This is a genomic window from Stutzerimonas stutzeri SDM-LAC, assembly GCF_000235745.1.
Taxonomy (GTDB): Bacteria; Pseudomonadota; Gammaproteobacteria; order Pseudomonadales; family Pseudomonadaceae; genus Stutzerimonas; species Stutzerimonas stutzeri_H.
The window spans coordinates 1-89,064 of the sequence record NZ_AGSX01000046.1 but is presented as its reverse complement, the minus strand read 5'-3'; the positions used below and the strand labels follow the sequence as shown (position 1 = coordinate 89,064).

Annotated in this window: 81 protein-coding genes and 2 pseudogenes; 29 read left to right on the top strand and 54 right to left on the bottom strand. The window is 57.9% G+C overall.

Annotation, left to right across the window (positions count from 1 at the left end):
• Both PSTU_RS21535 and PSTU_RS0105585 read right to left on the bottom strand, forming a co-directional pair.
• Positions 1–174 (bottom strand): annotated as a pseudogene (locus tag PSTU_RS21535) (DNA alkylation response protein); the annotation flags it as partial.
• A gap of 258 nt (positions 175–432) precedes the next feature.
• Positions 433–2,355 (bottom strand): annotated as a pseudogene (locus PSTU_RS0105585) (sensor histidine kinase); the annotation flags it as partial.
• A 266-nt stretch (positions 2,356–2,621) separates the two neighbouring features.
• On the opposite strand from PSTU_RS0105585, the gene PSTU_RS0105580 reads away from it, so the two are divergent.
• The 10 genes from PSTU_RS0105580 to lnt all read left to right on the top strand — a co-directional run bounded on the left by PSTU_RS0105580 (position 2,622) and on the right by lnt (position 12,367).
• Positions 2,622–3,416, top strand: coding sequence for a bifunctional hydroxymethylpyrimidine kinase/phosphomethylpyrimidine kinase (locus tag PSTU_RS0105580; RefSeq protein WP_019340057.1), 795 nt, complete (start codon positions 2,622–2,624; stop codon positions 3,414–3,416).
• 12 nt (positions 3,417–3,428) lie between these two features.
• Positions 3,429–4,070 carry a thiamine phosphate synthase gene (gene thiE / locus PSTU_RS0105575; RefSeq protein ID WP_019340056.1) on the top strand — a complete coding sequence of 214 codons (642 nt, stop codon included), beginning with the start codon at positions 3,429–3,431 and terminating at the stop codon, positions 4,068–4,070.
• A 57-nt stretch (positions 4,071–4,127) separates the two neighbouring features.
• The gene (gene hemL / locus PSTU_RS0105570; protein WP_019340055.1) at positions 4,128–5,411 is read left to right on the top strand and encodes a glutamate-1-semialdehyde 2,1-aminomutase; all 1,284 of its coding nucleotides are present in this window, start codon (positions 4,128–4,130) and stop codon (positions 5,409–5,411) included.
• Positions 5,408–6,046, top strand: coding sequence for a hypothetical protein (locus PSTU_RS0105565; RefSeq protein WP_019340054.1), 639 nt, complete (start codon positions 5,408–5,410; stop codon positions 6,044–6,046). Before hemL ends, PSTU_RS0105565 begins: the two co-directional genes overlap by 4 nt.
• Before the next feature lie 122 nt (positions 6,047–6,168).
• Positions 6,169–6,693, top strand: a complete 525-nt coding sequence (locus PSTU_RS0105560) for a tetratricopeptide repeat protein (protein WP_019340053.1) — start codon at positions 6,169–6,171, stop codon at positions 6,691–6,693.
• A gap of 158 nt (positions 6,694–6,851) precedes the next feature.
• Positions 6,852–8,180: a tRNA (N6-isopentenyl adenosine(37)-C2)-methylthiotransferase MiaB gene (gene miaB / locus PSTU_RS0105555; RefSeq protein ID WP_019340052.1), complete on the top strand. Its 1,329-nt coding sequence runs from the start codon at positions 6,852–6,854 to the stop codon at positions 8,178–8,180.
• A gap of 201 nt (positions 8,181–8,381) precedes the next feature.
• A complete protein-coding gene (locus PSTU_RS0105550; RefSeq protein ID WP_019340051.1) occupies positions 8,382–9,389 on the top strand; it encodes a PhoH family protein in 1,008 nt (335 codons plus the stop codon).
• On the top strand, positions 9,382–9,834 hold the full coding sequence (gene ybeY, locus PSTU_RS0105545) for an rRNA maturation RNase YbeY (RefSeq protein ID WP_029404627.1): 453 nt from the start codon (positions 9,382–9,384) through the stop codon (positions 9,832–9,834). The genes PSTU_RS0105550 and ybeY overlap by 8 nt, the downstream gene beginning before the upstream one ends.
• Before the next feature lie 39 nt (positions 9,835–9,873).
• Positions 9,874–10,719 carry an HlyC/CorC family transporter gene (locus tag PSTU_RS0105540; protein WP_019340050.1) on the top strand — a complete coding sequence of 282 codons (846 nt, stop codon included), beginning with the start codon at positions 9,874–9,876 and terminating at the stop codon, positions 10,717–10,719.
• Positions 10,720–10,855: 136 nt separating this feature from the next.
• On the top strand, positions 10,856–12,367 hold the full coding sequence (gene lnt, locus PSTU_RS0105535) for an apolipoprotein N-acyltransferase (protein WP_019340049.1): 1,512 nt from the start codon (positions 10,856–10,858) through the stop codon (positions 12,365–12,367).
• Positions 12,368–12,403: 36 nt separating this feature from the next.
• On the opposite strand, the gene PSTU_RS0105530 is transcribed toward lnt, so the two are convergent.
• Positions 12,404–13,174 (bottom strand): YdcF family protein, encoded by a 771-nt coding sequence (locus PSTU_RS0105530; protein ID WP_019340048.1) that lies wholly within the window; start codon positions 13,172–13,174, stop codon positions 12,404–12,406.
• Between the two features lie 69 nt (positions 13,175–13,243).
• Complete coding sequence (locus PSTU_RS0105525) at positions 13,244–13,696, bottom strand: hypothetical protein (protein ID WP_019340047.1); 453 nt, start codon at positions 13,694–13,696, stop codon at positions 13,244–13,246.
• A 257-nt stretch (positions 13,697–13,953) separates the two neighbouring features.
• On the opposite strand from PSTU_RS0105525, the gene leuS reads away from it, so the two are divergent.
• The 6 genes from leuS (at position 13,954) to lipA (ending at position 21,337) form a co-directional block, all read left to right on the top strand.
• The gene (gene leuS, locus PSTU_RS0105520) at positions 13,954–16,560 is read left to right on the top strand and encodes a leucine--tRNA ligase (protein ID WP_019340046.1); all 2,607 of its coding nucleotides are present in this window, start codon (positions 13,954–13,956) and stop codon (positions 16,558–16,560) included.
• Positions 16,561–16,604: 44 nt separating this feature from the next.
• Positions 16,605–17,207: an LPS assembly lipoprotein LptE gene (gene lptE / locus PSTU_RS0105515; RefSeq protein WP_019340045.1), complete on the top strand. Its 603-nt coding sequence runs from the start codon at positions 16,605–16,607 to the stop codon at positions 17,205–17,207.
• Positions 17,208–17,247: 40 nt separating this feature from the next.
• Complete coding sequence (gene holA / locus PSTU_RS0105510) at positions 17,248–18,276, top strand: DNA polymerase III subunit delta (protein WP_019340044.1); 1,029 nt, start codon at positions 17,248–17,250, stop codon at positions 18,274–18,276.
• Between the two features lie 149 nt (positions 18,277–18,425).
• Positions 18,426–18,584, top strand: coding sequence for an alternative ribosome rescue factor ArfA (arfA, locus tag PSTU_RS20480; protein ID WP_019340043.1), 159 nt, complete (start codon positions 18,426–18,428; stop codon positions 18,582–18,584).
• A gap of 60 nt (positions 18,585–18,644) precedes the next feature.
• Positions 18,645–19,943, top strand: a complete 1,299-nt coding sequence (locus PSTU_RS0105500) for a lytic murein transglycosylase (RefSeq protein WP_019340042.1) — start codon at positions 18,645–18,647, stop codon at positions 19,941–19,943.
• 341 nt (positions 19,944–20,284) lie between these two features.
• Complete coding sequence (gene lipA, locus PSTU_RS0105495) at positions 20,285–21,337, top strand: lipoyl synthase (RefSeq protein ID WP_019340041.1); 1,053 nt, start codon at positions 20,285–20,287, stop codon at positions 21,335–21,337.
• Positions 21,338–21,423: 86 nt separating this feature from the next.
• Here the strand turns inward: lipA and lipB are convergent, their stop codons facing one another.
• From lipB to PSTU_RS0105440, 11 genes are all read right to left on the bottom strand, one after another.
• Complete coding sequence (gene lipB / locus PSTU_RS0105490) at positions 21,424–22,059, bottom strand: lipoyl(octanoyl) transferase LipB (protein WP_019340040.1); 636 nt, start codon at positions 22,057–22,059, stop codon at positions 21,424–21,426.
• 83 nt (positions 22,060–22,142) lie between these two features.
• The gene (locus tag PSTU_RS0105485) at positions 22,143–22,427 is read right to left on the bottom strand and encodes a DUF493 domain-containing protein (RefSeq protein WP_019340039.1); all 285 of its coding nucleotides are present in this window, start codon (positions 22,425–22,427) and stop codon (positions 22,143–22,145) included.
• Between the two features lie 62 nt (positions 22,428–22,489).
• Complete coding sequence (locus PSTU_RS0105480; protein WP_019340038.1) at positions 22,490–23,647, bottom strand: D-alanyl-D-alanine carboxypeptidase family protein; 1,158 nt, start codon at positions 23,645–23,647, stop codon at positions 22,490–22,492.
• Between the two features lie 74 nt (positions 23,648–23,721).
• Positions 23,722–24,705, bottom strand: a complete 984-nt coding sequence (locus PSTU_RS0105475; RefSeq protein WP_019340037.1) for a septal ring lytic transglycosylase RlpA family protein — start codon at positions 24,703–24,705, stop codon at positions 23,722–23,724.
• On the bottom strand, positions 24,702–25,586 hold the full coding sequence (gene mltB, locus PSTU_RS0105470) for a lytic murein transglycosylase B (protein ID WP_237709833.1): 885 nt from the start codon (positions 25,584–25,586) through the stop codon (positions 24,702–24,704). Before mltB ends, PSTU_RS0105475 begins: the two co-directional genes overlap by 4 nt.
• A gap of 146 nt (positions 25,587–25,732) precedes the next feature.
• Positions 25,733–26,878: a rod shape-determining protein RodA gene (gene rodA, locus PSTU_RS0105465; RefSeq protein WP_019340035.1), complete on the bottom strand. Its 1,146-nt coding sequence runs from the start codon at positions 26,876–26,878 to the stop codon at positions 25,733–25,735.
• Positions 26,875–28,764: a penicillin-binding protein 2 gene (gene mrdA / locus PSTU_RS0105460; protein WP_019340034.1), complete on the bottom strand. Its 1,890-nt coding sequence runs from the start codon at positions 28,762–28,764 to the stop codon at positions 26,875–26,877. The genes rodA and mrdA overlap by 4 nt, the downstream gene beginning before the upstream one ends.
• 16 nt (positions 28,765–28,780) lie before the next feature.
• Positions 28,781–29,248: a 23S rRNA (pseudouridine(1915)-N(3))-methyltransferase RlmH gene (gene rlmH, locus PSTU_RS0105455; protein WP_019340033.1), complete on the bottom strand. Its 468-nt coding sequence runs from the start codon at positions 29,246–29,248 to the stop codon at positions 28,781–28,783.
• Positions 29,249–29,255: 7 nt separating this feature from the next.
• A complete protein-coding gene (gene rsfS / locus PSTU_RS0105450; RefSeq protein WP_019340032.1) occupies positions 29,256–29,615 on the bottom strand; it encodes a ribosome silencing factor in 360 nt (119 codons plus the stop codon).
• A gap of 14 nt (positions 29,616–29,629) precedes the next feature.
• Positions 29,630–30,289 (bottom strand): nicotinate-nucleotide adenylyltransferase, encoded by a 660-nt coding sequence (nadD, locus tag PSTU_RS0105445; RefSeq protein ID WP_019340031.1) that lies wholly within the window; start codon positions 30,287–30,289, stop codon positions 29,630–29,632.
• Positions 30,289–31,554: a glutamate-5-semialdehyde dehydrogenase gene (locus tag PSTU_RS0105440; RefSeq protein WP_029404625.1), complete on the bottom strand. Its 1,266-nt coding sequence runs from the start codon at positions 31,552–31,554 to the stop codon at positions 30,289–30,291. The genes nadD and PSTU_RS0105440 overlap by 1 nt, the downstream gene beginning before the upstream one ends.
• A gap of 245 nt (positions 31,555–31,799) precedes the next feature.
• Between PSTU_RS0105440 and PSTU_RS0105435 the strand changes: the two genes are divergently transcribed.
• Positions 31,800–33,119 (top strand): bifunctional DedA family/phosphatase PAP2 family protein, encoded by a 1,320-nt coding sequence (locus tag PSTU_RS0105435; RefSeq protein ID WP_019340029.1) that lies wholly within the window; start codon positions 31,800–31,802, stop codon positions 33,117–33,119.
• A gap of 22 nt (positions 33,120–33,141) precedes the next feature.
• Here PSTU_RS0105435 and PSTU_RS0105430 read toward each other — a convergent pair whose 3' ends face one another.
• From PSTU_RS0105430 to PSTU_RS0105420, 3 genes are read right to left on the bottom strand one after another with little or no spacing between them, the layout of a single operon-like run.
• Positions 33,142–33,732 (bottom strand): LON peptidase substrate-binding domain-containing protein, encoded by a 591-nt coding sequence (locus tag PSTU_RS0105430; protein ID WP_019340028.1) that lies wholly within the window; start codon positions 33,730–33,732, stop codon positions 33,142–33,144.
• A 9-nt stretch (positions 33,733–33,741) separates the two neighbouring features.
• Positions 33,742–34,452, bottom strand: coding sequence for an LrgB family protein (locus PSTU_RS0105425; protein ID WP_029404624.1), 711 nt, complete (start codon positions 34,450–34,452; stop codon positions 33,742–33,744).
• A gap of 5 nt (positions 34,453–34,457) precedes the next feature.
• Positions 34,458–34,820 (bottom strand): CidA/LrgA family protein, encoded by a 363-nt coding sequence (locus PSTU_RS0105420; protein ID WP_019340026.1) that lies wholly within the window; start codon positions 34,818–34,820, stop codon positions 34,458–34,460.
• A gap of 182 nt (positions 34,821–35,002) precedes the next feature.
• On the opposite strand from PSTU_RS0105420, the gene PSTU_RS0105415 reads away from it, so the two are divergent.
• The 3 genes from PSTU_RS0105415 (at position 35,003) to PSTU_RS0105405 (ending at position 37,871) form a co-directional block, all read left to right on the top strand.
• Positions 35,003–35,458 carry a MaoC family dehydratase gene (locus PSTU_RS0105415; RefSeq protein WP_019340025.1) on the top strand — a complete coding sequence of 152 codons (456 nt, stop codon included), beginning with the start codon at positions 35,003–35,005 and terminating at the stop codon, positions 35,456–35,458.
• Positions 35,459–35,529: 71 nt separating this feature from the next.
• A complete protein-coding gene (locus PSTU_RS0105410; RefSeq protein WP_019340024.1) occupies positions 35,530–37,209 on the top strand; it encodes a C13 family peptidase in 1,680 nt (559 codons plus the stop codon).
• 20 nt (positions 37,210–37,229) lie between these two features.
• Positions 37,230–37,871 (top strand): oxidoreductase, encoded by a 642-nt coding sequence (locus tag PSTU_RS0105405; RefSeq protein ID WP_019340023.1) that lies wholly within the window; start codon positions 37,230–37,232, stop codon positions 37,869–37,871.
• A 59-nt stretch (positions 37,872–37,930) separates the two neighbouring features.
• Here the strand turns inward: PSTU_RS0105405 and orn are convergent, their stop codons facing one another.
• Together orn and PSTU_RS0105395 are read right to left on the bottom strand one after the other, a co-directional pair.
• Positions 37,931–38,473 carry an oligoribonuclease gene (orn, locus tag PSTU_RS0105400; RefSeq protein WP_019340022.1) on the bottom strand — a complete coding sequence of 181 codons (543 nt, stop codon included), beginning with the start codon at positions 38,471–38,473 and terminating at the stop codon, positions 37,931–37,933.
• Positions 38,474–38,501: 28 nt separating this feature from the next.
• The gene (locus PSTU_RS0105395; protein WP_019340021.1) at positions 38,502–39,311 is read right to left on the bottom strand and encodes a class I SAM-dependent methyltransferase; all 810 of its coding nucleotides are present in this window, start codon (positions 39,309–39,311) and stop codon (positions 38,502–38,504) included.
• A 127-nt stretch (positions 39,312–39,438) separates the two neighbouring features.
• Here PSTU_RS0105395 and rsgA point away from each other — a divergent pair, with 127 nt between their 5' ends.
• The gene (gene rsgA, locus PSTU_RS0105390; protein WP_019340020.1) at positions 39,439–40,470 is read left to right on the top strand and encodes a small ribosomal subunit biogenesis GTPase RsgA; all 1,032 of its coding nucleotides are present in this window, start codon (positions 39,439–39,441) and stop codon (positions 40,468–40,470) included.
• Positions 40,471–40,498: 28 nt separating this feature from the next.
• Here rsgA and motB read toward each other — a convergent pair whose 3' ends face one another.
• Together motB and motA are read right to left on the bottom strand one after the other, a co-directional pair.
• Positions 40,499–41,509: a flagellar motor protein MotB gene (gene motB / locus PSTU_RS0105385; protein ID WP_019340019.1), complete on the bottom strand. Its 1,011-nt coding sequence runs from the start codon at positions 41,507–41,509 to the stop codon at positions 40,499–40,501.
• Between the two features lie 8 nt (positions 41,510–41,517).
• Positions 41,518–42,369 (bottom strand): flagellar motor stator protein MotA, encoded by an 852-nt coding sequence (gene motA / locus PSTU_RS0105380; RefSeq protein ID WP_019340018.1) that lies wholly within the window; start codon positions 42,367–42,369, stop codon positions 41,518–41,520.
• Positions 42,370–42,539: 170 nt separating this feature from the next.
• Here motA and PSTU_RS0105375 point away from each other — a divergent pair, with 170 nt between their 5' ends.
• The 6 genes from PSTU_RS0105375 (at position 42,540) to PSTU_RS0105350 (ending at position 51,144) form a co-directional block, all read left to right on the top strand.
• A complete protein-coding gene (locus tag PSTU_RS0105375) occupies positions 42,540–44,054 on the top strand; it encodes an HDOD domain-containing protein (protein ID WP_019340017.1) in 1,515 nt (504 codons plus the stop codon).
• Between the two features lie 43 nt (positions 44,055–44,097).
• A complete protein-coding gene (locus tag PSTU_RS0105370) occupies positions 44,098–44,913 on the top strand; it encodes a rhodanese-like domain-containing protein (protein WP_019340016.1) in 816 nt (271 codons plus the stop codon).
• Between the two features lie 11 nt (positions 44,914–44,924).
• Positions 44,925–45,827 carry an archaetidylserine decarboxylase gene (gene asd / locus PSTU_RS0105365; protein ID WP_019340015.1) on the top strand — a complete coding sequence of 301 codons (903 nt, stop codon included), beginning with the start codon at positions 44,925–44,927 and terminating at the stop codon, positions 45,825–45,827.
• 151 nt (positions 45,828–45,978) lie between these two features.
• A complete protein-coding gene (locus PSTU_RS0105360; RefSeq protein ID WP_019340014.1) occupies positions 45,979–47,805 on the top strand; it encodes a hypothetical protein in 1,827 nt (608 codons plus the stop codon).
• 61 nt (positions 47,806–47,866) lie between these two features.
• Complete coding sequence (locus PSTU_RS0105355; protein ID WP_029404623.1) at positions 47,867–49,933, top strand: EAL domain-containing protein; 2,067 nt, start codon at positions 47,867–47,869, stop codon at positions 49,931–49,933.
• Positions 49,934–50,067: 134 nt separating this feature from the next.
• The gene (locus tag PSTU_RS0105350; RefSeq protein ID WP_192827011.1) at positions 50,068–51,144 is read left to right on the top strand and encodes an NAD(P)-dependent alcohol dehydrogenase; all 1,077 of its coding nucleotides are present in this window, start codon (positions 50,068–50,070) and stop codon (positions 51,142–51,144) included.
• 51 nt (positions 51,145–51,195) lie between these two features.
• Here the strand turns inward: PSTU_RS0105350 and serB are convergent, their stop codons facing one another.
• The gene (serB, locus tag PSTU_RS0105345; RefSeq protein WP_019340011.1) at positions 51,196–52,410 is read right to left on the bottom strand and encodes a phosphoserine phosphatase SerB; all 1,215 of its coding nucleotides are present in this window, start codon (positions 52,408–52,410) and stop codon (positions 51,196–51,198) included.
• Positions 52,411–52,607: 197 nt separating this feature from the next.
• Here serB and PSTU_RS0105340 point away from each other — a divergent pair, with 197 nt between their 5' ends.
• The gene (locus tag PSTU_RS0105340; protein ID WP_019340010.1) at positions 52,608–54,158 is read left to right on the top strand and encodes an AhpA/YtjB family protein; all 1,551 of its coding nucleotides are present in this window, start codon (positions 52,608–52,610) and stop codon (positions 54,156–54,158) included.
• Between the two features lie 224 nt (positions 54,159–54,382).
• On the opposite strand, the gene PSTU_RS0105330 is transcribed toward PSTU_RS0105340, so the two are convergent.
• The 9 genes from PSTU_RS0105330 to PSTU_RS0105290 all read right to left on the bottom strand — a co-directional run bounded on the left by PSTU_RS0105330 (position 54,383) and on the right by PSTU_RS0105290 (position 63,785).
• Complete coding sequence (locus PSTU_RS0105330) at positions 54,383–55,078, bottom strand: membrane integrity-associated transporter subunit PqiC (RefSeq protein ID WP_019340008.1); 696 nt, start codon at positions 55,076–55,078, stop codon at positions 54,383–54,385.
• Positions 55,079–55,296: 218 nt separating this feature from the next.
• Positions 55,297–57,546, bottom strand: a complete 2,250-nt coding sequence (parC, locus tag PSTU_RS0105325; RefSeq protein WP_019340007.1) for a DNA topoisomerase IV subunit A — start codon at positions 57,544–57,546, stop codon at positions 55,297–55,299.
• The gene (locus PSTU_RS0105320; RefSeq protein WP_019340006.1) at positions 57,543–58,070 is read right to left on the bottom strand and encodes a TIGR02281 family clan AA aspartic protease; all 528 of its coding nucleotides are present in this window, start codon (positions 58,068–58,070) and stop codon (positions 57,543–57,545) included. The genes parC and PSTU_RS0105320 overlap by 4 nt, the downstream gene beginning before the upstream one ends.
• Positions 58,067–59,050, bottom strand: coding sequence for an esterase-like activity of phytase family protein (locus PSTU_RS0105315; protein WP_019340005.1), 984 nt, complete (start codon positions 59,048–59,050; stop codon positions 58,067–58,069). Before PSTU_RS0105315 ends, PSTU_RS0105320 begins: the two co-directional genes overlap by 4 nt.
• Positions 59,047–60,933: a DNA topoisomerase IV subunit B gene (gene parE, locus PSTU_RS0105310; RefSeq protein WP_019340004.1), complete on the bottom strand. Its 1,887-nt coding sequence runs from the start codon at positions 60,931–60,933 to the stop codon at positions 59,047–59,049. Before parE ends, PSTU_RS0105315 begins: the two co-directional genes overlap by 4 nt.
• 18 nt (positions 60,934–60,951) lie before the next feature.
• Entirely contained in the window at positions 60,952–61,569 is a 618-nt protein-coding gene (locus tag PSTU_RS0105305) for a YqiA/YcfP family alpha/beta fold hydrolase (protein WP_019340003.1), read from the bottom strand.
• Between the two features lie 186 nt (positions 61,570–61,755).
• Entirely contained in the window at positions 61,756–62,571 is an 816-nt protein-coding gene (gene cpdA, locus PSTU_RS0105300) for a 3',5'-cyclic-AMP phosphodiesterase (RefSeq protein WP_019340002.1), read from the bottom strand.
• A gap of 153 nt (positions 62,572–62,724) precedes the next feature.
• Positions 62,725–63,171: a DUF1249 domain-containing protein gene (locus tag PSTU_RS0105295; RefSeq protein WP_019340001.1), complete on the bottom strand. Its 447-nt coding sequence runs from the start codon at positions 63,169–63,171 to the stop codon at positions 62,725–62,727.
• Complete coding sequence (locus tag PSTU_RS0105290; RefSeq protein WP_019340000.1) at positions 63,168–63,785, bottom strand: NUDIX domain-containing protein; 618 nt, start codon at positions 63,783–63,785, stop codon at positions 63,168–63,170. Before PSTU_RS0105290 ends, PSTU_RS0105295 begins: the two co-directional genes overlap by 4 nt.
• A gap of 231 nt (positions 63,786–64,016) precedes the next feature.
• Here PSTU_RS0105290 and PSTU_RS0105285 point away from each other — a divergent pair, with 231 nt between their 5' ends.
• Positions 64,017–64,742, top strand: coding sequence for an RsiV family protein (locus tag PSTU_RS0105285; protein WP_019339999.1), 726 nt, complete (start codon positions 64,017–64,019; stop codon positions 64,740–64,742).
• A gap of 136 nt (positions 64,743–64,878) precedes the next feature.
• On the opposite strand, the gene PSTU_RS0105280 is transcribed toward PSTU_RS0105285, so the two are convergent.
• The 22 genes from PSTU_RS0105280 to PSTU_RS20470 form a co-directional block, all read right to left on the bottom strand.
• On the bottom strand, positions 64,879–66,882 hold the full coding sequence (locus PSTU_RS0105280) for a polysaccharide biosynthesis protein (RefSeq protein ID WP_085990176.1): 2,004 nt from the start codon (positions 66,880–66,882) through the stop codon (positions 64,879–64,881).
• A gap of 202 nt (positions 66,883–67,084) precedes the next feature.
• The gene (locus tag PSTU_RS0105275; RefSeq protein WP_019339997.1) at positions 67,085–67,633 is read right to left on the bottom strand and encodes a sugar transferase; all 549 of its coding nucleotides are present in this window, start codon (positions 67,631–67,633) and stop codon (positions 67,085–67,087) included.
• A gap of 18 nt (positions 67,634–67,651) precedes the next feature.
• Positions 67,652–68,590 carry a UDP-glucose 4-epimerase family protein gene (locus tag PSTU_RS20475; protein WP_036992691.1) on the bottom strand — a complete coding sequence of 313 codons (939 nt, stop codon included), beginning with the start codon at positions 68,588–68,590 and terminating at the stop codon, positions 67,652–67,654.
• Positions 68,591–68,592: 2 nt separating this feature from the next.
• Positions 68,593–69,762 (bottom strand): hypothetical protein, encoded by a 1,170-nt coding sequence (locus PSTU_RS0105265; protein ID WP_019339995.1) that lies wholly within the window; start codon positions 69,760–69,762, stop codon positions 68,593–68,595.
• The gene (gene wecB / locus PSTU_RS0105260; RefSeq protein WP_029404622.1) at positions 69,762–70,892 is read right to left on the bottom strand and encodes a non-hydrolyzing UDP-N-acetylglucosamine 2-epimerase; all 1,131 of its coding nucleotides are present in this window, start codon (positions 70,890–70,892) and stop codon (positions 69,762–69,764) included. The genes PSTU_RS0105265 and wecB overlap by 1 nt, the downstream gene beginning before the upstream one ends.
• A 19-nt stretch (positions 70,893–70,911) precedes the next feature.
• The gene (wbjC, locus tag PSTU_RS0105255; RefSeq protein WP_019339993.1) at positions 70,912–72,030 is read right to left on the bottom strand and encodes a UDP-2-acetamido-2,6-beta-L-arabino-hexul-4-ose reductase; all 1,119 of its coding nucleotides are present in this window, start codon (positions 72,028–72,030) and stop codon (positions 70,912–70,914) included.
• Positions 72,031–72,033: 3 nt separating this feature from the next.
• Complete coding sequence (locus PSTU_RS0105250) at positions 72,034–73,068, bottom strand: polysaccharide biosynthesis protein (RefSeq protein WP_019339992.1); 1,035 nt, start codon at positions 73,066–73,068, stop codon at positions 72,034–72,036.
• 43 nt (positions 73,069–73,111) lie between these two features.
• Positions 73,112–74,656 carry a hypothetical protein gene (locus PSTU_RS21655; protein ID WP_141566881.1) on the bottom strand — a complete coding sequence of 515 codons (1,545 nt, stop codon included), beginning with the start codon at positions 74,654–74,656 and terminating at the stop codon, positions 73,112–73,114.
• Between the two features lie 10 nt (positions 74,657–74,666).
• A complete protein-coding gene (locus PSTU_RS0105240) occupies positions 74,667–75,845 on the bottom strand; it encodes an O-antigen polymerase (RefSeq protein WP_141566880.1) in 1,179 nt (392 codons plus the stop codon).
• A gap of 194 nt (positions 75,846–76,039) precedes the next feature.
• The gene (locus PSTU_RS0105235; RefSeq protein WP_029404621.1) at positions 76,040–76,810 is read right to left on the bottom strand and encodes an oxidoreductase; all 771 of its coding nucleotides are present in this window, start codon (positions 76,808–76,810) and stop codon (positions 76,040–76,042) included.
• Positions 76,807–77,508 (bottom strand): cytidylyltransferase domain-containing protein, encoded by a 702-nt coding sequence (locus PSTU_RS0105230; protein WP_029404620.1) that lies wholly within the window; start codon positions 77,506–77,508, stop codon positions 76,807–76,809. Before PSTU_RS0105230 ends, PSTU_RS0105235 begins: the two co-directional genes overlap by 4 nt.
• Positions 77,505–78,488: a Gfo/Idh/MocA family protein gene (locus tag PSTU_RS21210; RefSeq protein ID WP_080571175.1), complete on the bottom strand. Its 984-nt coding sequence runs from the start codon at positions 78,486–78,488 to the stop codon at positions 77,505–77,507. The genes PSTU_RS0105230 and PSTU_RS21210 overlap by 4 nt, the downstream gene beginning before the upstream one ends.
• The gene (locus tag PSTU_RS0105225; RefSeq protein WP_019339988.1) at positions 78,481–79,557 is read right to left on the bottom strand and encodes a nucleotidyltransferase family protein; all 1,077 of its coding nucleotides are present in this window, start codon (positions 79,555–79,557) and stop codon (positions 78,481–78,483) included. The genes PSTU_RS21210 and PSTU_RS0105225 overlap by 8 nt, the downstream gene beginning before the upstream one ends.
• A gap of 6 nt (positions 79,558–79,563) precedes the next feature.
• Positions 79,564–80,676, bottom strand: coding sequence for an N-acetyl sugar amidotransferase (locus tag PSTU_RS0105220; protein WP_029404619.1), 1,113 nt, complete (start codon positions 80,674–80,676; stop codon positions 79,564–79,566).
• Positions 80,677–80,689: 13 nt separating this feature from the next.
• Entirely contained in the window at positions 80,690–81,841 is a 1,152-nt protein-coding gene (gene neuC, locus PSTU_RS0105215) for a UDP-N-acetylglucosamine 2-epimerase (protein ID WP_019339986.1), read from the bottom strand.
• Positions 81,838–82,833 (bottom strand): N-acetylneuraminate synthase, encoded by a 996-nt coding sequence (gene neuB / locus PSTU_RS0105210; RefSeq protein WP_019339985.1) that lies wholly within the window; start codon positions 82,831–82,833, stop codon positions 81,838–81,840. Before neuB ends, neuC begins: the two co-directional genes overlap by 4 nt.
• A 24-nt stretch (positions 82,834–82,857) precedes the next feature.
• Positions 82,858–83,280, bottom strand: a complete 423-nt coding sequence (locus tag PSTU_RS21205; protein WP_019339984.1) for a MaoC family dehydratase — start codon at positions 83,278–83,280, stop codon at positions 82,858–82,860.
• Complete coding sequence (locus PSTU_RS21200) at positions 83,280–83,966, bottom strand: acetyltransferase (protein WP_080571174.1); 687 nt, start codon at positions 83,964–83,966, stop codon at positions 83,280–83,282. Before PSTU_RS21200 ends, PSTU_RS21205 begins: the two co-directional genes overlap by 1 nt.
• Before the next feature lie 141 nt (positions 83,967–84,107).
• Positions 84,108–85,253, bottom strand: coding sequence for a LegC family aminotransferase (locus tag PSTU_RS0105205; protein WP_019339983.1), 1,146 nt, complete (start codon positions 85,251–85,253; stop codon positions 84,108–84,110).
• Between the two features lie 8 nt (positions 85,254–85,261).
• Positions 85,262–86,458, bottom strand: a complete 1,197-nt coding sequence (locus PSTU_RS0105200) for a UDP-N-acetylglucosamine 4,6-dehydratase (protein WP_019339982.1) — start codon at positions 86,456–86,458, stop codon at positions 85,262–85,264.
• Entirely contained in the window at positions 86,455–87,708 is a 1,254-nt protein-coding gene (locus PSTU_RS0105195; RefSeq protein ID WP_019339981.1) for a hypothetical protein, read from the bottom strand. Before PSTU_RS0105195 ends, PSTU_RS0105200 begins: the two co-directional genes overlap by 4 nt.
• A 163-nt stretch (positions 87,709–87,871) precedes the next feature.
• A partial coding sequence (locus PSTU_RS20470) for an MBL fold metallo-hydrolase (RefSeq protein WP_019339980.1) occupies positions 87,872–89,064 on the bottom strand: 1,193 nt, incomplete at its 5' end.

Below are 89,064 nucleotides of genomic sequence, written 5' to 3'. Positions count from 1 at the left end.
CAGCGGGCCGCCGGCCAGTGCGCCATAGGCATCCAGACGCGACTCGGCCCAGCCGCCCTTGTAACGTCGCACCCAGTCCTGCAGTGGCAGGTCGAGGCGGTACAGGTTGGCACCGTCCAGCGGCGGGACCTGGTTCAACACCTCGTGGGTTTCGGCGTATTGCTGCAGGCTCATATCGGGTCTCCTCGGCAGATGCGGCAAGGGGCCCGACGGCATATCGGAGTTAGCGCTACTTACCGCTGTCATGCGGATAAATCACCGGGCCGATGCGGACATCGTCTGGCGATCCCCGCCAAAGCAGTGAAGCACGCAGCTGGGCAGCGCTAAAGTGAGGTTTCGGCCAAAATCGGCGCGTTGCGGCCACCAGCGTTGGCCGAAAGCTTGCGCGTGAACGCCTGGCTTTGCGCTTTCAACTCAGCTCAGTTCTACAGGCAGAAGCACCTGAAAACGACTGCCGCGACCCGGCTCGGATTGGCAGGAGACCGTTCCGCCCTGCAATTCGACCAGCTGTTTGCACAGCGACAGACCGATTCCCAGCCCACCGTACGGGCGGGTCAGGCTGCCATCGAGCTGGTGGAAATATTGAAACAACGAGCCATCAACAGGCGCGTCGAAGCCGACGCCCGTATCGATCACCGCCACATCGAGCAGGTAACCGCGCTCGGCCTCGCAGCCGCGCACTGCAAGCGTGACGCCCCCGCGCAAGGTGAACTTGATGGCGTTGTCGAGCAGGTAACCCAGGCTCTGTTTCAGCTTGCCGGCGTCGCCAACCAGTATTTCCGGCAGTAGGCCATCGAACTTGAGATCAAAGCTCAAGCCGCGCATTGCGGCACGCGCTCCGTACTCGGCGTAAAGCTCATCAGCCACCATCCGCACGCTGAACGGCTCGTTGCGCACGCGCAGCTTGCCCGCCTGCAGTTCGGTCAAGGCGAGGATGTCGTTAACCAGTTGCATCATGTCCCGCGCCGATCCGGTTGCGATGCGCTGGTAGTGCTCCAATTCGCCGCTCAGTTCGAGCGTGCGCATCAGCTCAAGGCAGCCGAGCACGCCGTGCATGGGGGTACGCAGCTCGTGAGTGACATTGGCGAGGAACTGATCCTTGAGGCGGTTGCTCTCGGCCAGTTCGCGGTTCATGGCTTCGAGTTTGCGCCCGGTCTCCTCCAGCACCTGAGCCCGCTCTTCCTTCATCGTGTTGATCCGGTCGGCGAGCGCGAGCGACAACAGCGCCACCTCGAGCGCCGAACCGATCTGGCCGGCGTACATGGTAATGAACATGTGCGGCAGGTAACCCAGCACCATCAGCGTGTTGATCTGCCCGCCTATAAGGAAGGCCGACCAGGCAATCAGGAAATAGCGCGCGACCCGCATCCCTCGACGCCAGGCCACGATAGCGGCGACGAAAATCACCAGAATGAACCAGAGCGCGAGGAAGGTCGCCATCCGCAGCGCCAACGCGTAGCTGGAGGTCAGCGATACAACCATCGTCAACGCCCCCAACGCCATCAGCAACATCAAGGTGCGGTCGATCCATGGGCTGTGCTCAGCGGTATGCAAAAAGCTGCGCGCAAACTGGCAGCCAAACAGCCCAGCTGCGCCAATCAGGAATGGCGTCGAGGCATTGGCCCACCACGGCCAGTTCGGCCAGAGGTACTGCACGCCCAGGCCATTGACCGAAACCTGATACAGGCCGAACGAGGCAATGTAGAGGATGTAATAGAGGTAGCTGCGATCACGCACGCTGAGGTAGATGAAGAGGTTGTAGAACAGCATCACCAGCAGCACGCCGTAGATGATGGCGAGCACATAGATGTGCCCGGATTGTTCTTCCAGATAAGCCACCGGCGCCCAAAGGGTCAGCGGGACCTGAATCGAGCCCTGGCTTTCCAGGCGCAGGTAGATACGCTGTGGCCGGTTGGGCGGCAGCTGCAGTTCGAACAGATGGTTGCGCTGCCTGATCTGACGCTCATGGAAAGGCAGTGCGTCGCCGCTCTGCTGGGCAAGGCGATAGCCACCGCGGCCATCTGGCAGATAAAGATCGAGATGATCGAGCGGCGGATAGGCCAGCTCCAGCCACCAGCGGCGGTGCACGATCGGCGGCTCGGCACGGTAGTTCAGGTCGATACGCAACCAGAACGCCGAGCGTGAATAACCGGCGTTGAGGACATCCTCACGGCTCTCGACAAAGCGACCCGCCGCATCGAGCGCAACCACCTCTTCAATGGTGGCGTCGCGGCTCGGGTCTTCCAGTACTGCCATGCGCTGGCCCAGTGCAAGGCGCTGGGTATTGCTGTCGAACTCGACGGCACTCGCCATCGCTGGCAGCAGGGCGAGCAGGAAAAAGAGAATAGGGTTCATGAAAAGACAGTCCATCGAGCTGCACCAGAGGAACCCACGTTCCCCCTGAATGCATACAGCCGAAGCCAAGTGCTGGCACTTTAACATGCTTACGGCGCCATAGAATCGACGCCATTCAGGTCATCGGACAGACGTACCAGGCGACAGCGACCCGCCGTGCCGGCGCGAGCTGCCCGGCAGTATTGGTGATAAGCTCGCACGCCATGAAATCCGGCTGCGCCTAGCCCCGGCCGAATCCACCACACCATGACTCGGGGAACCCATCGATGTCCGGCCATTGCTCCCGCCCTGTCGTTCTTTGCCTTTCCGGCCACGACCCAAGCGGCGGCGCTGGGCTACAGGCTGACATCGAAGCGCTGCTCGCCCAAGGCTGTCACGCCGCGCCAGCGGTTACCGCACTCACCGTTCAGGACACCGTCAACGTTACCGACTTCCGCGTGCTCGACCGGGAATGGGTGCTGGCACAGGCCCACGCCGTCATAGCCGATCTGCCGGTCGCCGCCGTCAAGCTGGGCATGCTCGGCTCGGTGGAGATGGTCGAGACGGTACTGCAAATCATGCAGGAGCTGCCGGGCGTTCTGCTGGTCTGCGACCCGGTGCTGCGCGCCGGTGGCGGCGGCGCGCTGGGCAAGGACGAAGTCGGCTACGCGATGCGCGAACGGCTGTTCCCGGTGGCCACCATCGCCACACCGAACCTGCCCGAAGCCCGCATTCTTGCCGACCTCCCGGATGGGAGTGCCGACGAATGTGCGGAGAAGTTGTTGCCCTTCATCCGTCACCTGCTGATCACCGGTGGCCATGGCGATGAGACCGAAGTTCACAACCGGCTCTATTGCCGTGACGGCAGCCGCTACGATTTCAGCTGCCAGCGCTTGCCGGGCAGCTACCACGGCTCTGGCTGCACCTTGGCCAGTGCCTTATCCGGACGACTGGCCCTCGGCGAAGACCTGGCCAGCGCGGTGAAGTCCGCGCTCGATTACACCTGGCGCACCTTGCGAGACGCCGAGGCGCCAGGTCGAGGTCAATACATTCCCCGTCGTCTACCGCTGGACCTGGCCTGAGGAGGCCATCCGATGAAGGACACCACCAAGCTGCGCGGCCTGTATGCCATCACCGACAGCAAGCTTCTCGGCGAGGGGCGCCTGCTGCCCTACGCCGAAGCGGCTGTAAAAGGCGGCGCTCGCCTGCTGCAGTACCGCGACAAATCCAGTGACGAGGCGCGCCGCCTGCGCGAAGCCGAAGCGCTACGAGAAATCTGCGGTCGCCACGGAGCCCAGCTGATCATCAATGATGACGCCGAGCTTGCTGCGCGCCTGGGCGTAGGCCTGCACCTCGGTCAGGAAGACGGCTCGCTCTCGGTGGCCCGCGCCCTGCTCGGACGCAAAGCCATCATTGGTGCAACCTGTCATGCGTGTCTGGATCTGGCTGAACAGGCGATTCGTGAGGGCGCCAGCTACATCGCGTTTGGCCGCTTCTTCGACTCCAACACCAAGCCGGGCGCCCCATCGGCAACACCTGATCTCCTGAAAGAGGCACGGCAACGGTGCAGCGTGCCGATCACCGCGATCGGCGGCGTGACGCTGGACAACGCGTCGGGCCTGATCGCCCAAGGTGCCAGCCTGATCGCTGTGGTCCATGCCCTGTTCGCCGCCGACTCCGCGAGCGAGGTCGAACGCCGCGCGCAGGCCTTCAGCCAACTCTTCGCCATTGATTGAACACGGCGCGGCTCATTCGCCGTGCCCCGCACATTTTTCCAGTATCGAGAGGCCTTTATGTCCCGTTCCGAAACCCTCTTTGCCAGTGCCCAGAACCGAATTCCAGGCGGCGTGAACTCGCCGGTACGCGCCTTCCGCAGCGTTGGCGGCACACCGCTGTTCTTCAAGCATGCCGAAGGCGCCTACGTAACCGATGAAGACGACAAGCGCTACGTCGATTACGTCGGTTCCTGGGGCCCGATGATCCTGGGGCACGGTCATCCCGACGTGCTCGACGCGGTCCGCAATCAGCTGCAACACGGCCTGTCCTACGGCGCGCCGACAGCGATGGAAACCGAAATGGCCGAGCTGGTCTGCAGCCTGGTTCCGTCTATGGAAATGATGCGCATGGTCAGCTCGGGCACAGAGGCGACCATGAGCGCGATCCGCCTGGCTCGTGGCTACACCGGACGCGACAGCATCATCAAATTCGAAGGCTGCTACCACGGCCATTCCGACAGCCTGCTGGTCAAGGCCGGTTCGGGCGCGCTGACCCAGGGCGTGCCCAGCTCTGCGGGCGTACCGGCCGCATTCGCCAAGCACACGCTGACGCTGCCCTTCAACGACCTGGCCGCTGTCGAGAAAATGCTCGCCGAAGTCGGCAACGAGGTCGCCTGCATCATCGTCGAGCCGGTTGCCGGCAATATGAACTGCGTACCCCCGGCGCCGGGTTATCTGCAAGGCTTGCGCGAGCAATGCGACAAGCACGGCGTAGTGCTGATCTTCGACGAAGTGATGACCGGCTTCCGCGTCGCGCTCGGCGGCGCCCAGGCCCACTACGGCGTCACCCCGGACCTGACCACCTTCGGCAAGATCATCGGCGGCGGCATGCCGGTCGGCTGCTTTGGCGGCAAGCGCGCCATCATGGAACGTATCGCGCCGCTGGGCCCGGTGTATCAGGCCGGCACCCTGTCAGGTAATCCGCTGGCGATGGCGGCCGGCCTGACCACGCTGAAGCTGATCAACCGCCCTGGCTTCCACGATGAACTCACCGCCTACACCACCCGCATGCTGGAAGGCTTGAAAGCGCGCGCGGCCGCAGCCGGCATTCCCTTCGTCACTACTCAGGTCGGCGGCATGTTCGGTCTGTATTTCAGCGAAGCGGACAATATCGTCACCTTCGATGACGTGATGGCCAGCGACGCCGAGCGCTTCAAACGCTTCTTCCATCTGATGCTCGATGGCGGCGTGTATCTGGCGCCCAGCGCGTTCGAGGCCGGCTTCACCTCCATCGCTCATGGCGACAACGAGTTGCAGATCACCTTCGATGCGGCCGAGCGGGCCTTCGCCCAGCTGAAATGAACCTGATCCCTGACCTGCTACAAGCCGTGCTCTTGATGCTGACCGGGTTGGCGAGCGCCATCTGGATCGGCAGCGCCCGACGCGGCTACGGTGAGCCGGATCAACCGGCCCTGTTCTCGGCGCTGCTTGCTTTCAGCCTGGCAGCCGGGACCGGTGCATGCGCGGCAGCACGCCTGGCGCTGGGTGCCGATACGCTCGGGGCAGAACGCTGGCTGCTGCAGGCAACCTTGCTGCTCGGCTTGCCGCTCGTCGGCGTGGTCGCGCTCACGCTATCGCGCAGATGGATCTGGAGTCGCCCCACCTGGGGCCGGGTGGTGATCGGATTGTGCGCGTTTTTTGAACTGGCCAGGCAGTTGGGTTGGAGCACGCCATACGCACTTTCGCTGGGGCTGCTGAGTGCTCTGTTGGTCGCCTATGCAGGCTTGCTGCAGTGGCCAGCTCGCCTGCAGGTCGCGGCAGGACTGGCTGGCGGCGTTTTGCTCATGGCGCTGCTGCCCTGGAGCAGATTGCTGATCAATTCCAATCCGCTGCAGAGCTACCAGCAGCTATGGTTAGCGCTGGCTATTCCGATCATCGCCTGGCTATTGCTTCATCTACCCGGCAATTTGCGCGAAGAAAGCCCCACACCCACGTAAAAAGCCGGAGGCTCGCCGTTAAAGCCTTTGTAAGCAGGGCACCGCTTATCCATAATGTGACAGTCGGCTCGTTTCACGCCGATTTCTCAGTCACCGCCCTGATCTTCGAGGCGCCTTGATTCATGACTTGCACCGGCCGCAGCCTAACGCTTGGCTGCCTGCTGCTACTCACACCCCTGCTGGGCATGGCGGGCGGCAACTCGCTGCTGATCCCGGCCACTTCCCGTTGCGCGCTGAACACCGTCCCGGAAGCGATGAACGAAGCGCTGCGCGCCTGCGAGCACGCTGCTAACGAAGGTGATCTTCAAGCGGCCTATGAGCTCGGCGACCATTACTACAACGGTCGGCGCGCGCCACGTGATCTGGCCAAGGCGCTTCACTGGTTCGAGCAGGCATCACTGAAAGGTCACGCGCTGGCCCAGCATCGACTCGGCGTGATGTTCTTTCGCGGTGAAGGGGTGCCGGCCAACAACGTCCAGGCCTACGTGGTGTTGAAGATGTCGGCGGTCAATGGCGAAGAAGAAGCGCTGGACACGGCTGATCGCGTTTCGGCGCAGATGGGTCGCGAAGAGCACGAAATCGCGACTCAGGTCCTCGGACAGATATTTCGCGACTATCTGATGGAGTTGCAGACCGCAGGCGAGTAGCCCGGATGAGCAATCCCAGCGCGGCAACTACCGCCTCACACCATAGAGTTTTTCCGCTTTCGCTTGAGCTTGTGGCCTACCGCAGTGCTTCCGCTTTTATCGCTCACGCCCTCGCCGTATAATCGCCGGTCATTTTTTGCACAACGCCGGCCCGAGACATGACCCGCAAGCTCTATATCGAAACCCACGGTTGCCAGATGAACGAGTACGACAGCTCGCGCATGGTCGACCTGCTGGGTGAGCAGCAGCCCTTGGAGATCACCGTGAACCCGGCGGAAGCCGACGTGATCCTGCTCAATACCTGCTCGATTCGCGAAAAAGCGCAGGAAAAGGTGTTCTCCCAACTGGGGCGCTGGCGGGAGCTCAAGCTTGATAACCCGCGGCTGGTGATTGGCGTCGGTGGCTGCGTCGCCAGCCAGGAAGGCGCGGCGATCCGTGACCGTGCGCCCTATGTGGACGTGGTGTTTGGCCCACAGACGCTGCACCGACTGCCGGAAATGATCGATGCGGCACGCACGACGAAAACACCTCAGGTAGATATTTCGTTCCCGGAAATCGAAAAATTCGACCGCCTGCCCGAGCCGCGCGTCGACGGGCCGACTGCTTTCGTTTCGGTCATGGAAGGTTGCAGCAAGTACTGCACGTTCTGTGTCGTTCCGTATACCCGCGGCGAGGAAGTCAGCCGGCCGTTCGACGATGTGCTCGCTGAGGTGATCCATCTGGCTGAAAACGGCGTCCGGGAAGTCACGTTGCTTGGGCAAAACGTCAACGGTTACCGCGGCGCCACCCATGACGGCCGCACCGCCGATCTGGCCGAACTGATTCGCGTGGTCGCGGCAGTCGATGGCATCGACCGCATCCGCTACACCACCAGTCATCCGCTGGAGTTCTCCGATGCGCTGATCCAGGCGCACGCCGAAGTACCAGAACTGGTGAAGTACCTGCACCTTCCGGTTCAATCGGGTTCGGATCGCGTGCTGGCAGGAATGAAGCGCAACCACACCGCGCTCGAATACAAGTCGCGGATCCGCAAGCTCAAGGCCGCCGTGCCGGACATTCTGATCAGCTCCGACTTCATCGTCGGCTTCCCGGGCGAAACCGAGAAGGACTTCGAGCAGACCATGAAGCTGATCGAGGACGTAGGCTTCGACTTCTCCTACTCCTTCGTCTACAGCTCGCGTCCCGGCACGCCGGCGGCAGATCTGGTCGACGAAACCCCGGAAGAGGTGAAGAAACAACGCCTGGCGATCCTGCAACAGCGGATCAACCAGCAAGGCTTCGAGAACAGCCGACGGATGGCGGGCACGCAGCAACGCATTCTCGTCACCGACTACTCTAAGAAAGATCCAGGGATGCTACAGGGCCGTACTGAGCACAACCGGATCGTCAATTTCCGTTGCGACAATCCTCGGCTGATCGGCCAGTTTGTCGACGTGTTCATTGATGATGCGCTACCGCACTCGTTGCGTGGCACGCTAGTAGGCTGACGCGACGGCTGACGGCCGGACAGCTTCCGGGCGTCACCATCGAGCTATTTGATTCAGATGCAGTTTGCCGGTGCAAGCTGCTTTGCCGCCAGACCTCCAGCGCTTCGTTCGGCTTTTGGCGGCTCCTTCCACCGCTGCTTTTTTCCTCGGGCAGCGCTATTCTCAGCGAATCTTTTTGCAAAGCAGGTCACTTAAAAGCCCTTGAACGCCCCCATAGAACCTCATCGTTTCACCCTCGAACCCTTTGAAGCCAACCGCTTCGCCAATCTCTGCGGCCAGTTCGACGAGCATCTGCGCCTCATCGAGCAACGCCTCGATCTGGAAATCCGCAACCGCGGCAATCAGTTCGAGTTGATCGGTCCAGCCGATGTAGCCCAGGCGGCAGAGCACCTCCTGCGGCGCCTGTACCGCGAGACCAAGAGCATTGAACTCTCGCCGGACACGGTTCATCTGTTCCTGCAGGAGTCGGCAATGGAGGAGCTGAACAACTCGTCCACAACGCCGAACATTTCCCTGCGCACCCGCAAAGGCAATATCCGCCCGCGCGGCGTCAATCAGCAGCTCTACGTAAAATCGATCCTCGACAACGACATCAACTTCGGCATCGGCCCAGCCGGTACAGGCAAGACCTACCTGGCAGTCGCCTGCGCAGTCGATGCACTGGAGCGCGAGCAGATTCGTCGCATCCTGCTGGTACGCCCGGCAGTCGAAGCGGGCGAAAAGCTTGGCTTCCTCCCCGGCGACCTGGCGCAGAAGATCGACCCCTATCTACGCCCGCTCTATGACGCACTTTACGAAATGCTCGGCTTCGAGCAGGTCGCACGGCTGATCGAGAAACAGGTTATTGAAATCGCACCGCTGGCCTACATGCGCGGACGCACACTGAACAACAGCTTCATCATCCTCGACGAGAGCCAGAACACCACGCTCGAGCAGATGAAGATGTTCCTGACCCGGATCGGTTTCGGCTCGACCGCCGTGATCACCGGCGACATCACGCAGGTCGACCTGCCTCGCGGCACCAAGAGTGGCCTGGCCCACGTGATTGAGGTGCTGAAGGACGTCAACGGCATCAGTTTCACGCATTTCAAACCCAAGGACGTGGTGCGCCACCCCCTGGTGCAGCGTATCGTCGAGGCGTACGAGGCCTTCGAGGGCAATCACGCCCAAGCGGTCAGCCGCGCAGTGCAGGACAACCGAGGTGATTGAACTTGACCTGCAAGTGGCCGCCAGCGGCACCATTCCCGACGAAGCCGACCTGCGCCGCTGGTGCGAGCTGGCGCTACGGCAACGCAAGGGCGACTCCGAGCTGACCATCCGCTTGGTTGAGGAAGACGAAGGGCGCGAACTCAATCGCACCTGGCGGCAGAAGGACTACCCGACCAACGTGTTGTCCTTCCCGGCGGACGTACCCGATGAGCTGCTGGACATTCCGCTGCTGGGCGATCTGGTGATCTGCGTACCGGTGGTCGAGCGCGAGGCAGCTGAACAAGGCAAAGCTTTGCAGGCGCACTGGGCACACCTGGTGATGCACGGCTGCCTGCATCTGCTCGGGTACGATCACATCGACGATGAAGAGGCCGAAGAAATGGAAAGCCTCGAGCGTCAATTGCTGGCCGAACTGGGTCACCCCGACCCCTACGCCGACGAATAGCCCGCTACGGGCAACTGCAAGGACCATTGAGTCAAAGACATGAGCGAAGACCGATCGAGCAACGGGCAGAAGTCCTGGTTTGGAAAAATCAGCCAGGCTTTTGCCCATGAGCCGAAAAATCGTGAGGAGCTGCTGGAAGTATTGCGCGGCGCCCACCAGAACAAACTGCTCGACAATGAAGCTCTGGCTATTGTCGAGGGCGCTATCCAGGTCGCTGACCTACAGGTGCGTGACATCATGGTGCCGCGCTCGCAGGTGATGAGCATCAGGGCCGACCAGTCGCCGAAGGAGTTTCTCCCAGCGATCATTTCCGCCGCGCACTCGCGCTATCCGGTCGTCGGCGACAGCCTTGACGAAGTCATCGGCGTGTTGCTGGCCAAAGACCTGCTACCGCTGATTCTCCAGGGCGATCAGCAAAGTTTCGATATCAAGGACCTGCTGCGCCCCGCCACTTTCGTGCCCGAATCCAAACGTCTGAATGTGCTGCTGCGCGAGTTCCGCGCCAACCACAGTCACATGGCGATCGTTATCGACGAATACGGCGGTGTCGCTGGCCTCGTGACCATCGAAGACGTGCTCGAACAGATCGTCGGCGACATCGAGGACGAACATGACATCGAGGAAGACAGCTACATCCGGCCACTGCCCAGCGGAGACTTTCTGGTCAAGGCGCTTACACCGATCGACAGCTTCAACGAATTCTTCCAGAGCGAGTTTCCCGATGAGGAATTCGACACCGTCGCCGGCCTGGTGATGAGCACTTTCGGTCACTTGCCCAAGCGTAACGAGGTGACGGAGATAGATGGATTCCGCTTCCGCGTACTGAATGCCGACAGCCGCCGCGTGCACATGCTGCGACTGACCCGTACCGAAGGGGCAAGCTGACCGGGGCCGGAGGCTGAGGCATGAAAGGGTTCAGCCACCAACGGACCTGAGCATTGGCTTCATCCGCAGCGCTGCAAGCCGCATTCTCGTCCAGCCTCTAGCGCCTTTATCGTCTTTTGAGCTTCTAAGGATTCCGATGCATTGGATCACCCGCCCCGGCTGGCTCGGCAACCTGCTGGCACTCGCCGCGGGCGCCCTGACAACGCTGTCGCTGTCCCCGTTCGATATCTGGCCGCTGGCCCTGGTGTCGATGGGTGTCGTTTACCTGGGGCTGCGCGAGCTGACGCCGAGACAGGCGGCTGGTCGCGGCTGGTGCTACGGCTTCGGCCTGTTCGCCTCGGGCGTCAGCTGGGTTTACGTCAGCATTCACGACTTTGGCTCGGCACCGCCAGTTCTGGCCGGCGCATTGACCCTGGGTTTCGTGGCTGGATTGGCGCTGTTTTTCATGCTGCTGGGCTGGGTCTGGGCTCGCTGGCTGCGTCAAACGGCAGCCCCGCTGCTCAACACGCTGCTGTTCGCCGCACTTTGGCTCGCTCTGGACGCGCTGCGCGGCTGGGTACTGACGGGGTTCCCCTGGCTTTACGCCGGCTACAGCCAACTGGAAGGGCCGCTGGCCGGGCTCGCTCCGCTCGGCGGCATCTGGCTGCTGACCTTTGCGCTTGCATTGACCGCAACACTGCTAGTCGAGCTGCCCCAGCTTTTGCGCCAGAAAGTGTCGCTGGCCGGCGCATTGATTCTGCTGATCGCCTTATGGGGCGGCGCACTGGGCCTTGGCAAGCACGCCTGGACCACCGCGAAAGACCAGCCGATCACGGTTGCTGCGATGCAGGGAAACGTTGCCCAAAGCATCAAGTGGGACCCGAAAAAGCTGGAAATGCAGCTCCTGCGCTACCGCGACATGACTTTCCGCAGCCAACCTGCTGACCTCATCGTCTGGCCCGAGACGGCAGTGCCGATTCTCAAGGAGCACGCCGAAGGCTACCTGACGATGATGAGCCGCTTCGCCCAGGACCGGCAGTCAGCCCTGATCACCGGCGTTCCGATACGCCAGCCCAACGCCGAGGGCGAGCTGCGTTACTACAACGGGCTGACCACGGCGGGCGACGCACAGGGCACTTATCTGAAGCAGAAACTGGTGCCGTTCGGTGAATACGTGCCGCTGCAAGACGTCTTGCGTGGCCTCATCGCCTTTTTCGATCTCCCCATGTCTGATTTCGCCCGCGGTACGCCGGAGCAGCAACTGCTGCAGGCGAAGGGCTTTCAGATCGCCCCTTTCATTTGCTATGAAGTCGTCTATCCGGAGTTTGCCGCCGGCCTCGCCGCGAAGAGCGACATTCTCCTCACCGTCAGCAACGACGCCTGGTTCGGCCATTCGATCGGCCCGCTGCAGCATCTGCAGATGGCACAGATGCGAGCATTGGAGGCCGGCCGCTGGATGATTCGCGCCACCAACAACGGCGTCACGGTGCTGATCGACCCGCACGGCCGCATCGTCGAGCAGATTCCGGCGTTCCAGGAAGGCGTGCTGTACGGCGAAGTCACGCCCATGCAGGGGTTGACGCCCTATCTGCAATGGCGCTCCTGGCCATTGACCGTCGTCTGTGTGCTGTTGCTCGGCTGGGGGCTGGTGCGCCGTCGGCGTGACTGATGCTTATCGCGCCCGCCGACGACCACCCCATCCCTGTTAAGACTCTCCGCCATAAAGCAGCGGGTAGAGCAGCATCCCAACCGCTTCGTTGAGCAACATGCCGTTCTGCCAGATGGCCTTGGCCTCGGGTAGCCAACCGCCGAAGGGACGTCCGTTGGGAACGCCGACGAAGCCGACCGGAGCGGCGATCACCTCCAGCCCCACCTCTTCGAAACACCAGCGTGACCGTGGCATATGCGAGGCGGATGTCACCAGCACGACACGCTGGACACCCTCGGCTTTAAGCATTTCCGCGCTGTAGCGCGCATTCTCCCAGGTGGTCCGGCTGCGTTCTTCGAGCCATCGGGTCTGCGTGTCGAAATCAAGCTCCAGCGTTTCGGCAGCCAGCTGCGCTTCGCTCGGCGGCTCGCCATAGTGCAGCCCACCACTCGCCAAGATCGGCAAACCCGACGCCTTCGCCAGTCGCGAGGCGTAACGCAGCCGCTCGAGAGCAATGTGGCTGGGCTGATCTGAACCCCAGGCGGGATCAGCCTGCTCCCGACCCGCACCCAGCACGACAATCGCCTGGGCACGATCTTCAAGGCTGCTCCACTGCGAACGCGCCAGCGCCCTTTCACTTTCGAGCGCTCTTGCTGCCCACTCTACGGTCACTGGCAGGCTCATCAGCCACAACCCGCCGAACCCCAGCATGAAACAGAGCGCGGCCAGCCGTGGCGAGCGACGCCGCAGCCACCAGGCAACGAGCAATAGCAACAACAGTCCACCGGGTGGCAGGAGCAGTTGCTTGAAGAAATAGCGTATGGGCATGTGCGGCTCCGGTCATTCAACCGCTGCCACTTTACCTGCCGAGCCCGCTTATCGGCGACACGGGCGCCGTCAGTGCTTTGGGTAGGTATGCAACCGTTGCCGGGCACGTAGCAGCTGCGAGCCACACGCCGAGCACGCGACTGCGCCGGCGCCGTCTGGCCAATGCACGCTGGTGCCACAGAGCGCGCAGACCATCGATTGCTGCAGCGCAGGCGAGCTCTGCTTGCAGCGTTTGCCGGAATGATGCCGCAGCACGCTGCGCAACGCGGGTCGCGCCGCCTGGCGATCCAGCTGCGCCTGCTCTTCAGCAGCCGCGTGCCAACCGGACAGCCATTGCGAATCCTGCTGCAGGTAGGCGCGGATCAGGTCGAACTCGGCAGGCGTCAAACCGCCGACCTCCAGTTCAGCCGTAGCGCCAGTATCATCACCCGTTCTTCGCTCGGCTTCTTCCAGAGCCAGTGTCAGCCGCTGCAGCACACGTCCATACAGGTTGCCCTCATCCGTCTGACGCTCTCTACCCATGATTCACCTCGCGTTCGTCCCGCCCCCTGAACAAGCGTAGTTCAGACTCGAACATCCACGTCGCGCGCGACAAACGGAGCCAAGTCACCGCAGGCAAATCGGGTTTCCCTCGGCTGCGAAGGGTCATGTATGCTACGGCGCTTCCATGCGTTCGCATCCAACCCGTTGCGCCGCCGTTTGTGTCAGGCCTAGCGCCGTCGATACGGCAGCCCGAGCCGCCATGCGAACAGCCAGCCCCCTCTCCAACGCCAGTAGCCATGCACGAACAGTATCAGCCCCGCGAAATCGAAGCCGCCGCGCAGTCCCACTGGGACGCGCAGAAATCCTTTGAAGTAAGCGAACAGCCAGGCAAGGACACCTTCTATTGCCTGTCGATGTTCCCCTACCCCAGCGGCAAGCTGCACATGGGCCACGTGCGCAATTACACCATCGGTGACGTGATCGCCCGTTATCAGCGCATGCAGGGCAAGAATGTTCTGCAGCCCATGGGCTGGGACGCGTTCGGCATGCCGGCGGAAAACGCCGCAATGAAGAACCAGGTCGCGCCGGCCAAGTGGACCTACGAGAACATCGACTACATGCGCAGCCAGCTGAAAAGCCTGGGTCTGGCAGTCGACTGGACGCGTGAAGTCACCACCTGCAAGCCAGACTATTACCGTTGGGAACAGTGGCTGTTCACCCGCCTGTACGAAAAGGGCGTGATCTACCGCAAGAACGGCACCGTCAACTGGGACCCGGTCGACCAGACCGTGCTGGCCAACGAGCAGGTCATCGATGGCCGTGGTTGGCGCTCCGGCGCGCTGATCGAAAAGCGCGAAATCCCGATGTACTACTTCAAGATCACCGCGTACGCGGATGAGCTGCTGGAGAGCCTGGACGAGCTGGATGGCTGGCCGGAACAGGTCAAGACCATGCAGCGCAACTGGATCGGCAAGTCGCGCGGCATGGAAATCAGCTTCCCCTACGACGTCGCCAGCATCGGCAGCGAAGGCGTGATGAAGGTTTTCACCACCCGCCCCGACACGCTCATGGGCGCTACTTATGTCGCCGTAGCCGCTGAACATCCTCTGGCCACCCTGGCGGCCCAGAACGATCCCGAACTGCAGGCCTTCATCGACGAATGCAAGCGTGGCGGCGTGGCCGAAGCCGACATCGCCACCCAGGAAAAGAAAGGCCTGGCTACCGCGCTGAAGGTACAGCACCCGCTCACTGGCGAGCTACTGCCGGTATGGGTCGCCAACTACGTGCTGATGAATTATGGCGAAGGCGCCGTGATGGCCGTGCCGGCTCATGACGAACGCGACTTTGCCTTTGCCACCAAGTACGGCCTACCGATCAAACCGGTGGTGCGCACCAGTGCCGGTGAAGACACGCCCGCACCCTGGAATGACGCCTACGGCGAACACGGCGAGCTGATCAACTCCGGTGAGTTCGACGGCCTGGATTTCGACGGCGCCTTCGATGCCATGGAAGTCGCCCTGCAGCGCAAAGGCCTTGGCCAGGCGCGCACCCAGTTCCGCCTGCGTGACTGGGGCATCAGCCGCCAGCGTTACTGGGGTTGCCCGATCCCGATCATTCACTGCGATGCCTGTGGCGACGTGCCGGTGCCGGAAGATCAGTTGCCGGTGGTTCTGCCAGAAGACGTCGTTCCGGATGGCGCCGGCTCGCCGCTGGCGCGTATGCCGGAATTCTACGATTGCAGCTGCCCGAAGTGCGGTGCCGCAGCCAAGCGCGAAACCGACACCATGGACACCTTTGTCGAGTCATCCTGGTATTTCGCTCGCTATGCCTCGCCGCACTACGACCAGGGCATGGTCGATCCAGCCGCGGCCAACCACTGGCTGCCGGTTGATCAATACATTGGCGGCATCGAACACGCGATTCTGCACCTGCTGTATGCGCGGTTTTTCCACAAGCTGATGCGCGACGAAGGCCTGGTCAGCTCCAACGAACCGTTCAAGAACCTGCTGACTCAGGGCATGGTCATCGCGGAGACCTACTACCGCACGCTGGAAAATGGCGGCAAGGACTGGTTCAACCCGGCCGACGTCATCGTCGAGCGCGATGCCAAAGCCAAGGTGATTGGTGCCAAGCTCGCCAGCGACGGCCTGCCGGTAGAGATCGGCGGCACCGAGAAGATGTCCAAATCCAAGAACAACGGCGTCGACCCGCAAGCCATGATCGACAGCTATGGCGCCGACACCTGCCGCCTGTTCATGATGTTCGCCTCGCCACCCGACATGAGCTGCGAGTGGTCCGACTCCGGCATCGAAGGCGCCAATCGCTTCCTGCGCCGTGTCTGGCGCCTGGCGCACGCTCATGTCAGCGCTGGCAACGTCGCTCAGCTGGACATTGCCAGCTTGAGCGATGAGCACAAAGCCGTACGCCGCGCCATTCATCTCGCCATCAAGCAGGCCAGCCAGGACGTCGGTCAGAACCACAAGTTCAACACCGCCATTGCCCAGGTGATGACGCTGATGAACGTGCTGGAAAAAGCCGCCACCGCAACCGAGCAGGACCGCGCGCTGCTGCAGGAAGGCCTGGAAACCGTCGCCCTGCTGCTGGCGCCGATCACACCGCACATCTGCCATGAGCTTTGGCAGCAGCTGGGCCACAGCAGCTCGATCATCGATGCGCAGTGGCCGACGGTTGACGAAGCTGCTCTGGTTCAGGACAGCCTGACACTGGTTGTACAGGTCAACGGCAAGCTACGCGGACAAATCGAAGTGCCAGCGAGCGCCACCCGTGAAGAGGTCGAAGCCACCGCTCGCGCCAACGAAAACGTGGTGCGCTTTACCGAAGGCCTGACGATCCGCAAGGTTATCGTGGTACCGGGCAAGCTGGTCAATATCGTCGCTAACTGATTCGCCTTGGCGCAGTGCGCCAAGGCTGGCAAGGGGATAACAAGATGATCAAACGCAATCTGGTGGTAGGCCTGACCCTGCTGTTGAGCGCCTGTGGCTTTCAGCTTCGCGGAACAGGCGATACCAGCTTCGCGCTCGAGGAAATCAACCTGCAAGCCCGCAACAGCTACGGCGAAACCGTGCAACAGCTCGAAGAACTGCTCAAGGACAGCGGCGTCAGGGTTTATCCCGGCGCTCGCTACACCCTTGATCTGGTCCGCGAGCAATCCAGCCAGCGCACCGCCAGCTACACGACCGCTGCACGCACTGCCGAATATGAACTGACCCAGATCCTCGACTACGCGATCCGTGGGCCACAGGACACAGTACTGCTGGAAGACCAGGTCGAAGTATCCAAGGTGTATGTCCATGACAGCAGCAATCTGATCAGTTCGGATCAGGAAGCCAGCCAGCTGCGCCGGGAAATGCGCCGCGAACTTCTGCAGCAACTGAGCATGCGCCTACGCAACATCACACCGGCACAGCTCAACCAGCTGCAGCAGACAGCAGAAGCGAAGAAGCGCGCCGAAGCCGAAGCGATCGAGGCACAGATGCGCGAGCAGTCTGCGCAACCGCTGCAATCGCCCATCGAACTGCCTCTGCAATGAAGACCGGGGAGCCTGCTGAGGCGGGCTCCCGATCCGTCCGATGAAGCTACCTCCCGCCCAGCTTGCCAAGCACCTGCAAGGCCCGTTAGCACCGATCTACGTGGTCAGTGGCGACGAGCACCTGCTCTGCCAGGAAGCCAGCGATGCCATCCGTGCGACTTGCCGTCAGCAGGACTTCAGCGAACGCCAGGTACTCAACGTCGAAACCGGTTTCGATTGGGGCCAGCTCATCGAGGCCGGGGCCAGCCTCTCCCTGTTCGCTGAAAAGCGCCTGCTGGAGCTGCGTATCCCCACTGGCAAGCCCGGCGACAAGGGTGCCGTCGCGCTGATCGACTACCTCGCACGCCCTGCGGAAGACACGGTTCTGCTGATCAGCCTGCCCAAGCTCGACGGCAATACGCAAAAGACCAAATGGGCCAAGGCGCTAATCGACGGCAAACAGGTGCAGTTCCTGCAAATCTGGCCGGTGGATGCGCAGCAGCTGCCGCAGTGGATTCGCCAGCGCCTGGCACAAGCCGGCCTTGCCGCAGACCAGGCAGCGGTAGAACTCATCGCGGCGCGCGTCGAGGGCAACCTGTTGGCCGCCGCGCAGGAAATCGAAAAGCTAAAACTGCTTGCCGAAGGGGGCCAGGTAACCACCGAAACCGTGCAGGCTGCCGTCGCCGACAGCGCCCGCTATGATGTCTTCGGGCTGATCGATGCCGCGCTGCTGGGGCAGCCGGAGCACATCCTGCAAATGCTCACCGGTTTGCGCGGCGAAGGGGTCGAAGCGCCGGTGATCCTCTGGGCCGTCGCGCGTGAAGTGCGCCAGTTGGCCAACATCGCCCAGCAGTACAGTCAGGGCGTACCACTTGACCGCGCGTTCAGCCAGGCCCGCCCGCCGGTATGGGACAAGCGCAAGCCATTGGTCAGCAAAGCCCTTCAGCGCCACGATGCAGCGGGCTGGCAGCGGCTCCTGATGAATGCACAAAGCATTGATGAACAGATCAAAGGCCAGGCTGAAGGCGACCCCTGGCTCGCATTGACTGACTTGTGCCTTCAGCTGTGCGGGCGACAGCTCAGGTTGTAGCGCAAGCGAAAGCGGTGCAGGTATCAGTCATCAGATTCTCGCGAGTTGCGCTAGCACCTGACGCTTGCCAGCTCCGGCAGGCCCTGGACATTTTTTGTACAGCCCCTATGATGCCCTCGTCTGATCAGAAGCAAGCAAGAGGGTACGTGATGAACAAACAACGAAAGCGGCCGAATAAGGCCAAAAGCCTGGTGGCGCAACCTCTGTTCCGCAGCCGCCAGGAACAGCCGAAAAAAGGCAAAGGCAGCTACCGCCGCGAAGCCTCCCAGTCCACCAACTGGGAGGCTTCGGTCCTTCTGGCGGCTTGAAAAGCCAAGCCGTTCAAAGCGTGATAATGTCACGTGCCGATGATCTGCCGAGAGTGGTGCATGCTTTACACCTTCGTTCCTGTCCTGTTGCTGCGTACCCTGATCGCCGGATCAGCGTTGAGCATCATGGTCGCCTGCGCTGCCGAACCGGTCGCACAGAGCGCGCCGGCCGTTACTGGCCAGCCAATGAGCAGCGCCGAATCCCAAGGCTTGCCATCCGAAGCTGAGCATCCACAACTGAGCTTCGCAGAATGGCGTGACTCCTTTCGCAGCGAAGCCCTTCAAGCCGGGATCTCGGCGCAGGTGTTTGATCGCGCCTTTGCAGGCGTCACGCCTGATCCGAGCATCATCATCGCTGATCGCAGCCAGCCCGAGTTCACTCGTCCGGTCTGGCAATATCTGGACGGCGCGTTATCGAAGCAGCGGGTCGAGCGCGGCCAGCGCCTGCTGAAGCAACATCAAGCGACGCTGGACGCCATTGAAGCGCGCTATGGCGTAGACCGAAATACGCTGGTGGCCATCTGGGGCCTCGAAAGCAGCTATGGGCAAATCATGGGCGACAAGGGCGTCATCCGCTCGCTCGCCACATTGGCACATGAGGGGAGACGCCCAAGCTTTGCGAAAAGCCAGTTGCTGGCTGCACTGGAAATCCTCCAGCATGGCGATGTCGGCGCCGATCAGCTGCGTGGCTCCTGGGCCGGCGCCATGGGACAGACCCAGTTCATCCCGACCACCTACAATACACATGCGGTGGATTTCGATGGCGATGGCAGCCGGAATATCTGGAGCAGCCCCGCCGACGCGCTGGCATCGGCCGCGCACTACCTGCAGGCATCCGGCTGGAAAGCCGGGCAGCCATGGGGCTTCGAGGTAAAGCTGCCTGAGGGCTTCGACTATTCACAGGCAGACAACGCCATCCGCAAGCCACTGGCCGTCTGGCGCCAGCTTGGGCTGAGCGGGCTGCCGGCCGACACCGGCATGGAGGCAACCACTGCAACGCTGCTACTTCCCGCAGGCTATCGCGGACCCGCGTTCCTGCTGCTGGATAATTTCCGAGCGATCTTGCGTTATAACAATTCATCGTCCTATGCACTGGCGATCGGCCTGCTGTCCGAGCGCTTCGACGGTGCCGGCCAGGTTCGTGCCAGCTGGCCAAAAGGCGAGCAGCCACTGAGTCGCTCCGAACGACTGGAACTGCAGGAGCGCCTGGCGAACCATGGTTTTGACCCAGGCACTCCAGACGGCATCATCGGTGCAAATACTCGCAGTGCGATCCGCGGTTTCCAGCAACAGCAGGGCTGGCCCGCCGATGGCCATCCAACGCAGGAATTGCTGGGACGCTTGCGCGCAGAACCCTAGCGAGCATGGCCGAATTTTCGGCCATCACCTCCCCCGCGCCACCCTCCCGCTCCCGTACGCACGTCACACTGCGACCGCTGCTCCGCATCTGCGGTACCGTTCTGCAGATCAGCGATCTGCCGCGCCGGCCGTTGAACAGAGGTTGGTGCGGCGCACCGTTAGGCCCACCTTATCGCTAGACAGCCGGGCACACCCCAAGATGTGAATCGACCCGCTCCCTAGCAGCCTCGGCACATCCAACGTCTCGCTAGACGCGACTGAACGGTCAGTGCCTGTGATAAACTGCGCGGCGGCCACAAGCCGCCTCGTCCACGGAGCCTCTAGCGGAGCCCAGAAAGCCGATGTCCGACACCTCCCAGCCCAAAGCCGTTGCCAGCGGCGAAAAATTCCGCACCGATCAGGGCATCACCGCGATCAAGGACGGGCAGAAGCGCCGCGCCTCTAGCGAACCCCAGGTGCTCGAACCCAAGCCCAAGTGGCTGCGGGTCAAGGCGCCCAGCGGCAGCCGCTTCGAAGCAGTCAAGCGCAACGTCGGCGAACACCGTCTGAGCACCGTATGCGAGGAATCCCACTGCCCGAACATGGGCGAATGCTGGTCCAACGGTACTGCCACCATCATGCTGATGGGCTCGGTGTGCACCCGCGCGTGCCGCTTCTGCGCGGTGGATACCGGCAATCCCAACGGCTGGCTGGATCAGGAGGAGCCACAGAACACCGCCAAGTCGGTAGAGCTGATGGCGCTGCGCTATATCGTGCTGACCTCGGTGGACCGCGACGACTTGGACGACGGCGGTGCCGCGCACTATGCCGCTTGTGTACGTGCCATTAAGAAACGCACCCCGCAGGTGGTAGTGGAGGCACTTACGCCGGACTTCGACGGCGACCTGCAAGCCATCGAACGCGTAGCGGACTCCGGCCTGGAAGTCTTCGCGCAGAACGTCGAGACGGTCAAGCGCCTGACCCACGAAGTGCGCGACCCCCGCGCCGGCTATGAGAAGACCCTGCGCGTGCTGGAGCACGCCAAGCGTCATCGTCCGGAAATGCTGACCAAGACCAGTCTGATGCTGGGCCTGGGCGAAAGCGACGAGGAAGTGCTGGAGACCATGGATGACCTTCGCGCCATCGGTGTAGACATCCTCACCCTCGGCCAGTACCTGCAGCCAACCCGCAACCATCTGCCGGTCAAGCGCTGGGTCAGCCCGGAAGAATTCAACCGCCTCCGCGATATCGGCCTCGAAAAAGGCTTCATGGAAGTCGCCGCCGGGCCACTGGTGCGCTCCAGCTACCGAGCCGACCGGGTATTCGAGAAGAACAACCTGGGCTTGGCTGCTCCTGTACCGGTGCCTGGCCAGCCGTTCGACAGCAGCCTGATACCGACCCTCAATCTGAACTGATCGCGCCGAAGACCGCCTGCCTTTTTCTCGCCGGGCAGGCGTTTGTAATCCGCCATACACCCTCACATTGGTTAAGCAGGCACGGCTCAGCTGAGCATTCCCACGCCTGTCAGGGCCTGCTGCGCGTAGCCAAGGTGTTTGACCAACTGTTCGCGCAGGCGGGCACTCACATCGGCAAAGGCAATCGGCTCAGCGACCACATCGGCCAACTGGGTCATACTCATACCCGCATAGCCGCATGGATTGATCCGGCCGAAGGGCTCCAGATCCATGTCCACATTCAGCGCCAGACCGTGGAATGAGCGACCGTTACGGATGCGCAGGCCCAGAGAGGCGATCTTCGCACCCTCGACGTACACGCCGGGCGCATCGGGCTTCGCCAACGCCTGCACGCCGTAGCTGGCAAGCAGGTCGATCAGGCTGGATTCGATCCGGCTGACCAAATCCCGCACGCCGATACCCAAACGCCTGACGTCCAGCATCAGGTAACACACCAGTTGCCCCGGGCCATGATAGGTCACCTGCCCGCCCCGATCGGCCTGAACCACGGGAATGTCGCCTGGCAACAGCAGGTGTTCTGGCTTGCCGGCCTGCCCCTGGGTAAACACCCGCGGATGCTGCAGCAGCCAAATCTCGTCTACGGTGTCAGCCACCCGTTCGTTGGTGAAACGCTGCATGGCTTGCCAGGCGATCGAATACTCCACCAGCCCGAGCTCGCGCACCGCCAGCAGCGGGCCACTCCTCGCCGGAGAATCCGCCTCAGCGGGGCTGGGCACCAGGCACGGACCCGCAGGTTGCTCATTCATCACAAGACCATGTGCACGCGCCCGGTAGCGCGTAGATCGACGTGGATCGCCTGCAGCTGATCGACACTGGTAGCGGTGATCAATACCTGCACGGACAGGAAACGCCCATTGCGGCTGTCTCGACTCACCAGGGTGGTTTCATCGAAGTCCGGAGCATGCCGCCGGATCACCTCCACCACCGTGTCGCTGAAGCCCTCGCCCGCATCGCCGATGACCTTGATCGGGTAACGTTCGCAGGGAAATTCAATTTTGGGGGGCTGTGTTTCGCTTTTGGTGTCAGTCATGGCAGCGGACTCATGATCCGAGAGTGCGCGCCCGACCGGTAGCCAGGGCGCACTTCCGCGGTTCAGTTGAAGAGATTGAAGAAGAACAGCTGAATGCTATCCCACAGACGGCTGAACAGCCCACCTTCTTCCACGGCCTGCAGGGCAATCAGATCGGTGCTCTGCAACACCTGACCATCGAGGTTGACCTCAACTTTACCGATCACGTCACCCTGCTGGATGGGCGCCGTGAGTTCGGGGTTAAACGTCAGGCCGGCCTGCAGCTTGTCCATCTGCCCACGCGGCAGGGTCATGGTCAGGTCGCGTGCGAGCCCGGCACTCACCTGGTCCTGCTGGCCCTTCCAGACACGGGACGTCGCCAGCTCGACACCTTTCTGATAGAAGGTCCGGGTCTCGAAGAAGCGGAAGCCATAGGTCAGCAATTTCTGCGTCTCGGCGGCGCGCGCCTGCTCGCTGTTGGTGCCAAAAACGGCGCTGATCAGACGCATGTCATCACGAACAGCGGAAGCCACCAGGCAGTAGCCGGCCTCTTCGGTGTGACCGGTCTTCAGGCCGTCGACGGTCTTGTCGCGCCATAGCAGAAGGTTGCGGTTGGGCTGCTTGATGTTGTTCCAGAAGAACTCCTTCTGCGCATAGATGCCGTAGTGTGCAGGGTCCTCATGAATGATCGCGCGCGCCAGCTTGGCCATGTCCGCGGCGGAAGAATAGTGATCCGGATGCGGCAGGCCCGTGGCATTCATGAAGTGCGTATTGGTCATGCCCAATCGCTGCGCTGTGCTGTTCATGAGGTCGGCGAACGCCTCTTCGCTGCCGGCAATATGCTCAGCCATGGCAACGCTGGCGTCGTTGCCGGACTGGATGATGATGCCGTGCAGCAGATCGTCCACCGAAACCTGCGTGTTGACCTGGATGAACATCCGCGAGCCACCGGTGCGCCAGGCTTTTTCGCTGACGGTCACCATGTCGCTTTCGGAGATCTGGCCCTTCTTGATTTCCAGTGTGGCGATGTAAGCGGTCATCAACTTGGTCAGGCTGGCAGGCGGCAGGCGTTCATCACCGGCATTCTCGACCAGGATCTTGCCGCTGGCCGCGTCCATGAGGACGTAGGACTTGGCCGCCAACTGTGGCGGTGATGGAATGATCGGCTCGGCCCAGGCGGTGGGCGCTACGGCCAGCACAGTGAGAAGGAACAGCCGGTGCACGAAGGTGGTGATAGTCATTGCGCTCTCAGAAAGGTGGTGTGGCAAAAAAACGGTACAGGTCTGCCTGGTTATCGATCAGCGAAGTACGGCTTTTAATCACCGCTTACTCGCCGCGGGTTCCCCAGATTGGCAAGACGGACGCTCTGTTCGAGCTGCGCGGCTTCATCAGGGGAATCGATTGGCCCCAGACGCACCCGATGCAGGATCTGCTCCTGGTGGACAACCGAACTCACGAATACCGGCGCGCCAGTCATGCTACTGAGCTTGTCACGCAGCAACTGAGCGGCATCGGGGTTGGCGAACGCGCCGACCTGCAGATAGACCCCAGCCGCAGATGCGTCACTCGTGTCGGCACTGGCAACCTCAAGCGGCACGGTAGCACCGGCATGTTGCGCTGGAGGCGGCGTGTACTGCTCGACAGGTTGTGCCAGCGTAGCAACCGCCGGCTTCGCAACCTTCTGCGGCTCGGCCAGTACCATCGGCGCCGGCCTGCCACGCTCGGCCCACCATTGTTCAGGGTCGATACCTTCGACCTTGACCCGCGCGGTTCCGGTTTCGGCGTAGCCCAGTTTCTTCGCTGCCGCAAAGGACAGATCGATGATTCGATCCGAGTAGAAGGGACCGCGATCGTTGACGCGCAGTACCACAGTCTTGCCGTTGTCGAGGTTGGTTACCCGCACATAGCTGGGCAGCGGCAGCGTCTTATGCGCTGCACTCATGCCGTACAGGTCGTACTTTTCACCGTTGGCAGTCGGCTGACCGTGAAACTTGGTGCCATACCAGGATGCTGTTCCGGTCGCCCGATAGTTGCGTCCGTCACCAATTGGGTAATAGGTCTTGCCCAGCACGGTATAGGGATTGGCCTTGAACGGACCGTTGTGCGGCCTGGGTGTCGCATCGGGGATGCTGGACACGTCGACATCCCACCAAGGCGCGCCGTCCTTGTGCGGTCGCGAGTAGTCATCCGGACCGCTGATGCCTGCACTTTTCGTGGGGGCCGGCGACGGTGTCGGGGCCGACGAGCACCCGACAACCAGCACAGCGAAAGCCGTTACCGCCAGCAAACGGGAGGTCATTGTGCACCCCGCGCCTGGACCAGCTGCTCGGAGAGCTGATGGACCGCCATCGCGTACATGACGCTGCGGTTATAACGGGTGATTACATAGAAGTTGGGCAAGCCGACCCAATACTCATCGCCCTCAGCGCCTTCCAGACGAAAGGCGGTGACCGCCGTATCTTCGGCCACCTTCATTTCGGTCGGCCACTGCCAACCCAGCGCGCGCAATTGGGCAGCATTCTTCACCGGTTCGAGGCCCTCGGTCAGGCCGTCGCCATGCTGCTCACCGCTGACCGTAGCCCGCGCCACCACTGGCGCACCGGCGGTCCAACCGTGCTGTTTGAAATAGTTGGCGGCGCTGCCGATGGCGTCGACAGGATTTTTCCAGATGTCGATACGACCATCGGCATCGAAGTCCACGGCATAGGCGCGAAAGCTGCTCGGCATGAATTGCGGCAGCCCCATGGCACCGGCGTATGAACCGGTCAGCGTCAGCGGGTCGACCTGCTCTTCACGGGCCAACAACAGAAATTCCTTGAGCTGCTGGCGGAAGAATGGCTGGCGCGGCGGATAATCGAAGCCCAAAGTCGACAGCGCATCTATGACCCGGTAGTTGCCCGTGTTGCGGCCGTAGAACGTTTCGACGCCGATGATGGCGACGATGACCTGGGCCGGCACACCGAACTCCTGTTCGGCGCGCGCCAGCGCCGCGTCATTCTCGCGCCAGAAATCCACGCCCTGAGCAATCCGCGAATCGGTCATGAAGATCGGCCGATATTCTTTCCATGCCTTGACGCGCTCTGCCGGGCGGGAGATGGCATCGAGGATGACCTGCTTGCGCTCTGCCTGGGCCAGCACTTCGGCCACCTGCTCACCGGCGAAGCCGTAATCCTGAGTCATTTCGCGTACGAAATCGGCGACTTTTTCGCCCTCATAATCAGCCGCAAAAACCGCCGAAGCATTTCCGAACGCCGCGAAAAGACCCGCTCCACAGAGCACCCGTGTCAACCAGCCACGCCGTAATCGATCCAAGAAATTCACTCTAATCAAACCTGTGCGATCCACTTGCGATGGGTGTGGATCGACATCAAAACCCCGAACCCTGATAGCAGGGTTACCAATGAAGTGCCACCAAAACTGATGAAGGGCAACGGCACCCCTACCACCGGCAACAGACCGCTCACCATGCCGATGTTGATGAATACATAGACGAAGAAGGTCATCGTCAGCGCACCAGCCAGCAACTTGCCAAACAGCGTTTGCGCCTGAACGGTGATGACCAGCCCACGCGCGATCAGCAGCAGGTACAGCAGCAGCAGCAGGCAGACCCCCACCAGACCGAACTCTTCAGCCAGAACGGCAATGATAAAGTCCGTATGGCTTTCCGGCAAAAAATCCAGATGCGACTGAGTACCCTGCAGCCAGCCCTTGCCAAAGACTCCGCCCGAACCAATCGCCGCCTTCGACTGAATGATGTTCCAGCCGGTTCCCAGCGGATCGCTTTCCGGATCGAGGAAGGTATGCACGCGCTGTTTCTGGTAGTTGTGCAGCACGAAATACCACATGCCGACGGCGATCGGTACCAGCGCTGCTATCGCGCTCAGGACCCAGCGCCAGCGCAGCCCGGCGATGAACAGCACGAAGGCACCGGAAACCAACACCAGCAACGAAGTGCCCAGATCCGGTTGCTTGAGGATCAGCACGAAGGGCGTGATGATCAGCCCCAGGCTGACCATGGTGTGCTTGATTCCCGGCGGCAACGCGCGTGCGGACAGGTACCAGGCAATGGTCATCGGCATGATGATCTTCATGAGCTCGGACGGCTGGAAGCGAATCACCCCGGGGATATTGATCCAGCGGGTCGCGCCCATTGCGGTGTATCCGACGAACTCCACCGCGACCAGCAGTGCGACGACCGCCAGATAACCCGCCGGAACCCAGCGCGCCATGAATCTTGGCTCCAACTGAGCGATCACCAGCATGGCGCCCAGGCCGAAGCCATAGGAAGTCGCCTGCTTGATCAACAGGTCGATATTCTTGCCGCCAGCCGAATAGAGGACGAACAGGCTACCGGCTGCGAGCATCAGCAGAAGCAGGAGCAGCACTCCATCGATATGCATGCGCTGTAACAGCGTCGCCCGACGACGCATCACATCGGCGGTTGAAAGCGTGCGATCGAATGTTCCGCTCATGGCTTGGGCTCCTGAGCAGTCACGACCGGCGCGAATTCGGCTTTCAGCTCGCCCGCCTCGTTCAGCAACCAGGCATCCATCACCTGCTTGGCCACAGGTGCCGCGACGCCAGAGCCGGACTCACCATTCTCGACCATGACCGCCACCGCAATCTGCGGGTCGTGCACCGGGGCGAAGGCGATGAACAAGGCGTGGTCGCGGTGGCGTTCGGCGAGCTTGTCGCTGTCGTACTTCTCGCCCTGCTTGATGGCCACTACTTGCGCCGTACCGCTCTTGCCGGCGATGCGGTAGGCGGCACTGTCGCCAACTTTCTTTGCCGTGCCGCGGGCGCCATGCAGCACCTTCACCATTCCGTTGATCGAAGCCTCCCAGTAGCTTGGATCGCGAAGCTGAATGTCAGGCATCGGCTCCGGATCGACAGGCTTCTGTCCTTCGATGCTTTTCGCCAGGTGCGGCCTGATCCATTTGCCGCGAGTCGCCATCAGCGCGGTCGCCTGGGCCAGCTGCAACGGCGTCGCCTGCATGTAACCCTGGCCGATGCCGAGAATGACGGTCTCGCCGGGATACCAGGCCTGCCGATAACGCGCCCGCTTCCAGTCGCGCGAGGGCATCAGACCGGCCGTTTCCTCGAACATGTCCAACGCAACACGCTGGCCAAGGCCAAAGCGGCTCATGTAGTCATGCATGCGGTCGATGCCCATCTTGTGCGCGAGGTCGTAAAAGTAGGTGTCATTGGATCGCATGATCGCCGTTTCCAGATCCACCCAGCCGTCGCCGCCGCGATTCCAGTTCCGGTACTTGTGTTTCACGTTGGGCAGTTGGAAGAAGCCCGGATCGAACACCTTGCTGTCCTCGGTGACGACCCCAGCGTCGAGACCTGCGACTGCCATCATCGGCTTGATCGTCGACCCGGGTGGGTACAATCCGCGCAGCACGCGGTTGAACAACGGCTGGTCGATCGAGTCTCGCAGCTCGCCATAAGCCTTGAAGCTGATCCCGGTAACGAACAGGTTGGGGTCGAAGCTCGGCTGACTGACCATCGCCAAAACCTCGCCGGTGGACGGCTGCAACGCCACGATGGCCCCGCGACGTCCTGCCAGCGCAGCCTCGGCCGCCTGCTGGAGTCCCAGATCGAGGGTCAGGGTGATGTCCTTTCCCGGGATCGGATCGGTACGTTTGAGCACCCGCAGCACCCTTCCGCGAGCGTTCGTCTCCACTTCCTCGTAACCGACCTGGCCGTGCAACGAGTCCTCGTAGAAGCGCTCGATGCCGGTCTTGCCGATATGGTGGGTACCGCTGTAATTGACCGGATCGAGCTGCTTGACCTCAGCCTCGTTGATCCGCCCGACATAACCGACTGAATGCGCGAAATGCTCGCCCTGCGGATAGTGCCGAACCAGCTGTGCCGCGACTTCGACGCCCGGCAGACGGAACTGATCCACCGCAATGCGTGCGATCTGTTCCTCGGACAACTCATACATGATCGGCACCGGCTCGAACGGACGCCGCCCCTGCAGCACGCGCTTCTCGAACAGTTCGCGCTCTTCGCTGGACAGCTCCAGCACCTCGACCACGGTATCCAGCGTCTTGCGCCAATCTTCGGCGCGCTCACGAGTCACCGTCAGGCTGAAGCTGGGACGGTTATCCGCAATGATCTTGCCGGTCCGATCGAAGATCAGCCCCCGGTTAGGCGGAATGGGCTGAACATGGACCCGGTTGTTTTCCGAAAGCGTGGAATGGTGCTGGTACTGCACGACCTGCAAGTAATACAGACGCGCTATCAACACGCCGACCAGCAGCAGCACCATTGCTCCGCCCACAAGCACGCGCTGGCGCACCAGACGGGCGTCTTTTTCGTGGTCCTTGAGGGGAATCGGCTGGGACATCTTCGGTTTGGCTGTACTACTTGTGGTAAGGGTGACCCGACAGCAACGTCCAGGCGCGATAGATCTGTTCGCCGATCAGAATACGAACCAGCGGATGCGGCAAGGTGAGCGGTGACAGCGACCAGCGCTGCTCGCTGCGTGCGCAGACCTCGGGCGCCAGCCCTTCCGGCCCGCCCACCATCAGATTGACGTTGCGCGCATCGAGCCGCCAACGCTCCAGCTCACCAGCCAGCTGCTCGGTGCTCCAGGGGCGCCCCGTCACTTCCAGCGTGACGATGCGCTCGCCAGGCTGAACCTTCGCCAGCATGGCCTCGCCTTCCTGACGAATCAATCGCGCCACGTCGGCATTCTTGCCGCGAGTGTTGAGAGATATTTCATGCAGCTCCAAGGGCAGCTCGGACGGCAGGCGCTTGGCATATTCATGCCAACCGTCCTCCACCCAGCGCGGCATCTTCGAGCCCACCGCAATCAGCTTGATCCGCACGGATCGATTATTCCTGTTCGCCCGCGTGCTGCGCGCGACTCTGCTCGGCACCTTGCCAGAGGCGCTCGAGATCGTAGAACTGCCGAGTAGGCACCTGCATCACGTGCACCACCACATCGCCCAGGTCGAGCAGCGCCCACTCACCGCCGTCCAGCCCTTCGCTACCCAGAGGGCGCACGCCCTGCTCCTTGACCTTTTCAAGCACGTTCTCGGCCAGAGATTTTACGTGACGGCTGGAGGTGCCGCTGGCGATCACCATGAAGTCGGTAACGCTGGTTTTGCCACGAACATCGATGGTGGTGATGTCGGTGCCTTTCAGATCTTCCAGGGCGCTAACGGCCAGATGGGCCAAAGAATCATTTTGCATAGTGTGAAACAACCTCAGTTCGACGCCCGGTACAGTCCGTGCGCGTTGATATAAGCCAGTACAGCGTCCGGTACGAGAAAGCGTACAGATCGGCCGCTGGCCAGAAATTGACGGATACGTGTTGCCGATACCCCTAGCGGGGCTTGCCAGACGAAAGCAATTTGCCCACCGCTGCCGGCGAGGCTCAGCGGATCGTTGACGCTGCGTGCCGCCAGCAGGTCGCGCAGCGTTTCCGGCGCCTGACTGTCGGCATCCGGTCGCTGCATGACCAGGATATGGCAATGGTCGAGCAGCTCATCCCAGCGATGCCAACTGGGAAGTCCGCAAAAAGCGTCCCAGCCGACGATGAGAAAGACCTGATCGTCATGACCCAGCTCGGCACGCAGAGACACCAGCGTGTCGAGCGTGTAAGACGGCTTGTCACGCTCCAGCTCGCGCGCATCGACCGACAGCGGAGCCAGGTCCTGCACAGCCAGCCGAACCATGGTCAAGCGATCCTGCGCGGAGCTGTATGGCGTTTCGCGGTGCGGCGGCCGGTAGTTGGGCACCAGGCGGACCTCGTCGAGCCCGACTATCTCGGACACTTCCAGCGCGCCACGCAGATGCCCGATATGCACCGGGTCAAAGGTGCCGCCGAGAAGGCCGATGCGCCGAGGGGTGCCAGTTGCCCTCATCAAGTACGCACGTGGCCGTCGCCGAATACCACGTACTTCTCACTGGTCAGGCCTTCCAGACCGACCGGACCACGGGCGTGCAGCTTATCGGTGGAAATACCGATCTCAGCCCCCAGACCGTACTCGAAGCCGTCGGCAAAACGAGTGGAGGCATTGACCATCACCGACGCCGAATCGACCTCAGTGATGAAGCGCCGCGCATCGGTGAAGTTTTCCGTGACAATCGCGTCGGTATGCTGCGAGCCGTAGCGGTTGATGTGCTGGATGGCTTCATCCAGCGAATCGACGATGCAGATCGACAGGATCGGTGCGTTGTATTCGGTGGACCAGTCCTCTTCGCTGGCAGCCAACACCTGGCTACCCAGCAGTTCACAGGTCCGAGGGCAACCACGCAGTTCAACGCCCTTTTCGCCATAGATCGCCGCCAGCGGTGGCAGCACACGTGCCGCAACGGATGCCTGAACCAGCAACGTCTCCATGGTGTTGCAGGGCGCGTAGCGCTGGGTCTTGGCGTTGTCGGCGATGCGAACGGCCTTGTCGAGATCGGCAGCCTGATCGATGAACACGTGGCAGATGCCATCCAGGTGTTTGATCACCGGCACCTTGGCATCGCGACTGATGCGCTCGATCAACCCCTTGCCACCGCGCGGGACGATCACATCCACGTATTCCGGCATGGTGATCAATGCGCCAACAGCGGCACGGTCGGTGGTCTCGACAACTTGCACTGCGGCAGCGGGCAGCTCGGCCTCGGCCAGCCCCAACTGAATGCAGCGAGCAATCGCCTGGTTCGAATGGATCGCTTCCGAGCCACCACGCAATATCGTGGCGTTGCCCGACTTGAGACACAGGCTGGCCGCATCGATGGTCACGTTGGGCCGTGACTCGTAAATGATGCCAACCACGCCCAGCGGCACACGCATCTTGCCGACCTGAATGCCGGAAGGCAGATAGCGCATGTCGCGGATTTCGCCAATGGGGTCAGGCAGGGTTGCGACCTGGCGCAGCCCCTCGATCATGTCGTCGATGCGTGCCGGCGTCAGTGCCAGACGATCAAGCATCGCCTCGTCGAGACTATTGGCGCGCCCGGCCTCGAGGTCCTTACGATTGGCACGGACCAGTTCCTCGCGCGCCGCATCGAGCGCGGCGGCTGCGGCCTGCAAGGCTCGGTTCTTCTGCGCTGTGGTGGCACGCGCAAGCACGCGCGACGCCTCGCGCGCGGCGCGACCGAGGCGGGTCATGTAATCGAGTACGGACTCGGTCATGGTCTGGCTGGCCTGACTGAAGGGAAAGCGGCTGATTATAGCCACCCGCGCGCCTCACGCACAGCGGCGCCGGGCGAATGGCTGCAAAGCCCCTGACTGCACGCGACACCGCTCATCCAACGGGTCGAGATCTGCCGCTTGCGCCGCAAGTATCCGAGGCTATCGCCAGCGCTATCATGACCAGACGTTGAAACCCGCGCGTCGGATGCCGGGTCGAAGCGTCTCGAACCAAGGAAAAAAGACCCATGCCGGAATGGCTCACCGCACTCTCCAGTTGGCTGGCTGAAAACCCTCAGTGGCTTGGCCTTAGCCTGTTTGTCGTCGCCTGCCTCGAATGCCTCGCCATTGTCGGCTTGCTGATGCCCGGCACGGTGCTGGTATTTGCCATCGCGGTAGTCGCCGGTAGCGGCGTGCTCAGTCTCGGCGAGACGTTACTGCTGGGCTACGCCGGCGGTTTGCTCGGCGACCTGCTCTCGTACGGGCTGGGCCGCCGCTATCACCAAAATATCCGCAGCATCCGCGGCCTTCGCGACCATCCGGAATGGTTGAACCGCGCCGAGGTGTACTTCGAACGTTACGGCATCGCCAGCCTACTGGTTGGACGTTTCATCGGCCCGCTACGGCCCATGCTGCCGGTAACCGCCGGCATGCTCGACATGCCGTTCGGGCGCTTTCTGCTGGTCAGCCTGATCGCCGCAGCAGGCTGGTCGATGGCCTATCTGCTGCCCGGCTGGGCGGCGGGCGCGGCGGTGCGGCTGCCATTACCGGAGGGTTTCTGGAGCGAAGCGGGCTTCGTTACTGCCGCTTTGCTGCTGCTTATCGGCGGCGTAGTGCATGGCAGCCTGCATCAGATGCGCTGGGTTACTCCGCTTGCTGCTGGTCTCAGCGCAGCCGTTCTGATCGGACTGTTCATCGGCTGGCCCTATCTGGTGGAATTCGATGAAGGGCTGATGACGGTCGTTCAGGGCGAGCGCAGCCCGGTATTCGATCGCTTCATGGTCATGGTCACACGAGCCGGAGATTTCCACACCCAGCTGTGGGCCGCTGTGCTGCTGAGCCTCTTGCTGCTCGCTACGAAACAGGCACGTGCAGCCGCTTTCGCCATTCTCACACTGCTGGGCACCGCGCTGGCCAACGGCGCACTGAAAGCGACCTTCGGCCGGGTCCGGCCGGACATCCTGCTGGAGCCACTGCACAGTTACAGCTTCCCCAGCGGTCACAGCTCGGCTGCATTCGCCTTCTTTCTTACCCTGGGCGTTCTCGCCGGCCGCGGGCAGCCGCCGCGCATGCGCCTGGCCTGGGTGCTGCTGGGTGCATTACCGGCCACCGCAATTGCGTTATCGCGCGTCTACCTGGGCGTACACTGGCCAACCGACGTCATCGCGGGCGCGGTGCTGGCGGCAAGTGTTTGCGCCGCCAGCCTGACCCTTGTGCAATGGCGTGCGCCGATGCAGGCACTGTCGCCGAAAATATGGTGGCTGATCCTGCCGGCCGCCCTGGGGCTGATCGGCGCCTTTGCGATCTGGGCGTTGCCAGGCGCCATGCTGCTGTATCGCTATCAGTAATACTGACGACCGGGTGCCGCTGCTATTCGGGCGAATCCCCTTGCAACTGCTCTAGCCAGCGCTGGATGGACTGTAATTGCTGTTCAGGATCATCCAGTTGCAGCAGGTCGAGTTTCTGATCAGGCCGAAACGGCAACAGGTAGGCCAGCTGATGCGCCAGCGAGCGCTGCCCCTGCGCGGCACTGCCCATCCCCAGCGCCTCGACCAGCGGATGCTGACCGAGCGCCTCCAGCAACATCGCCAGTTCGAGATGCTCGTCGTCCAAGGGCGGATCATCCCCCTCGTCGCGCCAGGTAACCTCGGCGACGGTCAGCTGATCACGCTGCACTTCGGCCGAGAGCACATCGAAACGACGACCGCCTTCGACACGAATCCCCAGCAGGCCGTTAGGCCGCTGCTGCCAATCGCGGATCAGCGCTTCACAACCCGTCAGGGCATATTCGCTCGGCGCCAACCCCACTTCGCTACCCTCGATCAGACGCACCACACCGAAGCCGTGCCCGGCCTTCAGACAGCGGCTGACCATATCCAGATAGCGCGCCTCAAAAAGCTGCAAATCGAGGGTGCACCCCGGAAACAACACGGTATCGAGCGGAAACAACGGTAGCTTCATTCAGACTCCTTACGACAGCATCAGCACGGCCAAAGGCAGCAGCACTGCGGTCATCACGCCCATCAGGCTCATGGCCAGCGCCGCAAAGGCGCCGCACTCGTCGCCTTCCTGCAAGGCCTGGGCGGTGCCGACCGCATGTGCAGTCAGACCCAGCGCCATGCCTCGGGCGGCAGGATGCTGAACGCCAAACCTGCGCAACAGTTCCGGGCCGATGATCGCACCGATGATGCCGGTGATCATCACGAAGACGGCGGCCAGCGCCACCACGCCACCGATCTGCTCGGCCACCAGCATGGCGATTGGCGAGGTAACTGACTTGGGCGCCAGGGTCATCAGGATCATCTGGTCGGCACCAAATGCCCAGGCCAGAACCATCCCCAGCGCCGTGGCGCCGATGCCGGCGATGAGCAGGGTGAGCATGATCGGCCCGAACAATTCGCGAATTCGTCGCAGATTCAGATACAGCGGCACGGCAAGCGCCACCGTAGTTGGCCCGAGGAGCACGGTCAGCATCTGGGCGCTGTCGCGGTACTCCTCATAGCTCAGACCGCAAAGCACAAGCGTACCGACCACCACGACCATCGACACCAGCACTGGCTGCAAGAATACCCAGCGTGTTTTTTCGTAAGCCGCATAGGCCAACTGGAAAGCCGCCAAGGTGATGGCCACGCCAAACAAGGGATGATGAATGACCGCCTCCCAGGCCGCCTGCCATTGCATGGCGATCATGCGCGTCCTGCCTTGCGTTGCTGACGGCGAATCAACGTCTGCATCAGCCAGCCGGTGAACACCAACGACCCCACGAGCGAGAGCACCAGCACGCCGACGATGGCCCAGAAGTCCTTGAGAATCGCCTCGGTGTAGGCCATCACGCCCACGGCGGGCGGCACCAGCAACAGGGGTAGATAACGCAACAGACTACTCGCGGCGACCTGCAAGGATTCACTCGCTTGCCCGCGAGCTAACAACGCCACGAACAGCAACAGCAAGCCGATGATCGGCCCCGGCAACATCGGCAGCACCATTACGTTGAGCGCAGTGCCAAGCAGTTGAAACAACAGCAGCCAGGTTAGTCCGCGTAGCAGCATGGAAGCCTCCAGAGCAAAGGAGCGCGATTATAAGCCTCTCGCCACCACGACACTCACAACACCTGCCGATCCAAGCTATGGCGCGCCATTCGCACGAACCATGCTTGGTTGATTCGGCAACAACTGCATGCTGATCTAGCGTTGCTTCACATCCGAACAAAACAACAAACGCCGGAGGATATATGCCGCAAGTACCCGTAGCAGAACTCAAGGATTACATTGGCAAAGAGCTAGGCCACTCCGAATGGTTCACCGTCGATCAGCAGCGGGTCGACCAATTCGCCGATTGCACGGGTGATCACCAGTTCATCCACATCGACCCGGAAAAAGCCGCGCAGACCCCGTTTGGCGGAACCATCGCGCACGGTTTCCTCTCGCTGTCGCTGTTGCCGATGCTGATGAATGAACTGATGATTCGTCCTGAAGGGACCCAAATGGGCGTCAACTACGGGCTCGACAGCCTGCGCTTCATCCAGCCGGTCCGGGTCGGCTCGCGGGTTCGGGTATCAGCGACATTACTCGACGCCTACGAGAAAAATCCCGGCCAGTGGCTGCTCAAGTCGCGTGCCGTGATGGAAATCGAGGGTGTGGAAAAACCCGCCTACATTGCCGAGACCCTGGCGCTCTGCGTGGTCTGACCCGGCAGGCGTAGTTGTCGCAGCCCACTGAGTTTGCGGCATACTGCGGCGTCGCCCCTCTGGATAGCCGCATGCGCCACCTCGCTCCACTTCTGTTCGCCTGTTTTCTGACCGCGTGTGGCGATGGCGAGCCGTTGCTGCCCGCCGACGCCGTGCTGCCCGACGGTGGCCGCTACCGGGGTGAGGTCATCGATGGCCTGCTACAGGGCGAAGGGCGTATCGACTACCCCAACGGCAGCTATTACCTCGGCTCATTCACGGACGGACAGTGGCACGGCCAAGGCCTCTGGCAAGGCGCTAATGGCGATCGCTACGAAGGCGGCTTCAAATACGGACTGTTCGATGGCCAGGGTCGCTTCAGCTACGCCACCGGCGGCGTCTATGAAGGGCATTTCGAGCTGGGAAGCCTCAACGGCACGGGCCGCTACAGCGAGCCTGGCCTGAGCTACGAAGGCGCATTCAAGGATGGGCTCTACCACGGCGCTGGCAAGCTGCAGGAGGCAGACGGCACCAGCTATGAAGGCACGTTTGCCCACGGCCAGCCCGATGGCGAGGGCACCCGCACCGACGCCAGCGGTGTCTTCAGCGGCAACTTCACCAACGGCCTACTCAGCGGCGAGGGCCTGTACCGCGGTAACGACGGCGAGCACTACTTGGGCCAGTTTCAGGACGACCTGTTCCATGGCCAGGGCCGCTACGAAGATGCGGCCGGCAATGTCAGGAAAGGCATGTTCCAGAATGGCGAGCTGAACGGCAAAGGCGAATATCTTGGCATTGACGGCACGCACTACAGCGGGGATTTCAAACGCTGGCAGTACCACGGCGAAGGTGACCTGCAGCAGCCCGGCGGTGACCGGTACGAAGGTCGCTTTCGGGAAGGCCAATTCAACGGAAATGGCACCCTTCTCCTCGCGGACGGCACTCAGAAGAGTGGCACCTGGCGGGCTGGGCGGCTCAGCGAGGATGCTCAAGGCAGGCCCCTCGCTGACCCGCTGGAGATCGGCCTGCTGCGCCAAGGGCAGTTGCTGAAGGACGCCCTTGATGCGGTGCCGCCATCAACTCCGGCTGCAGAGCTGTATAGCCTGACCCTTGCCGGCGATGGCCAGCAGAGTGTGTTTCTGCGCGAGGTCGGCTACGTCGACAACCTCTTGGCCGAACGCTTCGCCGCACGCGGCCAGATAAGCCTCGTCAACCACCGCGACCATCTTACTGATCGGCCGCTGGCTACGCGCGAAAACCTCGCGCGCGCGGTTGCGCGACTGGCCGAGCGCAGCGGCCCGGAAGACCTGATCTTCATCTATTTGACCAGTCACGGCTCAGCCGACCATCAGCTGGTACTGGCCCAGCCCCGACTGGCCCTGGAAGACCTGCCAGCCACGGACCTGGCAGCGCTGATGCAGCCACTCGCCGAGCGCAACAAGATCGTAGTCATCTCGGCCTGCTATTCCGGCGGTTTTATCGAGCCCCTGAAAAGCCCGAACACGCTCGTTATTACCGCAGCTCGTGCCGACCGGGTGTCGTTCGGCTGCTCCGAGGAGAGCGACTTCACCTACTTCGGCCGCGCCCTCTTCACCGACGCCCTGCAGGCAACGCCGGATATTGTGCAGGCATTCACGCTGGCACAGGCGAGGGTTGCCGAACGGGAACAAGCCGACCACTATCAAGCTTCGGAGCCGCAGATATGGGCACCCGAGCAGGTTGTCGAACACTGGCGGGCGCTGAGCAAACAGCAGCCGGCGCCATCTGACTGATCGTTACAGGAAGCCAAACCATGTATTTGACGCCACAGCGTATTTTGCTTGCCGGCGCCACCGGGCTCACCGGCGAGCACCTGCTCGACCGCCTGCTCAACGAACCCACAGTGGAGTGCGTGCTCGCCCCCAGCCGCAAGCGGTTGGCTGCGCATCCACGGCTGGAGAACCCGGTTGGCCCGCTGCAGACACTGCTGGCGCAGCTTTCAGGCGAAATCGACACCGCGTTCTGCTGCCTGGGCAGTACGCTGAAGGAAGCCGGAAGCCAGGAAGCCTTTCGAGCCATCGATCATGATCTGGTTGTCGCCTTTGCCAAACGCGCCCGGGAATTGGGCGCGCGGCACCTGTTGGTCATCAGCTCGCTGGGCGCCGACCCAGACAGCTCGATCTTTTACTGTCGGGTCAAAGGTGAAATGGAGCAGGCGCTACGCGCGCAGGGCTGGCCGCAGCTGACCATCGTGAGACCTTCGCAGCTGCTCGGACCACGCATGGAGGTGCGGCCGGTCGAGCGCCTGACCGCCCCGCTCTCCTATCTGTTGCCAGGCAAATACCGCGGGATCTCGGCCTGCATCCTGGCGCGTGCGCTCTGGCGGCTGGCACTGGAGGAAGCCGAAGGTACGCGAGTGGTCGAGTCGGACGAGTTGAGGCGGCTGGGCAAATAGGCACATAGGCGGGAAATCTTCCCCCGCAACGCTCCAGCTTGCAGCGCTGTTATCGCCGCTTAGCTCTTGATGAAGTGCTCGCGGTAATGGCGCAGCTCGGCAATCGACTCGCGGATATCGTCCAGCGCCAGGTGCGTACCGCCTTTCTTGAAGCCAGCCAGCACCTCCGGCGCCCAGCGCGCCGCCAATTCCTTGAGCGTCGAGACATCCAGGTTGCGGTAATGGAAGTAGGCTTCGAGACGAGGCATGCGGCGATAAAGGAAGCGCCGATCCTGGCAGATGCTGTTTCCACAGATCGGCGACTTGCCTTTCGGCACCCACTGCTCGAGAAACGCCAGCGTCTGAGCCTCTGCTTCCTCGGTAGAGATCTGGCTGTCGCGCACCCGCTGAGTCAGGCCGGACCCGCCATGTTGGCGTGTGTTCCACTCGTCCATGCCGGCGAGGAGTTCATCGCTCTGATGGATGGCGATGACTGGTCCTTCGGCCAGCACGTTGAGCTGGCTGTCGGTAACGATGGTGGCCATCTCGATGATGACGTCGTTGTCCGGGTCCAGACCAGTCATTTCCAGGTCGATCCAGATGAGGTTCTGCGGGTTCTGCATGGTGAGCTCCTTAGGCGTGGCGCGCAGTTTAGCCGCTCGCGGGGCGGTCGTCAGGTTGCCGGGCTGCACCGGGCCGCCAGATCAGCAGGCGTGAACGGCGCCAGTCATCGATGGCGAGGGTTTCCTGCGCTTCAACGCCCGGCACCTCGAAGCTGTTGCTGATCAACAGCGCGTTCGGGCTCATCTCGGTCCGCGCCTTCTGCCACAACGCCGGCATGGGTGCAGGCGAAAGGAAGCAATAGACCACATCGTAGCCCGCCAGCGGCTCGCGCCAGAAGCTGCGGAAACGCACCTGGCAGTTGCGCTGAAACACGCAGCGCAACCAGCACAATGCAAAGGTCAGCGGCGCCGTTTCGACGCCAACAAAACGTGCCGACGGGTAAAGCCGCGCTAGCCGCAACAGAGTGCCGCCGAACCCGCTGCCCAGATCGATAAAACTGAAGCCGTCGGGCAGCGCTGCAAGCCGATGCGCCAGCCGATGCTCGGCTGCAGAGCCGGTGAGATACAGAGGCACCCGCTCGGTCATGGCATTCCAGTTCAACATCAGCAGGATCATAAAGCCAATCAGCAGCAGCCAGGGCGGCAGTGCATGGTCTTGCAAAAGCACCAGCCCCGGCACGAAACCAAAATTGATTGGCAGCCACCAGCACGACAGCCCGAGGCGCTGTCCGATCAACGCAGCAAGCGCGCCTTGCAGACAAGCGGTCCCCAACAGGCTGAGGTGCCAGCCCAGAAACCGCGCCAACGCGAGCAGCAACAGCCAGCACAGCAGCAGCGACAGCAGTTGGCTGAGCAACGCCAGCAAGGCGGGGTGACGCGCATGTGAGGAGACAGGCATGGGTGCTCACCGCCAGCAGTAGAGACTGGCTAGTCTACCGGCCGCAAGCCCAGCAAAAACAGGCCCGCAGCGCGTGCTCACCGGCATGTTAGACTCACCCTCCTTTAATACCTGGGCACCGCACGCAATGGCCAAACGCCAACTCAACCGCCGGCAAAGCTGGCGCATCGAGAAGATCCAGGAAGAACGCGCCAGCCGCGCGGCGCGGCGTGAATCACGCGCGGTGGAAGAACTCGAGGGCGGCGATCTCGGCCCGGAACAGACCGGCCTGGTCATTGCCCACTTCGGCGTGCAGGTCGAAGTCGAGGCTCAGGAAGGCGAGCACTGCGGTCAGGTGTTCCGCTGCCACCTTCGCGCAAACCTGCCGGCGCTGGTGACCGGCGATCGAGTGGTCTGGCGTCCGGGCAACCAGGGCATCGGCGTCATCGTCGCGCAACTGCCGCGCCAATCCGAACTCTGCCGACCTGACACACGCGGCCAGCTCAAACCGGTGGCTGCCAACGTCGATCTGATCGTGATCGTTTTCGCCCCTTTGCCGGAACCCCATGCCAACCTCATCGACCGCTATCTGATTGCGGCCGAGCATGCCGGGATCACGCCGCTACTGTTGCTGAACAAGGCAGACCTCATCGATGCGCAGAACGAAGGCGCGCTCAACGCTCTGCTGGCGGTCTATCGCACCCTGGGCTACCCGCTGATGGAAGTGTCTGCCCATGACGGCGCCGGTATGGAAGCGCTGCAAGCGCGTCTCGACGGGCACGTCAGCGTATTTGTCGGCCAGTCCGGGGTGGGCAAATCGTCGCTGGTCAACAGCCTGTTGCCCGGTGTCGACACCCGTGTGGGCGCGCTGTCAGAAATGACCGGCAAGGGCACGCACACCACCACGACCGCACGGCTGTTTCATTTCCCCGGCGGTGGCGAGCTGATCGACTCCCCGGGTATCCGTGAGTTCGGCCTGGGCCACGTAAGCCGTTCTGATGTCGAGGCGGGCTTCATCGAGTTTCAGGAGCTGCTGGGTCACTGTCGCTTCCGCGACTGCAAGCATGACCGCGAGCCAGGCTGCGCCTTGCTCAAGGCACTGGAGCAGGGACAGATCCAGCCTCAACGCATGGCCAGCTACCGGCATATCATCAGCAGCCTGCCGGAAGCCGGCTACTGACGCGCTGATGGCAGGATGAACTGCCAGCTCAGTTACCAGCAGGCTGGTCGAATTGCAGCACGCCCTCTTCGAAAATATTCAGCCGCTCGCGCAACTGTGGTGGCTGCAGCGGGTCGGGCGGTGCAGCTGAGGGCGCCGATACATCTTCTGCAGATGGCGGCTCTGAGATTGAACTCTCGCCCGTCGCATCCGACTGCTCACCTTCGATGTCGCGCTGCGCTTTTCGGGTCAGCACCAGGATATCGATGCGGCGGTTGACGGGGTTCAGCGGGTCCTGCCGATCGAACAAGGCCGAAGAGGCATAGCCCACCACCCGGGCAATCTGCTCGTCCGGATAGCCACCGGCCACCAGAGTGCGCCGAGCCGCGTTGGCGCGCCCGGCCGATAGCTCCCAGTTGCCGAATTCGCCCCGTCCTGAATAGGGCTTGGCATCGGTGTGACCGCTGACGCTGATCTTGTTCGGCACCGCACGAATGGTGTCGGCCATCGCCAGCAGTATGTCTTCGAAGTACGGCTGCAGCTGGGCGCTGCCCAGGGCAAACATTGGCCGGTTGGCCGCATCCATGATCTGGATGCGCAAGCCGTCCTGGGTGATCTCGAACAGGATCTGGTCCTTGAAGCGAGTCAGCTCGGGGTTCTCGTCAACCTTGTTCTGCAACTCCTGAAGCAGCAGCTCGAGACGTTCACGCTCCAACTGTTCAGCGAAGGTTTCCGCCTGATCGGCATCTATCTTCGATTCGCTCTGCTGGACCGCTGGATCAACCTCTTCATTGAGGGTGCGGTCCGGCGATGGCGTCGGCGTACCGCCGAGATCGATCACGTGCGGGCTCGCGCTCTCGGTAAAACCGATGGGGTCCTGGAAGTAACCGGAAATGGCGCGTTTCTGTTCGGGCGTGGCCGAGGACATCAGCCACATCACGAGAAAGAACGCCATCATGGCGGTCGCAAAGTCGGCGAAGGCAATCTTCCAGGCGCCACCGTGGTGGCCTGCAGCGACCTTCTTGATCCGCTTGACGATGATTGGCTGGGTATTGTCCATGAGTGCGGTTAGCTGCCACGCACTGCTTGTTCAAGCTCGGCGAAGCTTGGACGGTGTGCTGGCAGCAGCACCTTGCGGCCGAATTCCACGGCCAGCGTCGGCGGCATACCCGAAGCAGAGGCGACGAGTGTCGCCTTGATGCTCTCATACAGATTCAGCTCCTCCTTGGCATCGTGCTCAAGCGCCGCCGACAGCGGGCCGAAGAAGCCGTAGGAGGCAAGGATGCCGAGGAAGGTACCGACCAGCGCCGTACCGACCTTCTCCCCGATTTCGGCGTTGGTAGCCGACGCCAGCACCGACATGGTGATGACGATGCCCAGCACCGCCGCCACAATACCCATCGCGGGCAAACCGTCGGCAATTTTCGCCACAGCGTGAGACGGATGCTCGAGTTCTTCTTTGAGGCCGTTGAGCTCCATGTCGAACAGCCCTTCCAGCTCGTGCGGCGCCATGTTGCCGGAGGACATGATGCGCAGGTAATCGCAGACGAAGGCGGTCATCCGCTCGTCCTTCAGGATCGCCGGGTACTTGCTGAATATCGGACTGGCTGCGGGCTCTTCGATGTCGGCCTCGACGGCCATCATGCCCTCACGGCGGCTCTTGTTGAGGATCTCGTAGAGCAGCCCCAGCACTTCCAGGTAGTACTTGTGAGTGAAACGGTTGCTGAACATCTGCAGCGACTTCTTGAACACGATCTTGGTCGTGCTCCCGGGGTTCGCCTGCAGGAAGCCACCCAGTGCGGCACCACCAATGATCATCACCTCGAACGGGTGGATGAGCGCGGCAGCGTGGCCGCCGGATAGAATGAAACCGCCAAGGACGCTGGCGATCACCACGATAATGCCGATTATTTTTGCCATAGGTAGGTACGTCTAAAACCTGATCTCAGGGCACCTGAAACAAGCCGCGCGATGTCGCACGAACTCGATTGGGGTCAGGCGGAAGGGCAAATGAAAAGAATTGTTCTGGTTATCGGAACTTTTGCGCCAGACTAAAGGCCATCCCGATGAAATGCTAGTTTGGCGGCGCCATGACTACGACACCACTCCCCCGCTCGCTTGGCGCCTGGCTCAAGACCTTGGACACCGTTGTCCTGCCGGCGGCTGCCGGTCCCTATGCACGCGTTCAGCGGGCACTGGGCGACAGCAGCCTATCCATGCGCGAGATTTCGGACCTCATTCAGGAAAGCCCGGTCCTGGCACTCACGGTGATCCGCGAGGCCAACCGCAGCGCAGCATCAACCAGCAAACCGGCCGAGAGCCTTGAGGTTGCGCTCAGCCGTATCGGGCTGAAGCGCGCCGAAGTTCTGTTCGCCAAGGTGCCAGCCGCTCAGCCAGTCGATATTCCGGCGCCCTTGCGGCAGCTGATGCTGATCAGCAGCCACGCCAGCCAGCAGGCTAACGGGCTGTTCGCCTCACGTCTGGCGCGGCTCTGGCAGGAGATCCACTGGAGCAGTCTGCTGTTCCTTTCACCCGTGTGGGCGCTGGTTGCCGCACACCCGCAGCTATTGGAAGTCTGGGAGCAGCGCGTCCTGGTCAAGCGCGAGCCCGCTCGCCAGGTCGAACAGTCATTGCTCGGCGTCTCGTTGCTCGAGCTCTGCATCGCCACCGCCGAGCATTGGGGCCTGCCGCGCTGGATCGCCCAAGGCTACCGGCTCCTCAACGAGCATCGGCGCATGCTGATCAAAGCACTGCACATCGCCCGTGATAACGAACATCCGCTGCATCAGCAACAGATGCTCGACGCCGACCCTGCGCTGCGCCGTTGGCTCACCTTGCCGAGCAATACCATTGTGCTTGCAAACGGCCTGGCGCTTTCGGCGCACCACAGCTGGAGCGGCATTCACAGCCTGCGCTGGCAGCGGCTCGCCGGCCTCTACCTGCAAGTCCCTCTCGCCGAATTGCAGCAGATGACCCATCAGCAAGCGGCCACCAGTGCTCGCGCGATCGGGCCGACCGATCTCTGGCATCCGGCCCAAGGACTGCTCTGGCCTTGGGACAGTACATTCCAGGCAGAAAAGGCGGCGAAGTTGCCGGACACCGAAACCCTGGCCCAATGGCGCGAACATTGCCGCGAGCTGCTCAGCGTCCCCTGCCCTTTCGACAATGTCCTTCAACTCACCGCGACAGCCAGTAAAGCGCTGACGTGCTCGGGCATGCAGCGCGTACTTTTACTGCTGGTAGATCGCAAGCAGCACCGTCTGGTCGTTCAGCAAGCCAGCGGATTGCCAAACGAGGCGAGCCGGCTGTCGCTGGAACCCGAGCAAAGCCAGGTGTTGCGCAGGCTGCTGGAAAAGCCGGCGTTATTGCGCCTCAAGCCGGATAACCTCGCCCAGTTCACTGCGCTGTTGCCTGGCGCACTGAAAGCGTTGTTCCCCAGCGAACACGTGCTGTTGCGCTCCGTCGGCCTGGATGATCGCGTGGTCATGCTACTAGTGGTCGATCAGAACAACACCGCATTCAGCGAGATGGGCTTGCAGGCCTTCACCAAGACGGTCCAGTGCATCGAGCGCGCCCTGGCGACGTTCAGCAAACGCGCCCGCTGATTTTTTCGCTAGACTGCTTCTTTCCGTTCGTTCGAGGCTTGCCGTGTCCGCCTTTTCTACCCTGCCGCTGGTAATCGAACCGGCCGATCTTGCCGAGCGCCTGAATGCACCCGAGCTGATTCTGGTCGACCTGACCAGTGCGACCCGCTACGCAGAAGGACACCTGCCCGGCGCACGCTTCGTCGATCCCAAGCTCACTCAGCTCAGCCAACCGCCGGCACCGGGGCTATTGCCCGGCAAGCCTCAGCTGGAGGGACTGTTTGGCGCGCTGGGGCATCGTGCGGACGCCGTCTATGTGGTCTATGACGACGAAGGTGGAGGCTGGGCCGGCCGGTTCATCTGGTTGCTGGATGTCATCGGCCACCCCAACTACCACTATCTGAACGGTGGCCTGCATGCCTGGCTGGCAGAGCAGCGCCCGCTGGCGCAGGACAGCCCTGCCGCTGCAGGCGGACCGGTGCCACTGCAACTCGACGAAGCACCCAGCGCGACCCGTGAATATCTCGAAAGCCGGCTCGGCGCGTCGGACCTGGTCATCTGGGATGCGCGCTCGCCCGAGGAATACCGCGGCGAGAAAGCGCTCGCAGCACGCGCTGGCCACATGCCCGGCGCAGTCAACTTCGAGTGGACCGCGGCGATGGACCCAACACGCGCCATGCGCATCCGCGAAGACATCGCTGAACGGCTGGAAGCGCTCGGCATCACCGCCGACAAGGAAATTATCACCCACTGCCAGACGCATCACCGCTCCGGCTTCACCTACCTGCTGGCCAAGGCCTTGGGCTATCCGCGCGTCAAGGGATACCCTGGTTCCTGGGGCGAATGGGGCAATCTGCCCGACACTCCGATCCAGCAATGAAAAGGTCATCCATGAAAGATCGCTTGTTTGTACTCAGTCAGTATCTGCTGCCACACCACCTGATTTCGCGCCTCGCCGGCTGCCTCGCCGAGTGCCGTCTGCCCTGGGTGAAGAACACCTTCATCAAGGCCTTCATTCGTCATTTCGGTGTGCCGATGCATGAGGCACAGATCGAAGAACCGACTGCTTTCGAACATTTCAATGCCTTCTTTACCCGCGCGCTGAAAGACGGCGCTCGTCCGCTCGACCCGACCCCCGGTGCGATCCTCAACCCGTGCGACGGCGCCATCAGCCAGCTCGGCAAGATCGAGCAAGGGCGAATCTTTCAAGCCAAGGGCCACAGCTACAGCGTGATGGAACTGCTCGGCGGCGACCACCAACGTGCCGCGCCCTTCATGGGTGGGGATTTCGCCACCGTGTACCTGTCGCCCAAGGACTACCATCGGGTGCATATGCCGCTGGCTGGCACCCTGCGGGAAATGGTTTACGTACCGGGCCGCATCTTCTCGGTAAACACAGTCACCGCCGAAGGTGTCCCGGAACTGTTCGCTCGCAACGAGCGCGTGGTTTGCCTGTTCGATACCGAGCACGGGCCGATGGCAATGGTGCTGGTCGGTGCAATGATCGTCGCCAGCATCGAGACCGTATGGGCCGGCCTGGTTACGCCGCCCAAGCGCACACTCAAGACCTTTCACTATGACGAAGCAGCACGAGCACCCATCCACCTGGAGAAAGGCGCGGAAATGGGTCGATTCAAGCTCGGCTCCACCGTGATTCTGCTGTTCGGACCGGACCGGATCAGCTGGGCCGAGCAACTGTCGGCGCTGACGCCGGTCAGCATGGGGGAAGGGCTGGGCCAAGCCAAGCCGGCGAGCGACATCGCCGCACCGACACCGGGCTCGCCGTCGCTCTGACGGTCGCCAGCGGTCGGCTGGCGCTGGCCAATTGCTCCGGGTTCGCTATGATTGCCGTGACGATTGCATTTTGACATCACGGCATGGCAGCCCGCGAAGCCCATCGCCGCCGCTGGTGGCATGTCTGCGGGCATGCCACGGAGTTTAACGCTTGGATAACCAGAGCCAGCCACTGCTGTTACGCGTGCCGACGCCGGATTGCCAGGAATTATCTTTCTGCGAACCCAGCGTGCGCGGCGTCAAGCGGTGGCTTGCCGGCCTGCCCAAGGCGAACCTTGGCGAGACCGCGCGCCAGCTGTATCAGGCCATGCGCGAGCTCAATCAGCTGCGCACGCCGGCCACAAACCGACTGCAGCTGCTCGAGCTGCTACGACCGGAAATCCACTTCGTCTGCCGGGAACTGGAACGCTACTTCATCAACCAGCCTATCGTGCTCGGCGAACGCCCGCGCAAGGTCGCCAGCCTGTGCCAGGCACTGAACAACCACCTCGCCATCGGCTACAAGCTGATCTCCGCCGAGCTGGCCCCACAAACTGGACGCGACCGCCTGCAGCTGCTCACCATTGCACTGCAGCGGGCGATCCGCAGCCTCTGCGCCATGCTCGTGCGCTCCACTCAGCTCTACAGCCCGACGCCCGATGGCCTGTGGCTAGAACTGCATCAGCTCTACGCGATAGCTGCCACAAACGACATACACCGCACGCTCGTACATGACGACCTGTGCTATCGGGTCGCCGGCCTCAGCACCGAACAGAGCTATATCGTTGCGCTGATGCTGGGCAGCGCGCGCTGCAACCAGATGCGCCAGCAAGGTATCGGCCAACTCGCGCAACTGCTCGAACCCTGGAGTGTCTTGGTTCATCTGCAGGCAGGGCTGAGCCCGACCAGCCTGTTCGGCGTATCCCCGCGTATCGATGGTCCACCGCGCTATCGATCGATGTATCCCGCCAGTGCCCGCCCCGATCTGCTCGGCATCGATCCGCATGATCTGGTCAAAGCTATTCAGTCCCACCTGCGGTCGCCAGCAGAGGCCTCCGAGGCAAAAGCGCTGGCCATTCCCGAAGGGCTGAACCCAGATCTGTTGCAGCATTTGACTGCCGCATGGGGCGACATTTCCGAGCGCAGCTTTCAACGCGCCCCGACACAAGGCTCGATGACCCTGTGTATCGGCATGAGCGCGTTGCATTACAACCTGGCTGGCCAGCGTCCGTTCGGCGAACTGCTAAAACGTCCTGACGCGACTCGATCTGCCGTATTCAAGCTGAACAATGCCGCACCTGACGTCTGGTCCGTGGCGTTCGACGCCCAAATCGTCGTGGAGGAAGAGCGACTTCCAGACGAGGCCCCTATTGAGTTCGTTCGCCCTGTTACCGCATCAACCAAGGCGAGCGACGATGATGAGGCTGCACAACCTGCAGCCGATAGTCTGTTTCCCACCTTCGAAGTGCAACGGGTCGACCAGAGCCCAGGCGGCTATTGCCTGTCGTGGCCGGGCGAAGTGCCCGCGCAACTTCAGGCAGGCGAGCTGCTCGGCCTGCAGGACGCCAGCAGCCAGACCTGGAGCGTCGCAGTGGTGCGCTGGGTCCGCCAGGTTCGTGGTAGCGGCCCGCAGATGGGGGTTGAACTCATCGCACCCCAGGCACAGCCCTGCGGGCTTCGCCTGCTGCGCAAGACCGATCAGGGCAGTGAATACCTGCGCGCCCTGCTCCTACCGGAAATCAGCGTGATTTCGCGTCCGGCTACGCTGATCGTTCCTCGCCTGCCATTCCAGGAAGGCCAGAAGGTGCAGATCAACCAGAACGGCGACGAACACCGCGCAATGCTCTGCCGTCGGCAAGCGGGCACCAGCAGTTATAACCAGTTCGAGTATCAGTTGGTCGGCCTCACCGCCACCACCCAAGAGACGTCGATCACAGCGCGGGGCACCCGGGCGACCTCACGGGGTGAAGATTTTGACTCGCTCTGGAACACGCTGTAGATTGCCGATCACCGTTTTTTAGCCTCCACGCCCCTCTATGGTGCGTTCCAAAGCTGCTGCCATGGCCCCGCAAAAGAAAACCATCCGCCTGCTGATCCTCGAGGATTCGCAGAATGAAGCTGAGCGACTGGTCAGCCTGTTTCGCAACGCAGGCCAGGCCACGCGCGTTCATCGCTTGACCTCCAGTGAAGACCTGGCCGATGTGCTGCAGCAGACCTGGGATCTGCTGATCAATGCACCGACCAGCGCCAACCTCGATCCTAGCGAAGTCATCGGCGCTATCCGCAAGCAAGCCAAGGATATTCCGGTCATCCAGCTGATCAACGGTAACGATACGGATGCGATTACCGAAGCCCTGGCCCTGGGTGCACAGGGCGCGCTGCCGCAGGGCGAGGACGAATGGCTGATCCTGGTCGCAAGCAGGGAACTGGCAAACCTCGAGGAGCGCCGCGCGCGCCGTTCCGCCGAACTGGCATTACGTGAAGCCGAAAAGCGCTGCCAGCTGCTGCTGGAGAGTTCGGTAGATGCCATTGCCTATGTCCACGACGGCATGCATATCTATGCCAACCGCGCCTATCTCGAGCTGTTTGGCTACGAAGATGTGGAAGAGCTCGAAGGCATGCCGATGATTGACCTGATCGCTTCCTGCGATCAGGGCGAGTTCAAAAGCTTTCTCAAGAACTATCAGAGCCTGCAGGGCAGCGCCGAACTGGCATGCGGCGGGATCCGCGCCGATGGCCGCAACTTCAAGGCGCGCATGCATTTTTCGCCTGCCAGCTACGATGGCGAGCCGTGCATCCAGGCGGTTATTCGGGCAGAGAGCGACAATGCCGAACTGGAAAAGCTGCGCGAGATCAGCAGCCAGGATCTGGTGACCGGTCTCTACAACCGCAACCATTTTCTGGAATCGCTGGACGGCGCAATCGAGCGCGCGGTGAATGCCGGAAAGAGCTCAAGCCTCGCCTACCTCCGCATTGATCGCTTCGCCAGCCTGCAAGCGGAGATCGGCCTCGGCGACTCGGATCGCTTGCTGGCCGAACTGGCGCAACTGCTTCGCGCGCAATTTCCAGAGAAGGCCGAACTGGCACGTTTCGGCGATGATGCGTTCGCGGTATTGATGCCCGAGGCGGCGCCAAAGCAGCTCGAGCAGCCTCTGACCGAGTTGCTACGCAAGGTCGAAGGGCACCTTTTTGATGTCGGTGGTCGCACCGTTCAGACCAGCCTGAGTATTGGCGTCGCCGCCCTCGACGAACAAACGGCGAAAGCGCGGGACGTGATTGACCGCGCCCACCGCTGCGCCGAAGAGCTGACCGATGGTAACGCCCTGAGAACCTACGATCCGGCCCGCGAACTTGCAGCAGCTGCCAGCCGCGGCAACATCCTTGCCATGCTGCAGCAGGCGCTGGAAAGGAACAGCTTCCGCCTGCTGTTCCAACCGATCATCAGCCTGCGCGGTGATAGTCACGAACACTATGAGGTGCTACTGCGCCTGCTCGATCCCGAAGGCACCGAGGTGCCGCCGGGCGAGTTCCTCGATGCGGCGAAAGAGGCAGGGCTGGCTACCAAGATTGATCGCTGGGTGCTGCTCAACTCAATCAAACTGCTCGCCGAACACCGCAACAAGGGCCACAGCACGCGGCTGATGGTTCACATGTCGGGGGCAAGCCTGCAGGACCCATCACTGCTTGGCTGGCTCGGGGTCGCACTCAAGGCCTCCAAGCTGCCACCCGATTCGCTGGTTTTCCAACTTGACGAGCACGACGCCGTCGCTTACCTGAGGCAAGCCAAGGCGCTCACCCAGGGGCTTACCGGACTTGGCTGCCGCGTCGCCTTGAATCAGTTCGGCTGCGTACTGAATCCGCTCAATACACTCAAGCACCTCAATGTCGATTTCGTGAAAATCGATGGGTCCTACACCCAGGACCTAACCCGCCAGGAGAACCAGGAAGCGCTCAAGCAGCTTCTTGAGCAGCTCCATGAACAGGCCAAGCAGACCATTGTGCCGTTCGTAGACAGCGCAACCGTACTGGCTACGCTCTGGCAGGCAGGCGTCGGTTATATCCAAGGGCAGTATCTGCAGGGCCCGAGCCAGTCGATGGACTACAACTTCTCCTCCGACGAGGATTGACTCTCCGCGGCGCCGGTTTCACAGCGACGGCCGGTATCACCTTGCGCCCAGCGCAGTAGCGCTGGAATTGACCTCGATCAGCCCCGACCGCGGTGACTGGACTAGAGTGCTTTGACCTAGTCTGCGAGGAACGCATCATGACCATGATGAGAGCCGCCGCGTTCGTCGAACCCGGTCGCATCGAGCTTGTTGACAAACCTATCCCGGACGTCGGCCCCAACGACGCGCTGGTCCGCATCACAACCACGACCATCTGCGGCACCGATGTGCATATTCTCAAGGGTGAGTACCCCGTCGCCGCCGGCCTGACCATCGGTCACGAACCCGTGGGCGTGATCGAGAAGCTCGGCAGCAATGTACAGGGCTACCAGGAGGGCCAGCGCGTCATCGCCGGCGCGATCTGCCCGAACTTCTCCTCCTACGCGAGCCAGGACGGCCTTTCCTCGCAGGATGGCGGCTGCGCCTGCCACGGCTACAAACCGATGGGCGGCTGGCGGTTCGGTAACACCATCGACGGCACCCAGGCCGAGTACGTCCTGGTCCCTGACGCGCAGGGCAATCTGGCACCGGTTCCCGACGGTCTTACTGACGAGCAGGTGCTGATGTGCCCCGACATCATGTCCACGGGGTTCGCTGGTGCTGAAGCTGCCAAGATCAAGATTGGCGATATCGTGGCCATCTTCGCCCAGGGGCCGATTGGTCTCTGCGCGACCGCCGGGGCACGCCTGCGAGGCGCCGGGATGATCATCGTCGTCGACGGTGTCGATGCACGCCTGGACATTGCGCGGCAAATGGGCGCGGACGTGACGTTGAATGTCAAACAAACGGATGTTGTGGAGGAAATCCTCCGGCTCACCGGCGGCCGCGGCGTCGACGCCTCCATCGAAGCACTTGGCCAGCAGGCAACGTTCGAGAGCGCCTTGCGCGTGCTCAAGCCTGGCGGCACGCTGTCTAGCCTGGGCGTGTATTCAGCGGACCTGACCATTCCGCTTGGCGCCTTCCATGCCGGACTCGGCGACCACAAGATCGTGACCTCACTGTGCCCGGGAGGAAAGGAACGGATGCGGCGGTTGCTGAACGTGGTGGCCTCGGGGCGCGTGGACCTCGCACCGTTGGTGACCCATCGTTACGCCCTCGACGACATCACCAGCGCCTATGAGCTCTTCGCCAATCAGCGCGACGGAGTGCTCAAGGTGGCGATACAGCCATAAGACAAGCCGCAGCTGGAAGCTAAAGCCTCAACCGCTTAGCTTCCAGCTCAGCTATTCCGTTCCTTCACGGTCGCGGAAGCCAAGCAAGTAAAGAATTCCGTCCAAACCCAAGGTCGAGATAGCCTGCTTGGCCGACTGCTTGACCAGTGGCTTGGCTCTGAAGGCGACACCCAACCCCGCCAAGCCGAGCATCGGCAGGTCATTGGCACCGTCGCCGACGGCAATGGTTTGCTCCAACCGCAAACCTTCCCGCTCCGCCAGCTCGCGGAGCAGATCGGCCTTGCGCTGCGCGTCGACAATGGGCTCCTGAGCGACACCGGTGAGCTTGCCATCGACTATCTCCAGCTCGTTGGCATAGACGTAATCGATGCCCAGTCTGGCTTGCAGCTGTTTGGCAAAATAGGTGAAGCCGCCCGAGAGAATCGCGGTCTTGTAGCCGAGGCGCTTCAGCTCGGCGAACAGCAGCTCGGCGCCTTCGGTGAGCCTGAGCCGGGCACCCACTTCTGCCAGCGCGCGCTCCTCAAGACCTTCGAGCAATGCCAGGCGCTCGCGGAAGCTCGCGCGAAAGTCCAACTCGCCGCGCATCGCGCGTTCGGTGATTTCCGACACCTGATCACCAACCCCTGCCACCTTGGCCAGCTCGTCGATGACTTCCGCCTCGATCAGCGTCGAATCCATGTCGAACACCGCCAGCCGGCGATTACGCCGGAAAACCGAGTCACGCTGAAACGCGATGTCGACGTTGAGCTCCTGCGCCACACTGAGAAACTCTGCGCGCAGCGCAGCGGTATCGGCAGGCTCGCCGCGAACCGAAAATTCGATACAGCCCTTGCCCAGTTCCTCCGGCATATCCAGCGGCTGGCGACCCGAAAGCCGATCTATGTGATCGATGTTCAGCCCATACTTGGCAGTAATTGAGCTAACCCGCTGCAACTGCTCGGCAGTCACCTTGCGGGTCAGTAGCGTGACGATGTGCCGGGGCTTGCCCTGCCCGGCCACCCACTGCTGGTAGTCTGCCTCCGCAACGGGCGTGAAGCGCACCTGCTGGTCATGTTTATACCCCATGAACAGCACGTCCTTGAGGACAGAAGAAGCACGTTCGGTATCAGGTATTTCCACCAGAATGCCAAACGACAGGGTGTCGTGGATCACGGCCTGACCGATATCCAGAATATTCACACCACCTTGAGCGAGTACGCCGGTGATTGCCGCGGTCAGCCCGGGGCGGTCTTCCCCAGTGATGTTAATCAGGACGATTTCGCGCAAGGCGCAGCTCCCATGTAAAGAAGACGGGCATTCTATAACAGCAGGACTGTCGCTGAACGCTGCCTCACCGCACCAGTTTCCAATCCACATTTGCTTTAGCGCGCCTGCAATTCGTCTGCTTTGACCGATGACCTTTAGCCCCCACAGCGCTTTCCGTATACTGCGCGCCACTTTCCTCAAGAGTAGAGCCGCGCTCTGTGAACCGGCCCGCATCCGTCAAACCCGACAATTTCTTCCTGCTGATCTACCGTGCACTGCGCCAGCGTCGTGTTCCGCTGGTTCTGCGGGTAGCCAGCCACACGCTACTGTTGGTCGCGCTGGCCTTGATCATCTACGCCTGGGTCATGGGCATGCAGTTCAAGCATGCCATGGAACAGCAGGCCGATGCCCTCGGCCAAAGCCTGATCACCCAGACGGCCTCCTCGGCAACGGATCTGCTGGTCGCCAACGACATCCTTAGCCTCAATGTCCTGCTGAGCAACCTGGTGAAGAACCCGCTGGTGGCGCACGCAGCAATCTACAGCGTCGACAACCGCGTGCTGGCGGAGTCCGGCGCGCGCCCGCAGCGAAATCTGCTGGGTGATGAGGAAGGCCTTTACTCCACCCCCATCAGTTTTCAGGAGGTGATTGCAGGGCACTTGCGCATCAGCCTCGATATGCAGCAATTCCAACAGCCGATGACCATCAGCCTGCAAAGCATGGGCTTGCTCAGCCTGATCCTGCTGGCGCTTACGCTGACGCTCAGCATGCGCCTTGGCCGGCAGCTGTCCCTCCCCTTGATGCAGTTGCGTCTGTGGTTGCGCGACCCCGATGATCCGGCGCCCGGTGCGGGCAGGCAAGATGAGATCGGTGAACTGGCGCGGCAGCTGCAGGCACGCCTGGTCCCCGAGAAGCCAGAGCCGGAAATCGAGCTGGACGACAGCATGGAGGATCTCTATTCGGCGCATTTCGAGGTGCCTGTCGCCGGTCCGGTCAACGACTACGAACGTTCTGACACGGATCTTCGGAGCCATCTCGACGATGCGGCTGGGAGCCTGCCGACGGACGATGCTGTCACCGATGACTCATTCGACGATGACTTCGATGACGATCCGCCCTTCGATGAGCCCAAGTCGCAGCCAGCGCCTGCCCCCGCACCGGCAGTGCCCCCCTCCGCAGCGCCAGCCACGACGGGCAAAAGCGGCGTGCTGGCGATTCAGCTCGGTGCTCAGGAGCAACTGCGCCGCCTGCCACGCGCACAGCTGACCGAGCTGCTGCAGCGCTACAGCGACTGTCTGCAGCAGGCTTCGACTCTGTATCAGGCCGAACTGCATACGCTCAACGACGGCAGCAGTTTGATGCTCTTCCACAGCCAGGACGATGAGCAGAACTACCTGACCCATGCGCTTTGCTGTGGCGAGCTGATGCGCGCACTGGGCCACGCCTTGCAGATCGAAGTCGCTGATAGCGGCATCACCTTGCAACTGCAACTCGGGCTCACTCAAGGCGAAGGGCTTTATGAACTGAGCCAGGGCGACCTTCTGCTCAGCGAGCCAGCACAAGCCGCGCTAGCCATGTCCCAACACAGCCGTAACCTGTTGTTGGTTGAACGAGGGATTGGCGATGACAGCCTGATTCGCCAGCGCGCTCGTATCCGTCCCATCGCCAGTCCAGAGGGCGCCTGCTGCGTTGAGCGGCTGCTCGAACCCTACCCATCGCTACTGGAGCGGCAGCTCGCTCGCATGCACGAGCTGCGCAGCCGTAGCTAACGGCTACGGACCGAAAGGCGCCTCGGCATTGTTCGCGGGCATGGCCCGCCCTACGGTAAGTCCGTGCTCACGAAAGGGCCTTCGGGTTCGCGGGGGGGTGGTCGCGACATGGGTAGGAGTCGGTCGATGGCCGCGAAAACGCACCTTTGGCTTCGCGGGCTTGATCCCGACATGGTAGGAGCGGCTGATGGCCGCGAAAGCTCTTTCATCCAGGCATAACGCCCTTAGAAGCGAAACACTTCCAGGTCGGTTCTGATCGGTTCTGCCGCGGGGATTGCCGGGGGCGCCTCCGGTTTGCTCGGCGCTTTACTGACGCTGCGCCTGGTGCGCGTCTTGGCTACCATTATCGGCTTTACGGCGCTCGCCATCATTTCGCTAAGCCGCTGCAGAAGCAGGCTTTGCGCCCGCACCTGATCGGTTGTGCTGCCCTGATGCTCCTCCTGCAACCGAACCAGACGACTGCTCTGCCGTTTACCCTGCCCGTCCAGCAAGCGCCACTGCGCTTCCAGCACTGCCGGATGCTGCGGACCAGAATCCAGGCGGGTGATTTCAAGCTCGATACGAATGTCGGGGTCGAAGCCCTTGCTGCCCGGGCTCAGCTCCAGGCTCTGGGTCTTCAAACGTGAAGCCAGTTGGCGTAACAGCAACTGGTTGACGTCGCCTTGCAGATTTCCCGCCCAGCGCGCCTGCTGGTCATCAGCGGCGAGGCTCCCATCCGGAAGCCGCTGCAGCAAGGCGTCGTGCTGCAGATAATCGGCCAACTTCACCGGCCCCAACAGGACCGCAGCGCCATCTTCCGCTTGCGCTGGCATCTCCACATTGCCGTTGTCGAGGCGATACATCGGCACGGGTTGGGTGACACAGCCGGCCAGGCCGGCACAGGCAAGTAGCAAAAAAGTTGTGAAGCGTCGCACGTTCATCTCTACCTTTGCACCGGGGCTGGGGCGAAATCGCAAGGCGGCTAGCTGTTCGCACCGCAGCCGTCACTTACCGCTAACCACCGCGCTGATTGTTTTTTAGCCGGCGACGCAGCCGGCGATTGCAGCCGCCGCGTCGCAAATCGGAAAATCGAAAGGCGGCTATCTTCCGCGAAACCTCCATCAGAAGCCAGCCTCTAAGCCGTCTCCGATTCAGTGGCTTACTCGACCAGCAGCGCATCCACTCGCTGGAAGCCGCGTGGCAGCTTGTTGCCACGCCGCCCGCGCTCGCCCTTGTAGTGTTCCAGATCATCGCTCTTCAGCGAAAGGGTTCGCTTGCCGGCCTGCAAGACCAGCGTCGCTCCTTCCGGCAGCACGGCGAGATCCGTCAGATACTCCTCACGGCTGGCAACCCGGTCACCCGGAATGCCGATGATCTTGTTGCCTTTGCCCTTGCCCAGCTGCGGCAAGTCGCGGATCGGGAATACCAGCAAACGCCCCTCGGTCGTAACGGCCGCCAGCCAGTCCTGGTCGCGGCTTTTCAGCGGCCGTGGCGCGACGACTCGCGCACCGGCCGGCAACGACAGCAATGCTTTGCCCGCCTTGTTCTTCGCCTGCAGGTCTTCACCCTTGACCACGAAACCGTAGCCGGCGTCGGAGGCGATGACATACAGCGAGTCGTCATCGGGCAGCAGGACGCACTCGAAACCGGCGCCCGGAGGTGGCGCCAGGCGTCCGGTGAGCGGCTCGCCCTGACCCCGGGCCGAGGGCAGCGAATGGGCTGCCAGCGAATAGCTGCGCCCGGTCGAATCGATGAACACGGCGTACTGATTGGAGCGCCCTGCAGCGGCCGCTCTGAAACCGTCGCCAGCCTTGTAGGACAGCCCGGTGGCGTCGATGTCGTGGCCCTTGGCGCAGCGCGCCCAGCCCTTCTCGGAAATCACCACGGTGACTGGTTCGGAAGGCAACAACTCGTTTTCCGAAAGCGCGCGGGCTTCGGCGCGCGCCACGATCGGCGAGCGGCGGTCGTCGCCGTAGGTCTCGGCGTCGGCGATCAGCTCCTTGCGCACCAGCTTCTTCAGCTTGGCTTCGCTGCCGAGCAACGCCAGCAACTTATCGCGCTCCTTGGCCAGCTCGTCCTGCTCACCGCGAATCTTCATTTCTTCCAGCCGCGCCAACTGGCGCAAGCGGGTGTCGAGGATGTAATCGGCCTGCAGCTCGGAGAGCTCGAAACGCGCCATCAACACAGGCTTGGGCTGATCCTCGGTACGGATGATATGGATCACCTCGTCGAGGTTGAGAAAGGCAACCAGCAAACCTTCCAACAGATGCAGGCGCCGTTCTACCTTGTCCAGACGGAACTGCAGGCGTCGGCGGACGGTACCGATGCGGTAGGTCAGCCACTCGCTGAGCAGCACCCTGAGGTTCTTCACCTGCGGTCGGCCATCCAGGCCGATGACGTTGGTATTGACCCGGTAGCTCGACTCCAGCTCGGTGGTAGCGAACAGGTGCTGCATCAATTCGTCGGCAGCTACCCGGTTGGAGCGCGGGATGATGACGATCCGGCAAGGATTTTCGTGATCCGACTCGTCACGCAGATCGGCCACCATCGGCAGCTTCTTCGCCTGCATCTGCGCGGCGATCTGCTCCAGCACCTTGGAACCGGACACCTGATGTGGCAGCGAGGTAACCACGATATCGCCGTCCTCGACGCGATATACCGCACGCATCCGCACCGAACCTCGGCCGGTTTCGTAAATCTTCAACAGATCGGCACGGGGCGTGACGATCTCCGCCTCGGTCGGATAGTCCGGGCCTTGCACATGCTCGCAGAGCTGTTCAACAGTCGTATCGGGCTCGTCGAGCAGGCGCACGCAGGCGGCAGCGACTTCGCGCAGATTGTGCGGCGGCACGTCGGTGGCCATGCCCACGGCTATGCCAGTGGTGCCGTTGAGCAGCAGGTTGGGCAGACGCGCCGGCAGTGTCGCCGGTTCGTCGAGGGTACCGTCGAAGTTCGGCACCCACTCCACAGTCCCCTGCCCCAGCTCGGACAATAAGACCTCGGAGTAGCGCGACAGTCGTGCTTCGGTGTAACGCATGGCAGCAAAGGACTTGGGATCGTCCGGCGCGCCCCAGTTACCCTGACCGTCGACCAAGGTGTAGCGATAGCTGAATGGCTGGGCCATCAGCACCATGGCTTCGTAGCAGGCCGAATCACCGTGAGGGTGGAACTTGCCGAGCACGTCACCCACCGTCCGCGCCGACTTCTTGTGCTTCGAATCGGCGTTCAGCCCCAGCTCGCTCATCGCATAGATGATGCGCCGCTGCACAGGCTTGAGCCCGTCGCCGATATGCGGCAGTGCGCGATCCATGATCACGTACATCGAGTAATTCAGGTAAGCCTGCTCGGTGAAGTCGGCGAGCGAGCGCCGCTCTACGCCGTCCAGGCTCAGGTCGATAGTTTCGCTCATGGTCGATCCGTGGCGTGTTGGCGCAGCACCAGAGTGCCGGCGCGCTGGGTGAATTCGAGTTGTTTCAGGGCACTCATGCCGAGCAGGATCTGCTCACCGCCGAAGCCGGGCGCCACGATGGCACGTACGTCGTGCAGCAGAATGTCGCCAAGAGCAAGGCTGTCCAGCACGGTGCGGTAACCGGTGGTTTGCCCGTTAGCGGTGTGCAGCATCACCGGAGCGCCGCGAGGCAGGCCGAGGCGATCGCCCAGCTCGGCGGGAATCGCGACATCGGTGGCGCCGGTGTCCAGCAGAAAGGTCACTGTCTTGCCATTGATCTGGCCATCGGCCACGAAATGCCCCTGTGGGTTGCTGTCCAGGTGCACCGCTATCTGCTCGCCCTGGATGACCGACACCGGTTCGCGATTGGGATTAAAACGGCTCTGCTCCCATTCCGAAAAAAACCGCGTGGCCAGCAGCAACCCAGCCCCCCAGGCCAGGACCAGCATGATGCGCCCGGCGCGACGCCCGGCAGGCTGACTCACTGCTTGGCACCCCAGCCGCCCTTGGGCGCAGCAAAGCGCCAGACGACGGGACGCTTCTCGCCGTCGGCACGCGTAAGCTCATTGTTGTCGAGCCCGATCCAGGCGCCTTCTGCGTCAACCCAGAGGGCTTCGGCATTGCCGAATGGGGTGTCGTAACGGCGTGACTCAGCCATCGCCGTGTTCGCATAGGACCAGCAGGCCTCGCGGTTGCCATTCTCCGGGTTCCGCCGACAAACCTGATGAGTCACCGGTTCGAGCGTAAACAGTTTCTCATTATGAAAGGTGAGCGCAGAAAAACGCCGCGGCTGGGTGTCGCCGCCCATCTCGGGGGGCGTAGAGTCGCGCCCGCCGCCTACCAGCAACACACAGCCGCCGGTACAGCGCCAGCTGTTCTGGTTACGATGGGTCACCATCAGCCCGCGGCGACTGTGCTCTGCCGCCAGCCACAGACGATCAGCGCCCGGATCGACCGCCACGCCTTCGAACATGGCGTTGAACTTGAGCAGCATCCCGCTGGCCCGCGCCTGACGCACCACCGCACCCGGCAAATTGAGCCACTCAGCAGTGCCCGCTGGATTCACCCGCAGCACAGCGGCATGCGCTTCACTGACCAGGTAACGATTGCCCAGGCTGTCGCAGCTCAGGCCTTCGAAATCCATCTCACCACCGCGCAGCATGCCGGTGAACGCGGAGCGCATACGCACACCCCAGGACAACCCGGTATTCGGCACCGGCGGCAACTCGAAGCGCTCAACCTCGGCCTGCCAGACGGTATCGCTGGCATCCAGGCGGTACAGGACATTGTCCTCTCGGTCCGATACCGCCCAGAGCGCATCACCGCACCAGGCCACCCCGGACAAATTACCCGCGGCGACCCCTTCGACGGGATGCTCGCTGAGCATGGTCAGTTCGGGCGCAGCCGCTGCCGACGAGAAAGGCACAACCAGCACGGCCAGCAGCGCCACCCAACGAAGGTTCAAAGTAGCACCTCCGCGAGGTTGCCCTTGGACTCCAGCCAGCTCTTGCGATCGCCGGCGCGCTTCTTGGCCAACAGCATGTCCATGATTTCCCGCGTGCCGTCGAAGTCATCCAGGGTCAACTGCACGAGCCGGCGTGTGTTCGGGTCCATGGTGGTTTCGCGCAGCTGAGGCGGATTCATCTCACCCAACCCCTTGAAGCGCGTGACCTGCGGCTTGCCACGGCGCTTCTCCGCCAGCAGGCGATCGAGAATACCGTCACGCTCGGCTTCGTCGAGCGCATAAAAGATGTCCTTGCCCAAGTCGATGCGGTACAGCGGCGGCATGGCCACATACACATGACCGGCATCCACCAGCGGCCGGAAATGACGAACGAACAATGCGCAGAGCAGAGTTGCGATGTGCAGACCATCCGAGTCAGCGTCAGCGAGGATGCAAATCTTGCCGTAGCGCAGCTGGGAAATGTCCGCTGCGCCGGGGTCTACGCCGATGGCCACAGCGATATCGTGCACCTCCTGACTGGCCAGCACCTCGCCGCCGTCGACTTCCCAGGTATTCAGGATCTTACCGCGCAACGGCATGATTGCCTGAAACTCCTTGTCGCGGGCCTGCTTGGCGGAACCGCCGGCGGAATCACCCTCGACCAGAAAAAGCTCGGAGCGCGCCGGATCCTGCCCAGCGCAGTCGGCCAGCTTGCCGGGCAGCGCCGGGCCCTGGGTGACACGCTTGCGCTCGACCTTCTTGCTTGCCTTGAGCCGTCGTCCGGCGTTGCTGATGGCCAGTTCGGCCAGTTGCAAGCCCAATTCCGGATGGGCGTTGAGCCAGAGGCTGAAGGCATCCTTGACCACGCCGGAGACAAACGCGGCGGCTTCCCGCGAAGACAGACGTTCCTTGGTTTGACCGGAGAACTGTGGTTCCTGCATCTTTGTCGAGAGGACAAAGGCGATCCGCTCCCAGACGTCCTCAGGCGCCAGCTTGACGCCGCGCGGCAACAGGCTGCGGAACTCGCAAAACTCGCGCATGGCATCCAGCAGCCCCTGGCGCAGGCCGTTGACGTGGGTGCCGCCTTGCGCAGTGGGGATCAGGTTGACGTAGCTTTCCTGAACACTGTCACCGCCTTCCGGTAGCCACAGCAGGGCCCAGTCAACCGCCTCCTTGCTGCCGGCCAAGCTGCCGCAGAAGGGCTCGTCCGGTAACCGCGCGAACTCGCTGACGGCGTCGACCAGATACGAGCGCAGGCCGTCTTCATAGTGCCATTCGGTTTTTTCCCCGGTGTTCTTGTCCTCGAAACTGACATTCAACCCCGGACAAAGCACGGCTTTCGCCTTGAGCACATGCTTGAGTCGACTGATCGAGAATTTCGGGCTATCGAAGTACTTCGGATCGGCCCAAAAGTGCACGCTGGTCCCGGTATTGCGCTTGCCGACCGTGCCAATGATGTCCAGCTCGCTGGCCTTGTAGCCGTCGGTAAAGGCCATGCGGTATTCGTTTGCGTCCCGCTTGACCGTCACCTCGACCCGCGTCGACAGTGCGTTGACCACCGAAATACCTACGCCATGGAGGCCGCCGGAGAACTGGTAGTTCTTGTTGGAGAATTTGCCACCGGCGTGCAGCTTGGTGAGGATCAGCTCGACGCCTGAAACCCCCTCCTCCGGATGGATGTCCACCGGCATGCCGCGACCATCGTCGATCACCTGAAGGGAATTATCCTGATGCAGGATGACCTGGACCGAGCTGGCATGACCCGCCAGAGCCTCATCGACGCTGTTGTCGATGACTTCCTGGGCCAGGTGATTGGGCCGCGAGGTATCGGTGTACATCCCCGGACGCTTGCGCACCGGATCAAGGCCGGAGAGGACTTCAATGGCTTCTGCGGTGTACGACATGAGCGGCTCGTGATGTCCTTATATATCGGTGAAGTCGAGTTCGACGAAGCGCGCCGGATCAAAACCGGCGAACGCCAGCAGCGCGGGAAGGCGCTCGGCAAAGCCCTGAAAGCCATGATCACCGCCGGCCTGGATGCGCAGCGCACAACCCTGATAGAAATCCGCTGCCTGGCGGTAGTCCAGTGTCTCGTCCGCAGTCTGCAGCCAGACCTGATAGCGCTCGGCATCCTCGGGTGCGGGCGTCTCCAGCTCGGCCAGCGCGGTCACGTGGTCTTCAGTGAGCTGCCACACTTCGCCCGTGTAGAGGTTGGTCTGCGGCCCCAGATAACCGTCGAAACGGCGGTGTGGTGCGACGGCCGGATTTATAAGCAGGGCCTTGAGACCATGGCGCTCGGCAAGGTGCGTCGCATAGTAGCCGCCAAGGGAGCTGCCGACCAGCAGCGGGCGGCCCAGCTCCGCAATCGCCGTCTCGAGCTGCGCAATAGCCTGACGCGGATGATGATGCAGCGCCGGGACCTGCAGCGAGGCCGTCAGATTCAGGCGACTCAGCGCCGCCGTCAGCTGGCTGGCTTTCCGCGACAACGGTGAACTGTTGAGGCCATGCATATAAAGAATGGTGGGCTGTTCGCGGGTCATGCTGATTCGCTGGACTGACAAAGGATGGGAAGGCTACTAGGCAGCCGCGGCCTCCGGCAAGCACGCTCTCCGCTGAACTGACTGCAGGAACTGATCGTAGGAGCTGGCCATGCCTGCGAATCAGGACCATATCCAGAAGCAGAAAGCCTTCGCGGGCATGGCCCGCTCTTACGGCTACCGCAGCGCTCAATACCCTTTGACGCTGTAGTCGATCTCGAAATCGACGCCTACTACCCGCGAGACGCCGGTTTCCAGTACGCCATCAGCGTAAAGCCGCAACCAGCGATAGCCTGGAGCCCGCTTGTCCACGTCGAACGCCTCGCTGCCGGGCGTGAACTGCACACCGGTAGAAGGTGTTGCCAGCAACCGCACGCCATCTCGCGACTCATCGAACTCCTGATGAATATGCCCCCAAAGCAGGGCTTTCACGCCCGGATGACGATTGATGACGCTGAACAGCTCATCGCGATTATGCAGTCCGATGCCATCCATCCAGCGACTACCGATGGTTACCGGGTGATGATGCAAACAAACCAGATAATGCCGCTCCGGCGCTTCACTCAAAGCCTCGTCCAACAGTTCGAGCTGCTCCTGCCGAAGCAGGCCGAATACCGATCCCGGAACCAGGGTGTCAAGCATCACGACACGCCAATTACCGATATCCAGCACAGGGTTCATCATGTCGCTGCCACGGGTCGCCTCTTGCATCGGGGCCAACTCGTCATGGTTGCCTGGACACCAGCGCACCGGGGCGTCGATACGCTCGGACAACTGACGAAATCGCTTATAGGAAGCAAGGGAGCCGTCTTGGGATAGATCGCCTGTCGCCAGCATCAGGTCGATACGCGGCTGCTCGTCGAGAACCAGATCGACCACACGCTGCAGACTCTCGGCCGTATCCATGCCCAACAGCTTGCCGCCTGGTTCGGCGAACAGGTGGCTGTCGGTCAGTTGCACCAGCAAGACCGAGTCTTTTTCATCAGTGAAGGGCGCAGCAGCCAAGACCCGTCTCCTTTGGCGAAATCGCAGAAGAATTATGGTCGTTGGGCGTTGCAGGGGTAAACCGCGCGATGCGGGCATCCATCACAGAACCGCTTGGGAGCACTTCAATGCATAGCACAACGCCAGCACCGCCTCAGGCGTGCGTTGCTCTACTTAAAGCACAAACTCAAGCTCATGGCCGCACGCCAGGCAGTGACCGAGCCATTCCCCGAGGAACAGGTTGAGCTGATTCTTCTCGTCAGGCTGATGCATTTGCGCGTTGGGATAGCTGTAAATTCCGCGGAAACGCCGGGCATTCTCCGCCCCGATCACTTCAGCCATACGCGCATCATGATAGACCCGTACGTCCATTTGCGGCGCCGGCAACCAAGGCAGACAGTCCTGCTGACTGATCTGGACGGTGGTGGTGTAGGGGCAGCTCTCGGTCACCGTCAGCGCCAGCACGCCGAGCAGCCGGTCGCCCTGGCTCATGGCGATGCGACGCGTATCCGGATGATTGCGCATTCCGGGCAGCAAGCGCATCAGACGCAGGTAGTTCGCCTCGCATGCTGCCTGCAACTCCAGCAGGTCGACGCGGTATCGTTCGCGGGTTCGCCTCATATCCATGCCTCCCTGATCTCGCTGCGGTTCAAGGCCAGCCACTGCAGGGCGATGATCGTAGCCGCATTATCGATCCGGCCGTCACGCAGCGCCTCCAATGCATCTTCAAAAGACCACACAGATGCACGGATATCCTCACCCTCCTCTTCCAGCCCGAACACGCCGCCAGCGCCGACACTGCTGCAGCGCCCTACGTAGAGATGGATGCGCTCGGTGCTGCCGCCCGGGGATGGATAGTAAACAGACACCGGCCAGAGTTCGCCGAGCTCAAGGCCTGCTTCTTCGATCGACTCCCGGCGCGCCACCTCTTCAGGCTGCTCGTCCTTATCGATCAGACCGGCCACCGTTTCCACCAGCCATGGGTTATCGCCATGCGCCATGGCACCAACACGAAACTGCTCGATCAACACGACCTCGTCGCGCTGGGGATCATACGGAAGCACGCAGACGGCATCGTGACGAACAAACAATTCGCGCTCGATCTCGGCACCCATGCCGCCTCGGAACAGGCGGTGGCGAAGGCGGAAGCGGTCAAGATTGTAGAACCCGCTGAAGCAGCGCTCGCGGCTGATGATCTCGACATCGTCGGCGCCGGCTTGGAAAATATCGTTCATGAACTACTCACATAATCGGTTTGTTCCAGCACCTGCCGGCGCTGAAAAAGGCTGCAACCGTCACGGCGTGAGCGGTCTCTCTGCTGCCATCCTAGCGCGCCGTTTGCTCAGGCGCAGCCCTTTGCAGACCACTCGCATGATGAAATTTATCGAGGCGGGCAGCCTCGAACTTCGCGCCTGCAATAGACTCGAATCCGCACCGAAACGTCCATAGGGGAGTTCCATCCGTTGATGCCTGTCCGCAAAACCATCGCCCTCTCGGCACTGGCACTTCTTATGGCCGGCTGCGCCCATCTCGGCGGCGATCGGCCCATAGAGCCTCGTCAGATCGTCAGCGAGCAGCGCGCCGCCAATTGCCCCGAGACGGACGACAGCTGCCCATTGGTAAACGTCGATACCCAGATGTTTGCGGGCGAGGCGGGGCTAAACGCACTGATCGACCGGCGCCTGCGGCAGATGACCATCAACACGCCGGACGCCGGCCTGCCAACCTCGCTCGAAGCCTATCAGCAGAGCTTCCTACACGATGCGAGACCCGGCTGGAGCAGCTATCTGCAGGCCAAACTGATCGATCAACATGATTCGCTGCTGGTGGTGGAGCTTTCCAGCTATCTCTATACCGGCGGCGCCCATGGCATGCCCGGCCGCGGATTCATTAACTACGACCGCGAGCAAGACCTGGAGTTGAAGCTCGCCGATGTGCTGCTGCCTGGCAAGGAAGGCGCCTTCTGGCGTGCCGCGGCAAAGGCGCACCAGCGCTGGCTGGTCGCGAACGGGCACGATGCCGAATTCATACGGCACTGGCCCTTCCAGCAGACCGCCAACGTGGCGCTGCTACGCGACAAGGTGCTCCTCAAATACGACGCTTATAGCATCGCGCCCTACTCTAGCGGGCATCCGACTCTGGAAATGCCCTACGAGGAACTCGAGGGCATACTTCAGCCGGCGTATCTGTAGCCAGTGGTCAACCTGGCCTGAAGCTGCCGGCTGAATACCTGCCCGCTTGGCAAAGCCGGGCGGTCAACGTCGCGCACCCTCCCACTCAAGACCATGATCGCATCGCCTACGCACCAGTGGGCAATGGCAAAGACCCCTACTCGGCAGGCCCAGCCCTCCGCTGCTGATAAATTAAATCAACAATCTCGCCCTCAGGCACATACCCGCTCACCACCTCGCGCAGCAGCACCCGAACCTGCGGATAATTATCCTGCTCAACAGCCTTGAGCAGGTTCGCCAGCACACCCCGCAGCACATCCCAAGTGAAATACTCCTCATCAGCCCGCATGATCATCGGGTGCTCGGTCGGGCTCACGTTGTCGCCAATCAGCAACTCTTCATACAGCTTCTCGCCCGGACGCAAGCCGGTGAATTCGATGGCGATGTCCCCGTGCGGGCACATCTCCGAACGCACGCTCAAGCCAGACAGGTGGATCAGCTTCTCTGCCAGCTCAGCGATCTTTACCGGCTTGCCCATATCCAATACGAAGACATCACCCCCCTGCCCCATCGAGCCCGCCTGGATCACCAGCTGTGCCGCTTCGGGAATGGTCATGAAATAACGAGTGATCTTTGGGTGAGTCACCGTCACCGGGCCACCGCTACGAATCTGCTGATAAAAGCGGGGAATGACCGACCCGGACGAACCCAACACATTGCCGAAACGGACCATGGTGAACCGAGTCTTGTTAACGTGGTGCACCGCCCCGTCCGCATTGAACAGCACGGGCGCCGTCTCGCGGCTCAGCGCCTGCAAGATCATCTCGGCCACCCGCTTGGTACTGCCCATTACGTTGGTAGGCCGCACTGCCTTGTCGGTGGAGATCAGTACGAAGTTGGCCACACCAGCCTGCACGGCGGCCTGGGCCGTGTTCATGGTGCCCAACACATTATTCAGCACACCTTCAGCAACGTTGTGCTCCACCATGGGCACATGCTTGTAAGCGGCCGCGTGATAGATCGTCTCGACCTGCCAGGTGCGCATTACATCCAACAGACGGTCAGGATTGCGGATGGAACCCAGAATCGGCACCAATTTGATCGGCAAGGAAGCTCGCTCAATCGTCCGCTCCAGTTCGATGTGAATGCTGTAGAGATTGAACTCGCTATGCTCGAACAACAGCAACGCCTTGGGCTTGTTCGAGAGAATCTGCCGGCACAGCTCCGAGCCAATCGAGCCGCCTGCGCCAGTCACCATCACCACCTTGCCGAGAATACATTTCTCGAACAGCGCCTGCTGCGGCGGTACGGCATCGCGTCCAAGCAGGTCCGCGATATCCACTTCCTGAATGTCCTCAACTTTCACTCGCCCGCTGGCCAGATCCATAAAGCCCGGCACGCTGCGCACATGCAACGGATAGGGCTCCAGCGTCTCCAGCACCTCACGCCGGCGCGCACGAGAGGCCGAAGGGATCGCCAAAAGAATCTCGTTGCAGCCCGTCTCATCGATCATCTGCTGGATATGCTTGGGCGAATACACCCGCAGCCCGGCGATGCTCCGGTTGAATAGGTTGGAATCATCATCAATGAATGCGACCGGGCGCATCCCCCGGCCCAGGCGCAATGCCGCTATCAGCTGATTGCCGGCAGCACCCGCTCCGTAGACTGCGACCTTTGGCAACCCCGCGTCGCCGCCCTTGAACCTGGTGGGTGAATCCGCAGAAAACCAATCACCCATAAAGTACTGGCGCATTACCAAGCGCAAACCGCCGATCAAAAACAGGCTCAGCCACCAATAATTGAATACCATTGAACGTGGAATCAGCTTGGGCGCATCGGTGCGCCAGTAGACCGCCAACGAAAGAAGCAGCGCCGAGAGCGTCACGGCCTTTGCGATCGCAATCAGCGCATCATTGCCAAAGTATCGCATTACCGCACGGTACATGCCGAAGCGGATGAAGAAGGGGATCGAAACCAGCGGTGCTATGCCGAACAGCCAGGCATGTCCCCCAAGCGGCTCAACAAAATCGGATTCCCCTAGACGAACGAAAAAAGCCAGCCAGAGTGCAACCCAGACTAGCAGCACATCCGTGGCCACCTGTACGACACGCTTCTGTCGGCGAGGCAGCCTTACCAGGCAGGAACGCAGTTTTTCAGCCAGTCTCAACACAGGAAAACCTCAATTCAATCAACCTTACCGCGCGTTCGTATGAAAACACAGGCCTATTCGCGACCACAGCCTGCCTATAGAAAGTCTATATAATCCTTTGTAAGAGCTGGGTTGCTGGCAAAAGCTGAATCCTACACGGCAACCGAAGCGACTTCCGCCAGATAACAATAAGCTCAACAGAAGCACAGCGACGTCAGCGAACCCTGTCACCTGTTCCTCTACCACCCACCGTCATAAAGATGTATTTGAAATAATCCGCTACTGTAAGGCTCTGGATCATCTTCTGGTCCGTTTCCGCTAATAAGGCTGGTGTGGACATATCGATCTCGTTCACCTGCGCCAACCCAGTAACTCCAGGTCGAACATCGAATACGCCGCGCTTGGCGCGCTCAGCCGTTAACTCTTCTTGATTGAACAAGCCCGGACGCGGCCCAACCAAGCTCATTTCGCCCTTAAGCACATTCCACAGCTGCGGTAGCTCATCCAGCTTGGTCTTGCGCAGGAAGTGACCAAAACGGGTAATGGATGCACTGCTGGCCAGATGAGTGGCAACCGATACGGTATCCAGCTTCATCGTACGGAACTTGACCAAGGTAAAAGGCTTTTGATCACGGCCAACCCGCACCTGCCGGAAAATCGGCGAGCCCGTATCGAACAATCCAATAAGCGTCAGCGCCGCCAGTACGGGGAAGCCGAAAAGCAAGCCTAGAAGCGCGAATACAAAATCGAAAACACGAATCACACCGTCACCTACAAACAGTCAATTGGAGGGCTCAAAGCAACGCCGCAGACCCTCTTCCACCGTATAGGGCGGCTCCCAGTCCAATAACCCGCACGTCTTGCTGATATCTACTTGCAGCGAGCCCAGCAATCGCTGGGCCATAGCCTTTTTACCCAACAGAGTAGCGCCGAGCTGGAGCATCCCGGCAGGAACAGGAATCAGCCTGGCAGGCTTACCAATTGCCCTGCCTACCCCACGCAACAGCTCTGTTGTCGACAAATCCGCACCATCTCCTGCGAGGAACACCTGATTGGCAGCAGCGGGATGATCAATGCAGCGGATAATCAGGTCGACCAAATTGCCGATCCCTACTAGGGAACGCTTGTTATGGATGGCCCCAAGGGGAAGCGGGACACCTTTATCGATCAGCTTGATCATGCTGGCAAAATTGCCCTTTACGCCGGGACCGTACACCAATGGCGGCCGAATAATGACCATCTCCATGCCAGTTTCAGCGGCCAACAGTATTAATCCCTGCTCAGCCTCCAACTTCGAAACACCATAGGCATCCTCTGGCGACAGCACGTCATCGGCGTGAAATGAATTTCCCGGGGCGGTCGCCTCACCGTTGACTTTAATCGAACTCAGAAATACAAAACGCCGAACTCCGGCGGCAACTGACTGGCGTGCCAAGTTCAACGTGCCCTCAACATTAACCTTACGGTATTCGGCAAGGGGATCATTCACCTCATCACGCATGATATGGGCACGGGCAGCTGCATGAATGACGACTTCGACGCCTGCTAGAGCTTCAGAAAAGTCCGTGCTCCCATCAATATTGCCTACAGAAACGCAGTCAGGACGTGTCCTCTCCCTGCGTACCGCAGTTACTAGATGAATACCAGAGTCAGATGCCAGTTCAGCTCTCAAGGCAGAGCCAACGAATCCGTTAGCTCCAGTTAGCACTATTTTTGTCATCCTCAAATACTCCGCTCACTTATCACCAGTTGGCTCAAGCGCTCAACAAAAACATCAAACCCCAGATGTTCTTTGAGCTTTTCACGGTCAGTATCGAAAGACTCAGGAGACAAGTCTCCACTTTCAACAGCAAGGAAAAACTGGCAGAGTCTGTCAGCCGTGGGATCGAGGACTACCCCCAACTTGTTTTCCAAAACCCACTTGGCAACACTGGTTCCCGTTCCACAGATAGCTGCAACCAAAGCTCCTGAGAAAACGTAGGAAGATGACTTACTAGGGAAGGCAAAGCGAGTCACCTCATCTTCAATTGGTAGGAGAGCCCATTGATAGTCAGCATTCAACTGAGCTGCTTCGAGTGCCGAAATGAACCCGAAGTAGGTGACGTTGCCATGCTTGGCTGCAAGCTCCTTTAAATTCTCAGAGAACACGCCAGCACCAGCAAAAACAAAGGGTAATTTCCCCCCACCCGCACAATACTGCTCAATAGCCTGAATCAATAAAGGTATCCGCTGCAAACGCCCAGCATTCCCACAGAAGGCGAATCCGAGTCGTTTTTTTTCAGGCAGCACTACCTCGTCGAAGGATACGGAAGGGTTCGACAAAATTTGAACAGGAGACAGCGTGCCGGATCGCTCCTTAATTTCCGTGGCCATTTCCTCAGTAATTGTGATCAGAAGATTGGCGTTTCGCATCGTAATTGTATCGAGCCAGCGCAAAAAACGATAAATTGCTGGCCGTACAGGAAAAACAACATTAGCCGCTTCGGGGTGAATGTCCTGCAGGTGATACACATACCGCGCCCGAAAAACCCTGCTGTACACCATCACGATGAAGGGCACCAGAACCGGCGGGTCAGTAGACACATACACTTTCTTGGGGCGCTTTATCAGCAGAACTGCGAACACCCACAACATAAAAAACACCGCGTCGGCGGCACGTCGCACAATACTACTGCCAGAGACAGAAAAAGCACGGCAGGGATAAAAGCCAACCTTGTCCCCGCGTTGCTCACACGCAAGGTGTTTCTTAATATCGGCGTGGTCCTGAAGAATTACGCCAACAGACTGCATCTGGGCGTGCTGCTCGGCGAAACGCATCAGGGCCTCACCAATCACGGGATAAATCGGCCAGAAGCTTCGATTGATAATAACCAGGTCCAGTCTTCTAGACATCAATACCGCTTCCAAACCGTGCGCATCACATAATCCCGATAGCTGTGGATAATACGCACTACCTTGTCCGATACATTCGGCATGCTGTAATCCGCCACCAAGCGCAAGCTACGCTCTGCATTACGTCCTTGGCTTTCGAGAACCTGGAGCCCTTGCAACACACGTTCCCTCTCAAGACCGACCATCATCGCCGCGGCCTCCTCCATGCCTTCCGGGCGTTCATGCGCTTCGCGGATATTCAACGCAGGGAAGTTTAGGATTGAAGACTCTTCGTTGATCGTGCCGCTATCAGACAACACTGCCTTAGCAGTGAGTTGCAGCTTGTTGTAGTCCTTGAAGCCCAGCGGCTTGAGCAGGCGAACATTGGCGTGGAACTGCGCGCCCATTGCATCCACGCGCTTCTGGGTGCGCGGATGAGTAGAGACGATTACCGGGAAGCCATAGTGCGCAGCGACGGTATTCAGCACCTCAACCAGCTTGAGGAAGTTTTTGTCGGAGTCGACATTCTCTTCACGGTGTGCACTGACCACGAAAAACTTGCCGGCCTCAAGGCCGAGCCGTTCCAGCACATCGGAAGCCTCGATACCCTCGCGGTAATAATTGAGCACCTCGAACATCGGGCTGCCGGTCTTGATCACCATGTCCGGGGACAACCCTTCGCGTAGCAGATAATCGCGGGCAATGGTGCTGTAGGTCAGGTTGATATCGGCCGTGTGATCAACGATGCGGCGATTGATCTCTTCCGGCACGCGCATGTCGAAGCAACGGTTCCCCGCTTCCATATGGAAGGTGGGAATCTTGCGGCGCTTGGCCGGGATCACAGCCATACAACTGTTCGTATCACCCAGTACCAGAAGCGCTTCGGGCTGTACTTCAGCAAGCACGCGGTCCACAGCGATGATCACATTACCGATGGTTTCCGCACCGCTGGCACCGGCAGCATTGAGGAAATGATCCGGCTTGCGAATGCCCAGATCCTGGAAAAAGATTTCGTTCAGTTCGTAATCGTAGTTCTGGCCGGTATGCACCAGCACATGCTCACAGTATTCATCCAGCTTGGCCATCACCCTCGACAGGCGAATGATTTCGGGGCGAGTACCTACTACGGTTACGACTCTCAGCTTCTTCATTGCGGTTTCCTGTTCGTACTCAGGCTTCGGTGCCGACTGGCCGAGCATAGGTATCGGGGTGTTCACGATCGAAGATTTCGTTAGCCCACAGCATCACGATCATCTCGTCCTCGCCTACGTTGGTGATGTCATGCGTCCAACCCGGGACAGTTTCGACGATTTCCGACCGCTCTCCGGTGGTGAACAGTTCGTAGAACTGACCAGTCAGGATATGCCGAAAACGGAAACAGGCCTTGCCCTTGATGACCAGGAATTTTTCCGTCTTGGAATGATGGTAATGCCCACCACGAGTAATACCGGGATGAGCCGTAAAAAAGGAGAACTGCCCCGAATCTCTGGTTTTGAGCATTTCCACGAAGACGCCGCGTGGATCACCATACCTGGGCACCTTGTAGGTGAAGCGCTCGGGTGGCAGGTAGCTCAGATAAGTGGAATACAACGCTCTGATCAAACCGCCACCTACAGGCTCGGTGAGCATGGACTTGCGGCTATCACGGAAGGCATACAACTGCTCGGCCAGCTCGCCAACCGAAATGCTGTATTGCGGTTCAACACCGACGAAAGGCTTCCCGGCCAACTTGCCATCCATGATCGCAACGAACTGACTGATCACATCATCGATGTAGACGAGATTGATACGCGCGGCGGAATCATTGATCTGGATTGGCATATCACGCGCGATGTTATGACAGAAGGTCGCCACTGCCGAGTTGTAATTTGGTCGTGCCCATTTTCCGAAGACATTAGGCAGGCGAAACAGATGAACCGGAGAGCCCTGGGTGGACTGCAGCTCCAGTAACGCCTGCTCAGCGCCCCGCTTGCTGCTGCCATAGAGGTTATCCAGCTCCGCCTGGCTGGAAGAGGTGTAAATCACCGGGATCTGCCGGCCAGAGGATTTGATGGCTTCGCACAGCGTACGGGTCAAATCGGTATTGCCGGTATGAAATTCCTGCGGGTCTTGTGGGCGATTGACGCCGGCGAGATGAAAGATGCATTCCACCTGAGCAACCAGGCAAGGCAGGTTTTCCAGCGAATCCTCACGGGTAAAACGTAGCACCTCAATGTCGACGCGCTCGGCCAAGTGTGCGATGAGATTCTGGCCGACAAAGCCATTAGCCCCAGTAATCAGAACCTTCATTCTTCACTCCTCGGGCGTTGCGTGCTCACCGCGCTGGATAGCGCGCATGAAATCAAGCTTCAGCAGCAGCTGCTGCATTCCCACTACATCCAATCGCTCGGTATTGTGCGAATTGTAGTCTTCGGTGCGGGAAATTTTCGTTTCGCCCTGCTCCACGAACTTCGCGTAATTGAGGTCGCGCAGATCCGGCGGTACGCGGAAGTACTTTCCCATATCCTCAGCGCAAGCCATTTCCTCGCGACTGAGCAACGCTTCATACAGCTTTTCACCATGGCGGGTACCAATCACCTGGATTGGATGGTCGGGCTTTCCAACCAGATCGGTCAGCGCCAGCGCCAAGGTTTCTACGGTTGCAGCCGGCGCTTTCTGTACGAACAGGTCGCCGCTATTACCGTGCTCGAAGGCATAGAGCACCAGATCGACCGCATCGGCCAAGGTCATCATGAAACGGGTCATATTCGGGTCGGTGATCGACAGCGGCTTGCCAGCACGAATCTGCTCGATAAACAAAGGGATTACCGAACCACGCGAAGCCATCACGTTCCCGTATCGCGTGCCGCAAATTACCGTTTTGCTCTCATCAACATTTCGCGACTTGGCGACCATGACCTTTTCCATCATTGCCTTGGAAATACCCATGGCATTGATCGGGTAAACGGCCTTATCCGTACTAAGACAAACCACCCGGTTCACTTCATTCTGGATTGCAGCCTCCAAAACGTTCTCGGTGCCAAGCACATTGGTTTTAACCGCCTCCATAGGATGGAACTCGCAGGACGGGACCTGCTTCAACGCCGCAGCATGGAAGATGTAGTCCACCCCTCGCGTGGCGTTCAACACGCTCTGGTAATCGCGCACATCACCAATATAAAACTTTAGCTTGGAGTTGGCGTAGCGTTTACGCATGTCATCCTGCTTTTTCTCGTCACGGCTGAAAATGCGGATTTCGGTAATATCGGTATCAAGAAAGCGCTTGAGCACGGCGTTGCCGAAGGAGCCGGTTCCACCGCTAATGAGAAGAATTTTGTTCTTAAACATCAAGCAAGCCCTATAAATAACAGAAAAACAGCCAACACATTAATTAACGATCACCCGCCTTAAAGATAGGTCTTACCTTATCAATCCATCGAAAGTAAACTCGCCGCTCAATCTTTTTAAAAGCAGTCGAAAAGCCATGATCTTTATTTTCCCCAAACCAATCCAAATCCTGAGATCTAAACTTATCAATAACTAAATTCTCATCACCCAACTCTTCCGCATACTCCGGATCATCTGCGGTAAAAAAATTATCCCTAACAGCATTCAAAATACTGGAGACATCGGCGTCCAAATTATATTCATTTTCATACGTATTTAGAGGCCTAATAAAATTAACGTATTGCGCACACCGCTTATGAAAGCAATAAATAAACCTTAACGACCTTCGGATGACATCATCAGCATCATGTGTCTCAAGAAAGGATAAAGCGCCAAAATCATGAGGACTATGAACTTGCGATGAAAACCCAGAAGTACTATACCAAGACGGAGAAAGGCCTATAACTTTTTTTCCCAGCAGGCCCGCCTCAATTCCGGCCGTTCCATATTGAACGATAACAATGTCCGCCTGCCGTATTAAATCAATAGTATTTATCTTACTAGAACTAGGTATAATAACAGCCCCATTACGGGTCGCCCAATCCACATAGACGCGCTCTGACTTAGAGCCATCCAAACTAACTCCAATATTTTCACTCCAGTTTGGATGGCTTCTTATTACACAATTAGAAAAATCAATATTTAGCTTAGATAAAACCGCCTCCACTCCTTCCAGTGGATGCTTCCAAGCTGGTGTCCATGCATCAGCACCTTTAAGCTCATGATTGCTGCTAGGCACTATTAAGATTTTTTGACGCCCATTAGAAGGCCAACTAGCAGGCAACGGATCTGTATTATAGAGCCTCCAGACCAAATTACTTTTACTGAGCATTTGGTTAGCTATCTCCGCAGAAAAAACAGCTTGAGATAACTTTAATGGTTTCCCAATAAATTCGCCTATGATTTTATGCAGCGACTTCAAAGACCTACAGTCATCATTTACCTCTAAAGCAACCCCCGGATACGCCGCCTCAAAGGTGATAAAAGGTATGCCCTTAGATTCGCAGGCCTTTAAAACAGCTCGCGGCATATCTAAGCGGCCATTAAAAATAAAAACAAGCTTTAATTCATTATCCTCAATCCACTTCAAAGCATTTGCATATACAATTTCAGCCAAGGGCTTAAGCTTATCTTGCGTATCCAACACTGCTTTTGAACTACAATCTTCATCGGTTTCTATTCTATGCAGGCTATAAGAAGAAGAAGAGACTATGTCGAACTTAAGCTCCTCACTTAGCTTTAATCGCAACCTATTATCAATACTTGTCACATTCTCAACATTAAAAGTATCAACCCCCCCAGCAAAACACTTGGTACATTCTACAAGCTTACTAGTCCCTTTAATCATCCTATTATAACAATAAGGAACAGAAGCATTGCACTTCAGGAAGAAATTTTGATGCCCTTGCCTCTTAAACAATTCAGATAAAAAAATCATATTTTGTATGCTGCCGCGATATGGGTACAGCATTGCGTATCCGATTTTCATATACCCTCCTTTAAAGATATATTTTTCGCCTAAAAAAAGCCATATTAGTTATAAAGAAAACAAAAAACGCGAACAAAATGAAAGAATAATAACTAAACCCGTATGCTGGTACAATTGGCGAAAGAATTAATATTGGCATCGTAAAGAAAACCAAACCTGCACCAACGAGACCCAACCTCCTATATGTATTTACATAAAACAACACCACTCCAAATAACCATCCGAAGAAAGTGGAGTATACAACGAGCCCCAACCAACCAAAATCATAATAAACAGAAGCAGGCAAAGAAACAAATGCTCCTGTATCTGAAAACGCACGCTCATATAAACCTAAATCTATAACTCCTAAGTCATCCAAAATAACGGTAAAGGCAGAAACAATCGAATGGTAACCGGCACGCTCATCTAAGCTATAAACGATCTGTGACGTCCACTGCCCATGGAAGAGATACAAAAAAGAATATAATAAAAAACAGAGCAAGTCAGAATGATCCTCTTTAAAAAAATCAAGATCAGGCACTCCATACATCTCTATCAAACCAAAATATAGTAACTCTTGTATAGAAGCCCCACCAATAGAAGCAGATGACTTGACCACCGCCAATATATAGAAAAAAACAGCCAATAAAAACAAAACCGCCAAAAATGAGAACTTATTAAGGATCAATGCGATGTTTATCTTGTAGCGCCCAATACAATATAAAACAACCAAAAAAACCAACAGCAAAAACACATTGCTTCTGCCACCATTGAGATAGGCATGAAAGAAAATAGAAAACACCGAAGTACACAACAGCAAATATCTTATTTTTATGTATTTAAAGTATCTCAAAGCAAAAAAAACACCTACGTAAGAAAACGGAATAAATAAATTCCCTGCGATTCCAAAAAAAGACCCTCCCTCGGAAGATAGCCATTCATACCTCGCAGCCCTTAATTCCTGATCTAGATAGTTTATATTCCTAATAACAACCCTATCGTAGAAAAGAAAAAAAACCCCTAGCAAAGGTAAAAAAAACAAAAACCAAGAATTAATCCCAACCCACTTAGCATCAACAATACAATCACATGAAATAGATTGTCCTTTCTTATATTGCAACAAGCAACCATAAGTTACCAAGCCAAGCAAAAGAACAATCACAACAAAGATCCAACTTGAGAAAAATAAAAAATAATAATTCTCAACCATTGACCTCCCCGGAAAGAAGCAAACAAATATAATAGCCAGGACATATGGAAACAGGAATGAAAATATCAGTCTTTTAGTCATACCATCAAACCTTTCCACTGGATCCAGCAACAGCAAATAAGCATTCTTCGCCAAACCAAAATAGTTGCAATTCAATTTGACTCAAGAATATCCGTCCTGCACAACAAGCTTCATTACAATGTAAAGCCATCGTCGACAACTATATTCTGCCCCACGACATATCGCGACTGATCGGATAATAAAAAAAGCACAGAACCAACGATACTATCTACATCCAACATACCTGTACCAAGAGTTTTTTCTTTATACGCCTTTAAGAATACCTCCGGTTGATGGTCGAAAATGCCGCCGGGACTAACACAATTAACACGAAACCTACTATCATCAATATAAGAAGCCACATACTTATTAAGATGCAACAGTGCAGATTTTATTGCCGCGTACTCAACCGCCATGGTCATTGTTGTATCTTTATATATGGAAAAGTCTGGCGGAACAACACCATAAATTGATGATATATTTACCAACGAGAACGGCTTTCTATTTCTTACAAAATAAGCCGCACATTGTTGAGAAAACAAAAAAGAACTACCCAAATGCAGAGAAACATTTTCATTAAAACTATCTAAAGTCACATCGAAGAAGTGAGCACCATAGGCTTTATTTCGGGGATAAGTACTGTTAACTGCACCATCTATATTGTCAGAGGTAGAAAACAGCTTTTTAACTGCATCTGCGTTTGTAATATCAAGAGATAGCATCTGCAGAGCAGGCGAGTTAACATCAACGCCCAGCTCAATAAATAAATCCTTCGCCCTGTCAATATTTATATCTGCCGCTATGACATTAGCGCCTTGTGCAAGCAACCCACATACTAGCCGGCTTCCAAGTAGCCCACCTGCACCGGCAACTAGTATCGATTTGTGCTTGAGTAAATTTCTCATCCTTTTTCCCCTATAGAGCTTAGAGTAATAGCTTCCGCTAGTTTAAAATCATAAATGTCATCAATATCTACCGCTCTAGATTTCGGCACCTCAATAGCCGTCACCTTCCCAGAGAATAGACCGCAGCTGTTAAGAATGAAATCAGGCTTAGAAACATATACGACCGTTGTAACATCAAAAACCAAAGGTGCATCCTGCCGGCGTTTTATCTCATCGTCCGACTTATTTAATAGCTCAACATAGCCTTCTTGATTGTATTGAACCATGTTGAAGTAAGGGCTTCTATTCGCAGGCGTTACTGCAATACACACGTCTGCTGCATCTTTACGCAGCTTTTGAATAGCAGTTTCCACATCACCAACACTGCGCAAGGGGCTAGTCGCAGGTAAGCTGACGAAGGTATCAAACCTACCATAGTTTTTTCCAACCCATTCTATAGCATGTTGCCAAGCCAACCATTCCGGCGCGTGATCATCAGCTAATTTTATTGGCCGTTTGATGACAACTGCACCCGCATTCTTCGCTATCTCCGCAATTTCAAGGTCATCGGTAGACACAAAAACCTTATCAATCGAGGGTGCAACCAATGCGATATCTATCGAATGACATAAAAGTGGTTTACCTGCTAGTTCTTTTATATTTTTCTTCGGCAGGCCTTTTGAGCCACCTCTAGCAAAAATGAATGCATAAGTTTTCATTGCAACCCTTTCGTAGTAAGCGCCGATGATTTTATTTTAGTTATTAAAGAAACGGTTCTTTGTGCTTCATCCAAAGTAACACAACTATTGGGCTTGCCATTTATTAGCCCTTCAAAATCTTGGAGCATATCCAAGTACATTTGATTTTTATCCCATTCAGGCTGACTGAATACTTGTCTTTCAGAGCCTTTCGTAGAAAATGTTATCTCATTTCGCAGCAAATCCCATTCAAGACTGCCCTCGCTACCTATGAAGCGACACTTTCGATGTACCTTCCGTTGTAAGAAATCAAGATGTACCGACACTACTGTTCCCCGGACATTCAGAGCCAAAATATCTGCGGAGTCTTCAACGGGTAGTTGTAGATCTTTTGATGAACGTAAAATGGCGTGCTGATATTGAAGTGGGCCCAAGAGCCACTGTATATAGTCAAGTTCGTGGCTCAGCTCAAGTAGTACGCCTCCACCTAGCTGAGCGCTGGCAGAAACACTTTCTCGGTAGTTTTGGCTCGGTCGCCAATCGGGCAGATATTGGCCCACCTCCACAAATGCATTATAAATCTCACCAATCAAGTTATCTTCAAGCAGCAACTTAATATATTGGCTGCTGGGTAGATATCGGAGGCAATACCCTACTGTGGCGGGAGTTTTATATTGTTTTTCAGCCGCTAAGATAGACGCAGCTTCCCATTCACACCCTGAAAGCGGCTTTTCAATTAATACAGGAATCTCGTTTTTTAATAACGGAATTGCATGCTGAGCATGAAAGGTCGCCGGCGAAGCTACAATAGCCATATCCGGTTTATATTGTAGAAGCTCATCAATGCTCGATAAAAATTCATCTGCATTTTCGATTGGCTCACAAGGTTGTCTTCCACTAGCTGAAACAGCAAAAACTATTGCTTCAGGATAAAGTCTTTTTATATTAGCTCTATGTCGCTTAGAAATATTACCCAGCCCAATTACTGCAACTTTATTCATCATAATTTCCATTGGGTGGCTTGAAATAGGTTTCAATATCCCGCTGTGCCTTTTGGTAGTCTTTCATTTGACCGATATCAAGCCAATAATCGTAACTGGTATAGGTACCTATACGCTTTTTATTAACTCTGTGCTTCTCCAACAACGTGGGCATATCAATGCGTTGGCTCGCCTGCACACTGGTAACGATATCGGGATTAAGAATATAAATGCCTGTGTTGATCTTGTATCGGAAGGTAGGTTTTTCTATCATACTAGTGACAAGCTGCTCTTCAGTTTCTATTACGCCAAAGGGTACTCTATGCTCATCTTCACGCACGCAGATGGTAGCGTCAAACTTGTACCTTTCGTGGTGACGCAACAAACGTGTATAGTCTATCTTAGTCAGCACATCACCGTTCATCATAATAAGCGGAAGGTTAGGAAGACCTATAGGTAGCAAACCTAGGGCCCCTCCCGTCCCAAGCGGACTCTCTTCATGCACATATTGGATACTGACGTTCCATCGGCTACCATCACCGAAGTGGCGACGAATTATTTCGGGAAGATAGTGCGTAGAAATATAGAAATTATAAAAACCATGGCTAATAAATTGGCTGAGAAGAAGTTCTAGCATAGGCTTGTCACCAACCCGCAGCATGGGTTTCGGGCAGTGATCGGTAAGCGGTTGCAGACGCGTACCAAATCCCCCAGCCATAATAAATACTGGATTATCGCGCTGTTCTGGCTGCATAGCTTGATGTAAGGTTTCGAGGCTGATAACAGAATTCCTGCTGTCCAGAATCGGGATAGCTGTAAGATCATGCTGTTTCATCAACCGAAGACGCTGCTCGCGACTAGTGTTACTGGTTACACTTATAGGATTGGTATTCATTATCTGACTGACAGCGTCCTGCATATTAGCATCGGCTAATAGTGCACGGCGGGTATCACCGTCAGTAACTGTTCCCAACAGCTTTTGCTCAGCATCACAAATAAGCACAATACGCAGCGAGCCTTTATCCAGTGTTCGCATAGCATCGCGGATGGAGTCGTTAGGGGATAAGACTATGCATTCCCAGCTCTTCATTACGCGTCACCCCCAAAGCGGCTTTTTTAGAACCCATACATTATTTTTATTTTTATTGAAGATCCCTTTATTATAATGGCTATCAATTACCTTCCAAAAATCCCGTTCGCTATAACCAGTAAAGTGACAGAATTCTTCAACGCATCTCGGGTCTAATGCATGATCATGCTCACGTACAAGCTTAATCGCCTGCTCTCGGCTTATCATACCGTAGCGAATCATTCTTGCTGCATAATCAGTCGCCGAGGCGTGTCCGAACTTTGGATACTTCATCCACGAATGGACAAGGTAAGCCGGGGTATCTACTTGATCAAACTGCTCAATGTGATGCGTTCTATTCCACTCATGAGTCAAGTCGTGAAAACCGTTCTTTTTTGCGAACTCATAGTTCCGAAAACTACTCCACTCTAGAAAATAACTTAAATATATAGGATCTAGCTTATCAATTTCCTTTTGCGTTGGCGGGTCAAAAAAGCTCAAACTCCTTGAATCTATACCTAAATTCACGATTTCTTCTATAGCTATCCCACTCCCAACACCATTATTTACTTGATCTTTCGCTGAATATGTTTCAACAGCATGGGCGCCGCCATACTCATAAGCAACATTTTCACCATAAACAAGAAGTGGAGTATTAAATTTAACCGCCATATGCAATGGATAAGTATAAATATATCTATCAACTAGATAGGTTGGCCTCCCATACCTCTCAAAAGTATATTTTGTTATTATTTTTTGGGATTGCACGTTAGGCTTCATCGAAATTATATCGCAGCCAAAAGCCTCAGATATATTTTTAATGTTATGAATACCAGCCTTGGTCATCGGGAAGTTATCCTCCACGGAAACCAAAAGCGGATTCATCCCCATTTTTTCTTTCATTATATGAACTTGGAAGTGGCTATCCTTACCACCCGATACCGCTATCATGCAGTCATAGCCATTGGCCCCATTCATACCACGATATTTATCGCAAATATTTTCTAGTTCATGCCAGCGCTCATGATAATTTACTTTTTCTCTTTTTTCATAACTCTGACAGGCAGCACAAACGCCTCTCTCATCGAAAGTTATCCCAGGTCTCGTGCTTGGCATAACACATCTAATGCAATATTTCATGTTTTCACCTATATCAATCAAAATCGAAAAATACTTTCTTCACAGCGATATTTAACTTTATCTTCTTTATTAGATCTATAATTTTATGGCTTGGGCAGCCATCACCATATGGATTTACCGTTTCAGGCAAAAGCGCTTGGAACTCTACTGAATAGAGTTTAATCAAAGCCTGACTTATAGACTTTTTTTGAGGATCACAATCAATTACGCTAACTGCTTTTATTCTACCCTTCTGTCTATCACCGATATTTATAGTGCCGATTCGAAAGCTGGGCGCTTCAGCTAACCCGCTGGAGCTATTGCCTACAACGGCGTCCACATACTGCAGGGCGCTGAGATAACGTAACTGACCAAGGGAAGTAAAAGCGACTGCTTTATATGAGTTAACGCTGACGTAATCATCAATCATTTGATTGATAACACGCCCTGCGGTATCGCTGTTGGCTTTGGTGAAAATAAGGTGGGTGTCTTTCAGCTCATCTAAAGCGGCTAGCAGTTCAGAAAACTGAGCTTCAGCGGTAGCTTCTTCCAGTGTTACGGGGTGAAAAGTAACAAGGAGATTTCTTGCAGCCAGGTTAAAACTAATAGATTCTTCAAATTCATTTTTATCAAGCAAAGGCATGCGTCGAATATTTTCCACGCCCATACCGCCAACAGCAAATACACGATCAGGCTGCTCGCCCAACTGAATTACTCGCCTTCTATATTCTTCGGTGCCTGTAAAGTGTAGATGACTCATCTTCGTGATGCTATGACGCATAGCCTCATCAAAGGCGCCTTCGGTGGTCTCCCCACCATGTAAGTGGGCGATGGGTATGCAAGAAATCATTGCCGCACTTGCGGCAGCAAAGATCTCGTAGCGATCACCCAGCACTATGAGCAAATCTGGCTTAAGCTCTTCATAGGCTTCGGCAAAGCTGATTTGCGCCAAGCCCATCGATTTTGATATACCTACGGGGGTATCAGATGAAAGCAACATTTCTATCTTTTTATCGATAGTAAATTCTTTTTCTATTTCTTTATAGGTCAACCCGAACTCAGGGCTTAGATGCATTCCAGTAACTATCAGCTGCAGCTGCAACTCACAGTCGCTTTCGATGCCTTTCATAAGCCAATAAAGCAAACCATACTCCGCACGCGTACCGGTGACTACGCAGAGTTTCATATCAACTCATCCTCTTCGTAATCTCTTTGCGCTCTAATACCGATAAACTCATCCCAACGCATAGGGCTGATGCCAGTACCTGGGCGCTTCACGGTCAAGTTAGTTTCGGTGAAGGTTTCACCTTGCTTGATGGCGACTTTAGCAACTAGAGATTTGCGCGCTATAGCTTTATTCTTTGCTTCGCTGGGGCTGGCCTGCTTGATCGGACTGCCCAGCGCGAGCTCAATGTTGCGGATAGCATTAACCATAGCGAATAGCTCTTCCGGCTCTAGGCTGGCTTTATGATCCGGACCAGGCAGCGCCTTATCCAAAGTGAAATGTTTTTCAATTACGCTTGCGCCTAAGGCGACGGCAGCGATAGGCACTTCTATGCCATTGGTGTGGTCACTATACCCGTAGGCCAAGTCGAACGATTGTCCCAGAGTTTGCATAGCCTTCAGGTTTACATCCTGCATAGGTGTAGGGTATTCGGTATTGGCGTGCAGAACGGTGATATTTGTCCGCTGCGTTCCGGCTTGTATAAGCGTTTGAATCGCCGATTCGATTTCTCCGAGATTAGCCATACCAGTGGATAGGATAACTTGTTTTTTCAGGCTGCCAATATGACGCAAATATGGCAGATTTGTTATCTCACCGCTGGGTACTTTGAAGGTTGCCAAGCCTAGTTCATGAAGCATCTCAATACTATCGTGGTCAAACGGTGTTGAAAGAAACTCAATGCCCTTGGTTTTACAGTAAGAAATAAGCTCTAGATGTGCTGATCGATCGAGCTCAAGTTTTTTTACCATCTCTAACTGTGATTCAACTTCCCCGGTGGCTTTTTTTTGATAATCTGCCTTAGGCGCAAATTTAGAAATTGCAAGCTCAGCCTTAAAAGTTTGAAATTTCACAGCATCTGCTTTCGCTGCTACTGCCGCATCCACTAATTGCTTCGCCGTTTCTACAGAACCATTATGGTTAACACCGATTTCCGCAATAATAAAAACACCCATCTCACACCTTCAAAATTTCAGAAGCTAAGGAATAAAAATCTCTGCCTCACCATCGGTAACAATCTTACCGCCAACCTTACATATCGTTTTAAAAAAAACTTTTTTCGCATCGACTTTAACATCTATAACTTCGATTATTGCGGTAACTGTATCATCTATATAAACAGGTCGTTTGAAATTTAGGCTCTGCGACACATATACACAACCTTCCCCCGGTATTTTTGTGCCGAAAAGAGAAGAAAAAAAAGAAGCAGTAAGCAAACCATGAGCTATTCTCTTTTTATATCTTGAGCTAGAAGCATAAACACCGTCTACATGTACAGGATTTTTATCCCCAGAAATAGCTGCAAAGGCTTTTATGTCCGCATCTGTTATAGTTTGTGAAAACGAAGCCGACATCCCTATTTCTATGCTCTCTATTGGAATGCTATTTAGGAATTTACTCATTATGACCTCCTTTTTATATTTTCTTTAGTAAATTCTATAGCGGGACTACCAAAAAATATTTTTCCTGCAGGAACACTTTTAGTAACCACTGAACCTGCAGCTATTACTGAACCCGCCCCGATAATTAGAGGCTTACCTGGCTTGCCTTGAAATATGACTGCACCAGTACCAACATAGACATCATCTTCAATTATCACATTGCCGTTACACTTCACACCAGGCGCAAATGTGACATTATTTCCGAGAACGCAATCATGTGCCACATAGCTATATATGTTCGCATGGAAATTTCTACCTATAATAGCGTTTGAAGTGATCGTGACGAACGGACACAGTATTGCTCCCTCAGCTATATCTGCAATAGAAGAAACATAACAACTGTGATGTATGATATTAGGAAACTTCAGCCCTCTTTTCTTTAGCTTAAGATAAACCCCACCTCTAACCTTGCAATCAGCTATAGAAATAACTATATTATCACCGGAATTAAATTCAAACTCTTCCTCCGAGCCCAAAAAAGGTGAAAAGTAATCACTCCCAACATATTCTTTATCGAAATAACCAGCTATCTTATATTTGCCATTATCCTTAATATATCCAGAGACCTCTAAAGCAAATCCACTTGCTCCAACCACATAAACATTTGAAATTATCTCTACACCACCAAACTTCTCTCGCCTTTCCATACTATCCCTCTAAATACCAGCTTCGGCGCCCTGCACCTTATAGACCTTATTTTTAAAATTTGCCGTGCTAAATAGTGAATCATTGACTCAGTTTTTACGTCGTTGCCGCAAAATCTTTCACAACCCAAATTCAATAAAAAATTAAATTTTCAAGGCTGAGCTAGGCAAGTTAACCAGATGGGCTTCGGCTTGCTCTGCGTAGGTTAACTCACCTTTTAGGCACTGTTGGTACATGGGCAATCGGTGCATGAGTTGCCAAACGGGGCGTGTCATGACACCTTGAGCATTGGTTTTTTCTAACAGCTCGTTGCGTGCCTGAACGCTTGGGCAATAGATCGCATTGAGCCAGTAGTTGGAACGCCCATAGCTCGGCTCTGCGACAAAGCGATAGTCGCTGCCGGAAAAGAATTCTTGGTATAGGCGGGCAATACGGCGCTTGCTGACTAGACGAGCTTCCAGCTGCTCAATTTGCGCACAACCCAAGGCGGCATTCAGATTAGGCAAGCGGTAATTGAAGCCGGGCTGATCGTGATAGAACTCATAGGGGTGCGGCTGTTTGGCGGTGGTGGTCAGATGTTTGGCAGCTCCACCATCCTCGGAGTGGCGGCAGAGCAGCATGCCGCCGCCTCCGGTGGTAATAATTTTATTCCCGTTGAAGCTCAATACTCCAAAGCGCCCCATAGTGCCCGTATGCAGCCCCTGATAGTAGGAGCCAAGGCTTTCTGCTGCATCTTCGATCAGACATAGATTCCATCTTTCGCTCAGGGCTAGAAGCTCAGCCAGCCGCACGGGATGACCGAAGGTATGCATCGGTACCAGCGCTTGAATACGCGCACCACTTTGCTTGTGTCGACATTGACCGTCGCTGTCCAGTTGAGCGTTATTCTCCAGCCAGTTCTGGGTTGCATTAGGGCAAAGGCCGAAGACTTGGGGTTCGATGTCGATAAACACCGGTTGTGCGCCTAGTTGATGGATGGCATTGCAGGTAGCGACAAATGTAAGCGCCTGGGTGAGTACCAAATCCCCCCCCCTGACGTTTGCCATATAAAGAGCGGTGTGCAGCGCAGCGGTGCCATTTACCGTAGCGATCGCGCGCTGGCTGTGGGTGAATGTCTGGATGTGCGTTTCGAACTGATCGACAAACTCGCCCACACTAGATACAAAAGTGCTATCAATGGTTTGGTTCAGGTACGCTTTTTCGTTACCAGTGAAACTGGGCACATGCAAGGGAATGAAGTCTTGCGTTTGATAAATTTCGCGTACAAATTGGACGAGTTGGGTATGCATTGTCGGACTCACATTTTACTATCAAGGTATTTACCGGTTTCCTTGTGCCCAAAATTAGGCAGCATTTGGAAAAAGAGATCTACCAATTCTTGTTTACTCCAACCTACATTGTTTTTCATCGTCTCGATACTCGCACTGAAGTGTTGGAGAAGTTTCTCATCATATTTCGGCTGATTTTTGATCACACCCAAATTGATGAAGCATTGCATATCGAGAGTTTCTTTGTCGGTGAAAAACTCTTCAAAATCTTTCTCGCCAGTAGTGTCGCTGGCAGTGAACAGACAAGGCCACTGCTTGGCTTGCTCAGGATTTGCTGATTCCGAGAAGAAAGCACGAGCTTCCTCTTCGGTTTGACAGATGTAGGGCTCATATCCCTTGGCCTTAAGATATTTAACTGCTATATCAGCAAAGGTGATTAGATGAAGATCTTCGCTCAGTTTTGGGAAGAAAATGTCGCGATTTTCGCCAAATATACAGCTCATTAGACAAAGTTCTCCGGACTCTTGTGGAGTTACGAAGTAACGCTTGATGTCGTTCGGAGCAACGATGGGCTGTCGCTTTTCCAATCGCTGGTTAAATCCGTGTAATAGCGAGCCATCTGAAAAGGCCACATTAGCAAACCGAGCGGTTGAAATTTCGATTTCAACGCTGCGACGCATAAGGAACATTTCCATAATACGCTTGGACGCACCCATCATGTTCACGGGATTGGCCGCTTTGTCGGTGGAAACGCAAAAATACTTTCTCACTCCGGCATCGATACACTGTTTCAGTGTTTTGTCCGTATTGAAAACGTTGACGTCAATCATACGCATCAAGGTATAAGGGTCTTTCTCGCTGCGCACATGTTTCAACGCCGAGAGATTCAGTACGTAGTCGTACTGACCATCCGCTTGGAAAAAAGCATCATATTCGATAGAGCCAATATCCAGGGCGAAAGTTTGAAAATCACCATCTATATAACCGTATGAGCTACGAATATCTCGCACCAGCTCAACCATGTTGTTTTCGCTGATATCTACAACATGCAACTTCTGTGGGTTTCGTTTGAAAATTTCTTTAACTACTGCCTGACCGATACTACCCGCTCCGCCGAGCACTAAAAAGCGAGAGCCACTAACGACATTTACCAATTTCTCTTTATTTTTTTCAATATCCCTATCAAACAGTCCTTTCTCACGCCCTATCATGCTCAAAGTATTCATAACACCACCCTTTTCGAAACTAAGTAATAAGCATACAACTTATATATCAACACAAATGCATAAACAAAACACAGCGCAACCGGTATTGCATACCTGACATTATACTGCGATAGAATAAGGACGCTTACGATAAAAAGCGGAACACTTACTATGCTAGACACGACTATCTGCTTGTCACAGCTTTGGGCGTATAATCCATAATGCGGGATATAGCCAAAAGCCTGAATTATTACCATAAAAACCAGCACATAAAAAACACCAATGTTTTCGCTATAAACAGCCTCCCCGAGGAGAGTAAAAAACCAATCAGCAAAAAAAACAATGAACAAGACAAAGAAAGCTGACACCAAGGACACCTGAATAAACATGCCTTTAATTAGTTTAGAAAAACCTTCTCTATCATCTTCAGCAGAGCAAACCAAAAGCCGTGGATATATGAATGAAAAAATCCCGGCATCCATAAAAGTAATCATTGCAGTTACCAGAGCCATATAAAAAACGTATGCGCCCAAGATCGTATCGCCTTGCAATATTGCGAGCCAATAACGATCGGCTGTCGTAATGAAATTTACGCTCAGCGAGGCAGCAAATAATGGCAATGCTATCTTGATACCTCTCAGCACCCAGTGCCATTCCGTTTTCTTTATTGCATTATTCTTTATCGCCGACATCTTCACTAAGACATAGACCGACAAGCACAATGCAAAAAAACTACCAACTGCCCACGCGGTCAATAAATATTCAAGCTTTCGAAGACTAGGATAAAAATACATCAGCAGCACTAACACTAAAGCCCAAAGGCCTTGACGCAAAAATAAAGCCACACTGGAAACCAATTGATACTGTAACGCGGTTAACAACCGCATAGCTTCCTGATTTAAATGCTCCAGCACAACTAGAATAAGAAATAACGGGGCCAATCTCCAAGGAATAAATTCAAAGTAAAAAACCAACAAAAGCAATGGCATAACAAAGAAATATAGCACTGCATGCATCGACACTTGATTTTTTAACTTCTGCGCTCGGTCTTTGATGTCAGCACGAACAAGTTCACGGGAGCTAAACGTATAAAACTCGAACCCTAGGGGGTACATAGAGTAAGCAATGGAAACCACAAGCAGTCCATACATGCCGAGAGAACTTGGCTGCAAGTATTTTGCGAGCATGATAATTAGTAAGAATTTACTTACCAGAGTGCTCCCTCTGAGGCCTACATTGAGCAATCTAGATATAAATTCCGCATTACCCATTTACCATCCCACCGCTATTCAATTTTCTTAATGTTAATTAATTGTTGCATGCCAGCACGACAAATGGTAGCCGTATTCTTTTTTACAGCTTCGAATAGTAACTAGGCTCCGCTTGACGAGAGCATTTTCGGAAGATCGGAGAGCACCTTGCTGTTCGCATGCCCTACCCCAAACGTGCGATTTTAACAAGCGGCCTATCTTGCTGTTCATATTCCGTGTAGAGCCGAGCGGTAAGGGCTTGTTTGGCTTGTTGCTCGCCATGCACCACCCGAATCTCACTCGGCCACCCCTGCATCCCGGTCACAAACTCCACCAACCCTTTCTGATCCGCATGAGCAGAGTAGCCGCCGATACTGGTGATGCCACCCCGGATATCGATGCGTTCGCCGTCGAGGACTACGTAGCCGCCTTTCGGGCCGTAGGTTTGGATGTCATGCCCAGGCGTGCCTTTGGCCTGGTGGCCGACAAACAAAACGTTGTGCCTTTTATCGCCCAGCATGGCTTTGAGGTAATTGACGATGCGACCGCCGCTGCACATGCCGCCGCCGGCAATGACGATGGCTGGGCGTGCAGTCTGGGCCAGATGCTTGACAATGCGCTGGTGGTCGTTGTGGCTGTCTACGGTAATGAGCTGTTCGAAGGCCAATGGGCGGCGCCCAGATTGGACGCGATCGCCGGCCTCCTGGTTCCAGAAGGGCTTCAATGCGCGATAGGCATCGGTGAAGCGGCTTGCGAGGGGGGAGTCGAGGATGATCGGCAGCTCGGGCCAGTTGGTTTCGCTAGGCGTTGACATTGCGGCGGGGTTCGCGAGCGAGCTCCCTCCTACAGGGGCGGGCTTGGCGCTTTGCTTGCTCTGAATGATGTCTTCGAGTTCGTAGAGCAGTTCTTGAGTTCGGCCGATGCTGAAAGCAGGGATCAGGACGGTGCCTTGATCTTCCAGCGCTTTCTCGATGACGGCTTCGAGCCGATGGCGGCGGTTGCTGCGGTCTTCGTGGAGGCGGTCGCCGTAGGTGCTTTCTAACACCAGGATGTCGGCGCGTTCGGGTGATTCGGGGGGCATCAGAAATGGTGCGTGCGGCGCGCCGAGATCGCCAGAAAAAACGACTCGCTTGCTCTCCCCTGTTTGCGGGTAGGCCAGATCGATCTCCACGTAGGCAGACCCGAGAATATGCCCGGCACGCTGCAGCCGTATGCGTGCCAGCAGCTCGTCGGTATCCGTCAGGGTGAACCACTGTTTATACGGCAGCGCGATGATCCGCTGCTCTACGAGCTGGATGTATTTCTCGATCTTTGCCCGATCACGGCTGAAGCCAAGTTTGAAGGCATCTTCCAGTACTATCGGCAGGGGCTTCGCGG

Bases quoted from the DNA above. Each gene is read 5' to 3' on its own strand.
- neuB (WP_019339985.1), bottom strand. From the start codon at position 82,833: ATGGGTGTTTTTATTATTGCGGAAATCGGTGTTAACCATAATGGTTCT.
- PSTU_RS0105530 (WP_019340048.1), bottom strand. From the start codon at position 13,174: ATGCCCATACGCTATTTCTTCAAGCAACTGCTCCTGCCACCCGGTGGA.
- motA (WP_019340018.1), bottom strand. From the start codon at position 42,369: ATGGCAAAAATAATCGGCATTATCGTGGTGATCGCCAGCGTCCTTGGC.
- PSTU_RS0105200 (WP_019339982.1), bottom strand. From the start codon at position 86,458: ATGAATACTTTGAGCATGATAGGGCGTGAGAAAGGACTGTTTGATAGG.
- motB (WP_019340019.1), bottom strand. From the start codon at position 41,509: ATGGACAATACCCAGCCAATCATCGTCAAGCGGATCAAGAAGGTCGCT.
- PSTU_RS0105230 (WP_029404620.1), bottom strand. From the start codon at position 77,508: ATGAAAACTTATGCATTCATTTTTGCTAGAGGTGGCTCAAAAGGCCTG.
- PSTU_RS0105420 (WP_019340026.1), bottom strand. From the start codon at position 34,820: ATGCTGCTACGCGGACTAACCTGGCTGCTGTTGTTTCAACTGCTTGGC.
- parC (WP_019340007.1), bottom strand. From the start codon at position 57,546: ATGAGCGAAACTATCGACCTGAGCCTGGACGGCGTAGAGCGGCGCTCG.
- lptE (WP_019340045.1), top strand. From the start codon at position 16,605: ATGATCAAACGCAATCTGGTGGTAGGCCTGACCCTGCTGTTGAGCGCC.
- PSTU_RS0105410 (WP_019340024.1), top strand. From the start codon at position 35,530: ATGCGCCACCTCGCTCCACTTCTGTTCGCCTGTTTTCTGACCGCGTGT.
- hemL (WP_019340055.1), top strand. From the start codon at position 4,128: ATGTCCCGTTCCGAAACCCTCTTTGCCAGTGCCCAGAACCGAATTCCA.
- PSTU_RS0105265 (WP_019339995.1), bottom strand. From the start codon at position 69,762: ATGTCTAGAAGACTGGACCTGGTTATTATCAATCGAAGCTTCTGGCCG.
- PSTU_RS0105430 (WP_019340028.1), bottom strand. From the start codon at position 33,732: ATGAAGCTACCGTTGTTTCCGCTCGATACCGTGTTGTTTCCGGGGTGC.
- mrdA (WP_019340034.1), bottom strand. From the start codon at position 28,764: ATGTCCCAGCCGATTCCCCTCAAGGACCACGAAAAAGACGCCCGTCTG.
- leuS (WP_019340046.1), top strand. From the start codon at position 13,954: ATGCACGAACAGTATCAGCCCCGCGAAATCGAAGCCGCCGCGCAGTCC.
- PSTU_RS21205 (WP_019339984.1), bottom strand. From the start codon at position 83,280: ATGAGTAAATTCCTAAATAGCATTCCAATAGAGAGCATAGAAATAGGG.
- PSTU_RS0105475 (WP_019340037.1), bottom strand. From the start codon at position 24,705: ATGACCTCCCGTTTGCTGGCGGTAACGGCTTTCGCTGTGCTGGTTGTC.
- PSTU_RS21200 (WP_080571174.1), bottom strand. From the start codon at position 83,966: ATGGAAAGGCGAGAGAAGTTTGGTGGTGTAGAGATAATTTCAAATGTT.
- lipA (WP_019340041.1), top strand. From the start codon at position 20,285: ATGTCCGACACCTCCCAGCCCAAAGCCGTTGCCAGCGGCGAAAAATTC.
- orn (WP_019340022.1), bottom strand. From the start codon at position 38,473: ATGCAGAACCCGCAGAACCTCATCTGGATCGACCTGGAAATGACTGGT.
- PSTU_RS0105525 (WP_019340047.1), bottom strand. From the start codon at position 13,696: ATGGGTAGAGAGCGTCAGACGGATGAGGGCAACCTGTATGGACGTGTG.
- PSTU_RS0105415 (WP_019340025.1), top strand. From the start codon at position 35,003: ATGCCGCAAGTACCCGTAGCAGAACTCAAGGATTACATTGGCAAAGAG.
- asd (WP_019340015.1), top strand. From the start codon at position 44,925: ATGAAAGATCGCTTGTTTGTACTCAGTCAGTATCTGCTGCCACACCAC.
- PSTU_RS0105355 (WP_029404623.1), top strand. From the start codon at position 47,867: ATGGCCCCGCAAAAGAAAACCATCCGCCTGCTGATCCTCGAGGATTCG.
- PSTU_RS0105405 (WP_019340023.1), top strand. From the start codon at position 37,230: ATGTATTTGACGCCACAGCGTATTTTGCTTGCCGGCGCCACCGGGCTC.
- PSTU_RS0105440 (WP_029404625.1), bottom strand. From the start codon at position 31,554: ATGACCGAGTCCGTACTCGATTACATGACCCGCCTCGGTCGCGCCGCG.
- PSTU_RS0105500 (WP_019340042.1), top strand. From the start codon at position 18,645: ATGCTTTACACCTTCGTTCCTGTCCTGTTGCTGCGTACCCTGATCGCC.
- PSTU_RS0105565 (WP_019340054.1), top strand. From the start codon at position 5,408: ATGAACCTGATCCCTGACCTGCTACAAGCCGTGCTCTTGATGCTGACC.
- PSTU_RS0105305 (WP_019340003.1), bottom strand. From the start codon at position 61,569: ATGACCCGCGAACAGCCCACCATTCTTTATATGCATGGCCTCAACAGT.
- PSTU_RS0105285 (WP_019339999.1), top strand. From the start codon at position 64,017: ATGCCTGTCCGCAAAACCATCGCCCTCTCGGCACTGGCACTTCTTATG.
- wbjC (WP_019339993.1), bottom strand. From the start codon at position 72,030: ATGAAGGTTCTGATTACTGGGGCTAATGGCTTTGTCGGCCAGAATCTC.
- PSTU_RS0105250 (WP_019339992.1), bottom strand. From the start codon at position 73,068: ATGTTTAAGAACAAAATTCTTCTCATTAGCGGTGGAACCGGCTCCTTC.
- PSTU_RS0105560 (WP_019340053.1), top strand. From the start codon at position 6,169: ATGACTTGCACCGGCCGCAGCCTAACGCTTGGCTGCCTGCTGCTACTC.
- PSTU_RS0105395 (WP_019340021.1), bottom strand. From the start codon at position 39,311: ATGCCTGTCTCCTCACATGCGCGTCACCCCGCCTTGCTGGCGTTGCTC.
- PSTU_RS0105205 (WP_019339983.1), bottom strand. From the start codon at position 85,253: ATGCATACCCAACTCGTCCAATTTGTACGCGAAATTTATCAAACGCAA.
- PSTU_RS0105485 (WP_019340039.1), bottom strand. From the start codon at position 22,427: ATGACTGACACCAAAAGCGAAACACAGCCCCCCAAAATTGAATTTCCC.
- wecB (WP_029404622.1), bottom strand. From the start codon at position 70,892: ATGAAGAAGCTGAGAGTCGTAACCGTAGTAGGTACTCGCCCCGAAATC.
- PSTU_RS0105295 (WP_019340001.1), bottom strand. From the start codon at position 63,171: ATGAGGCGAACCCGCGAACGATACCGCGTCGACCTGCTGGAGTTGCAG.
- PSTU_RS21210 (WP_080571175.1), bottom strand. From the start codon at position 78,488: ATGAATAAAGTTGCAGTAATTGGGCTGGGTAATATTTCTAAGCGACAT.
- PSTU_RS0105375 (WP_019340017.1), top strand. From the start codon at position 42,540: ATGACTACGACACCACTCCCCCGCTCGCTTGGCGCCTGGCTCAAGACC.
- nadD (WP_019340031.1), bottom strand. From the start codon at position 30,289: ATGAGGGCAACTGGCACCCCTCGGCGCATCGGCCTTCTCGGCGGCACC.
- PSTU_RS0105330 (WP_019340008.1), bottom strand. From the start codon at position 55,078: ATGAACGTGCGACGCTTCACAACTTTTTTGCTACTTGCCTGTGCCGGC.
- thiE (WP_019340056.1), top strand. From the start codon at position 3,429: ATGAAGGACACCACCAAGCTGCGCGGCCTGTATGCCATCACCGACAGC.
- arfA (WP_019340043.1), top strand. From the start codon at position 18,426: ATGAACAAACAACGAAAGCGGCCGAATAAGGCCAAAAGCCTGGTGGCG.
- neuC (WP_019339986.1), bottom strand. From the start codon at position 81,841: ATGAAACTCTGCGTAGTCACCGGTACGCGTGCGGAGTATGGTTTGCTT.
- rsfS (WP_019340032.1), bottom strand. From the start codon at position 29,615: ATGCAAAATGATTCTTTGGCCCATCTGGCCGTTAGCGCCCTGGAAGAT.
- PSTU_RS0105480 (WP_019340038.1), bottom strand. From the start codon at position 23,647: ATGACTATCACCACCTTCGTGCACCGGCTGTTCCTTCTCACTGTGCTG.
- miaB (WP_019340052.1), top strand. From the start codon at position 6,852: ATGACCCGCAAGCTCTATATCGAAACCCACGGTTGCCAGATGAACGAG.
- PSTU_RS0105220 (WP_029404619.1), bottom strand. From the start codon at position 80,676: ATGAAATATTGCATTAGATGTGTTATGCCAAGCACGAGACCTGGGATA.
- PSTU_RS0105195 (WP_019339981.1), bottom strand. From the start codon at position 87,708: ATGGGTAATGCGGAATTTATATCTAGATTGCTCAATGTAGGCCTCAGA.
- PSTU_RS21655 (WP_141566881.1), bottom strand. From the start codon at position 74,656: ATGAAAATCGGATACGCAATGCTGTACCCATATCGCGGCAGCATACAA.
- parE (WP_019340004.1), bottom strand. From the start codon at position 60,933: ATGTCGTACACCGCAGAAGCCATTGAAGTCCTCTCCGGCCTTGATCCG.
- PSTU_RS0105435 (WP_019340029.1), top strand. From the start codon at position 31,800: ATGCCGGAATGGCTCACCGCACTCTCCAGTTGGCTGGCTGAAAACCCT.
- PSTU_RS0105290 (WP_019340000.1), bottom strand. From the start codon at position 63,785: ATGAACGATATTTTCCAAGCCGGCGCCGACGATGTCGAGATCATCAGC.
- mltB (WP_237709833.1), bottom strand. From the start codon at position 25,586: ATGACTCAGGATTACGGCTTCGCCGGTGAGCAGGTGGCCGAAGTGCTG.
- PSTU_RS20475 (WP_036992691.1), bottom strand. From the start codon at position 68,590: ATGACAAAAATAGTGCTAACTGGAGCTAACGGATTCGTTGGCTCTGCC.
- PSTU_RS0105580 (WP_019340057.1), top strand. From the start codon at position 2,622: ATGTCCGGCCATTGCTCCCGCCCTGTCGTTCTTTGCCTTTCCGGCCAC.
- PSTU_RS0105540 (WP_019340050.1), top strand. From the start codon at position 9,874: ATGAGCGAAGACCGATCGAGCAACGGGCAGAAGTCCTGGTTTGGAAAA.
- PSTU_RS0105425 (WP_029404624.1), bottom strand. From the start codon at position 34,452: ATGCAATGGCAGGCGGCCTGGGAGGCGGTCATTCATCATCCCTTGTTT.
- PSTU_RS0105240 (WP_141566880.1), bottom strand. From the start codon at position 75,845: ATGGTTGAGAATTATTATTTTTTATTTTTCTCAAGTTGGATCTTTGTT.
- lnt (WP_019340049.1), top strand. From the start codon at position 10,856: ATGCATTGGATCACCCGCCCCGGCTGGCTCGGCAACCTGCTGGCACTC.
- PSTU_RS0105235 (WP_029404621.1), bottom strand. From the start codon at position 76,810: ATGAGAAATTTACTCAAGCACAAATCGATACTAGTTGCCGGTGCAGGT.
- holA (WP_019340044.1), top strand. From the start codon at position 17,248: ATGAAGCTACCTCCCGCCCAGCTTGCCAAGCACCTGCAAGGCCCGTTA.
- PSTU_RS0105225 (WP_019339988.1), bottom strand. From the start codon at position 79,557: ATGAAGAGCTGGGAATGCATAGTCTTATCCCCTAACGACTCCATCCGC.
- rsgA (WP_019340020.1), top strand. From the start codon at position 39,439: ATGGCCAAACGCCAACTCAACCGCCGGCAAAGCTGGCGCATCGAGAAG.
- rodA (WP_019340035.1), bottom strand. From the start codon at position 26,878: ATGAGCGGAACATTCGATCGCACGCTTTCAACCGCCGATGTGATGCGT.